Source organism: Massilia aurea, assembly GCF_014200505.1.
In the GTDB taxonomy this organism is placed as follows: Bacteria; Pseudomonadota; Gammaproteobacteria; order Burkholderiales; family Burkholderiaceae_D; genus Telluria; species Telluria aurea_B.
The window spans coordinates 573531-687918 of sequence record NZ_JACHBX010000003.1; the positions used below are offsets into that span (position 1 = coordinate 573531).

General features: G+C 62.0%; 107 protein-coding genes, 3 tRNA genes and 1 other RNA gene (2 of these 111 only partly in view). 64 read left to right on the forward strand and 47 right to left on the reverse strand.

From position 1 onward, the window contains the following. Positions 1 to 461: the 3' portion of a molybdopterin molybdotransferase MoeA gene (moeA, locus tag HD842_RS16380; RefSeq protein ID WP_183555788.1), read on the forward strand. Its footprint begins 1417 nt before the window's first position; 461 of the gene's 1878 nt are visible here — the last part of the coding sequence; its start codon lies off the left edge, out of view; its stop codon occupies positions 459 to 461. A gap of 344 nt (positions 462 to 805) precedes the next feature. Here moeA and rmuC read toward each other — a convergent pair whose 3' ends face one another. From rmuC to HD842_RS16400, 4 genes are read right to left on the reverse strand one after another with little or no spacing between them, the layout of a single operon-like run. Then, positions 806 to 2125, reverse strand: coding sequence for a DNA recombination protein RmuC (rmuC, locus tag HD842_RS16385; protein ID WP_183555789.1), 1320 nt, complete (start codon positions 2123 to 2125; stop codon positions 806 to 808). Between the two features lie 4 nt (positions 2126 to 2129). Next, entirely contained in the window at positions 2130 to 2531 is a 402-nt protein-coding gene (locus tag HD842_RS16390) for a group II truncated hemoglobin (RefSeq protein WP_183555790.1), read from the reverse strand. 2 nt (positions 2532 to 2533) lie between these two features. Beyond that, complete coding sequence (locus HD842_RS16395) at positions 2534 to 5065, reverse strand: ABC transporter permease (protein WP_183555791.1); 2532 nt, start codon at positions 5063 to 5065, stop codon at positions 2534 to 2536. Between the two features lie 20 nt (positions 5066 to 5085). Then, on the reverse strand, positions 5086 to 6093 hold the full coding sequence (locus tag HD842_RS16400) for an adenosine deaminase (RefSeq protein WP_183555792.1): 1008 nt from the start codon (positions 6091 to 6093) through the stop codon (positions 5086 to 5088). 521 nt (positions 6094 to 6614) lie between these two features. Here HD842_RS16400 and HD842_RS16405 point away from each other — a divergent pair. The 17 genes from HD842_RS16405 (at position 6615) to HD842_RS16485 (ending at position 26992) form a co-directional block, all read left to right on the forward strand. Further along, positions 6615 to 8537, forward strand: a complete 1923-nt coding sequence (locus HD842_RS16405) for a PrkA family serine protein kinase (RefSeq protein WP_183555793.1) — start codon at positions 6615 to 6617, stop codon at positions 8535 to 8537. 224 nt (positions 8538 to 8761) lie between these two features. Further along, positions 8762 to 10033, forward strand: a complete 1272-nt coding sequence (locus tag HD842_RS16410; RefSeq protein ID WP_183555794.1) for a YeaH/YhbH family protein — start codon at positions 8762 to 8764, stop codon at positions 10031 to 10033. Positions 10034 to 10075: 42 nt separating this feature from the next. Then, positions 10076 to 11599 (forward strand): SpoVR family protein, encoded by a 1524-nt coding sequence (locus HD842_RS16415; protein ID WP_183555795.1) that lies wholly within the window; start codon positions 10076 to 10078, stop codon positions 11597 to 11599. A 771-nt stretch (positions 11600 to 12370) separates the two neighbouring features. Continuing rightward, positions 12371 to 13036, forward strand: a complete 666-nt coding sequence (locus HD842_RS16420; RefSeq protein WP_183555796.1) for an energy transducer TonB — start codon at positions 12371 to 12373, stop codon at positions 13034 to 13036. 84 nt (positions 13037 to 13120) lie between these two features. Continuing rightward, entirely contained in the window at positions 13121 to 14068 is a 948-nt protein-coding gene (locus HD842_RS16425) for a MotA/TolQ/ExbB proton channel family protein (protein ID WP_221290656.1), read from the forward strand. 3 nt (positions 14069 to 14071) lie between these two features. Then, on the forward strand, positions 14072 to 14491 hold the full coding sequence (locus tag HD842_RS16430) for an ExbD/TolR family protein (RefSeq protein WP_183555797.1): 420 nt from the start codon (positions 14072 to 14074) through the stop codon (positions 14489 to 14491). Between the two features lie 74 nt (positions 14492 to 14565). Further along, the gene (locus tag HD842_RS16435; RefSeq protein WP_183555798.1) at positions 14566 to 15000 is read left to right on the forward strand and encodes an ExbD/TolR family protein; all 435 of its coding nucleotides are present in this window, start codon (positions 14566 to 14568) and stop codon (positions 14998 to 15000) included. Between the two features lie 71 nt (positions 15001 to 15071). Then, the gene (locus HD842_RS16440) at positions 15072 to 16301 is read left to right on the forward strand and encodes a tetratricopeptide repeat protein (protein WP_183555799.1); all 1230 of its coding nucleotides are present in this window, start codon (positions 15072 to 15074) and stop codon (positions 16299 to 16301) included. 301 nt (positions 16302 to 16602) lie between these two features. Beyond that, positions 16603 to 17574, forward strand: coding sequence for a bifunctional riboflavin kinase/FAD synthetase (locus HD842_RS16445; RefSeq protein ID WP_183555800.1), 972 nt, complete (start codon positions 16603 to 16605; stop codon positions 17572 to 17574). A 112-nt stretch (positions 17575 to 17686) separates the two neighbouring features. Next, positions 17687 to 20572 (forward strand): isoleucine--tRNA ligase, encoded by a 2886-nt coding sequence (gene ileS, locus HD842_RS16450; RefSeq protein WP_183555801.1) that lies wholly within the window; start codon positions 17687 to 17689, stop codon positions 20570 to 20572. Between the two features lie 18 nt (positions 20573 to 20590). Then, on the forward strand, positions 20591 to 21133 hold the full coding sequence (gene lspA, locus HD842_RS16455) for a signal peptidase II (protein ID WP_183555802.1): 543 nt from the start codon (positions 20591 to 20593) through the stop codon (positions 21131 to 21133). A gap of 19 nt (positions 21134 to 21152) precedes the next feature. Then, positions 21153 to 22373: a bifunctional phosphopantothenoylcysteine decarboxylase/phosphopantothenate--cysteine ligase CoaBC gene (coaBC, locus tag HD842_RS16460; RefSeq protein WP_183555952.1), complete on the forward strand. Its 1221-nt coding sequence runs from the start codon at positions 21153 to 21155 to the stop codon at positions 22371 to 22373. Between the two features lie 38 nt (positions 22374 to 22411). Next, positions 22412 to 22861, forward strand: coding sequence for a dUTP diphosphatase (dut, locus tag HD842_RS16465; RefSeq protein ID WP_183555803.1), 450 nt, complete (start codon positions 22412 to 22414; stop codon positions 22859 to 22861). Between the two features lie 21 nt (positions 22862 to 22882). Continuing rightward, the gene (locus HD842_RS16470) at positions 22883 to 23977 is read left to right on the forward strand and encodes a M48 family metallopeptidase (protein WP_183555804.1); all 1095 of its coding nucleotides are present in this window, start codon (positions 22883 to 22885) and stop codon (positions 23975 to 23977) included. 83 nt (positions 23978 to 24060) lie between these two features. After that, positions 24061 to 25056, forward strand: coding sequence for an XdhC family protein (locus HD842_RS16475; protein WP_183555805.1), 996 nt, complete (start codon positions 24061 to 24063; stop codon positions 25054 to 25056). 92 nt (positions 25057 to 25148) lie between these two features. Then, positions 25149 to 26066, forward strand: a complete 918-nt coding sequence (locus tag HD842_RS16480) for a DMT family transporter (protein WP_229424791.1) — start codon at positions 25149 to 25151, stop codon at positions 26064 to 26066. After that, positions 26066 to 26992: a DNA-3-methyladenine glycosylase family protein gene (locus HD842_RS16485; RefSeq protein WP_183555806.1), complete on the forward strand. Its 927-nt coding sequence runs from the start codon at positions 26066 to 26068 to the stop codon at positions 26990 to 26992. Before HD842_RS16480 ends, HD842_RS16485 begins: the two co-directional genes overlap by 1 nt. A 3-nt stretch (positions 26993 to 26995) precedes the next feature. Here the strand turns inward: HD842_RS16485 and HD842_RS16490 are convergent, their stop codons facing one another. Together HD842_RS16490 and HD842_RS16495 are read right to left on the reverse strand one after the other, a co-directional pair. Then, positions 26996 to 27409: a T6SS immunity protein Tdi1 domain-containing protein gene (locus tag HD842_RS16490; RefSeq protein WP_183555807.1), complete on the reverse strand. Its 414-nt coding sequence runs from the start codon at positions 27407 to 27409 to the stop codon at positions 26996 to 26998. 175 nt (positions 27410 to 27584) lie between these two features. Beyond that, positions 27585 to 27661, reverse strand: a tRNA-Met gene (locus tag HD842_RS16495). 182 nt (positions 27662 to 27843) lie between these two features. On the opposite strand from HD842_RS16495, the gene HD842_RS16500 reads away from it, so the two are divergent. The 4 genes from HD842_RS16500 to HD842_RS16515 all read left to right on the forward strand — a co-directional run bounded on the left by HD842_RS16500 (position 27844) and on the right by HD842_RS16515 (position 31106). After that, positions 27844 to 28425 (forward strand): NUDIX hydrolase, encoded by a 582-nt coding sequence (locus HD842_RS16500; protein ID WP_183555808.1) that lies wholly within the window; start codon positions 27844 to 27846, stop codon positions 28423 to 28425. Between the two features lies 1 nt (position 28426). Next, positions 28427 to 29149 (forward strand): leucyl/phenylalanyl-tRNA--protein transferase, encoded by a 723-nt coding sequence (gene aat / locus HD842_RS16505; RefSeq protein ID WP_183555809.1) that lies wholly within the window; start codon positions 28427 to 28429, stop codon positions 29147 to 29149. Positions 29150 to 29213: 64 nt separating this feature from the next. Next, positions 29214 to 29942 carry an arginyltransferase gene (locus HD842_RS16510; RefSeq protein WP_183555810.1) on the forward strand — a complete coding sequence of 243 codons (729 nt, stop codon included), beginning with the start codon at positions 29214 to 29216 and terminating at the stop codon, positions 29940 to 29942. Between the two features lie 114 nt (positions 29943 to 30056). Next, entirely contained in the window at positions 30057 to 31106 is a 1050-nt protein-coding gene (locus HD842_RS16515; RefSeq protein WP_183555811.1) for a quinone-dependent dihydroorotate dehydrogenase, read from the forward strand. Positions 31107 to 31154: 48 nt separating this feature from the next. On the opposite strand, the gene HD842_RS16520 is transcribed toward HD842_RS16515, so the two are convergent. From HD842_RS16520 to cysT, 4 genes are read right to left on the reverse strand one after another with little or no spacing between them, the layout of a single operon-like run. Continuing rightward, on the reverse strand, positions 31155 to 32084 hold the full coding sequence (locus HD842_RS16520) for a CysB family HTH-type transcriptional regulator (protein WP_183555812.1): 930 nt from the start codon (positions 32082 to 32084) through the stop codon (positions 31155 to 31157). Further along, positions 32081 to 33154 (reverse strand): sulfate/molybdate ABC transporter ATP-binding protein, encoded by a 1074-nt coding sequence (locus tag HD842_RS16525; RefSeq protein ID WP_183555813.1) that lies wholly within the window; start codon positions 33152 to 33154, stop codon positions 32081 to 32083. The genes HD842_RS16520 and HD842_RS16525 overlap by 4 nt, the downstream gene beginning before the upstream one ends. Before the next feature lie 19 nt (positions 33155 to 33173). Continuing rightward, a complete protein-coding gene (gene cysW / locus HD842_RS16530) occupies positions 33174 to 34079 on the reverse strand; it encodes a sulfate ABC transporter permease subunit CysW (RefSeq protein WP_183555814.1) in 906 nt (301 codons plus the stop codon). Then, positions 34076 to 34948, reverse strand: a complete 873-nt coding sequence (gene cysT, locus HD842_RS16535) for a sulfate ABC transporter permease subunit CysT (RefSeq protein ID WP_183555815.1) — start codon at positions 34946 to 34948, stop codon at positions 34076 to 34078. The genes cysW and cysT overlap by 4 nt, the downstream gene beginning before the upstream one ends. Positions 34949 to 35198: 250 nt before the next feature. Between cysT and HD842_RS16540 the strand changes: the two genes are divergently transcribed. Continuing rightward, positions 35199 to 36167, forward strand: coding sequence for an IS1595 family transposase (locus HD842_RS16540; protein WP_183555816.1), 969 nt, complete (start codon positions 35199 to 35201; stop codon positions 36165 to 36167). 68 nt (positions 36168 to 36235) lie between these two features. On the opposite strand, the gene HD842_RS16545 is transcribed toward HD842_RS16540, so the two are convergent. Next, positions 36236 to 36874 carry a peroxiredoxin gene (locus tag HD842_RS16545; RefSeq protein WP_183555817.1) on the reverse strand — a complete coding sequence of 213 codons (639 nt, stop codon included), beginning with the start codon at positions 36872 to 36874 and terminating at the stop codon, positions 36236 to 36238. A 63-nt stretch (positions 36875 to 36937) separates the two neighbouring features. Next, entirely contained in the window at positions 36938 to 37324 is a 387-nt protein-coding gene (locus HD842_RS16550) for a diacylglycerol kinase (protein ID WP_229424792.1), read from the reverse strand. 145 nt (positions 37325 to 37469) lie between these two features. Between HD842_RS16550 and HD842_RS16555 the strand changes: the two genes are divergently transcribed. Next, positions 37470 to 38255, forward strand: a complete 786-nt coding sequence (locus HD842_RS16555; RefSeq protein WP_183555818.1) for an IclR family transcriptional regulator — start codon at positions 37470 to 37472, stop codon at positions 38253 to 38255. A gap of 65 nt (positions 38256 to 38320) precedes the next feature. Here the strand turns inward: HD842_RS16555 and pbpG are convergent, their stop codons facing one another. The 3 genes from pbpG to HD842_RS16570 form a co-directional block, all read right to left on the reverse strand. After that, positions 38321 to 39487, reverse strand: coding sequence for a D-alanyl-D-alanine endopeptidase (pbpG, locus tag HD842_RS16560; RefSeq protein WP_183555819.1), 1167 nt, complete (start codon positions 39485 to 39487; stop codon positions 38321 to 38323). Positions 39488 to 39653: 166 nt separating this feature from the next. Next, on the reverse strand, positions 39654 to 40349 hold the full coding sequence (locus HD842_RS16565) for a nitroreductase (protein WP_183555820.1): 696 nt from the start codon (positions 40347 to 40349) through the stop codon (positions 39654 to 39656). Next, the gene (locus HD842_RS16570) at positions 40346 to 41272 is read right to left on the reverse strand and encodes a DMT family transporter (protein ID WP_183555821.1); all 927 of its coding nucleotides are present in this window, start codon (positions 41270 to 41272) and stop codon (positions 40346 to 40348) included. Before HD842_RS16570 ends, HD842_RS16565 begins: the two co-directional genes overlap by 4 nt. A 323-nt stretch (positions 41273 to 41595) precedes the next feature. Between HD842_RS16570 and phaP the strand changes: the two genes are divergently transcribed. Then, positions 41596 to 42168: a TIGR01841 family phasin gene (phaP, locus tag HD842_RS16575; RefSeq protein WP_183555822.1), complete on the forward strand. Its 573-nt coding sequence runs from the start codon at positions 41596 to 41598 to the stop codon at positions 42166 to 42168. Positions 42169 to 42243: 75 nt separating this feature from the next. On the opposite strand, the gene HD842_RS16580 is transcribed toward phaP, so the two are convergent. From HD842_RS16580 to HD842_RS16605, 6 genes are all read right to left on the reverse strand, one after another. Further along, positions 42244 to 42978 (reverse strand): ABC transporter ATP-binding protein, encoded by a 735-nt coding sequence (locus HD842_RS16580; RefSeq protein WP_183555823.1) that lies wholly within the window; start codon positions 42976 to 42978, stop codon positions 42244 to 42246. Further along, entirely contained in the window at positions 42978 to 43748 is a 771-nt protein-coding gene (locus tag HD842_RS16585; protein ID WP_183555824.1) for an ABC transporter ATP-binding protein, read from the reverse strand. Before HD842_RS16585 ends, HD842_RS16580 begins: the two co-directional genes overlap by 1 nt. Continuing rightward, the gene (locus HD842_RS16590) at positions 43745 to 44956 is read right to left on the reverse strand and encodes an ABC transporter permease subunit (RefSeq protein ID WP_183555825.1); all 1212 of its coding nucleotides are present in this window, start codon (positions 44954 to 44956) and stop codon (positions 43745 to 43747) included. The genes HD842_RS16585 and HD842_RS16590 overlap by 4 nt, the downstream gene beginning before the upstream one ends. Positions 44957 to 44968: 12 nt before the next feature. Continuing rightward, positions 44969 to 45898, reverse strand: a complete 930-nt coding sequence (locus HD842_RS16595) for a branched-chain amino acid ABC transporter permease (protein WP_183555826.1) — start codon at positions 45896 to 45898, stop codon at positions 44969 to 44971. 229 nt (positions 45899 to 46127) lie between these two features. Further along, a complete protein-coding gene (gene ispH / locus HD842_RS16600) occupies positions 46128 to 47087 on the reverse strand; it encodes a 4-hydroxy-3-methylbut-2-enyl diphosphate reductase (protein WP_183555827.1) in 960 nt (319 codons plus the stop codon). Between the two features lie 9 nt (positions 47088 to 47096). Beyond that, positions 47097 to 47549 (reverse strand): FKBP-type peptidyl-prolyl cis-trans isomerase, encoded by a 453-nt coding sequence (locus HD842_RS16605; RefSeq protein WP_183555828.1) that lies wholly within the window; start codon positions 47547 to 47549, stop codon positions 47097 to 47099. Positions 47550 to 47662: 113 nt separating this feature from the next. Here HD842_RS16605 and radC point away from each other — a divergent pair, with 113 nt between their 5' ends. The 4 genes from radC (at position 47663) to HD842_RS16625 (ending at position 50635) form a co-directional block, all read left to right on the forward strand. After that, positions 47663 to 48334, forward strand: coding sequence for a RadC family protein (gene radC, locus HD842_RS16610; protein ID WP_183555829.1), 672 nt, complete (start codon positions 47663 to 47665; stop codon positions 48332 to 48334). 210 nt (positions 48335 to 48544) lie between these two features. Continuing rightward, positions 48545 to 48781 (forward strand): 50S ribosomal protein L28, encoded by a 237-nt coding sequence (gene rpmB / locus HD842_RS16615; protein ID WP_183555830.1) that lies wholly within the window; start codon positions 48545 to 48547, stop codon positions 48779 to 48781. 13 nt (positions 48782 to 48794) lie between these two features. Continuing rightward, positions 48795 to 48962 (forward strand): 50S ribosomal protein L33, encoded by a 168-nt coding sequence (gene rpmG / locus HD842_RS16620; RefSeq protein ID WP_005665735.1) that lies wholly within the window; start codon positions 48795 to 48797, stop codon positions 48960 to 48962. Between the two features lie 86 nt (positions 48963 to 49048). Beyond that, entirely contained in the window at positions 49049 to 50635 is a 1587-nt protein-coding gene (locus HD842_RS16625) for a DUF418 domain-containing protein (protein ID WP_183555831.1), read from the forward strand. A gap of 193 nt (positions 50636 to 50828) precedes the next feature. Here the strand turns inward: HD842_RS16625 and HD842_RS16630 are convergent, their stop codons facing one another. From HD842_RS16630 to HD842_RS16650, 5 genes are all read right to left on the reverse strand, one after another. Continuing rightward, entirely contained in the window at positions 50829 to 52040 is a 1212-nt protein-coding gene (locus HD842_RS16630; protein WP_183555832.1) for a DesA family fatty acid desaturase, read from the reverse strand. 103 nt (positions 52041 to 52143) lie between these two features. Further along, positions 52144 to 53514 carry a mechanosensitive ion channel family protein gene (locus HD842_RS16635; RefSeq protein WP_183555833.1) on the reverse strand — a complete coding sequence of 457 codons (1371 nt, stop codon included), beginning with the start codon at positions 53512 to 53514 and terminating at the stop codon, positions 52144 to 52146. Between the two features lie 11 nt (positions 53515 to 53525). Further along, positions 53526 to 54851 carry an RsmB/NOP family class I SAM-dependent RNA methyltransferase gene (locus tag HD842_RS16640; protein WP_229424793.1) on the reverse strand — a complete coding sequence of 442 codons (1326 nt, stop codon included), beginning with the start codon at positions 54849 to 54851 and terminating at the stop codon, positions 53526 to 53528. 43 nt (positions 54852 to 54894) lie between these two features. After that, a complete protein-coding gene (gene purN / locus HD842_RS16645) occupies positions 54895 to 55524 on the reverse strand; it encodes a phosphoribosylglycinamide formyltransferase (RefSeq protein ID WP_183555834.1) in 630 nt (209 codons plus the stop codon). Between the two features lie 64 nt (positions 55525 to 55588). Then, the gene (locus HD842_RS16650) at positions 55589 to 56116 is read right to left on the reverse strand and encodes a barstar family protein (RefSeq protein WP_229424794.1); all 528 of its coding nucleotides are present in this window, start codon (positions 56114 to 56116) and stop codon (positions 55589 to 55591) included. A gap of 274 nt (positions 56117 to 56390) precedes the next feature. Here HD842_RS16650 and HD842_RS16655 point away from each other — a divergent pair, with 274 nt between their 5' ends. The 4 genes from HD842_RS16655 to HD842_RS16670 all read left to right on the forward strand — a co-directional run bounded on the left by HD842_RS16655 (position 56391) and on the right by HD842_RS16670 (position 59810). Next, positions 56391 to 56936, forward strand: coding sequence for a glycine zipper 2TM domain-containing protein (locus HD842_RS16655; RefSeq protein ID WP_183555835.1), 546 nt, complete (start codon positions 56391 to 56393; stop codon positions 56934 to 56936). 130 nt (positions 56937 to 57066) lie between these two features. Next, the gene (locus HD842_RS16660) at positions 57067 to 57849 is read left to right on the forward strand and encodes a spermidine synthase (protein ID WP_183555836.1); all 783 of its coding nucleotides are present in this window, start codon (positions 57067 to 57069) and stop codon (positions 57847 to 57849) included. A gap of 16 nt (positions 57850 to 57865) precedes the next feature. Beyond that, a complete protein-coding gene (locus tag HD842_RS16665) occupies positions 57866 to 59662 on the forward strand; it encodes a GspE/PulE family protein (protein ID WP_183555837.1) in 1797 nt (598 codons plus the stop codon). Positions 59663 to 59734: 72 nt separating this feature from the next. Beyond that, positions 59735 to 59810 (forward strand) — tRNA-Lys (locus HD842_RS16670). Between the two features lie 183 nt (positions 59811 to 59993). On the opposite strand, the gene HD842_RS16675 is transcribed toward HD842_RS16670, so the two are convergent. Further along, on the reverse strand, positions 59994 to 60302 hold the full coding sequence (locus HD842_RS16675; protein ID WP_183555838.1) for a hypothetical protein: 309 nt from the start codon (positions 60300 to 60302) through the stop codon (positions 59994 to 59996). A gap of 615 nt (positions 60303 to 60917) precedes the next feature. Further along, positions 60918 to 61169, reverse strand: a complete 252-nt coding sequence (locus HD842_RS24385) for a tyrosine-type recombinase/integrase (RefSeq protein WP_370660846.1) — start codon at positions 61167 to 61169, stop codon at positions 60918 to 60920. Between the two features lie 392 nt (positions 61170 to 61561). Between HD842_RS24385 and HD842_RS16685 the strand changes: the two genes are divergently transcribed. From HD842_RS16685 to HD842_RS16740, 12 genes are all read left to right on the forward strand, one after another. Beyond that, complete coding sequence (locus HD842_RS16685) at positions 61562 to 64363, forward strand: type VI secretion system Vgr family protein (RefSeq protein ID WP_183555840.1); 2802 nt, start codon at positions 61562 to 61564, stop codon at positions 64361 to 64363. Positions 64364 to 64374: 11 nt separating this feature from the next. Continuing rightward, a complete protein-coding gene (locus HD842_RS16690) occupies positions 64375 to 66324 on the forward strand; it encodes a phospholipase D-like domain-containing protein (RefSeq protein WP_229424795.1) in 1950 nt (649 codons plus the stop codon). A gap of 2 nt (positions 66325 to 66326) precedes the next feature. Next, positions 66327 to 67355 (forward strand): tetratricopeptide repeat protein, encoded by a 1029-nt coding sequence (locus HD842_RS16695; protein WP_221290660.1) that lies wholly within the window; start codon positions 66327 to 66329, stop codon positions 67353 to 67355. Positions 67356 to 67382: 27 nt separating this feature from the next. Continuing rightward, positions 67383 to 67661, forward strand: a complete 279-nt coding sequence (locus HD842_RS16700) for a PAAR domain-containing protein (protein ID WP_183555841.1) — start codon at positions 67383 to 67385, stop codon at positions 67659 to 67661. Positions 67662 to 68364: 703 nt separating this feature from the next. Continuing rightward, positions 68365 to 68646, forward strand: coding sequence for a hypothetical protein (locus HD842_RS16705; RefSeq protein ID WP_183555842.1), 282 nt, complete (start codon positions 68365 to 68367; stop codon positions 68644 to 68646). A 409-nt stretch (positions 68647 to 69055) separates the two neighbouring features. Beyond that, positions 69056 to 69529 carry a hypothetical protein gene (locus HD842_RS16710; protein ID WP_183555843.1) on the forward strand — a complete coding sequence of 158 codons (474 nt, stop codon included), beginning with the start codon at positions 69056 to 69058 and terminating at the stop codon, positions 69527 to 69529. A 505-nt stretch (positions 69530 to 70034) separates the two neighbouring features. Beyond that, a complete protein-coding gene (locus HD842_RS16715) occupies positions 70035 to 70472 on the forward strand; it encodes a hypothetical protein (protein WP_183555844.1) in 438 nt (145 codons plus the stop codon). Between the two features lie 149 nt (positions 70473 to 70621). Further along, a complete protein-coding gene (locus HD842_RS16720; RefSeq protein WP_183555845.1) occupies positions 70622 to 70867 on the forward strand; it encodes an Imm74 family immunity protein in 246 nt (81 codons plus the stop codon). 401 nt (positions 70868 to 71268) lie between these two features. Continuing rightward, positions 71269 to 71829, forward strand: a complete 561-nt coding sequence (locus HD842_RS16725) for a hypothetical protein (protein ID WP_370660847.1) — start codon at positions 71269 to 71271, stop codon at positions 71827 to 71829. Positions 71830 to 71880: 51 nt separating this feature from the next. Further along, positions 71881 to 71956 (forward strand) — tRNA-Lys (locus tag HD842_RS16730). 69 nt (positions 71957 to 72025) lie between these two features. Then, positions 72026 to 72634: an IMPACT family protein gene (locus tag HD842_RS16735; RefSeq protein ID WP_183555847.1), complete on the forward strand. Its 609-nt coding sequence runs from the start codon at positions 72026 to 72028 to the stop codon at positions 72632 to 72634. A gap of 142 nt (positions 72635 to 72776) precedes the next feature. Next, positions 72777 to 73997, forward strand: coding sequence for an MFS transporter (locus tag HD842_RS16740; protein ID WP_183555848.1), 1221 nt, complete (start codon positions 72777 to 72779; stop codon positions 73995 to 73997). A gap of 13 nt (positions 73998 to 74010) precedes the next feature. Here the strand turns inward: HD842_RS16740 and HD842_RS16745 are convergent, their stop codons facing one another. The 7 genes from HD842_RS16745 to HD842_RS16775 form a co-directional block, all read right to left on the reverse strand. Further along, entirely contained in the window at positions 74011 to 74922 is a 912-nt protein-coding gene (locus HD842_RS16745; RefSeq protein ID WP_183555849.1) for a choice-of-anchor A family protein, read from the reverse strand. Positions 74923 to 75033: 111 nt separating this feature from the next. Then, positions 75034 to 75873, reverse strand: a complete 840-nt coding sequence (locus tag HD842_RS16750; RefSeq protein WP_183555850.1) for an HDOD domain-containing protein — start codon at positions 75871 to 75873, stop codon at positions 75034 to 75036. Between the two features lie 192 nt (positions 75874 to 76065). Further along, positions 76066 to 76473, reverse strand: a complete 408-nt coding sequence (locus HD842_RS16755; protein ID WP_183555851.1) for a cell envelope biogenesis protein TolA — start codon at positions 76471 to 76473, stop codon at positions 76066 to 76068. A gap of 88 nt (positions 76474 to 76561) precedes the next feature. Continuing rightward, the gene (locus tag HD842_RS24390) at positions 76562 to 78196 is read right to left on the reverse strand and encodes a methyl-accepting chemotaxis protein (RefSeq protein WP_183555852.1); all 1635 of its coding nucleotides are present in this window, start codon (positions 78194 to 78196) and stop codon (positions 76562 to 76564) included. 174 nt (positions 78197 to 78370) lie between these two features. Next, positions 78371 to 79813 (reverse strand): efflux transporter outer membrane subunit, encoded by a 1443-nt coding sequence (locus tag HD842_RS16765; RefSeq protein ID WP_183555853.1) that lies wholly within the window; start codon positions 79811 to 79813, stop codon positions 78371 to 78373. A 27-nt stretch (positions 79814 to 79840) separates the two neighbouring features. Beyond that, a complete protein-coding gene (locus HD842_RS16770) occupies positions 79841 to 81457 on the reverse strand; it encodes a DHA2 family efflux MFS transporter permease subunit (protein ID WP_183555854.1) in 1617 nt (538 codons plus the stop codon). A gap of 7 nt (positions 81458 to 81464) precedes the next feature. Beyond that, positions 81465 to 82604 (reverse strand): HlyD family secretion protein, encoded by a 1140-nt coding sequence (locus HD842_RS16775; protein ID WP_183555855.1) that lies wholly within the window; start codon positions 82602 to 82604, stop codon positions 81465 to 81467. A gap of 114 nt (positions 82605 to 82718) precedes the next feature. On the opposite strand from HD842_RS16775, the gene HD842_RS16780 reads away from it, so the two are divergent. Together HD842_RS16780 and HD842_RS16785 are read left to right on the forward strand one after the other, a co-directional pair. Beyond that, the gene (locus HD842_RS16780) at positions 82719 to 83366 is read left to right on the forward strand and encodes a TetR/AcrR family transcriptional regulator (RefSeq protein WP_183555856.1); all 648 of its coding nucleotides are present in this window, start codon (positions 82719 to 82721) and stop codon (positions 83364 to 83366) included. A gap of 135 nt (positions 83367 to 83501) precedes the next feature. Beyond that, entirely contained in the window at positions 83502 to 83687 is a 186-nt protein-coding gene (locus HD842_RS16785) for a hypothetical protein (RefSeq protein WP_183555857.1), read from the forward strand. Between the two features lie 68 nt (positions 83688 to 83755). On the opposite strand, the gene HD842_RS16790 is transcribed toward HD842_RS16785, so the two are convergent. The 4 genes from HD842_RS16790 to aceE form a co-directional block, all read right to left on the reverse strand. Continuing rightward, the gene (locus HD842_RS16790; RefSeq protein WP_183555858.1) at positions 83756 to 84079 is read right to left on the reverse strand and encodes a hypothetical protein; all 324 of its coding nucleotides are present in this window, start codon (positions 84077 to 84079) and stop codon (positions 83756 to 83758) included. 159 nt (positions 84080 to 84238) lie between these two features. Further along, positions 84239 to 86113 (reverse strand): dihydrolipoyl dehydrogenase, encoded by a 1875-nt coding sequence (lpdA, locus tag HD842_RS16795; protein ID WP_183555859.1) that lies wholly within the window; start codon positions 86111 to 86113, stop codon positions 84239 to 84241. A gap of 13 nt (positions 86114 to 86126) precedes the next feature. Next, positions 86127 to 87812 (reverse strand): dihydrolipoyllysine-residue acetyltransferase, encoded by a 1686-nt coding sequence (aceF, locus tag HD842_RS16800; RefSeq protein WP_183555860.1) that lies wholly within the window; start codon positions 87810 to 87812, stop codon positions 86127 to 86129. A 153-nt stretch (positions 87813 to 87965) separates the two neighbouring features. Next, positions 87966 to 90662, reverse strand: a complete 2697-nt coding sequence (aceE, locus tag HD842_RS16805) for a pyruvate dehydrogenase (acetyl-transferring), homodimeric type (RefSeq protein ID WP_183555861.1) — start codon at positions 90660 to 90662, stop codon at positions 87966 to 87968. A 339-nt stretch (positions 90663 to 91001) separates the two neighbouring features. On the opposite strand from aceE, the gene folD reads away from it, so the two are divergent. The 9 genes from folD (at position 91002) to HD842_RS16850 (ending at position 101028) form a co-directional block, all read left to right on the forward strand. Then, positions 91002 to 91862 carry a bifunctional methylenetetrahydrofolate dehydrogenase/methenyltetrahydrofolate cyclohydrolase FolD gene (gene folD / locus HD842_RS16810; RefSeq protein ID WP_183555862.1) on the forward strand — a complete coding sequence of 287 codons (861 nt, stop codon included), beginning with the start codon at positions 91002 to 91004 and terminating at the stop codon, positions 91860 to 91862. Positions 91863 to 91882: 20 nt separating this feature from the next. Further along, a complete protein-coding gene (locus tag HD842_RS16815) occupies positions 91883 to 93958 on the forward strand; it encodes a M3 family metallopeptidase (RefSeq protein ID WP_183555863.1) in 2076 nt (691 codons plus the stop codon). Between the two features lie 58 nt (positions 93959 to 94016). Further along, on the forward strand, positions 94017 to 94442 hold the full coding sequence (locus HD842_RS16820; protein ID WP_183555864.1) for a DNA polymerase III subunit chi: 426 nt from the start codon (positions 94017 to 94019) through the stop codon (positions 94440 to 94442). Continuing rightward, complete coding sequence (locus HD842_RS16825) at positions 94439 to 94873, forward strand: hypothetical protein (protein WP_183555865.1); 435 nt, start codon at positions 94439 to 94441, stop codon at positions 94871 to 94873. Before HD842_RS16820 ends, HD842_RS16825 begins: the two co-directional genes overlap by 4 nt. A gap of 144 nt (positions 94874 to 95017) precedes the next feature. After that, complete coding sequence (locus tag HD842_RS16830; RefSeq protein WP_183555866.1) at positions 95018 to 95353, forward strand: H-NS histone family protein; 336 nt, start codon at positions 95018 to 95020, stop codon at positions 95351 to 95353. 130 nt (positions 95354 to 95483) lie between these two features. Continuing rightward, entirely contained in the window at positions 95484 to 97637 is a 2154-nt protein-coding gene (locus HD842_RS16835) for a virginiamycin B lyase family protein (RefSeq protein WP_183555867.1), read from the forward strand. Between the two features lie 117 nt (positions 97638 to 97754). Beyond that, positions 97755 to 98456: an SIMPL domain-containing protein gene (locus HD842_RS16840; RefSeq protein ID WP_183555868.1), complete on the forward strand. Its 702-nt coding sequence runs from the start codon at positions 97755 to 97757 to the stop codon at positions 98454 to 98456. A gap of 120 nt (positions 98457 to 98576) precedes the next feature. Further along, positions 98577 to 99632, forward strand: a complete 1056-nt coding sequence (locus HD842_RS16845; protein WP_183555869.1) for a CHAD domain-containing protein — start codon at positions 98577 to 98579, stop codon at positions 99630 to 99632. 259 nt (positions 99633 to 99891) lie between these two features. Further along, a complete protein-coding gene (locus HD842_RS16850; protein ID WP_183555870.1) occupies positions 99892 to 101028 on the forward strand; it encodes a branched-chain amino acid ABC transporter substrate-binding protein in 1137 nt (378 codons plus the stop codon). A 47-nt stretch (positions 101029 to 101075) separates the two neighbouring features. Here HD842_RS16850 and katG read toward each other — a convergent pair whose 3' ends face one another. Next, the gene (gene katG, locus HD842_RS16855) at positions 101076 to 103334 is read right to left on the reverse strand and encodes a catalase/peroxidase HPI (protein WP_183555871.1); all 2259 of its coding nucleotides are present in this window, start codon (positions 103332 to 103334) and stop codon (positions 101076 to 101078) included. Positions 103335 to 103552: 218 nt separating this feature from the next. Here katG and HD842_RS16860 point away from each other — a divergent pair, with 218 nt between their 5' ends. Then, complete coding sequence (locus HD842_RS16860; protein WP_183555872.1) at positions 103553 to 103966, forward strand: BLUF domain-containing protein; 414 nt, start codon at positions 103553 to 103555, stop codon at positions 103964 to 103966. 17 nt (positions 103967 to 103983) lie between these two features. Here HD842_RS16860 and bluB read toward each other — a convergent pair whose 3' ends face one another. Further along, positions 103984 to 104619: a 5,6-dimethylbenzimidazole synthase gene (gene bluB / locus HD842_RS16865; RefSeq protein WP_183555959.1), complete on the reverse strand. Its 636-nt coding sequence runs from the start codon at positions 104617 to 104619 to the stop codon at positions 103984 to 103986. Between the two features lie 5 nt (positions 104620 to 104624). Continuing rightward, entirely contained in the window at positions 104625 to 104999 is a 375-nt protein-coding gene (locus HD842_RS16870) for a (2Fe-2S) ferredoxin domain-containing protein (RefSeq protein WP_183555873.1), read from the reverse strand. Positions 105000 to 105161: 162 nt separating this feature from the next. Between HD842_RS16870 and HD842_RS16875 the strand changes: the two genes are divergently transcribed. Next, positions 105162 to 106130, forward strand: coding sequence for an IS1595 family transposase (locus HD842_RS16875; RefSeq protein WP_183555874.1), 969 nt, complete (start codon positions 105162 to 105164; stop codon positions 106128 to 106130). A 72-nt stretch (positions 106131 to 106202) separates the two neighbouring features. Here HD842_RS16875 and HD842_RS16880 read toward each other — a convergent pair whose 3' ends face one another. Next, positions 106203 to 106511 carry a c-type cytochrome gene (locus tag HD842_RS16880; RefSeq protein ID WP_183555875.1) on the reverse strand — a complete coding sequence of 103 codons (309 nt, stop codon included), beginning with the start codon at positions 106509 to 106511 and terminating at the stop codon, positions 106203 to 106205. 178 nt (positions 106512 to 106689) lie between these two features. Between HD842_RS16880 and HD842_RS16885 the strand changes: the two genes are divergently transcribed. From HD842_RS16885 to HD842_RS16910, 6 genes are all read left to right on the forward strand, one after another. Beyond that, complete coding sequence (locus HD842_RS16885) at positions 106690 to 106914, forward strand: TIGR04438 family Trp-rich protein (protein WP_183555876.1); 225 nt, start codon at positions 106690 to 106692, stop codon at positions 106912 to 106914. A 92-nt stretch (positions 106915 to 107006) separates the two neighbouring features. Then, positions 107007 to 107912, forward strand: a complete 906-nt coding sequence (locus HD842_RS16890; protein WP_183555877.1) for a LysR family transcriptional regulator — start codon at positions 107007 to 107009, stop codon at positions 107910 to 107912. Between the two features lie 2 nt (positions 107913 to 107914). Continuing rightward, complete coding sequence (gene lgt / locus HD842_RS16895; RefSeq protein ID WP_183555878.1) at positions 107915 to 108724, forward strand: prolipoprotein diacylglyceryl transferase; 810 nt, start codon at positions 107915 to 107917, stop codon at positions 108722 to 108724. Positions 108725 to 108802: 78 nt separating this feature from the next. After that, positions 108803 to 110101: a cytochrome c gene (locus tag HD842_RS16900; RefSeq protein ID WP_183555879.1), complete on the forward strand. Its 1299-nt coding sequence runs from the start codon at positions 108803 to 108805 to the stop codon at positions 110099 to 110101. Then, entirely contained in the window at positions 110098 to 110577 is a 480-nt protein-coding gene (locus HD842_RS16905) for a (2Fe-2S)-binding protein (protein ID WP_183555880.1), read from the forward strand. Before HD842_RS16900 ends, HD842_RS16905 begins: the two co-directional genes overlap by 4 nt. Continuing rightward, the gene (locus HD842_RS16910; protein WP_183555881.1) at positions 110574 to 112760 is read left to right on the forward strand and encodes a xanthine dehydrogenase family protein molybdopterin-binding subunit; all 2187 of its coding nucleotides are present in this window, start codon (positions 110574 to 110576) and stop codon (positions 112758 to 112760) included. Before HD842_RS16905 ends, HD842_RS16910 begins: the two co-directional genes overlap by 4 nt. Here HD842_RS16910 and HD842_RS16915 read toward each other — a convergent pair. The 4 genes from HD842_RS16915 to HD842_RS16930 all read right to left on the reverse strand — a co-directional run. Beyond that, positions 112757 to 113572 carry a sulfite exporter TauE/SafE family protein gene (locus HD842_RS16915; RefSeq protein ID WP_183555960.1) on the reverse strand — a complete coding sequence of 272 codons (816 nt, stop codon included), beginning with the start codon at positions 113570 to 113572 and terminating at the stop codon, positions 112757 to 112759. The genes HD842_RS16910 and HD842_RS16915 overlap by 4 nt on opposite strands. Positions 113573 to 113574: 2 nt before the next feature. Continuing rightward, on the reverse strand, positions 113575 to 114045 hold the full coding sequence (locus tag HD842_RS16920; protein ID WP_183555882.1) for an EVE domain-containing protein: 471 nt from the start codon (positions 114043 to 114045) through the stop codon (positions 113575 to 113577). A gap of 87 nt (positions 114046 to 114132) precedes the next feature. Continuing rightward, a non-coding RNA gene (ssrS, locus tag HD842_RS16925) (6S RNA) lies at positions 114133 to 114314 on the reverse strand. A gap of 46 nt (positions 114315 to 114360) precedes the next feature. Beyond that, a protein-coding gene (locus HD842_RS16930; RefSeq protein ID WP_183555883.1) for a cell division protein ZapA crosses the window boundary here: on the reverse strand, positions 114361 to 114388 show its end. Its footprint extends 284 nt past the window's final position; 28 of the gene's 312 nt are visible here — the last part of the coding sequence; the start codon falls outside the window, past its right edge; the stop codon is at positions 114361 to 114363.

Consider the following 114388-nt stretch of genomic DNA (forward strand, 5'->3'; position numbering starts at 1 on the left):
CCGACTACACCAAACAGGTGATGGCGCACCTGGGCGACGTCACGTTCTGGAAAGTGGGCATGCGCCCGGGCCGCCCGCTGGCATTCGGGCGCGTCACATCGAACGGCCGCAGCGCCTTCCTGTTCGGCCTGCCGGGCAATCCGGTGGCCGTGATGGTGTCGTTCTACTTCTTCGCGCGCGACGCGCTGCTGCAGATGATGAGCGCCAACGCCCCACTGCCGCTGCTGCAAGCGCGCTCGTCCGAAGCAATCCGCAAGAAGCCAGGCCGCACCGAATACCAGCGCGGCATCATCACGCGCGGCGCCGACGGCACACCCGAAGTCCGCCTCACCGGCGCCCAAGGCTCAGGCATCCTGCGCTCAATGTCCGAAGCCAACTGCATGGTCGTCCTGCACGACGAGCAAGGCAGCGTCACCGCCGGCGACATGGTCGACATCCTGCCATTCGAAGGCCTGTTCTAACCCCCCAACGCAGCGCCACACCTGCCGCAATCACCAAATTCTTGCCCCCAGCCCCTTACAAAACAATTAGGGTCAGAGTCGAATTGTTTGACAACTTTGGGTAATTGCTCATTAATTCGACTCTGACCCTAATTAATTTTTTGCCAGTTTGGCAACAGAATCCCTTCATTCTGGAAATTGAATTCCCGCCGGAATCGAATACCGAATTTGGCAGCTAAAAACCCGCCAAAACAATCAGGGTCAGAGTCGAATTGTTTGACAACATTGGGTAATTGCCCATTAAGTCTACTCTGACCCTGATTGTTTTTGTGGCCTGGGGGGAAATTTTAGGGGTGCTGTCAGTCTTAGCGTTCCAGGCCGTCAGAGCCCAGGACTAATTGGGCGGCTTCGGTTGGGAGCGCTTCTACCGATTTGAGCTTGCGGGCCATCTGGCGGCTGCGCACTTCGGCGTTTTCGATGTTTTTGGCTGCGCGCTCCAGCGTCGTTTTGGTGGCGGCCAGCACGTCGCCGAATTTGGTGAATTCGGTTTTGACCGCGCCCAGCACCTGCCACACTTCGGATGAGCGTTTTTCCAGCGCCAGCGTGCGAAAACCCATTTGCAGGCTGTTGAGCAAAGCGCTCAGCGTCGACGGGCCGGCGATCGTCACGCGCAGCGTGCGCTGCAGGTCGTCGGCCAGGCCAGGGCGGCGCATTACTTCGGCGTACAGGCCCTCGGTCGGCAGGAACAGGATCGCGAAGTCCGTCGTCTGTGGCGGCGAGACGTATTTGTCGCAGATCGTTTGCGCCTCGCGTCGCACGGCCCGTTCCAGCTCGGCGCCGGCGCGGATGACGCCTTCGGCGTCCGCAATGTCGGCCGCGGCCTGCAGGCGCTCGTACTGCTCCTTCGGGAACTTGGCGTCGATCGGCAGCCACAATGGCGCGCCGCCGTCGACGGTGCCCGGCAGCTTGATCGCAAACTCCACCCGCGCGTTCGAGCCTGCCACCGTCTCGACGTTCTTCGCATACTGCTCGACCGTCAGCACCTGCTCGAGCAGCATCTCCAGCTGCACCTCGCCCCACGTGCCGCGCGTCTTCACGTTCGTGAGCACACGCTTGAGGTCACCCACGCCAATGGCCAGCTGCTGCATCTCGCCCAGGCCCTGGTGGACTTTTTCCAGCCGCTCGGACACCTGGCGGAACGATTCCGTTAGCCGCGTTTCCAGCGTGGCGTGCAGCTTTTCGTCGACCGTCTGGCGCATTTCTTCCAGGCGCTTGCCGTTGTCTGCCTGCAGGTCGCGGATCTTCGACTCGAGCGTGTTACGCACTTCGAGCATGCGCTGGGCGTTCGATTCGGTGAGGTTGCCCAGCGTTTGCTGCAGCGTGTCGGCAAAGCGCTTGAGCGCGCGCGCCTGCTCTTCGCGCCCACTGCTCGATTGCAGCTGCATCTGCTGCCGCATGCTGTCAAATTGCTGGACCGAGGCATTGTGATACTGGGCCAGGTGGCCGGCGGTTTCCTGGCGCGTCGATTGCGCGCTGACCTGCAGTTCCTGGCGCAGCTCGCGCTCGAGCCGTTCGATGTGCGCGCCGTTGCCGTCGCCGCTGCCGCGCAGGCGCAGCAAGACCAGCACCAGCAACGCGATGATGAGCGCGAGGCCCACCAGGATCAGGATTTCTGCTGTCGTCATCGTCTCAATCGGCCTTGTTGCGCATCCAGTCGGCGGTTTCGAAGAAGGACGTCAGCAGGCGCACCCGCAGCGCCTCGTCATAGCCCAGGTCTTCCATCGCCCACGCCATCGCGCGCAGCCATGCATCGCGCTCCCTGGTGCCGATCGCATACGGCAGGTGGCGCGCGCGCAGGCGCGGATGTCCATAGCGTTCGATATACAGGTCCGGGCCGCCCATCCATCCGGACAAGAACATGAACAGCTTGTCGCGCGAGCTGTCGTTGGGCACCGGGTGCATCACGTGGATGTTGGCGAACTCCGACTCGAGCTGCATCAGGTCATAGAAGCGGTCCACCAGCGCGCGTAGGCGCTCGGCGCCGCCCATGATCTCGTACAGCGTTGGCGTGTCGGCTTGCGTATCTTGCATGCTCACGCCTCCCGCAAGGTCTGCAGCGGCGGCTGACGCAGTACGCCGCGCAGGCCGAACCAGCCACCGATGATCGCGCACAGGATCCCGACCACCAGGCCAGCGAGCCACACGCCCGGCGCGAACGTCCACGGGAACTTGAACTGGTACGTCGCCAGCGCCCAGCCCAGCGCCGCAGCGCCCGTCGCTGCGAGCAGGCCTGACAGCCCGCCGACCAGCACGAACTCGATCCGCTGCGCCCGCGCCAGTTGCTGACGCGTTGCGCCCAGCGCCCGCAGCAGGCCGCCTTCACGCGTGCGCTCGGACGTCGATCCCATCAACGCCGCATACAGCACCAGCACGCCCGAGGCCAGCGTGAACAGGAACAGGAACTCGACCGCGACCACCACCTGGTCCAGCACGTCCTGCAACTGGCGGATGATGCCCGAGACGTCGACCACGGTCAGGTTCGGATACGCGCGCGTGAGCGCATTGCCCAGGTTCGCACCTTCAGCCGGCACGTGGAATGCCGTCATGTAGGTGGTCGGTGCATTGGCCATCGCGGCCGGATTGATGATGACGAAGAAGTTGGCGCGCATCGAGCCCCATTCGAGCTTGCGCACGCTGGTGATCTTCGCGTCCACCATCAGGCCCGCCATATCGAAGCGCAGGCTGTCGCCCAGCTTCAGGCCAAGGCGGTCCATGATGCTTTTCTCGACCGACGCTTCGGCCAGGCCAGGAGCATCCCTGAACCACGAGCCTTCGACGACCTCGTTCCCCTCCGGCAGCGCGTTGGTCGTCGACAGGTTGAATTCGCGGTTGGCCAGGCGGCGCGCCTCGCCGTCGGCAAAGGTGTCACTCTTGATGGCGGCGCCGTTGATCGCCGTGAGGCGCCCGCGGATCATCGGGAACAGCACCGGCTCCTTCACGTTGGCCGCCTGCAGCTGGTCTTCGACGCCCTCGGTCTGCTCGGGCAGGATGTTGATCACGAAGCGATTCGGCGCATCGGCCGGCGTGGCCGACTGCCAGGCGGCCATCAGGTCGCCCCGCACGACGGTCAGGAGCAGCAGCGCCATCAGGCCCAGCGACAGCGAGACCACCTGCACGACCGTGGCGCCGGGCCGGCGCTGCAGCGACGTGACGGCAAAGCGCCAGGCCTGTTGCGGGAACAGGTTGCGCATGCGGCGCAGCAGCTTGAGGCCCAGCCAGGCCACGAGCGCAAACACCGCGAAGCCGCCGAGGAAACCGCCGGCCGTGATCAGCGCCAGCGTCAGGTCGCCCGCCTGCCAGTAGAGCAGCAGGACGAACGCGCCCACGCCCAGGCCATAGGTCGCCAAAGCAGCCGGTTGCGGCGCGCCGGCTTCGCGCCGGATCACGCGGTTGTGCGGCACATTGCGTAACTGCAGAATCGGCGGCAGCGCAAAGCCCACCAGCAGCAGCATGCCCGTGGCCACGCCCTGCAGCGCCGGCAGGATCGACACGGGCGGCAGCTCAGTGCGGATCAGCGATGCAATCAGTTCGAGCAGCACGAAGTGCGCCCCAAAACCCACCAGCACACCGAGCACGCTACCCAGTAAGCCGACGAGGGCAAATTCAGTCACGTACATGACGGTGACCTGGTTCTGGGTCAAGCCCAGGCAGCGCAGCATCGCGCAGGCATCCAGGTGGCGGCTCATGAAGCGGCGCGCCGCCATCGCCACGGCCACTGCCGCCAGCATCGCCGACAGCAGGCCCACGAGCGACAAAAACAAGCCCGCGCGATCGAGCGTCGCGCGCATCTCCGGGCGCCCGTTTTCTAACGTCTCGATGCGCACGCCCTTGAGGTTGCCGTCGTTGATCTGCGCGCGCAGCCAGGTTTCGTAGGCTTTGATGGCCGTCAGGTCGTTGCGGTTGGTCGAGGCAATCTGCAGGCGGAAGTCCACGCGCGCGAAATCGTCCACCAGGCCCGTGGCCTTCAGATCGGCCATCGACAGCATCACGCGCGGCGCGAAGTTCGCGAACGACGCGCCTTTATCGGGCTCGGTGGCGATCAGCTGGGTGATGCGCAACTGGCTGTTGCCTAGCGTGAGCATGCCGCCCACCTGCGTCGACAGCTGCGCGAGCAGGCCAGGGTCGACCCATACGGTGCCGGGCGCCGGCACGTCGCGTGTCGGCTCGCCGCGCGCGCCGCTGGCCGCGACCGGGTCGGTCGTGATCTTCATCTGGCCACGCAGCGGGTAGCCTGTTGACACCGCCTTGATCGACGAGAGCTGCGCCAGCGACTCATCGCCCTCGCCTGCCTGCGCCATGCTCGGGAAAGTCACGGTGTCGGCCAGCAGCAGGCCGCGCCGCGCCGCTTCATCGCGCCAGGCCTGGGGCACCGGATCATCGGTCTTGACCAGCAGGTCAGCGCCCAGCAGCTGGTGCGCGTCGCGGTCCATGCCGGCGCGCATACGGTCAGTGAAGAAGCCGACCGACGTGAGCGCCGCCACGGCGACGATCAGCGCCACCAGCAGGAAGCGCAGTTCACCGGCGCGCCAGTCGCGCGCCGTCATGCGAAGTGCCTGGACGAACATGGCGTCGCTCCGTGGTTGGATTAGGCGGTGGCGAAAAAGTCGTCGACTTCGGCCAGGAACGCGCGCTTGCGCTCCGGATCGATGAAGGCGGCCTGGAAGCTGTTGCGCGCCAGTTGCCGCGCGTGCGTCGCATCCAGCGGCAAGGCATCAAAAGCGGCGAAGTAGTTTTCGTTGACGTAGCCGCCGAAATAGGCCGGATCGTCCGAGTTGACCGTGACGGCCAGGCCGGCACCCAGCAAGGTGCGCAGATTGTGCGAACCCATGACGTCGAACACGCGCAGCTTGATGTTCGACAGCGGGCACACGGTCAGCGCCATCTGCTCGCGCACCAGACGCTCGACCAGCGCCGGGCTTTCCAGGCTGCGCACGCCGTGGTCGATACGCTCGACCTTGAGCACGTCGAGCGCGCTTTCGATATAGGCCGGCGGGCCTTCTTCGCCCGCATGCGCGACCAGGCGCAGGCCCAGGTTGCGGGCGCGCTCGAACACACGCGCGAACTTCTCGGGCGGGTGACCGACTTCGGATGAATCCAGGCCCACGCCGATGAACTTGTCGCGGTACGGCAGCGACTCGTCCAGCGTGGCGATTGCATCGTCTTCCGACAGGTGGCGCAGGAAGCACATGATCAGTTCAGCGCTCAGCGGCGCATCCTGGCACGCGCGCCAGATGCCGTTGATGACGGTCTCGAACGGCACGCCGCGCGCGGTGTGCGTTTGCGGGTCGAAGAAGATTTCGGTGTGGCGGACATTGTCGGCATGGGCGCGCGCCAGGTAGGCGGCGGTCATGTCATAAAAGTCCTGCTCGGTCAGCAACACGCTGGCACCCGCATAATAAATGTCGAGGAACGATTGCAGGTCGCTGAAAGCGTAGGCATCGCGCAACGCTTCGACCGAGGCATAGGCCAGCTGGACGTTATTTCTTTGTGCCAGAGCAAAAATCAGTTCTGGCTCGAGCGAGCCCTCGATATGGATGTGCAGTTCAGCCTTGGGCATGTTCTGCAGCAGGGTGCGCAAGCGATCGTCTAGCATGGTGTTCTCCAACAGGTGTTCAGTGAATAAGGTCGCGCGTTAAGGCGACCGGGAAGTGTAACGCATGCGTGCAATCGGCTCATGCCATAGCGAAAAAGCCTGGATTCATCACCTACCGCGCACGATGCGCGTGTACCACCTGTTGTACCGTTGACGAAAACTCGCTACGCTTTGCATGACGCCCCGCACGCACACGCAGCGCAGGCAAAAACCGAACTTTTTATTGTTAAATCAAGCACTTGTTACCACTTCATCATGTCGTGCAACACGACTTTGACTTCGGAAACTATTAGGGACATAATAAATTTCAGTAACGCAAAAAAGACGCTCTCCATACTGCGGTTAGTTCGATATTTCCGGATCGACAACAAGCAATCGCACGCGCACCATCCACGACGCCGACCACACTGGCGCCGCACGTGACGACCGAACAAGGAGTACGCCAAAAATAACCGGGCCCCCGGGCAGCGCCATGCGCTGCTGTGACAGTGATTCGTTGTTGGCACATTAAAGGAAATTCAATGAGCATCTTTGAAAATTACACGGCCCGCTATGAGCGTACTCGCGAAGAGGAATACTCGATGTCCGAGTTCCTGCAGATGTGCAAGCGTGACCCGCTGACGTATGCCAGCGCACCGGAGCGCATGCTCGCCGCCATTGGCGAACCCACGCTGGTCGATACCCGTCTCGATTCGCGCATGTCGCGCATCTTCGCCAACAAGGTCATCAAGATCTATCCGGCGTTCCGCGAGTTTTATGGCATGGAAGAAGTGATCGAACAGGTCGTTTCGTATTTCCGCCACGCGGCGCAGGGCCTGGAAGAACGCAAACAGATCCTTTATTTGCTAGGCCCGGTGGGTGGCGGCAAATCGTCGATTGCCGAAAAACTCAAGAGCCTGATGGAGCTGGTGCCCTTTTATGCGATCAAGGGTTCGCCCGTCAACGAGTCGCCCCTGGGCTTGTTCAGCGAAGACGAAGACGGCAAGATCCTCGAAGAAGATTACGGCATTCCCCGCCGCTATCTGCGCGCGGTGCCGAGTCCCTGGGCCGTCAAGCGCCTGCACGAATTCGGCGGCGACATCAACAAGTTCCGCGTCGTGCGGCGCTATCCGTCGATCCTCAAGCAGGTCGCCATTTCCAAGACCGAACCGGGCGACGAAAACAACCAGGATATCTCGTCCCTCGTCGGCAAGGTCGACATCCGCAAGCTCGAGGATTTTTCGCAGGACGATCCGGACGCCTACAGCTATTCGGGCGGCCTGTGCCTGGCCAATCAGGGCCTGATGGAATTCGTCGAGATGTTCAAGGCGCCGATCAAGGTGCTGCACCCGCTACTCACGGCCACGCAGGAAGGCAATTACAAGGGCACCGAAGGCTTTGGCGCGATTCCGTTCGACGGCATCGTGCTGGCGCACTCGAATGAGTCCGAATGGAAGACCTTCCGCAACAACCGCAATAACGAGGCATTCCTCGACCGCATCTATATTGTCAAGGTACCGTATTGCCTGCGGGTGTCGGACGAAGTGAAGATCTACGACAAGCTGCTGCGCAATTCGTCGCTCGACAAAGCGCCCTGCGCCCCTGGCACCCTGCGCATGATGTCGCAGTTTGCCGTGCTCTCGCGCCTGAAGGATCCCGACAATTCCAGCATCTATTCCAAGATGCTCGTGTATGACGGCGACAACCTGAAAGACACCGACCCCAAAGCCAAGTCGCTGCACGAATATGTCGATTACGCGGGCGTGGACGAAGGCATGAACGGCCTGTCGACCCGCTTTGCTTTCAAGATTCTGTCGAAGGTGTTCAATTTCGACAATACCGAAGTGGCGGCCAATCCGGTGCACCTGCTGTACGTACTCGAGCAGCAGATCGAACGCGAGCAATTCCCGCCCGAGACCGAGCAGCGCTACCTGTCATATATCAAGGAACACCTGGCGCAGCGCTACGTCGACTTCATCGGCAAGGAGATTCAAACGGCCTACCTGGAAAGCTATTCCGAGTATGGGCAGAACATCTTCGACCGCTACGTCACGTTTGCCGACTTCTGGATCCAGGACCAGGAATTTCGCGATCCCGATACCGGCGAGAGTTTCGACCGCGAGTCGCTCAACGCCGAACTGGAAAAAATCGAGAAGCCGGCCGGGATTTCGAATCCGAAGGATTTCCGCAACGAGATCGTCAACTTCAGCCTGCGCGCGCGCGCCACCAATGCCGGCAAAAATCCCGCCTGGACCAGTTATGAAAAGTTCCGCAGCGTGATCGAGAAGAAAATGTTCTCGAATACCGAGGAACTCCTGCCGGTGATTTCATTCAATGCAAAGGCAAATACCGAGGATGCGAACAAGCATGCCGATTTCGTGGCGCGCATGGTCGAGAAAGGCTATACGCCGAAGCAGGTGCGGTTGTTGTGCGAGTGGTATCTGCGCGTGCGCAAATCGTCATAAGCAACAGCGCATGAGCAACGGGGCATGAGTGACAGCGCATGAGTGACAGCGTTGTCGGCTGGCCGCAGGCCGCCCGCCGGCAACGTCCCGCGCTGTGCGTGCGTCGCACGTCCGTTCACGTAGCGTATTAAGATAAGGGCGCTGCTGTTGAAAAGGCAGCGCCACAGCGCCAACGGCGTGTCCAACACGCCAGATCCGCGCTTACATTGAGCAGGAGGCCTGTTTTGACTTACCTCATCGACCGTCGCTTGCAGGGCAAGAACAAGTCTGCGGTCAACCGCGAACGCTTCCTGCGCCGCTACAAGGCGCAGATCAAGGATGCCGTCGGCCGCGCCATCAAGGGCCGCTCGATCACCGATATCGAAAACGGCGAAAAGGTCACCATCCCCGTCAAGGATGTGAACGAGCCCCACTTCGGCCACGCCCATGGCGGCGTCTGGGAAACCGTCAATCCCGGCAATACCGAATATCAAAAGGGCGACCAGTTCAGCCGCCCGCGCGGCGGTGGCGCCGGCGCCGGCCGCGGCCGCCCCGGCAACAGCGACCAGACCGTCGAGGACGATTTCATCTTTGAATTGTCGCGCGAAGAATTCATGAATTACTTCTTCGAAGATCTCGAGCTGCCGAATATGGTCAAGACGCAGTTGACCCAAACCATTGAGTACAAGAATCAGCGCGCCGGCTACAACGTCTCGGGCACCCCCTCGAATATCCACGTGCTGCGCTCGCTGCGCGGCGCCCTGGGCCGGCGCATCGCCGTGGGCGGGCCCACGCGGCGCCAGTTGGCCGAGGCCCAGGAACAATTGCAGGCGTTGTTCGACGAAGGTGCGCCGGCCGACGACCAGGGCGTCATCGAACTGCGGGATCACATTCATCACCTGCGTATCCGGCTCAATGCGATTCCGTTTATCGATCCGTTCGACCTGCGCTACGCCAACCGGATCAAGGTTCCCAAACCAAGTACCCAGGCGGTAATGTTCTGCATCATGGACGTGTCGGGGTCGATGGACGAAACCCGCAAGGACACGGCCAAGCGCTTCTTCATTCTGTTGTATCTGTTCCTGAAACGCGTGTACGAGAAAATCGATGTGGTCTTTATCCGCCACCACACGGCGGCGGCCGAGGTCGACGAGAACGAGTTCTTCCATTCGCGCGAATCGGGCGGCACCGTCGTGTCGTCGGCCCTGCACCTGCTGCAAAAAGTCATCAACGAACGCTACGGCAGCGCCGACTGGAATGCCTACGTGGCGCAAGCTTCCGACGGCGACAACTGGGACAACGATTCGGTGCTGTGCAAGCAGATCCTGTCCAATGCGATCATGCCGCGCGTTCAGTACTACACGTATGTCGAAATCACGGACGGCCCGCCACAGAATCTGTGGGAACAATACTGCGACGTCGCCAGCCAGCACCGCAACTTCGCGATGCAAAAGATCGTGACCCCGGCCGATATCTATCCGGTGTTCCGGGAACTGTTTAAAAAGCAGGCCAAGTAGCCACGCGAACAGCCGAACCAGCCAACCGCAGCGAGGTGCCTCATGCCAAGAGATCCGGACAATCCGCGCGCCCTGCCCGAACAGTCGGAATGGACTTTCGACCTGATCGAGCAGGCGCACGAAGAAATCAGGCGTGTGGCCCAACGCTATGGCCTCGACACCTACCCGAACCAGCTCGAGATCATCACCGCCGAGCAAATGATGGATGCCTACACCTCGGTCGGGATGCCGGTGTCATACAACCACTGGTCGTTCGGCAAGCATTTCCTGAGCACCGAGAAAAGCTACCGCCGTGGCCAGATGGGCCTGGCGTACGAAATCGTCATCAATTCCAATCCCTGCATCGCCTATCTAATGGAAGAGAACAGCCTGACGATGCAGGCGCTGGTGATCGCGCATGCAGCGTACGGCCACAACTCCTTCTTCAAGGGCAATTACCTGTTCCGAAGCTGGACTGACGCCGACGCCATCGTCGACTATATGGTGTTCGCCAAGAATTACATCGCTGAATGCGAGCAGCGCCATGGCATCGATGCGGTGGAAGAATTGCTCGATTCATGCCACGCGCTGCAGAACCATGGCGTGGACCGCTACAAGCGCCCGGCCAAGCTGTCGGTGGCGCAAGAGGCGGCGCGCACCAAAGAGCGCGAAGACTACGCCCAGTCGCAGGTCAATGCCATCTGGCGCACGCTGCCGCTGCGTGAAGAGCAGGTGCACAGCGCCGCGCCCGTGCGCTTTCCGCCCGAGCCCGAAGAAAACCTGCTGTACTTCATTGAGAAATATGCGCCGCTGCTGGAACCATGGCAGCGCGAACTGGTGCGCATCACGCGCAAGATCTCGCAATACTTTTATCCGCAGCGCCAGACCCAAGTGATGAATGAAGGCTGGGCCACGTTCTGGCACTACACGATTTTGCAGGACCTGTATCAGGAAGGCATCGTCGGCGACGGCTTCATGCTCGAATTCCTGCAAAGCCACACCAATGTCGTCTACCAGCCGCCGGCCAACAGTCCCTATTACAGCGGGATCAACCCGTATGCACTCGGTTTTGCAATGATGAGCGACATCCGCCGCATCTGCGAACACCCGACCGATGAAGACCGTACCTGGTTCCCCGACATCGCCGGCAGCGACTGGCGCAAGACGCTGGACTTTGCGATGCGCAATTTCAAGGACGAGAGTTTCATTGCGCAGTACCTGTCGCCCAAGCTGATCCGCGAATTTCACTTCTTTGCCGTGCTGGACGACGATCGCAGCGACAAACTGTCCATTTCAGCCATCCACGACGACGCCGGCTACCGTTATGTACGCCACAAGCTGGCCGAACAATACAATCTTGGCAGCCGCGAGCCGAATATCCAGGTTTGGCAAGTCAATACACGCGACGACCGCGCGCTGACACTGCGGCACACGCAGTACAACCGGCGCCCGCTCAACCAGCAGGCGCAAGAGGTCCTCAAGCATGTGGCCCGCCTGTGGGGCTTCGACGTGCGCCTCGAGACAGCCGATCCCGACGGCCACGTTGTCAGCTTCATCGAGTGCCGGCGCGAAAAGCGCACACGCTGAACGCCTGTCCTTCACCCACGGATCGGCGTTCGCGCCGATCCCGCACCCTGCTTTTCAGCCCACTTCACCTGTCAATACCACATGTGCGTAGGAACACGTACGTACTTGTGTTCGCTTGATATCGCCAATATCGGAATTTCATGGTATGTTGCCGTCATCACATGTTGGCGCTGTCACATCTACGTCATGGCAATATGGTGGTGAAGTACCTAGCAAAACTAAGTAATATAGTTTGGCGAAGCAGGTGTGCGGCCTCGCAGCTTTCATTCCTGTGAAGTTGAACCCCTGTTAGGCGCACGGTTGAGTTATCTCAATGGTGAGAAGTCGTATAACTTTTATCTATAGCTTGTGAAGGAAGGTACCTGTTCCAGGTGATTCGTTCTCCGATGCAAGTCCCGGTGAACAGCGATAGTTTGCACAAAAGTCGTCGCATCGTCATAGGAAATTTGCCATACAACACAATTAACGACAATAATTTGGCTAAACCAGCCTGAGCATTGATCTTCCACGTAACGAGGAGAATCCATAGATAACACGACACATTTTCCGGACCTCCAAACCCCGCCGTGCAGCCCATCCGTTCTTGTATAGATGAGCTGGTTTGCCAGCATTTACAAGCAGTTAGCGGTCCTTTCGCCGCCGTAAAAATGTATGTGCAAAAAAGAATTCGTAGGTATAATTCCTCGAATGTCCCGGATGCGGCTCTAGGTTTCCGTCGTATTTAGTGGGTTTGGTAGCAACAAAAAAGAGTTGGCATTGGAGAAATATGGCATGAATTTTTCGAACGAAAAGCAACCCGGGAAAAATTTCACAGGATTCATCGTTGTGCTCATCTTCCACATCCTTGTGGGTTGGGCACTCGTTGCTGGCCTGGGGACCCGGATCGTCAGCACGGTGACCGAAGCTGTGGAGACCAAGCTGATTGAAGAAGTGGCTCCGCCGCCACCACCGGAAACCCCGCCACCGCCGCCACCGCCGGAAATGAAGGCTCCACCGCCTCCATTCATCCCGCCGGTCGAAGTGCAGGTGCAGCAGCCGCCACCGCCGCAGAACGTGATCGCCGCTGCGACGCAGACGCCGCCACCGACCACGTCGCTGGCACCGCCTGCACCACCGGCACCATCGGCGCCGCCAGCACCACCGGCACCGCGTGGCGTCAGCCGCAGCGAAGCAGTAGCAGACTTTAATACTTGCGCACGTCCGGAATATCCGCGTTCGTCGCAACGCAATGAAGAAACGGGTACCACGACCCTGCAATTCCTGATTGGTGTCGATGGTCGCGTGTTGGAAGCCAAGCTGGCGAAGTCAAGTGGCTTCCGAGACTTGGACCGGGCCGCGCAATCGGCTCTGAGCAAATGCCGATTCAAGCCAGCCATGATCGATGGCAAGCCGGAACAGGCGTGGACAGCGGTGCAGTACGTCTGGACGCTGGAATAAAACCGGGACAAAACACCGTCTCAAACTTTGATTGTCGTTGTCGTAAGTTCAGCGAACTGTCTATTTAAATATTTTGGAGGAAGCATGTTTAAGAATACCCGTTTGTCCGCTTTCCTGGCGGCTGTCCTGTTGTCGGTAACCGCAGCATCGGCGCTGGTGTCGGCACCAGCCTTCGCTCAAACCCCGGCAACCGACGCAGCTGCTCCAGCGGCGACCGACGCAGCTGCACCAGCCGTTGATCCGGCTGCTGCGCCTGCTACTGATGCTGCTGCTACCGCTGCTCCGGCCGATGCCGGCGCGCCAGCTGCTGCACCAGGCACCGAAAAAACCGAAGAAGTCTACAACCCGTACGGCCTGCAGGCCATGTGGGAACACGGCGACTTCGTCAACAAGGGCACCCTGATCATCCTGTCGCTGATGTCGATCGGTTCGTGGTACATCATCATCACCAAGCTGATCGATCAGCAAAAAGTGATGAACCAGGCTAAAGACATGAAAGCCAAGTTCTGGAAAGCACCGTCGATCGTCGCTGGTTCGGCTACGCTGAAAGAAGGTTCGCCATTCCGCTTCATCGCTGAAACCGGCACCAAGGCTACCCAGCACCACGATGGCGCCCTGCTCGAGCAGATCGACCTGTCGACCTGGGTTACCATGCAGATCCAGCGCGCTGTTGACCGTGTTCAGTCGCGTCTGCAAGATGGCCTGTCGTTCCTGGCAACCGTTGGTTCGACCTCGCCGTTCATCGGTCTGTTCGGTACCGTCTGGGGTATTTACAACGCACTGACCGCCATCGGTATGTCGGGTAACGCATCGATCGACAAGGTTGCAGGTCCAGTTGGTGAAGCACTGATCATGACCGCCTTCGGTCTGTTCGTTGCAGTTCCTGCCGTCCTGGGTTACAACTGGCTGGTTCGTCGTAACAAGACCGCGCTGGAAGACATCCGCTCGTTCTCGGCTGACGTGCACTCGGTCCTGATCTCGGGCGCAATGTCGACCTCGAACGCAGCAATCAGCGCCAAGAAGATTGGATAAATTATGTCGATGAGTGTCGGATCCGATAACGGAGAAGATGAGCTGAATTCAGAGATCAACACGACGCCACTCGTTGACATCATGTTGGTTCTGCTGATCATCTTCCTGATCACGAGTCCGGTGGTTCTGAAGCTGCAGAAAGTTACCCTGCCTGCAGAAGAGAACCAGGTCACCCTGACCAAACCGGAAGACGTTAACATCACCGTCAATAAAGACGGCGAAATGTACTATAACCAGCTGCACCTCGCGAACACGGACGAGCTGTTCAAGTTCCTCGCGGAGCAGTCGGTGAAAGTGCCGCAACCGGCAGTGAAAGTTCGTGGTGACCAGGAATCCCGCTACGAAGCGATCGGTCGGGTCATTTACACGGCACAACGTGCTGGGGTGCAGAAGGTTGGTTTCGTGATCGAACCACCGGGCTGATAGCCCTGCACGCGGCGTCAGGCTCATCGAGCCGGGCGCCGCGCCCTTCTCCCAACATTTGAAAAGGAAACACCATGAGTATGAGCGTAGGTTCGAGCTCCGCTAAGGATGCTGATCCGGAACCGATGATGGAAATGAACATGACGCCGTTGATCGACGTCCTGCTCGTTCTGATCATTATGCTGATCATCACGATTCCGAAGCAGAACCACTCGGTCAATCTGAACATGCCGACGGGTACCCCGCCACCGATGACGGATGTCAAACCGGTCGTGGTCACCATCGATGTGGACTTTGACGGCACCATCCTCTGGGATGGCGAAGTGATTCCGGATCGTGCAGCCCTCGAAGCAAAGATGAATGCAGTCGCAGCAATGGCTGACCAGCCTGAAGTGCACCTGCGTCCAAATAAGCTGGTAGAGTATAAAGTTGTAGCCGGCGTGATGGCATCTGCCCAGCGCATTGGCGTCACCAAAATCGGCATGGTCGGTAACGAGCAATTCCAGTAATCGTTCCATGTTTTGACCAACACGGCAGGGCTACCCCCTGCCGTGTCCATTTTGAAATAAGGATTTTTCAGATGATCAAGTTCCGTCTCGCTCACCTCAGTATCGCGATGGCCGCACTCGGCTTCGTTGCCGCCACTCCGGTGATCGGCCTGTCCTCCGCTGTCGCTGCAGAAGCACTGCGCGCGGAGATCGGCAAACCACTGCAGCAAGCCCAGGCACAAATGAAACAGGGTAAGCACAAGGACGCACTGGCGACCCTGCGTGGACTGGACAAAGTGGGCAACAAGACCGCCAACGAAACCTACACGATCGAGCGCGTGCGCGCCGCTGCAGCCTCGTCGGCCGGTGATTTTGATACCGCTGCCAAATCGTTTGAAGCACTGCTCGATTCGGGCAAGCTGAACGCCAGCGAGCGTTCGCAATTCTCAGAAGGCCTGGTCGGCATCTATATGCGCGCCGGCGATCTGAACAAAGCCAACAGCACCATCCAGAACCTGCTCAAGCAGAAGGATGATCCAAAGCTGCGCGCTTACCTGCTGCAGAACTACTACAAGCAAGGCAACACCGCCGCGCTCGAGCAGGAACTGAGCAGAATCGAAAAAAGCGGCCGCCTGAGCGAAGATCAGCTCGGCATGCTGGCCAATATCCAGCTCAAGAAAAACGATACGGCCGGCTATGTCCGCACCATCGAGAAGCTGGCAGCAGGCTACCCGAAAGCCCAGTACTGGACCGACCTGCTGAACCGTGTGCAGCGTCAGCCAGGCTACTCGCAGCGTCTGAACATCGACGTCTACCGCTTGAAGCTGGCCAATAACCTGCTCAAAAAGCCAAGCGAGTTCATGGAAATGGCCCAGCTGGTGCTGCAGGCGAAAGCGCCGGCCGAAGCGCTCAAGATCATCGACCGCGGCTACAAGGCCGGCGCACTGGGCACCGGTGCCGATGCCGCGCGCCACCAGCGCCTGAAGGAACTGGCCGAGAAGAACCTGGCTGAGCAAAACAAGAACTTTGCTGCGCTCGAAGCCGAGTACACCGCTGCCAAGGACGCAGACCAGATGGTTGGCCTGGGTTACGCAATGGTGCAGGCTGGCCAGACCGACAAGGGTCTGAAGATGATGGAAGAAGCGATCAAGGCCGGTGGCCTGCGCAATGCCGACGAAGCCAAGCTGCGCATGGGCGAAGCCTACGCTGTCGCTGGCAAGAAGCAGCAAGCCATCGCTGCCTTCAAGACCGTTGGCGGCAAGGACGGCACTGCCGAACTGGCCCGCTACTGGATCCTGGCAGTCAACCACCCACTGTCGTAACTGGTTAGAAAGCGGTAGGGTGGACGGGTTCCCCGTCCACGTGTTCAACGTAACGTCGCATACCATGAGCGAGGTTGGTTTGAACGCGTGGACGGCATAGCCGTCCACCCTACGTTGCAATCGGCCAGAACGCCGCCCTCGGGCGGCGTTTTTATTTGGTCTGCATCTGCACGCCGCACCCTGCAAGATCGACGGCCAACCATTCCTTCTATGCAACGTCGGAGTTGCCGCGCAGTTCCCGTATAATCAGGCTTTTGGCGCCGCATACCGATAGCATGGCGCGCAACCGGAACCAGACTTGATGAAGGTATTTCGCGGACTTCCCAACGACAGGGCGCGCGCACCCTGCGCACTCACGATCGGCAATTTCGACGGCGTCCATCGCGGCCACCAGGCCCTGCTGGCGCAAGTGCGCGGCGCAGCCGACCGGCTCGGTCTGGACGCGGCCGTGATGACGTTCGAGCCCCATCCCCGCGAATACTTTGCCCACAAACTGGGCGACCCGTCCAAAGCCCCGGCACGCGTGGCCAATCTGCGCGACAAGCTCGAAGACCTTGACCAGGCCGGCATCGACCGCGTCATCGTCGAACATTTCAATGAACAGTTTGCCGCCATGTCGCCGCAGGATTTCGTCCAGCGCGTGCTGGTCGACGGCCTGCACGTCAAGTGGCTGATGGTGGGCGACGACTTCTGCTTTGGCGCGCGCCGCGCCGGCAACATCGCGATGCTGACCGAGGCCGGCCGTGAACACGGTTTCGAGGTCCACACGCTCGGCGCCGTGATGCATGGCGACGGGCGCATCTCGTCCTCGGCCGTGCGCGCGGCGCTGGCCGGGGGCGACTTTTGCGCCACCAGCAGACTGCTCGGGCATCCTTATGCGATGTCTGGCCACGTGATCCATGGCGCCAAGCTTGGCCGCACGCTGGGTTTCCCGACACTGAACCTGCGCGTCACGCACCGCCCTGCCCTGTCCGGCATCTTCGTCGTGCAGGTGCATGGCCTGGCCGAGCATCCGCTGCCGGCCGTGGCCAGCCTGGGCGTGCGCCCCACCGTCGAAGACGCCGGCCGCACCTTGCTCGAAGTCCATGTGTTCGACTATGCCGGCCAGTGTTACGGCAAGCTGGTGCGCGTGGAGTTTCTGGCCAAGCTGCGCGACGAAGAAAAATACGCCGACCTGGCCCTGCTCACGGCCGCGATCGACAACGACGCGCTGCAGGCGCGCGCGTTCTTCGACCGGCGTAATGGCGCGCTGAACGCGACCGACCGAATTTGAGTGCGCTTCCCGGCCAGTCGACGATTGGCAGGAAGCGCCTCACCCTGTTTGCCAGACCCCATTCGACGCGGCGCAAGGCGCCGTGCACACGAACACCCAACAAAAGAACCTTATGTCCGATACCAAACAGCACAACCCTGCCAAGGGCGGCAAAAAGCCTGAGAGCAAATACCCGGTCAATATGACCGATACCCCGTTCCCGATGCGCGGCGACCTTGCCAAGCGCGAACCGGGCTGGGTCAAGCAGTGGCAGGACAAGAAAATCTACGAGCGCGTGCGCAAGGCAGCCAAGGGCCGCCCGACTTTCATCCTGCATGATGGCCCGCCGTATGCGAATGGCGATATCCACCTGGGCCACGCCGTCAACAAGATTCTGAAAGACATGGTGCTGAAGTCGCGCACGATCGCGGGCTTCGACGCGCCGTACGTGCCAGGCTGGGATTGCCACGGCATGCCAATCGAGATCCAGATCGAAAAACTGTACGGCAAGAACCTGCCGACGGCCGAGGTGCTGCAAAAGGCCCGCGCTTACGCGCTCGAACAGATCGACCGCCAGCGCGCCGGCTTCATCCGCCTGGGCGTGCTTGGCGAATGGGATAACCCCTACATGACCATGGCCTACAGCAATGAGGCCGACGAGCTGCGCGCGCTCGGCACGCTGCTGGAAAAAGGCTATGTCTACCGGGGCCTGAAGCCCGTGAACTGGTGCTTCGATTGCGGTTCGGCGCTGGCCGAAGCCGAAGTCGAATACCAGGACAAGCGCGACCCGGCGATCGACGTCGGCTTCCCGTTTGCCGAACCGGAAAAAATCGCTGCCGCCTTCGGCCTGGACAAACTGCCCGCAGGTGACGGTTTCATCGTCATCTGGACCACGACCCCCTGGACCATCCCGTCGAACCAGGCATTGAATGCCGGTCCGGAAGTCCAGTACTCGCTGGTACAGACCGAACGTGACGGCAAGCAGCTCCTGCTGATCCTCGGTTCCGAGCTGGTCGAATCGTGCCTGACGCGCTACAAGCTCGAAGGCACGGTCGTCGCCACCACCGTCGGCGAAAAGCTGGCCGGCATCAACTTCAAGCACCCGCTGCATGCGCAGGATGCGTTCTATGACCGCCTCTCGCCGCTGTACCTGGCCGACTACGTCACGGTCGACAGCGGTACCGGTGTCGTGCACTCGGCGCCAGCCTATGGCCTGGAAGACTTCGTGTCGTGCAAGGCGCACGGCATGCAGGACGACGACATCCTCAAGCCGGTCATGGGCGACGGCCGCTTTGTCTCGACGCTGCCGCTGTTCGGCGGCCTGACCATCTGGGAGGCGAGCAAGCCAATCTGCGCGGCACTGACCGAAGCCGGTGCGCTGTTCGAACTCAAGATGTTCGATCACAGCTACATGCACTGCTGGCGCCACAAGACGCCGATCATCTACCGCGCCACCAGCCAGTGGTTCGCGGGCATGGACCTCACGCCGAAGGATGGCGGCCCGACCCTGCGCCAGACGGCGCTGGCCGGCATCGCCAAGACCCAGTTCTTCCCGGACTGGGGCCAGGCGCGCCTGCACGGCATGATCGAGAACCGTCCGGACTGGACGCTGTCGCGCCAGCGCCAGTGGGGCGTGCCGATGGCCTTCTTCATCCACAAAGAAACCGGCACGCTGCACCCGCGCACGCCGGAACTGCTGGAGCAAGTGGCCAAGCTGTTCGAAAAGGGCGGCATCGACGCCTGGCACACGCTCGACCCGGTCACGCTGCTGGGCGACGACGCCGCGATCTACGAAAAGAACAGGGACACACTCGATGTCTGGTTCGATTCGGGCGCAACCCACCAGACCGTGCTGCGCGGCTCGCACAAGGAGCAGCTGGGCTTCCCGGCCGACCTGTATCTGGAAGGCTCCGACCAGCACCGCGGCTGGTTCCACTCGTCGCTGCTGACGTCGTCGATGCTCAATGGTGAGCCGCCGTACAAGGCGCTGCTCACGCACGGCTTCACGGTCGACGAACATGGCAAGAAGATGTCCAAGTCGCTCGGCAACACGATGGCGCCGCAGAAAATCTCCGACACGCTCGGCGCCGACATCCTGCGCCTGTGGGTAGCTTCGACCGATTACACGGGCGAGCTGTCGATCGGCGAAGAAATCCTCAAGCGCGTGACCGAATCGTACCGCCGTATCCGCAACACGCTGCGCTTCCTGCTGGCCAATACGTCGGACTTCAATCCGGCGCAGCACGCGGTGCCGATGGGCGAGCTGCTCGAGATCGACCGCTACGCGATCGCCTCGATGGCCCAGTTGCAGAAGGACGTGGCGGCCCACTTCGAGCGCTACGAATTCCACCCGGTCGTCTCGCGCCTGCAGAACTACTGCTCGGAAGACCTGGGCGGCTTCTATCTGGATATCCTGAAGGACCGCCTGTACACGACCGGCATCGATTCACCGGCGCGCCGCTCGGCGCAGACCGCGCTGTGGCACATCGCGCATGCGCTGCTGCGCGTGATGTCGCCGGTGCTGTCGTTCACGGCCGAAGAAGCGTGGGCCGTGTTTGCGGACCAGGAAACGTTCAACGCCAGCGATGAAACCATCTTCACGCAGACGCTGTGGACCTTCCCCGAACTGCCGGATGGCGATGCGCTGCTGGCCAAGTACGCCTTGCTGCGCCAGGTGCGCCTGGACGTGACGAAGCAACTGGAAGAAGTGCGCACTTCGGGCGCGATCGGTTCGTCGCTGCAGGCCGAACTGGCGATCAAGGCCTCGGGCGAGAAGTACCGCGCGCTGGCCAGCCTGGACGACGACCTGAAGTTCGTCTTCATCACGTCGCAGGCGAGCGTCACGGAAGTGGCAAGCGAGGCTGAAGAAGCCGTGGCCGTGGTGCCGTCGGACGCCGAGAAGTGCGAGCGCTGCTGGCACTATCGCCGCGACGTCGGCCACGACCCTGCGCATCCAACGCTGTGCGGCCGCTGCACGAGCAACCTCTTCGGCGCCGGCGAAGCGCGCCGCTTCGCATAAGTACCGGGTCCAGACACCATGGCAACCAAAAAGAAACCAGCGCCGTCCGGCGCCACCTTAGTCAAGCGCAGCACGAACAAGAGCGTCGGCGCCAGCATGTTCCCCTGGATCGGGCTGTCCCTGATCATCGTCTTGCTCGACCAGGTGACCAAGCTCACCGTCGAACGCACCTTTGCGTACGCCGAGACGGTGCCGATCACGGGCTTCTTCAACCTGATCAAGGTGTACAACCCGGGGGCGGCGTTCAGCTTCCTGGGCGACGCGAGCGGCTGGCAGCGCTGGCTGTTCCTGGGTATCGCCATTGGCGCCGTGGTGTTCTGCCTGTACATGATGAGCAAGAATGCGACGCAGCGCCTGTTCTGCTTCGCGCTCGCGCTGATCATGGCCGGCGCGGTCGGTAACGGCATCGACCGCGTCGTGCATGGCCACGTGATCGACTTCCTCGATTTCTACTGGACCGGCATCGGCCACTTCCCGGCCTTCAATATCGCCGACATCGGCATCTCGGTCGGCGCCGTGCTGTTCGTGCTGGATGAATTCCGGCGCGTGAACAAGTCGTGACCGGGACGAAGCCATGAGCATGGACCTGAAAGGCAAGCGCATCGTCCTGGGCCTGACTGGTGGTGTCGCCTGCTACAAGGCGGCCGAGCTGTGTCGCGCCCTGGTCAAGCACGGCGCCAGCGTGCAGGTCGTGATGACCGAGGCGGCGACGCATTTCATCGGCGCCGTCACCATGCAGGCGGTGTCGGGCAACCCGGTCTACCTGGACCAGTGGGATGCGCGCATGGCCAACAACATGGCCCACATTGACCTGACCCGGGGCGCCGATGCGATCCTGATCGCGCCCTGCTCGGCCGATTTCATCCGCAAGCTGGTGCACGGCGCGGCCGACGATCTGCTGTCGCTGCTGTGCGTGGCACGGCCGCGTCACGTGCCGCTGCACGTGGCGCCGGCGATGAACGTCGAGATGTGGGACAACCCGGCCACGCAGCGTAATGTAGCGCAGCTGCGCGCTGACGGCATTTGCCTGTTCGGCCCTGGCCGTGGCGCGCAAGCCTGTGGCGAGACGGGCATGGGGCGCATGCTCGAAGCGGATGAACTGGTCGACGAACTGATTGCCTCGTTCCAGCAGAAGGTGCTGGCCGGCCGGCGCGTGATGATCACGGCCGGGCCGACGTTCGAGCCGATCGATCCGGTGCGCGGCATCACCAATCTGTCGTCCGGCAAGATGGGCTACGCCATCGCGCGCGCTGCGCGTGAAGCCGGCGCCGACGTCACGCTGGTCTCCGGGCCGGTGTCGCTGCCCACGCCGCATGGCGTGCGCCGCATCGACGTGCTCACCGCGCAGCAGATGCACGACGCCGTGATGGCCGGCGTCACGGGCCAGCACGTGTTCATTGGCGTGGCCGCGGTGGCCGACTGGCGCGTGGTCAATGCCAGCGACCAGAAACTCAAGAAGACGCCTGATGGCGCCCCGCCGGCGCTGGAATTCGCGCAGAACGCGGACATCCTGGCCTCGGTCGCGGCAACCGTGTCGCTGTCGGGCTGGCCGTACTGCGTGGGCTTTGCCGCCGAATCCGAGCAGCTGGAAGCCTACGGCGCGGCCAAGCGCGAAAAGAAGGGCATCCCCCTGTTGGTCGGCAATATCGGGCCGCAGACCTTCGGCCAGGACGACAACACGATCATCCTGTTCGACGAACACGGCCACGTGCTGCTCGAGCGCGCCGACAAGCTCACGCTGGCGCGCCAGCTGGTGTCCGAGATCGGCAAGCGCCTCGAACAACGCTCCCTGCTCACCTGATCTGCTCATTTGATTACCTGTTTACCCAAGAATTTGTAATGAAACATATCGATCTCAAAATCCTCGACCCGCGCCTGCAGGACCTGCTGCCGGCCTACGCCACCCCGGGCAGCGCGGGCCTCGACCTGCGCGCCTGCCTCGATGCGCCATTGACCATCGCGCCAGGCGAAACCGTGCTGGTGCCGACCGGTCTGGCGATCCATATCGGCGATCCGGGTTACGCCGCGATGATCCTTCCGCGCAGTGGCCTTGGCCACAAGAGCGGCATCGTGCTGGGCAATCTGGTAGGCTTGATCGACTCCGATTACCAGGGCCAGCTGATGGTCTCTACCTGGAATCGCAGCAGCACCGCCTTCGTGCTGCAACCAATGGATCGGCTCGCGCAGCTGATCATCGTGCCGGTACTGCAAGTGGCTTTCAACGTGGTGACGGACTTCGCGTCGAGCGACCGTGGCGTCGGTGGCTTCGGCAGCACCGGCAAACAATAACAAACCATGAGGAGCACCCCGATGCGCATCCAGCGCCTGTACCGATTCACTTCCCCGGCGTTGATCGTCGCCACGGCAGCGCTGCTCGCTGCCTGCAGCACGCCGGGACCAATGCAATCGTCGACCGAGCCGGGCGCCGTGCCGGTCGAACAGGCGCCGGGCAAGCCCGAGGTCACGCCGCAGATGGCCGCCGCCGCCGAGGTGCTCCAGCGCATGGCAACGCAGCACGACCGCCTGTACCGCGTCGCCGCCCCCCTCCTGATCGACAACGCCGCGCTGTGCACCAAGCACGCGCGCAACCTGCTGGGCTTCACGGCAAAGAACCGCTACACCTATCCGGGCCAGTACAACGAGGCAGCGTGGGTGGTGCTCGGTATGGACGAACATCTGCAGGTCACGAATGTCCTGAACGGCAGCGGCGCGGCCAAGGCTGGCCTGCGCCAGGGCGACCGCCTGCTGGCCGCCGCCGGCACGCCATTGCCCGTGGGACCGAATGCCCTGAGCAAGGCCGGCGCCGTGTTCGGCCCGATCATGGCCAAGCAGGCCAGCCTGCCGCTGTCGATCGAACGCAGTGGCAAGCCGCGCGACCTCACCATTCCCGTCACGCGCGCCTGCGCCTTCGCCATTGAGCTGGGCAACGCCGACAACATCAACGCGTACGCCGACGGCAGCCGCGTGATGGTCACGCGCGGCATGCTGGGCTTCGCGCAGAACGATGACGAACTGGCGTACGTGGTAGCGCGCACGATGGCGCACAATATGCTGGGCCATGCGGCCACGCAGCGCAATGCGGCCACCATCGGCAGCATCATCGACAACCTCACCGCCATCACGCCCGATACCTCGATGCTGATTGGCAGCGGCGGCATCAAGGCAATGCCGGCGGCCGACGACGTGGCAGCCGACCGCCTGGCGGTCTACCTGCTGGCACGCGCCGGCTACCGCTACGAAGGTGCGTCCGCATTCTGGAAGCGCCTGGCGGCGACCTACCCGGCCAAGATCCTCAATGGCTACACCGCGAACCACCCGGCCACGCCGATGCGCGTGGCGGCGATCGACAAGACCGTGGCCGAAGTCAAGGCCAAGCAAAGCGCCAAGAAACCGCTGGTGCCTTGAGCACTGGCCTGCGCGCCGACACGTGCGGCGCTTTTTTTGTATGATTGTCCATCTTATTCACCCGCCCCGGCGACACGAACACCATGGACAGCATCGACCTCGACGTACTGAAAACCTGCGCCGCCTGGCTTGACGGCGGCCAGCGCTGCCAGCTGGTCACGGTCATCAAGACCTGGGGTTCCAGCCCACGCCCGGTGGGCGCCACGCTGGCCATCTGCGAAGACGGCCAGGTGGTCGGCTCGGTCTCCGGCGGCTGCATCGAGGACGACCTGATCGCCCGCGTGCGCGACAACGGCATCGAAATCACCCTCCCCGAAATCATCAGCTACGGCATCAGCGCCGACGAAGCGCACCGCTTCGGCCTGCCCTGCGGCGGCACCATCGAGCTGGCCATCGAACCGCTGTCGGTCGACAGCGGCATCAACGAGCTGCTGGCGCGTCTTGGCGAGGGCGAACTGGTCGAGCGCAGCGTGCAGCTGGATACCGGCGCCGTCACGCTGTCCACGGCGCAGGCCACGGCCATCCAGCGCGTCGAGGATGGCGTACTGCACACGCTGCACGGCCCGCGCTGGCGCCTGTACATCATCGGCGCCGGCCCGCTGTCGCGCTTCCTGGCGCAGATCGCCGCCGGCATGGATTACCGCGTCACCGTGTGCGACCCGCGCGAAGAATACCGCAGCGGCTTTCACATTCCCGGTGTGACGCTGGTACACGCGATGCCCGACGACCTGGTGATCGACGCCAAGCTCGATGCGCGCAGCGCCGTCGTGGCGCTCACGCACGATCCGAAGCTGGACGATCTGGCGCTGATGGAAGCGCTCAAGTCCGAGGCCTTCTACGTCGGCGCGATCGGCTCGCGCGCCAACAACGCCAAGCGGCGCGAACGCCTCAAGCTGTTCGACCTGACGGATGTTGAGCTGGCGCGCCTGCATGGGCCGATCGGCCTGTACATCGGCAGCAAGACCCCGGCCGAAATCGCGGTGTCGATCATGGCTGAAATGACGGCCGTGAAGAACGCGGTGCCACAGACGCTACTCATGCCGCATGCGGCCGCACTGACGCTCGCCAGCGCCGCCTGACGAACGGGTATCGATGGCAAGAAGCGGCTGGCACATTGCTGCCGGCCCTGCCACAATGGTCAGCCTGACAACTGGCCATTTCTTTCGACGTCATGAACACCGCGAACATGCTGCGCCTCGTTGCGCTGGCCGCCATCTGGGGCGGCTCCTTCCTCTTCATGCGCATCGCCGCGCCGGTGCTCGGCCCGGCCGTGCTGATCGAATACCGGCTCGCATTGGCGGCCGTGTTTCTTGCGCTGGTGAGCTGGGTGTTGCATCTGCGCGGGCGCGGTGCGCTGCTGAACGTACGGCGCCACTGGCAGCATTACCTGATCCTGGGCCTGTTCAACTCTGCCCTGCCCTTCTTGCTGTTCGCGTTTGCGGCGCGCACACTGTCGGCGTCGGTGCTGGCGGTGCTCAACGCCACCGCGCCGATGTGGGGCGCGCTTGTCGGCGCCGTGTGGGCGCGCCAGCAGGTCACGCGGCGCAGCGCCCTCGGCCTGCTGCTGGGCACCGCCGGCGTTGCGCTGCTGGTCGGCTTTGATCATGTGACCGAACGGCCCGGCGCGGGCTTGGCCGTGGCCGCGGCGCTGATCGCCGCGTTCAGCTACAGCGTCGCCAGCCAGTACACGAAGTCGGCCGCCGCCAGCAAGGGCGGCGTGGCGCCGTTCGCCAATGCGCACGGCTCGATGTGGGCCTCGGCCCTGCTGGTGCTGCCGCTGGTCGCGTTCTTCCCGGCGCCGGGCGAGCCGACGGTTGGCATCATGGCCGCCGTGGTGACGCTGGGCGTGGTCTGCAGCGGCATCGCCTACATCGTCTATTTCAAGCTGATCGAAGACGTGGGCGCCACATCGGCGCTGACGGTCACGTTCCTCAGCCCCGTGTTCGGCATCCTGTGGGGCGCGCTGTTCCTGCATGAGGTGATCGGCTGGCACACGATCGCCGGTTCGGCGATCGTCCTGCTCGGCACGGCGCTGGTGACCGGATTCAAGCCGGCCTGGCGGCGCGTGCCAGCGCCAACGGGAATTTGATGACTGCATCCCACGCGATCGCCCTGCCGCCCGGCTACCGCGTCGCCGACGTGCTGGCCTTCCATGGCCGCGATCCCGAGCGCGTGGCCGAGCAGGTCGACGCGGATGGCTTGCGCAAGGGCATCCTGCTCGGTGGTGTGCCGACGCTGCTGGACATCCGGTTCGAGGCCGGCGCAGCGCACTGCAGCGTGACCTTTGACGGCCCAAGCACGCCGGCCCTGGAGGTGCAGGCGCACGAGGCGCTGCTGAACGTGCTGGGCCTGCGGATCGATCCGGCGGCATTCGGCGCGGCAGTCCAGGACGACCCGTGGTTGGGGCCGGTCGCGGCGCGCCAGCCGGGCCTGCGCATCGTGCAGTCGGCCACGATCTTCGAAGCGCTGACCTGGGCCATCATCGGCCAGCAGATCAACCTGACATTTGCCATCGCGCTGCGCCGCACGCTCATTCAACTGGCGGGCCGCGCGCATTCGTCTGGCTTGTGGTGCTATCCGGAGGCGCTAGACGTGGCCCGGCTCGACATCAGCGAACTCACGGGCCGCAAATTCTCGAATGCCAAGGCCGAGACGATCCTGCGCGTGGCGCGCATGGTGGTCGATGGCAGCCTGGTGCTCGAGCGGCACGCTGGCGTGGAGGATATTTCTGGCTCAGCGAGCGCCGAGGTCAGCGAAACACTACTGGCCATCAAGGGCATTGGTCCGTGGACCGTTAATTACGTGCTGCTGCGCGGCTATGGCTACCCGGATTGCTCGCTGGAAGGCGACGTCGCGGTGCGCGCCGCCCTGCACAAGCTCTCTGGCAGCGCAGTCCGGCCAACGGTATCGGAAGCAGAGCGCATGCTGGCACGCTATGCGCCGCATCGCACGATGGCAGCTGCCTACCTGTGGGCGAGCCTGGCGGACGCACCGCCAACAAACGAGTCTGCCTAGTCCCTAGTTCCAGCGCGGCAAACCATCGAACTGCTGCGCCCCCTCGCCCGAAAACCGGATCAACGCCGCCAGCGGGGCGATGGCCAGGTTATCGCACCCATATTTTCCGCCCAGCGCACTGGGAATTTTCAGGCAGTAGGTGCGCCCGTCGGTCAGTGGCCCCAGCGCGGCCTCGGCCAGGCACACGGCCTCGGGCATATACCAGTCGTTGAGAAAATCCTGGTTGTACGACAGGGCATCGAGCGCAGCGCGGTTGCTGGCCAGTGGTTCGCAACAGAGTTCGTGCGGGCGCAGGCACCAGAACTTGTCGTCCTCGTCGCGGATGATGAGATTGCCGAAGGCATTGGCGCCAAGCACTTCCACCGCGCTCATGCCGACCCAGCCCCAGGCCTGGTTGATGTCGTCTACATCGATCATGACTTGCCCCTGACTTGTCGTCTGTTGCAAGTTGGACCGGGCAGGCTGGCGTGCATTGCAGCAGAGACGCGTGACGTTGCGCTGGATCGAGGCCGTTATGGAAGAGCAAGAGCCTCAGGACGAGGCCAGAAAAACGAAAAGCCGCTGATTCTTTCGAATCAACGGCCTCTAATCTTGGTTGCGGGGACAGGATTTGAACCTGTGACCTTCGGGTTATGAGCCCGACGAGCTGCCAGACTGCTCCACCCCGCGTCTGTGAAATGAATTATACGCCCCCGTGCGTCATTTAGCAAATCCAATCCTCAATGCATGGCTTATTGAAGAAACTTATATCTCGGCGAAGCGCGCGGGCACCCGCTGCAAACACGCCCCCTGGCCCTGCCGACGCCGCATTCGGTGTACAGTATTGCCACGACCAACCTGCCCTATCCACCATGAAATTCTGCTCCGAGTGCGCCCACCCTGTCGTGCTGGCCATTCCCGAAGGCGACAACCGGCCGCGCTACGTGTGCACGCACTGCAACACGATCCACTACCAGAACCCGAAGCTGGTCGTCGGTTCGATTCCCGTGTGGGAACGCGACGGCGAACTCCAGATCCTGCTGTGCAAGCGCGCGATCGAGCCGCGCTACGGCTACTGGACGCTGCCGGCCGGGTTCATGGAAAACGAAGAGACCACCGAACAGGCGGCGCAGCGCGAAACCGAAGAAGAAGCCGGCGCCAATATCGAGCTTGGCCCGCTGTTTTCGCTGCTCAATGTCGCCCACGTACACCAGGTGCACCTGTTCTACCTGGCACGCCTGCGCGACCTCGACTATGCAGCGGGCATCGAAAGCCTCGACGTGCAATTGTTCACCGAAGCCACCATCCCCTGGGATGACCTGGCCTTCCCCACGATCCGTACGACGCTGGAACTGTTCTTTGCCGACCGGATCAAAGTGCGCGAGGGTGGTGACTTCGGCTTTCACAGCGTGGCCGTCAACCGCCCCATGATGGCCCCACGCGAACCGGACTGACATGATTCCCTGGCTCGAGATCGACACGCCGTTCCCCGACGTCTCGAAGGCATTGACCGTTGAAGCGCCGGGCCTGCTTGCCGCCGGCGCCGACCTGTCGCCGGCGCGCCTGCTGCAGGCTTACCGCAACGGCATCTTCCCGTGGTTTTCCGAGGGCCAGCCGATCCTGTGGTGGAGCACCGATCCGCGCATGGTGCTCTACACCGACCAGTTCAAGGTCAGTAACAGCCTGGCAAAAACACTGCGCAAGATCGAGCGCAGCCGCCTGGATGGCGGGCGCTGGGACGTGCGCTTCGACAGCGCGTTCGACGACGTGATGCGCGCCTGCGCGGCGCCGCGGCGCGACGGGCCCGGCACCTGGATTTCGGATGAGATCATTGCCGGCTACACGGGCCTGCACGCGCTGGGTTACGCGCACTCGGCCGAAGTCTGGCTCGACGGCGAACTGGTGGGCGGCGCGTATGGCGTGTGCATCGGCCGCATGTTCTATGGCGAGTCGATGTTCGCACGCGTGTCCGATGCGTCCAAGGTCGCGCTGGCCTATCTGGTGGCGTTTCTGCGGCGCCATGGCGTCGACATGGTCGATTGCCAGCAGGAAACCGGCCACCTGGCCTCGCTCGGCGCGGCGCCGATTCCGCGCAGCCGCTTTCTCGAGCACGTCCACCGCGCGACCGCCAGGCCGGGCATCGGGTCATGGACAGTAACGTCACCGTTGCCTGGCTAACGGAATCGCCGCGCGGTTTTCGCTAGAATAGGCGACAACCCACGTCGTCCCGAGAGCTCCTTGCATGACGCACCTACACGACCTGCCCTTCGCCACGCTGCAGTTCTACACCACGGCGCCCTATCCGTGCAGCTATCTCGACGCACGCCAGGCGCGCTCGCAGGTCGCGACGCCCTCGCACCTGATCAATGCCGATGTGTATTCCGAGCTGGTCAGGAGTGGCTTCCGGCGCAGCGGCATCTTCACCTACCGCCCGTATTGCGACGGTTGTCAGGCCTGCATCCCGGTGCGGGTCAGGTGCGCCGACTTCACGCCCAACCGTACCCAGCGCCGCGCCTGGAAGCGCCATGGCAACCTGGTGGCAATGGTCGCCAGCCTGGCTTTCTCGGACGAGCACTACGCACTCTATCTGCGCTACCAGACCACGCGCCATGTGGGCGGTGGCATGGACCAGGACAGCCGCGACCAGTACGCCCAGTTCCTGCTGCAAAGCCGCGTCAACACGCGCCTGGTCGAATTTCGCGAGCCCGATGGCACTTTGCGCATGGTGTCGATCATCGACGTGCTGTCCGACGGCCTGTCGTCGGTGTACACCTTCTTCGACCCGGATGTCGAGAACGCGTCGTATGGCACCTACAACATACTGTGGCAGGTGAATCAGGCGCACGAGCTCGGGCTGTCGCATGTATACCTGGGCTACTGGATCGCGCAAAGCCCCAAAATGGCGTACAAGATCAACTTCAGGCCACTCGAAGCACGTATTGACGGGCAATGGGGCGTTCTGGACGCCTGAACCTGTTGCCTGCCGGGTCCCCGGACACAACCGCTAACAATTGCATTGATACTTCGTTACGTATGTTCCCTCGCCGCACGTTAGAATGATGGGGATACGTCAACCGAGTACCCCATGCCAGACAAAATTCTGTATACCCTCGTTCGTCCCGCATTGTTCTCGCTCGATCCCGAAGCGGCGCACAACCTGACCTTGCCCATGCTGCGTCGCGCAGCAGCGCTTGGCCTCACAGGCGCGTTCCGGAAACCACGGCCCGATCCGCGCACCGTCATGGGTATCACGTTTCCCAACCCTGTCGGCCTGGCCGCCGGGCTGGACAAGGATGGCGCGTATATCGACGGCCTGGCAGCGCTGGGCTTCGGCTCCATTGAAATCGGCACCGTCACGCCGCGTGGCCAGGCCGGCAATCCGAAACCGCGCATGTTCCGGCTGCCGCGCGCGCGCGGCATCATCAATCGCATGGGGTTCAACAACGGCGGCGTCGACGCATTCGTGGCCAATGTGCAGGCGTCGCGCTTTTTCCAGGAAAAGCAGGGCGTGCTGGGTCTGAACATCGGCAAGAACGCCGACACGCCGATCGAGCGCGCCGCCGACGACTACCTGGAATGCCTGCGCAAGGTGTACCCGTATGCCAGCTACGTGACGGTCAATATCTCGTCGCCGAACACGCAGAACCTGCGCCAGTTGCAGGGCGCGTCCGAACTCGACAGCCTGCTGTCGCAGCTCAAGCAGGAGCAGATGCGCCTGGCCGACCAGCATGGCCACTACGTGCCGCTCACGCTCAAGATCGCGCCGGACGTCGATGGCGACCAGATCCGCGACATCGCCGGCGCCCTGCTGCGCCACAAGATCGACGGCGTCATCGCCACCAATACCACGCTGAACCGGCGCGATGTCGAGGGCATGAAGCACGCGCAGCAAGCGGGCGGCCTATCGGGCGCGCCCGTGTTCGAGCAGTCGAACATCGTGATCCGCGCGCTCAAGACCGAACTGCGCGACGACATCCCGATCATCGGCGTGGGCGGCATCATGCGCGGCATCGATGCACGCGCAAAGATCGCGGCCGGTGCCAAGCTGGTGCAGTTGTACAGTGGGTTGATCTACGCCGGGCCAGGCCTGGTGCGCGATTGCGCGGACGTGCTGCGCGAGAAAAAGAAGAAGTAAGCAGCAAAGCCCGCCGGCGCCTTAACACAGGGTGCCGGCGGCGCCTCCCTATTCCGCCGTCGCAATCGCCTTTTCGATATCGGCCCGCGTGTAGCCTTGCGCGAAACGCTCGATGAAGTGGAACGCGTACGAGCGCAGATAGGCGCCGCGCCGCACCGCCAGGCGCGTCACGTTCTGCGCGAACAGGTGCGATGCCTCGATCGCGCGCAGGCCCTTGTCGCGGCCATGGTCGAATGCCATCGACGCCACGATTCCCACACCCATCCCCAGCGACACGTACTGCTTGATCACGTCCGAATCCATCGCCGTGAGCACGATGTCCGGCGCCAGCCCTGCTTCGAGGAAGGCCGCATCGATATGGCTGCGGCCAGTAAAGCCCTGGTCATACGTGATGAGCGGATGCTCGGCCAGGTCTTCCAGGCGCAGCGGCGAGCCGCTGGCGAAGATCGGATGGCCTTCCGGCGCCACGATCACGTGGCTCCAGCGGTAGCACGGGAACGACACCAGGTCGGGAAACGCCGACAGGCCTTCGGTCGCGATGCCGATATCGGCCTTGCCCGAGGCGACCCATTCCGCGATGTGTTCCGGCGCGCTTTGCTGCAGGGCGATGCGCACATTGGGGAACGCGGCGCGAAACGACTGGACTACCTGCGGCAGCGCGTAACGGGCCTGCGTGTGGGTCACGGCCACCGTCAGCGTGCCGCTGTCCTGGCCGGCGAATTCGCGGCTGGCCTGCTGCAGGTTCTCGGCTTCGACCAGCAGCTTTTCGACGATGCGCAAGATGCCCTTGCCGGGCGGCGTGAGGCCTGTGAGGCGCTTGCCGTTGCGCTCGAAAATCACGACACCCAGTTCATCTTCGAGTTCGCGGATCTGGCGCGACACGCCCGGCTGCGACGTGAACAGGGCGTTGGCCACCTCGGTCAGGTTGAAGTCACGGCGGGCCGCTTCGCGCACCGAGCGTAGCTGCTGGAAGTTCATGCGGCGCTTCCCTGGTCGACAAACACTTCGATGCGGCGCGGGCGCACCACCAGCGTGTCGCCTTCTTTCAGGCCCAGGCTGGCGAAGCGTTCGTTCGGCAGCACCGCTTCGATCATCTGGCCATTGTCGGCGCGCTCCAGATCCAGCTGGGCCAGCGGTCCGATCGCATGCGCGCGGCGCAGCTTGGCCACGACGCCCGCCGCGCCCGGGGTGTAGCGCTCGACATCGAGGTCGTGCGGACGCACGTAGCCGATGCCGGCGCCATCGCGCACATCGATGTGCTGCGGCGCCTGGAAGTTGACGTCGCCGCTGGCCAGCACGCCTTCGTGGATGCGGCCGTGGAACAGGTTGACGTTGCCCAGAAAGCCGTACACGAACGGCGACGCCGGATGGTTGTAGACCTGGTCGGGGCTGCCCAGTTGCTCGACGCGGCCCTTGTTCATCAGGACCACCTGGTCGGCCACTTCGAGCGCTTCTTCCTGGTCGTGCGTGACGAAGATTGACGTCACGTGCAGATCGTCGTGCAGGCGGCGCAGCCAGCGCCGCAGTTCCTTGCGCACCTTGGCGTCGAGCGCGCCGAACGGCTCGTCGAGCAGCAGCACGCGCGGCTCGACAGCCAGTGCGCGCGCCAGCGCGATGCGCTGACGCTGGCCACCGGACAGCTGCGGCGGGTAGCGGTCGGCGATCCAGTCGAGCTGCACCAGTTCGAGCAGTTTCTTGACCTTGTCACGGATCTGGTCTTCGCTTGGGCGCTCGCTGCGTGGTTTCACGCGCAGGCCAAACGCGACGTTTTCAAACACGGTCATGTGCTTGAACAGCGCGTAATGCTGGAACACGAAGCCGACCTGGCGCTCGCGCACGTGGCGGTGCGACGAATCCTGGCCGTCGAGCAGCACGGTGCCCGAGTCCGGGTATTCGAGACCCGCGATGATGCGCAGCAGCGTGGTCTTGCCGCAGCCCGACGGGCCGAGCAAGGCGGTCAGTTCGCCGTCCGGGAACTGCAGCGACACGTCGTCAAGCGCCTTGAACTGGCCGAAATTTTTACGGATGTGTTGGACTTCAATCGTCATGCGTGGCTCCGGCGGATATTCAGTGAGGGGCGTTCAGCGAGGCCGACTTGGCCTGGTGCAGACGCCATTCGATAAAGGACTTGATGGCCAGCGTCACCAGCGCGAGCAGCGCCAGCAGCGACGCCACAGCAAAGGCGGCCGTGAAGTTGTATTCGTTGTAGAGGATCTCGACGTGCAGCGGCATCGTGTTGGTCTCGCCGCGGATGTGGCCCGAGACCACCGAGACGGCGCCGAACTCGCCCATCGCGCGGGCGTTACACAGGATCACGCCATACAGCAGGCCCCATTTGATGTTCGGCATCGTCACGCGCCAGAACGTCGACCAGCCCGACGCGCCCAGCACCAGCGCCGCTTCTTCTTCTTCGGTGCCCTGCTGCTGCATCAGCGGAATCAGCTCACGCGCCACGAACGGGAACGTGATGAACACGGTGGCCAGCACGATGCCCGGCACGGCAAACAGGATCTTGATGTCGTGCTCGGCCAGCCACGGGCCAAACCAGCCCGACGCGCCAAACAGCAGCACGTACATCAGGCCCGCAATCACGGGCGAGATCGAGAACGGCAGATCGATCAACGTCAGCAGGATGCTCTTGCCGCGAAATTCGAACTTGGTGATGGCCCAGGCGGCCGCCACGCCAAACACGAGGTTCAGCGGCACCGAGATCACGGCGGCGATCAGCGTGAGCTTGATGGCCGATACGGCATCCGGATCGATGACCGCTTCGACATACACTTCCCAGCCCTTCTTGAGCGCTTCGGTAAACACCGCCGCGAGCGGGATGAACAGGAACAGCGTGAGGAAGACGAGGGCAATGGCGATCAGCACATAGCTGACCCAGCGCGGCTCGAGCACGCTCGTGTCGAGGCGCTTGCGGCGCGCCACGGGTCGGCGTGGCGGTGTGGCTTTATCCAGAACAGCGCTCATGATTTGCCCGCCCGTTTGCGTGTCCAGGCCTGCAGCAGATTGATCGTCAGCAGCAGGATGAACGAGAACACCAGCATCACGACGGCAATCGCGGTGGCGCCAGCGTAATCGTATTGTTCGAGTTTGGAGATGATGAGCAGCGGCGTGATCTCGGACACCATCGGCAGGTTGCCCGCGATGAAGATAACGGAACCGTATTCGCCGGTGGCGCGCGCAAAAGCCAGCGCAAAGCCGGTCAGCAGCGCCGGCGTGATCGTCGGCAGCACCACGCGGGTGAACGTCTGCAGCGGCGGCGCGCCCAGGCTGGCGGCGGCTTCTTCGAGCTCGCGTTCGGCTTCTTCGAGCACCGGCTGCACCGTGCGCACGACGAACGGCAGCCCGATGAAGGTCAGCGCGACCACGACGCCCAGCGGCGTAAAGGCAACCTTGATGCCCCACGCGGCCAGGTATTGGCCGATCCAGCCATTCTGCGCATACAGGGCAGTCAGCGTGATGCCGGCCACGGCAGTAGGCAGCGCAAACGGCAAATCGACCAGCGCATCGATGAAGCGCTTGCCGGGAAATTTATACCGTACCAGGACCCAGGCGACGATGCCGCCGAACACGACGTTCAGGGCGGCGGCGATCAGCGACGCGCCAAAGCTGAGGCGATACGACGCCATGACGCGCTCGGACGTGACGGTGGCCCAGAACTCGGCCCAGGTCATGCTGAAGGTATTGAGGAACACCGCCGACAGCGGGATGAGAACGATCAGCGCCAGGTAAAACAGCGTGAAGCCGAGCGAAATGCCAAAGCCGGGAATGACCCGGCCCGGTGCTTTCGACGACTTCGGCGCTGCCGTGCTGCCTGGCATAGCAAGCGATGTCATGCGAGTCCTTATTACAAATTCTTCTATCGGACGCTAATATTCTCACGTCATCTTTATAACGCAAACGAAGCAATCCTTATTTGTATAGACACGAAACGCTATGTAGACGTGCGGCGCCTGTATGGCGATATGCGGAAATCTTCGATGGCCGGACAAAAAAAATGGCGCAGTCAACGTTAAATAGAGAGTCGGTTTGAACTGATGAGCAGTCCAGTGGTCCAACCCCTGTCCCCAGCGTCAGGAGTCGATCATGAAAGCGCCACGTTTCAAGGGCTGGTTTGCAAAACTGCCTTCGCTGAACCAACCCCAGCGCCGGCAAGTGCTTGATGCCCTGCATCCTGCAGCCGGACTCGATCAGGTGGTCGCGCTCATCAGCGAGGTCAGAGCACCAGGCCGCTGTTGTCCCAGATGCAGCAACGCACGCTGCTACCGGCACGGATTCGCCAACGATTTGCAGCGCTACCGCTGCTGTGCCTGCGGCCGCACCTTCAACGATCTGACCGGCACGCCGCTGGCACGGCTCAGGCACAAGGCCAAATGGCTGGCGTATTCGCAGGTGCTGCTCAATTCACTCCCCGTGCGCAAGGCGGCAGACCAAGTCGGCGTACACCGCAACACGGCCTTTCGCTGGCGCCACCGCTTCCTGCACTGGGTCAAGCTCGACCGGCCTGCAGCGCTCAACGGCATCGTCGAAGCTGACGAAACATTTTTGCTCGAATCACAAAAAGGTTCGCGCACGCTCGATCGGCCACCGCGCTACCGTGGCGGCCATGCGGTCAAACGGGGCATTTCCAGCGAACTCGACTGCATCCTGGTCGCGCGCGACCGCGAAGGACGCACGGTCGATGCCGTCACTGGCCGCGGGGTCCTCACGGCTGCGCAACTCGACCGTTACTTGCTGCCCAAGCTGGATCAGCAGGCACTGCTGGTCAGTGACAGCCATGCTGCCTATCGCACTTTTGCACGCAAGCACAGGATCGCGCACGAGACGGTCAACCTGCGCGCCGGTGTGCGTGCAAGGCGTCTGGGCAACCTTGCGATCCATGTGCAGAACGTCAACGCTTACCACTACCGCTTCAAGGCCTGGTTACAGAGCTTTCATGGCGTAGCATCGCGCTACCTGCCCAATTACCTAGGCTGGCGCTGGGCGCTGGATGGCCAGCGGATCATTTCGCCAGAACAATTGCTCCGCATTGCTATCAGCGTCATCAACAGATAATGCTGACTGCGCCAAAAAAATGGCCCAGGCAGGTGCCTGGGCCATTTTTCTGGGCCGTACAACCGGGATTACTTGTTCGGTTGCGGCGTCATGCGCAGATACGGACGCGGCGCTTCAAAGCCCTTTGGATACTTTTGCTTGATCACGTCAGGGTCGGTGACGGTCAGCGGGATGATGACGTCGTCGCCATCTTTCCAGTTGCCCGGCGTGGCAACGGTGTAGCCGTCGGTCAGTTGCAGGGCGTCGATCACGCGCAGCACTTCATCGAAGTTGCGGCCGGTGCTCATCGGGTAGGTGATGGTCAGGCGCACTTTCTTGTTCGGGTCGATGATGAACAGCGAACGCACGGTGGCGGTGGCCGACTGTTCCGGGTGGATCATGTCGTACAGCGTCGAGACCGAACGGTCGGCATCGGCGATGATCGGGAAACCCACGACGGTTTGCTGGGTTTCTTCGATGTCGCGGATCCAGTCGCGGTGCTTTTCGGCCGCGTCGACCGACAGCGCGATCGCCTTCACATTGCGCTTGTCGAATTCAGGCTTGAGCTTGGCGGTCAGGCCCAGTTCGGTGGTACAGACTGGCGTAAAGTCGGCCGGGTGCGAAAACAGCACGACCCACGAGTCGCCTGCCCATTCGTGGAAACGGATAGGGCCAATGCTGGATGCTTGCTCGAAGTCGGGGGCGGTATCGCCGAGGCGTAAGGTCATGGTCATCTCCTGTGATTGATCAAACTTGTTCGGGGCGCCATCCGGTACGAATGGCGCGTTGGTCTACATGAAGCGATTGTAGAGGACGACAGCCCAGGTCGCGAACGCCAGCAGCAGCGTCAGTGCGACGGCGGCGCTGCCGATGTCCTTGGCTGCTTTCGACAATGGATGGCGCTCGAGCGAAATGCGGTCGACGACCGCCTCGATCGCTGAATTGATCAGCTCGACGATCAGCACCACGATCAGCACGCCGATCATGGCCAGGCGCTGGAAGCCGGAGACCGGCAACAGCAGTGCGATCACGCTGGCCACGACGATCAGCACTACTTCTTGCCGGAACGCTGCTTCGCTGCGCCAGGCCCAGCGCAGGCCGTCCCAGGTGTTGCGGCACGCCGCGCCAATGCGCTCGAGGCCGCGCAAGGTCTTGAATTCGCTGATCGGGTTGTCCATCGTTGTCCAGTGAGGATGCAGGAACATCATTATGCCGCCTCCCGATCAGCATGTGGCATGCAAGCCCACAATGCAAGGGCGGGTTTGCGCGAGCGTTTCACATCATGGTATAAAGAATGGGCCTACCGCACCGCACAACCATCATATGAAAATGGAAACGCCCCAACCCGCCAAGACCTCGATCCAGGTGATCGAACGCATGACCTCCCTTCTGGACGCCCTGGCCACCTATTCCGACCCGGTCAGCCTCAAGGAGCTGGCGCGCGTGTCGGGTCTGCACCCGTCCACGGCGCACCGGATCCTCAACGATATGGTGGTCACGCGCTTCGTCGACCGTGTCGAGCCAGGCACCTACCGGCTGGGCATGCGCCTGCTGGAACTGGGTAATGTGGTCAAGAGCCGGCTGTCGGTGCGCGAAGCGGCGCTCGACGCCATGCGCGCCCTGCACCGCAAGACGCAGCAGACGGTCAACCTGTCAGTGCGTCAGGGCGATGAAATCGTGTACATCGACCGGGCGTTTTCGGAGCGTTCCGGCATGCAGGTCGTGCGCGCCATTGGCGGGCGCGGTCCGCTGCACCTGACGTCCACCGGCAAGCTGTTTCTATCCGTGGACGACGTGAAAGCCACGCGCGCCTACGCGACCCGCACGGGCCTGTCAGGCCACACACGCAACTCGATCACCGAGCTGGCGCGGCTGGAGCGCGAGCTGAGCCTGGTGCGCTCGCGCGGCTACGCGCGCGACAACGAAGAGCTGGAGCTGGGCGTGCGCTGCATGGCGGCAGGGATCCACGATGACAGCGGCAAGCTGGTGGCGGGCTTGTCGATTTCGGCGCCGGCCGATCGCCTGCAGGAAGACTGGCTCGATGATCTGGTGCAGACGGCGGCGCGCATTTCGGCGACGCTTGGATATCGGCCGATGCCGACGGTATAAACCACGAAAGCAGGTACAGCAAGAGCAGATACAACAAGGGCAGGCACACGGCCTGCCCTTGTTGTTTAGCGCGCCAGACCTGGCGCGCTGGCGGTGATGGTCGATGGCCGGATCGCATCGACATCCATCCGGTCGGGCAGCGATTCGATCAGGCGGCGAATCCGGCCGGCGTCGGCCGTGCGCGACATCTTGCCTTTCGAGTCCAGGAACACCATCACCACATTGCGGCCATGGATCATGGCCTGCATCACCAGGCAGCGCCCTGCTTCGTTGATGAAGCCGGTCTTTTGCAGACCGATATTCCAGTCAGGCAGCGACACCAGATAGTTGGTATTGCGATAGTGCATCGTGCGACCGCTGGCCTGCACGGTGGAGTTGGGCGTGGTCGAGAATTCGCGCAGCACCGGGTCGCCATGCGCGGCCATGACGAGCTTGGCCAGGTCGCGCCCGCTCGAGACGTTGCGGCTCGACAGGCCGCTGGAGTCGACGTAATGCGTATCGCGCATGCCCAGCTGGCGTGCCTTGGCGTTCATCGCGCCGACAAAGGCGCTGATGCCACCCGGATAGTTGCGGCCCAACGCCGACGCGGCGCGGTTCTCCGAACTCATCAGGGCAATATGGAGCAGTTCGCGGCGCGTCATGCTGGCGCCGACCGGCAGGCGCGAGCTGCTGAACTTGTGGCGGTCGACATCGTCGTCGGTCACGCGCAAGACTTCGTCCAGGTCTTGCTTGGAGTCCATCACGACCATGCCCGTCATCAGCTTGGTCAGCGACGCGATCGGCAGTGCGACATTGGCGTTTTTCTCGAACAGCACTTCGGCGCTGTTCTGGTCGACCACATAGGCCACATTCGAACGCAGCGCCAGCGGATCGACAGTGTTGTCGAGGCCAGCCATGTCGCCAACGGTCTTGGCAGCAACGCCAACCGCGACGGCAGCGGCGGCAGTGCGCACCGGCTGATACGTGACAACGCGCTTGCCGCGCACGGTCTTGACACGGCGGATCATGCGCGGACGGTCGTCCGCGGCGGCGAGTTCCTGGCGTTTGGCTTTTTTGGTGCGTGTGGCCGTGGTTTTGCGCACGACCTTGCGTTTGACTTTTTTCTTGGCGGCAGACGATTTCTTCGCCTGCTCGGTGGCGCCCGCACCCGCGCCCGCGCCGGCACCGGCGGCCTGGACTGGGGAAAAGGCAAATAAAGCGGCAACCACGGCAGCCACAGCAAGTTTGAACATGATGAAGCCCCTGACCCGAACAGATGAGATACGTAGTGAAGTGTAGCGGAACGACGTCCGATCGCAAGCAAAATTCACATTCCGTGCGGCAATAAGCGACTTAATACAACAAGAAGCGCCCAACCATTTTCCTTTTGATATCAACAGGATATTGATGGTATTTACGTTAGTCCATGAAGCGGGCGAAGCCGTGGCTCGGTTCGCGCTCGGTCACCAGCGTGTTCTCGACGCGTGCCGGATCGGCCCACCCCAACGCCATGCCGCAGACCACCATCTCGCTGGCCGGCAGATCGAGTTCGGCGCTGATGATCCGATGATACTGCGTGAATGCCGCTTGTGGGCAGGTATCGAGACCCCGCGCGCGCGCTGCCACCATGATGTTCTGTAAAAACATGCCGTAGTCGAGCCACGAACCCTGCGCCATGATACGGTCAATGGTGAAGATCAGCCCCACCGGCGCGTCGAAGAAAGCGTAGTTGCGGGCATGCTGAGCCGCCATGCCGGCCTTGTTGTCGCGGCCCAGGCCCAGCAGGCTGTAGAGATCCCAGCCCACCTTGCGTCGGCGATCGATATACGGCGACGTCCACTCGCGCGGGTAGTAGGCGTACTCCTCGGTATGTCCGCGCGCCTGCTCGGGATCGGCATTGACGGCCAGGATCGCATTCGACAGCCGCGCGCGCGCCGCGCCAGTGAGCACATACACCTTCCACGGCTGCGTGTTGGTGCCGGACGGCGCCCGCGCGGCAACGTCGAGGATGCGCGCGATCTCGTCGCGTTCCACCGGCTTGTCGAGAAAGGCGCGGATCGAGCGGCGCGACGTGATGGCGGCATCGACCGCTTCCTGGCTGGGACTGCTGATCATGGAGATTTCCTTGGTTTCTTGACGACAAACGCGACGCCGGTCACGGCAACGACCATTCCGACCAGGCCGAGCAGGCTGAACGATTCGCCGAACAGCAGCCAGGCCATGATGGCGGTGGTGGGCGGGGTCAGGTACATCAGGCTCGTCACTTCGGTGGCCTGGCTGCGCCGGATCAGCGTAAACAACAGGAAGATGGCGCCGATCGACAGCGCCAGCACCGACCACACCAGCGCCAGGATGAAGTCAGCACTCCAGGTGATGCGGCTGAACGCCGGATCAAGGTCTTCCAGCCAGATGGCCAGTGGAATCAGCACGAGCACCGTGGCGCTGAACTGGATCGCGGTGCCGGTACGCAGATCGAACTGTGGACAGAAGCGGCGCTGGTACAGCGTGCCGGTCGTGATGCACAGCAGCGCGAACAGGCACAGCGCCAGCGCGACCGGCGACATGCCAGCAACGCCCAGCTTGGCATACACGACAAGGGCCACGCCGGATAGGCCCAACAGCAAGCCCAGCCACTGCAGGCGCCGCACGCGCTCGCCGATCAGCGGCGCGGCTGCGGCGGTCAGGATGGGCTGCATGCCGACGATCAGCGCCGTCAGTCCGGCCGGCATACCCAGGTTGATGGCTGCCCAGACGCCGCCCAGGTATCCCGCCTGCAACAACAAGCCAGCCAGTGCCACGTGCATTATCTGGCCGCGCGGCCAGGGCGCACGCCAGATCAGCACGATCGGCAGCAGCACGGCCAGCACGCCCAGGCAGCGCACGATCAGGAAGGTCAGCGGCGGCGCATAGGGCAGGCCGAACTTCGCGACGATGAACCCGGTACTCCACAACAGGACAAAGAACAGCGGTACCGGCGACAGCCATGGGGCGGTCGGGACGGCAGCGGTAACCGGCGGCGAAATGGCGGGCTGTGACATGAAGCAACAATGTCCCGAAAGAATCGACAGAAATTAAGGTAAAGACAAGAACCGAGTCTAGCACACCGTTTTAGTGCAATTAAACAGCGAAAAAGAATGTTCGTTTGCGGTAGATCAATTGAGTTTTCTCACGATAAATGCATTCTTGTCACTTCCGTACCACGAATTGTGCATCGCATCAAAATCACTTGACGCCTCAAACGAAGTGGCACAAAATCTGCCCTGTTGCGGTGCACAAAAGAAGAGTTACATCACGTTTGCCGAAGAGCCTGCCCCACCTGAGCAATAGTCCATTCACGAAACGTAACATTTTGGAGAGACACATGTTTGCAATCCCTGAGCAGTTTTCGACCGCCACCAAGACCAGCCTGGAGTCGCAGTTCGCCCTGTTTTCGTCGCTGACGTCGAAGACGTTCGAAAGCATGGAAAAACTGGTCGCCCTGAACATCAGCACCGCGCGCGCCAGCCTCGAAGAATCGTCGGCCCTCACCAGCAAGCTGCTGAGCGCCAAGGATCCACAAGAGTTCTTCTCGCTGGCCGCCACCCAGGCGCAGCCAAACGCTGAAAAAGCCATGGCCTACAGCCGTCAACTGGCGTCGATCGCCAGCGGCACCGGCGCTGAGTTCTCGAAAGCAGCCGAAAGCCAGATCGTCGAAGCCAACCGCAAGGTGATTTCGCTGGTCGATGAAGTGAGCAAGAATGCACCGGCCGGTTCGGAGAACTTCGTCGCCGCCGTCAAGACCGCCATCAGCAACGCCAATGCCGGTTACGAGCAGTTCAGCAAGACCTCGAAGCAGGCTGTCGAAGCCATCGAAACCAATGTGAACGCTGCCGTGTCGCAATTCTCGGCCAACGCTGCCAAGGCGACCAACTCCGCAGCAGCGGCTGCTGCGTAATACTGCAGCATCACTGATCGGTAAAAAAATGGCCGGGGCGCGCAAGCGTCCCGGCCATTCTTACGTGCGCACCGGTTATTCGCCCAGATACGCCGCCTGCACGCGCGGATCGGTCAGCATGTCGCGCGCATTGCCGGTCATGGTGACCTCGCCCGACTCCATCACATAGCCGCGGTGCGCGGCCTGCAGCGCCAGCTTGGCATTCTGCTCGACCAGCAAGATCGTGATGCCCTGCTGGGATACATCGCGGATCACCTCGAAGATCTTTTCGACCATGATCGGCGACAGGCCCATCGATGGCTCGTCGAGCAAGAGCAGCGTCGGATGGCACATCAGCGCGCGCGCCATCGCCAGCATCTGCTGCTCGCCGCCCGAGAGCGTCCCGGCCAGCTGGCTGGCGCGTTCCTTCAGGCGCGGAAATACGCTGTACCACTTTTCGATATCGGCGTCGATGCCGGCCTTGTCATCGCGCGTGTAAGCGCCCATCAACAGGTTTTCGTGAATCGACATGCGGGTGAACACGCCCCGCCCTTCCGGCACCATCGCCAGCTTTTGCTGGACCATGCGGAACGACTGCGTGCCGCGCAGCGGTTGACCCAGATAGCTGATGTCGCCTTCGACCTTGCATGGCGGCAGTGTGCCGGTAATGGCCTTGAGCGTCGTCGTCTTGCCGGCGCCATTGGCGCCAATCAGCGTGACCAGCTCGCCCCGCGCCACCTGCAGGTCGATCCCCTTGACCGCCTTGATGCCGCCGTACGCGACCTTCAGGCCAGATACCTGCAGAATCGTTTCATTCTTCGTTGCGTCCATCAGTGCGCACCTCCCAGATAGGCGTCGATCACGGCCTGGTTCTTCTGGATCTCGGCCGGCACACCTTCGGCGATCTGCTTGCCGTATTCGAGCACCGTGATGCGGTCGCACAGGCCCATCATCAGTTTGACGTCATGCTCGATCAACAGCACGGTCTTGCCCTGCGCCTTGATCTTGACGAGAAGTTCGCGCAAGCCCAGTTTTTCGGTGGCGTTCATGCCGGCCGCGGGCTCGTCCAGCGCCAGCAATTGCGGATCCGTCGCCAGCGCGCGCGCGATTTCCAGGCGGCGCTGGTCGCCGTATGACAAGAACTTCGCCGTGCGGTTGGCAAACTGGCCAATGCCGACGAAATCGAGCAGTTCCTGGGCGCGCACGCGGATCGCCCGTTCTTCTTCACGCGCCGCCTTGTGGCGCAGGATCGCGCCGAGCACGCCCTGTTTGGTGCGCACATGACGCCCCACCATGACGTTTTCCAGCGCACTCATCTCGCCGAACAGGCGGATGTTCTGGAACGTGCGCGCGATGCCGGCCCTGGCCACGTCGTGCGGGGCCGACGGCGAGTACGCCTTGCCGGCCAGCTCGAACGTGCCGCTGTCGGGCTGGTACAGGCCCGTGATCACATTGAAGAACGTCGTCTTGCCGGCGCCATTGGGGCCGATCAGGCCATAGATCTGGCCCTGCATGATCCGGATGCCGACGTCGGTCAGTGCCTGCAGGCCGCCAAAGCGCTTGTTGACGCCGGCAATGTTCAGAATGACTTGTTCGCTCATGTGGTACTCGCTTCTTCGTCGTCACGCGCCAGCGCGGCGTTGGGCCGCTCTTCCTTGTTGGGCGACGGCCACAGGCCGGCCGGGCGCACCAGCATGATCAGCACCAGCGCCAGGCCGTAGAGCAACTGGCGCAGCACTTCGGCTTCGATGATCACCTTGCCGAACAGCGCCTGCTGGGCCGGGTCGACCACGTGACGCAGCACTTCCGGCAGGGCCGCCAGCAGCACGCCGCCCAGCACCACACCCGGGATGTGGCCGATACCGCCCAGCACCACCATGGCCAGCACGGCGATCGACTCGGTCAGCGAGAACGATTCCGGCGAAACAAACCCCTGGAAGGCGCCGAACATCGCGCCGGCCACGCCGCCGAACGAGGCGCCCATCGCAAACGCGAGCAGCTTGACGTTACGGGTATTGATGCCCATCGCCTTGGCCGCGATTTCATCTTCACGGATGGCCACCCAGGCGCGGCCCAGGCGCGAGTGCTGCAGGCGGCCCGTGATGAAGATCGACGCGATCACCAGCGCCAGGAACAGGAAGTAATACGCGTTCACCGATGGCATCGCGTAGCTGCCGATGTGCACCGTGGCGTTGGACCCCGCCTCGCCCGCCAGCGACACCCCGAAGATGCGGATCGGGTCGATCATGTTGATCCCCTGCGGCCCGTTGGTGAAGTTGATCGGGTCGTTCAGGTTGTTCATGAAGATGCGGATGATCTCGCCAAAGCCCAGCGTCACGATGGCGAGGTAGTCGCCGCGCAGTTTCAGCGTCGGGGCGCCCAGCAGCGCGCCGCACAGCGCGGCAGACAGGGCCGCCAGCGGCACGATCGCCCACAGCGACAGGTGAATGCCGTTCTGCTGGATCTCGGGGCCGAAGAACGCGACGAGCGCCTCGCCGATGGCCGGCGAGTAATAGATCACCGATTCCAGCAGCGCGGCGAACTGCGGCGACGAGAACAGGCCGACCAGGTAGGCGCCGACGGCAAAGAACGCGATATAGCCCAGGTCGAGCAGGCCGGCAAAGCCCACCACGATGTTCAGGCCAAGCGCGAGCATGATGTACAGCAGCGCGATGTCGATGATGCGCACCCATGAGTTGCCAAATTGCGCGGCAAAGAACGGGAAGATCAAGAGCAGCACCAGCACGATCGCCATGCTGGTGTAGGCCTGGCGCGGCTTGTGCTGGGTGTCGAACGTCAGGAGTGCCATGGTGTGCTCCGGTTAAGCGCGGTCGGCCACGCGTTCGCCCATGATGCCGGACGGGCGCAGGGTCAACACGAGGATCAGCACCACGAAGGCGAAGATGTCCTGGTAGTGGCTGCCGAGGAAGCCACCGGTCAGGTCGCCGATATAGCCGGCGCCCAGCGCTTCGATAATGCCCAGCACGAGGCCACCGATCATGGCGCCATAGATATTGCCGATCCCGCCCAGCACCGCGGCGCAGAACGCCTTCAGGCCCGGCAGCACGCCCATCGTGAACGTGATCGAGGCGTAGTTGGCACCCCACATCACGCCGGCCACGGCGGCGAGCGCCGCGCCAATGGCGAAGGTGGCGACAATCACGCGGTTCGTATCGATGCCCATCAGGCCGGCCACGCGCGGGTTTTCGGCGACGGCGCGCATCGCGCGGCCCATCCGCGTGCGCTCGACCAGCAGCACCAGGCTGCCCATCGCCAGCGCGGACAGCACCAGCAGCAAGACCTGGGTCTGCGAAATCATGGCGCCGCCAATCATGATCGGTTCGGACGACAGCAACTGCGGGAACGGCAACGGGCTGCGGCCCCAGATCATCATTGCGAAGGTTTGCAGCAGGATCGAGATGCCGATGGCCGTGATCAACGGCGCCAGGCGCGGCGCATTGCGCAGTCGGCGGTAGGCAATGCGTTCGATCAGGATATTGACCAGCATGGTGACGGGAATGGCGCCGAGGATCGCCAGCGCCAGCTGTACATAGCCAGGCAGGCCAGGCACATACGCTTCGAGCAATTGCAGGATGGTCAGGCCGATCATTGCGCCGATCATCAACACGTCGCCGTGGGCGAAGTTGATCAGGTTGAGGACGCCGTACACCATCGTGTAGCCGAGCGCGACCAGCGCATACATACTGCCGAGCACGAGCCCGTTCAGTAGTTGTTGGATAAAGGTTTCCATCGTTCCGCCTGTTGTGCAATAACAAAAAACGGCACGCCGGGGTATCCCGACGTGCCGCTCAAGGTCTGAAGCTGCTGCTTTACCGTTGTCTGCGGTCAAACGACGCGCTGGTTAGCGCACCATTACGACAAATCCGAGCGCCGTCATCATAGCTTGGCTGATGGAAAACTAACAACGGTAAATGGCGGCAGTAGCAAATTTTGTTTTCTGCCAGAACGAAAAATAATGTTCAGCTTTCCGCCTTGAAGGCGACCTGCCGAACGCCGTCCAGACCCTTCGGCAGCGGGAATGTGACGTTCTCTTCGACGCCTTCGAGGGCGCGCACACTGGCCGCGCCCAGTTGCTTGAGGCGGTCGATCACGGCTTGCACCAGTACCTCGGGCGCCGACGCGCCGGCGGTGACGCCGATGCGTTTCTTGCCGGCAATCCAGGTCGGATCGATGGCGGCGGCATTGTCGACCATATAGGCAGGTGTGCCCATCTTGTCGGCCACTTCGCGCAGGCGGTTCGAGTTCGAGCTGTTCGGGCTACCGACGACGATCACCACTTCGACCTGCGGCGCGAGGAACTTGACGGCTTCCTGGCGGTTGGTGGTGGCGTAGCAGATGTCGCCCTTCTTCGGCTCGATGATGTTCGGGAAGCGCACCTTGAGCGCCTCGATGATGTCGGCCGTGTCGTCGACCGACAACGTGGTTTGCGACACATATGCCAGCAGGTCAGGGTTACGCACCTGCAGGTTATCGACATCGGCGACCGTCTCGACCAGGTGCATGCCTTCTTCGGCCTGGCCCATCGTCCCTTCGACTTCCGGGTGGCCGTCGTGGCCGATCATGATGATCTCGGCGCCGAGTTTGCGCATCTTGGCCACTTCGACGTGCACCTTGGTGACCAACGGGCAGGTGGCGTCGAAGATCGTCAGGCCGCGCGCTTCGGCATCGGCCCGCACCGCTTTCGAGACGCCATGGGCCGAGAACACCAGCGTGTTGCCCGGCGGGACGTCTTCGAGCTGTTCGATGAAGATCGCGCCCTTGGTGCGCAGGTCGGCCACCACGTACGCGTTGTGGACGATCTCGTGGCGCACATAGATCGGGGCGCCGAATTGGGTCAGGGCGCGCTCGACGATTTCGATGGCGCGGTCCACGCCGGCGCAAAAGCCGCGCGGCTGGGCAAGCAGAATTTCGTTTTCCATAGTCTTCCTTTACAGCACCGAAATCAGTTTCACTTCGAACTGGAGCGCCCGGCCAGCCATCGGGTGGTTGAAGTCGAACAGGGCCGAGTCATCGCGCATGTCAAGCAGCACGCCGGCAAACCGGCCGCCCTTCGGCGCATTGAATTCGACCACTTCGCCGACCAGATAGTCAGCGCCCGGCACCGAATTTTCTTCCAGGGTCGCTTTCGACACCGACTGGATCAGTTCAGGGTTACGTTCACCGAACGCTTCCTGCGCGGTGAGCTCGAAGGTCTGGTGCGTGCCTTCGGGCAGGCCGATCAGGCGCTCTTCGAGGAATGGCGCGAGCTGGCCCTGGCCGAGCAACAGTGTCGCCGGCGTGCCATTGAAGGTGGTGATCACATCAGAACCACCGGCAACAGCCAGGCGGTAATGCAGTGTCAGGTACGAGGATTCATTGACGACAGGAGCAGCGTTGGCCATGTTCTTTGCGACGTTTCGTATGAGTGCGGGCAGCCCCGGTGGGGCAAACCGCTATTGTAAGCCACGCGCGCGGCTTGCGCCCGGGCTGCCTCTTTTTTTGGCGAGGAATCACGATGGGAATTTGTGACTGGCCCGAGCAGGACCGCCCCCGCGAGCGCTTGCTGCGCGACGGCCCGGGAGCATTGTCCGACACCGAATTGCTGGCGATCTTCCTGCGCGTGGGTGTGGCCGGGAAAAGCGCCGTGACGCTGGCCGGCGATACCCTCACCCACTTCGGTTCACTGCAGCGGCTGCTGCATGCCGATGCCGGCGAGTTCGGGCAGCTGCACGGGCTCGGGCCGGCCAAGTATGCGCAGCTGCAGGCGGCGCTCGAACTGGCGCGGCGCGCGGTGGCCGAGCAATTCCGGCGCGAGGCGCTGTGTTCGCCCGAAGCCGTGCGGCACTATCTGCGCAGCCACTTCGCGCTGCGCACGCATGAATCGTTCATCGTGCTGTTTCTGGATGTGAAAAATCGCCTGATCAATTGCGATGAAATGTTCCGGGGCACGCTTACGCATACCAGTGTGTATCCCCGCGAAGTCGTCAAGGCGGCGCTGCGGCGCGATGCGGCTGCCGTGATCCTGGCGCACAACCATCCTTCGGGTGTGGCCGAGCCAAGCGACGCGGATATGCGGCTGACGAGCGCGCTTACCCAGGCGCTGTCACTGGTCGAGATCCGCGTGCTGGACCATTTCGTGGTCGCCGGCAGTCATGTGCATTCGTTTGCCGAGAATGGGCAGTTGTGACGGATTTGCTACCCGTGCGTGATGTGGCCACTGGCCTGAATTACGTCGCGTAAACAGGGGCTTACCCGTGCAGATATGCTCGAATCTGTGATTGTTAAATTTTTTAGTCAATTTAATTAACCATTGTTTTTCGCAAGTGATTGATTCCGCTTCATTTTTCGCGCTATACTCTCGTTTTTCCAGTCCTGGAACATATTTAAGGAGTGCACTATGGCACGTGTTTGCCAAGTAACCGGCAAGGGTGTGATGGTTGGTAACAACGTCTCCCACGCTAACAACAAAACGAAGCGTCGTTTCCTGCCTAACCTGCAGAATCGTCGTATCTACGTCGAATCGGAAAACCGCTGGGTTTCGCTGCGTTTGTCGAACGCCGGCCTGCGCCTGATTGACAAGCTCGGCATCGATGCCGTGCTGGTCGACATGCGTGCTCGTGGCGAAAAAGTTTAATTAGGGAGCTATCATGGCAAAAACTGGCCGCGACAAAATCAAGCTGGAATCGACTGCAGGCACGGGTCACTTCTACACCACCACCAAGAACAAGCGCACGATGCCGGCGAAAATGGAAATTACCAAATTCGACCCTAAGGCACGTAAGCACGTGATCTACAAAGAAACCAAGATCAAGTAATTGATCCTGTTGTCTTTCAAAAAGCCGCCGGCGCAAGCCTGGCGGCTTTTTTTATGGCCGGACACTGTCCGCGTTACCATGGCGAAATGACCAGCTCGTCCCTGCCCGCCCTCTCTCCCGCCACCGACCGTCTCGACGCCCTCGATGTCCTGCGCGGCTTTGCGCTGATCGGCATCTGCATCGCCAACGTCGAATTTTTCAACCGGCCCGTGGTCGAATCCGGACAAGGCATTCCCGCCGGCCTGCACGGCCTCGACTGGCTGGTGGCGTTTCTCGTCGCGTACCTGGTCAGCGGCAAGTTCTGGACGATCTTTTCGCTGCTGTTCGGCATGGGCTTTGCGCTGATGCTCGAGCGTGCCCGCGTGGCCGGGCGGCCATTCGCGCCAACCTACGGCCGCCGGGTCGGCGTGCTGCTGGCGATCGGCTTGTTGCACCACACCTTGCTATGGAGCGGCGATATCCTGATCAGTTATGCAGCCGGCGCGCTCGCGCTAATGCTTGCCCTGCTGGCGCCGGCGCGGTTGCTCGTAATCGCCCTCATTGCCTGCATTGCGCTGCCCCAGGTTCCGGGGCTGAGCCTGTTGGGCTGGCTGCTCGCACCCGTCGTTCTGGCATCGCTGGTCGCGCTGTACCTGCGCGCGCGGCAAGCCTGGCTGTTTCCACTGGTGACGATCGGTACCGGGGCGCTGATGTCGCTGGCGGCACTGCTCGCGGCATCGGGCAGCAAGGGCGACGACACGACGATGCTGACCGCGGTGGGCGCCATTTTCACGGGCCTTGGCCTGCTCGCCTGCTGGGGCAGCCCGGCCGACCAGAAGCCGCTACGCATCGGCGTCCAGATCGTGCTGCTGACCTATTGCCTGATCGCAGTGGAGGCTGGTATGCGGCACTTTGCGCCTGCCGTTGGACAGACGACAGTCATGAGCAGCACCGCTAGCGTTAGCAGTGCTGATGACGAGTCGGTGCCCGCCGCCGATGGCCGCGTGTTGCGCTACCGGGAACAAGTCGCACGCAGCACCGAAGAACGCGTCGTGTTGACGCAGGGCAGCTACCCGGATGCAGTAGCGATGCGGTTCAGGCAGCTGGACGAACGCATGGTGGACGAAGTCGGGTTCTCGGTGTTGCTGGTGGGCGTGTTCCTGATCGGCGTCTGGTTCGTGCGATCGGGCGTGATCGCACGCGCAGCCGAGCACAAGACGCTGTACCGACGGCTGGCCATCATCGGCATCCCGCTGGGCGTCGGACTTGGCGTGCTTGGCAGCCTGATCGCGACGGGCCGGCCGCCTGGGGTCGACGATGGTGGCCATGATCTTGCCCACGCCCTGCTGTCGCTAGGCAGCTTGCCCGCTGCGCTTGGCTATATTGGCGCCGTCATGCTGATGCTGCACAGCCGTGGCGCGCTGGCACGGATCCGGCTTCTGGCACCGTTCGGACGGATGGCGCTAAGCAATTACCTGACGCAGTCACTCGTCTTTTCACTGTTGTTTTATGCCCACGGAATGGGACTGTGGGGTATAGGGCGGACGACGCAAGTAGGCATCGCGCTGGGATTGTGCGCGCTGCAGATCGGTTTGAGCCACTGGTGGCTGGCGCGTTTCCAGTACGGCCCGGTCGAATGGGTCTGGCGCGCACTGACGTATCTGACCTGGCCACCGATGCGCGGGAAGGCGTAACGGAATCCGTACGCTGGGTAGGGTGGACGGGTTCCCCGTCCACGCGTTCAATGAACCCGAATGCAACACGAAGCCAAATCGATCTGAACGCGTGGACGGCATAGCCGTCCACCCTACGGCTGATTCACAAGCGGGAGCGACCAAATGCAAAACGGCTCCCGAAGGAGCCGTTTTTTAATCCGCTGATACCGAATCAGGCATAGGTGCGCAGGCGCAGTGAAAAATCTTGCAGCGCCTTGATGCCCGACGCCTCGGCGCGATTGCACCAGTCCTGCAACTGATGCAACAACTGATCGCGGGTGTGGTGCGAACGTTCCCAGATCGCGCCAAGTTCCACGCGCATATTGTGCATGGTCTCCAGCGCTTTGCTGTGCTGGAACAGCTCGACCAGCTGCTCTTTCTGCGACAACTCCAGTTTGGCCGGTTCGCGTTGCATCAGCTTGCGCGAGCTTTTCAGGAAGCGCGTTTCCAGGCCACTTGCATGCTTGCGCTGCTCGAATTCTTCATGGAACGCATGACGCACCGATTTCGCATACTTGGCCATCACGTCGTAACGGTTGGCGATCACCGATTGCAGCGTATCGAAGTCGGCCTGGTCCTTGTTCTTGGCCAGTTTCGGCTTCGGTGCCACTTTCTTGACCTTGGCCAGTCCGACCATTTCGAGCATGCGGATATAGCCCCAGCCCAGGTCGAACTCGTACCACTTGCTCGACAGCTTGGCCGACGTGGCGTACGTGTGGTGATTGTTGTGCAGCTCTTCGCCGCCAATCAAAATGCCCCAAGGGAAGATGTTGGTCGCGGCGTCGCTGCAATCGAAATTGCGGTAGCCCCACCAGTGGCCGAGACCATTGATGATGCCTGCAGCAGTGATCGGAATCCACATCATCTGCACGGCCCACACCGACAAGCCGATGATGCCGAACAGCGCAATATTAATCACCAGCATCGCAACCACACCCATCATGCTGCGGCCGGTGTACACGTGGCGCTCCATCCAATCATCCGGGGTGCCATGACCATACTTGTCCATGGTTTCCTGAACCTTGCTCTCGGCGCGGTACAGCTCGGCGCCTTCGAACAGCACCTTGCGGATGCCGCGCGTTTGCGGGCTGTGCGGATCTTCTTCGGTGTCGCACTTGGCATGGTGCTTGCGGTGGATTGACGCCCACTCTTTCGTGACCTGACCAGTGGTCAGCCACAGCCAGAAGCGGAAGAAGTGACTTGGAATCGGATGCAGGTCAAGCGCGCGGTGCGCCTGATGGCGGTGCAGGTACACAGTGACGCTGATGATGGTGATGTGCGTAACCACCAGCGTGTACAGAACGACTTCCCATGCCGAAAAATCCAGCAGGCCGGTCGACAAGAACGACAGCACAGCGTGCAAAGTGTCGTTAAAGAAATTCATTCAGTCTCCAATGCAGGGCTTGTATGACGTCGATCAGGAAGATCGCACATGCATAACCCTTGCATTTTACGTGTTTCTACTGCCGCACGGCAGCAGCACGTCTTCAATTTTTGCCTAAATCCGCGCCAGTCTGTTTTACGCCACCTTCGGTAGCGTCTGACGCACCCTCCGGGGTGCGCGCCATCATGGACGTGATGTGCGCGTCGAGCAGGCGCGTGTCCATCGAAGGATGGCCGAGCTTGATGGCGCCCGTGTGTACCAGCGCGTAAATCTTGCGATTGACTTCCGAGATCGGCCCGCCCTGCCCGTTTTCCGGGTCGCCCAGGAAGAATCCGACTTCCAGCTCGTAGCCATCGGCAACAAACGCGGTCAGCAGCACATTCGGCGCCGGCGTCTCCAGCACGCGGTCAACGCCCTTCGGTTGCTCTTCCAGCAACGGCATCACGACCGCTAGATCGCTGTCGTACGACACGACCAGCTTGGTGACGGCGCGCACGTTCTTGTTTGTCACCGACTGGTTCAGCACCACGCCGGTGATCAGCATTTCGTTTGGCAACAGCGTCTGCGTACCGTCGGCGCTACGCAACACCGTGTAGCGCGTATTGATGCGCGAGACCTTGCCGGAATACTTGTCGAGCGTGATCGGATCGCCAATCGCCAGGCTGCGCTCGAACAGGATGATGAAACCGGACACATAATTACTGGCAATGCGCTGCATGCCCAGACCCAGACCCACACCGAGCGCGCCGCCGAACACCGACAGCACGGTCAGATCGAGCCCCGCCAGCGACAGGCTGAACAACACGGCAACGAGGATCAGCGCAGCACGGCCCACGCGCGCCAACGCGACGCGCAGCGACGAATGCATGCGCTCGACATGCATCAACCGTTCTTCGAGCGCGGCGCCGGCCCACAGCGCCAGGATCATCAGCACGACGATCGAGACGATGCCCTGCAACAGATCGAGCAGCGAGGTTTTCTTGGCCCCGACCGGCAGCATGGTCGTCTCGAGCGCGCGCAATATGTCCGGCAGGATGCCGGTCAGGTGCAGCGCTACGATAATCCAGGCCGTGAAGGCAAACACGCGTTCGAACGTCTGCAGCGCCTCGCCCACCTGGCCACGGCGCGCAAAGGCGCGGCGCAGCAGGTAGAAGAAGGTACGGATCACCGCCAGCGATACGAACAGTGGCAATGCCACGCGCAGCAGGTTCACGGTCTGGAAGTGTTCCAGGATGACCTTGCTCAGCGACAGTAGCGCGACGGTCAACAACGGCCCGAGCACCCGGGCAACGCCGCCCAGCCCGACACGCATCAAGCGGCCCTGTTCATCCCGGTTCTTGAGCAGCGAGCGCCCGATCAACCCTGCCAACCCCCAGCCCGCCGCCACACAGAAGACAAGTGCAAGCGCCTGCCACAACAGGGCCGGGTTGCGGATGTCGACAATCATGACATTCCAGAGGTCGGACAAGGGCATCGCAGGGTTCCTTATTCTTCGTCGGTTGCCGTCACATCGGCGTCAGCGTCGGCATCTGCCTTGACTGGGGCCGCCTTGACCAGCGCCTTGCGTTGCAGCACGGCGGCGAAGAAGCCGTCGGTCTGGTGCTTGTGCGGCAAGAGCTTGAGGTACTTGTCCATTTCGAGCGGAATCTTTTGCTCGGCCAGCACCTGACTCATCGGCACCAGATCGAAGTCCGGGTGCGTTGCCAGGAAGCCTTCGACAATGACGTCGTTTTCTTCATCCAGCAGGCTGCAGGTGGCATACACGAGGCGGCCACCGTTCTTGACCAGGCGCGCAGCGCCGTCCAGGATCGCGGCTTGCTTTTCCTGCATCTCGGCAATCGCGCCCAGTTGCTGACGCCACTTGACGTCCGGATTGCGGCGCAAGGTGCCCAGGCCCGAGCATGGCGCATCGACCAGCACGCGGTCGATCTTGCCAGCCAGACGCTTGACCTTGGCATCGCGCTCGTGCGCGATCAGCACCGGATGCACGTTCGACAAACCGCTGCGCGCCATGCGTGGCTTGAGTTTGGCCAGGCGCTTTTCGGACACGTCGAACGCGTACAGGCGACCGGTATTGCGCATCAGCGCGCCCAGTGCCAGCGTCTTGCCGCCAGCGCCGGCGCAGAAGTCGACCACCATCTCGCCGCGGCGTGCGCCGACGATCTGCGACAGCACCTGGCTGCCCTCGTCCTGCACTTCGATCGCGCCCTCCTTGAACAGCGGCAGATTCTGCAGCGCAGGCTTTTGCTTGACGCGCAGACCCAGCGGCGCATACGGCATCGGCTCGGCGACGATCGGCGCTTCGAGCAGCGTGGCGATAACGGCGTCGCGCTCGGCCTTGATCGAATTGACGCGCAGGTCGAGCGGCGCCGGCGTGTTGAGCACGGCGGCCAGTTGCAGGGCTTCGGCTTCGCCGAACTGGGCTACCAGCTTGTCGTACAGCCATTGCGGCAGATTGGCTTGCACCGGACCTGGCAGCAACGTGCGGTCGACTTCCTTGATGCGGGTCAGGAAGTGGGTTTCATCTTCGGTCAGGCCACCGATCGAATCGATGCCAGCCGTTTCGGCCAGGCCCAGCAGCGCCAGGCGACGCATCGATGGCGTGCTGCCATGGCCGGCGAAATCGGTGAAGAACGACTTGTTACGCAGCACCGAATACACGGCTTCGGCAATCACGCCACGCTCACGGCCGCCAAAACGCGGATTGTCTTTGAAGAAACGCGACAGGGTGACGTCGGCTGGGGAGGTAAAACGGAGAATCTCGCGCAGGACTTCTTCAGTCTTGGCGACGATCGCTGGAGGCAATCTCATGTAAATCCTTGGGTTGTAAACTGCTTACTTAAAACAATGCGTTTTAAATACTAATGGCGTCAAAGCCAGGCTCGACGATGCGCACCGCACCGTTCTCGACGACCAGACGGTCTTCAACGAACAGGCGCACCGCGCGCGGATAAAGCTTGTGTTCTTCGACCAGCAGGCGGGTAGCCAGCGTGGCTTCAGTGTCGCCCGGCAGCACGGGAATGCGTGCTTGCAAGACAGCCGGGCCGTGATCGAGTTCGGCCGTGACAAAATGGACCGTCGCGCCATGCTCGGTACAACCGGCGTCGAGCGCCTGCTGGTGCGTGTGCAGCCCAGGGAACAGCGGCAGCAGCGACGGGTGGATATTGAGCATCCGGCCTGCATAATGCTCGACGAACGGCGCCGTCAGGATGCGCATGAAACCGGCCAGCACGACCAGGTCGGGCTCGAAGACGTCGATGGTTTCCTGCAGCTTGGCGTCGAATTCGGCGCGGGTGGCGAACGACTTGCTCGGCACCACCGCAGTGGGAATGCCGCGCGCCTGCGCAAACGCCAGGCCGCCGGCTTCAGGTTTATTGCTGATGACGGCGGCGATACGGGCTGGCCAACCTTCGGCATCAAGCGCTCGCACGACCGCTTCCATATTGCTTCCGCGGCCCGAAATCAGGATCACGATATTTTTCATAGCCGGCATTGTACCGTAACGACGGGCACCAAATGCTGCCTGAAATGACGACCGCAGCCCTCGCTCAGGCGGTCGGCGGCACCGTCGCGAACGAGTAGAACACGCGGAACGGGACCTTCTTTTCGGCCCAGAATTCGGCCGCATCGCGAAATACGTCAAGCAGGTTTTCGCGCGCTTCCTTGTCGAACTTCTGGGCGCTTGGCAGCTGCTCCAGCACCACGATGAAGCCCGGCTGTGGGCCTGCTTCGTGGACAGTTTCAGTCAGGCATTTGCGCAGCGCATCGAAGTTCTTGCTGCAGGGCTTGGGGAAGTAAAATTGTTCGCCGATGCGGGCGCAGACTTGTTGCTTGGTGAGCGTATTGGCGCAATGTGCGTACAGAAAATGATGTCCGAGTTGCCCCGCCTCCTGTTGCAGATCGCCAACGTTAAACGCGCGGATCGCTTGCACAATATTCGGCGCCACTCTCATCAACAAACTCATTTTTTCCTCAAGTTGACCTGTCAATAACGCGCCATCGCGCAACCTGTCGCGACGCCATGGGGCGTTGCTGCCGCTTACCTCGCTGTCGTTGCTATACGCCAATAAGTCCATGATTTGTGTAAGGGTAACGTTTTGTGGTATTGGAAGCAACCCAAATGTGCATTGCGAATAGTCATTTGTAAGAATCAGTACCACCTTGACTGCCTCAAAAACAAGGCGAATCGGGCTGATTCATTCTGGCGCGCTTCAACTGCGTCGCCATCGGCTGTTACATTTTGTTGCCACGGGGACTCGATGCGTTTTTGCGATCGGCGTACTATCAAGACTTGAACGCAGACTGTATTTATTGTCTCAACCAACGTCGCACCACTGAACGAGGACCATCATGAAATTCCAAGCCAAACTGATCATCGCAGCCCTGGGTGTGGCCACCCTGCCGCTGGCACAGGCTGCCGACTTTGAAGATTTCGGCCGGGTGGTGCGCGTCGAGCCACGCGTCGAGCAAGTTCGCACCCCGCGCCAGGAGTGCCGTACCGAATACGTGCAAGTGCCGGTGCAGCAAGAGCGCAACGCAGGCGGCACGATCGTCGGCGGTATCGCCGGCGCGCTGCTCGGCAGCCAGATCGGCGGCGGCAACGGCAAAGTGGCTGCGTCGGCGGCTGGCGCCATCGCCGGCGCGATGGTGGGCGACCGCGTCCAGAACAATGGCCGTCAGGGCAGCAGCGTGCAAGAACAAGCCGTGCAGCAATGCCGCACCGTGGAAGCCATCGAATCGCGTACTGCCGGCTACAACGTGACCTACGAATACCGTGGCCAGAATTACACGTCGCTGATGCGCAATGACCCGGGCAACCGCGTGCGCCTGCGCGTGTCGGTCCAGCCACTGGACAGCTACGACGACGGCCAGGCCTACAGCCAGTACCAGCGCTAAGATTCGTCATTCAGGAACAACAACGCGGCCCCGGTGGCCGCGTTGTCGTATGCAGGGTGCGGATCGTGGACCGAGCTTGCGCTGTGGGAACGCAACCGCCGATAATAGGGCGATTCCATCAGGCAGTCTTATGCTCATCAAACGCAAATCCATCGAACAGGCCGAATCGTCGCGCCGCCCTTCCCGCAAGCCCAAGTACGCGCCCGTCACGCTGTCCGAACAGGAAGGCGTACGCTACCTGCATTTCGGCACCGAATGGGTCCAGGGCGCCATGCGCATCCGCAAGCCCGACTGGCCGGAACTCGAGTACGCCCAGCAGATGATGGCCTGGATGCTGTTCATCGAGTCGCCACGCGCCATCGTCCAGCTCGGCCTGGGCGCAGCCACGATGACCAAGTTCTGCTACCGCCAGTTTCCCGAGGCAACCGTCACCGCCATTGAACTGAACCCGTCGGTGATCGCCATCTGCAACTCGATGTTCAAGCTGCCGGGCCTGGACGAGCGCCTGACCGTGCTCGAGATGGATGCGCTGGACTTCGTCGAGGACCCGGAGCATCACAACGCGTTCGACGTATTCCAATGCGACCTCTACGACGCCACCGCGCGCGGCCCCGTGCTCGACACGCCCGAGTTCTACGTGGCCTGCGCCAATTGCCTGACCGACGACGGCATCATGACCGTCAACCTGTTTGGCGACCACCCGAGCTTTGCCAAGAACCTCAAGGCCATGAAGTTCGCCTTCGGCCACGTACTGTGCCTGCCCGAAGTGCACGATGGTAATGTGGTCGCGCTCTGCTTCAAGACGCGCCCCACGCTCGACGAGGACGCGCTGACCAAACGGGCAGCGCAGATCAAACTCCAGACCAAGCTGCCCGCCGCGTCCTGGGTCAAGGGATTGTTCACCACCGATTGATTTGCCAAGGGCCACCGTGAACGCCATCCCGCAAAAACCCGCCAGTCTGCGCAAGCTCGACCTGCAATCGATTTTTTCGTGGCTGCTGGCCGACGGGATCGTCACGAAGGACAACGTCAAGGCCCAGTTCGCCCAGGCCCAGGGCATTCTCAAGAATGCACCCGGTGCGATGCACCCGCTCACGGCGGTGGCGCAATGCAAGCTGGTTTCGGAATTGCCGCCCCATCGCCTGCTCACGCTGGACGTGCTGACCGAATGGTGCGCCGCCAAGGTCGGCCTGCCTTTCATCCGCATCGATCCGCTCAAGATCGATTTCACGAAAGTGGCCGATGTGATGTCGGCCGGCTACGCGGCGCGCTTCAATATCCTGCCGGTGGAAATGACGGCCACGACACTGGTGGTGGCCACGGCCGATCCGGCGCTGACCGAATGGGAAGCCGAGATCGCGAAAGTCGCCCGGCGCCGCATCGAACTGGTGCTGGCCAATCCGCTCGACATCGCCCAGTACATTTCGCAATTCTTTGCGCTGGCCAAGTCGATCCGCGACGCCAACCGCAGCAGCGGGCAAGACGTCGCGATGCGCAACAACTTCGAGCAGCTGGTCGAAATGGGCAAGGCGAACAAGCAGTTCGACGCCAATGACCAGCACATCGTCAATATCGTCGACTGGCTATGGGGTTACGCCTTCGAGCAGCGCGCCTCGGACATTCACCTGGAACCCAAACGCGAATTTGCTGTCGTACGGTTTCGCATCGACGGCGTGCTGCACCAGGTCTACCAGGTTCCGGCCGTGGTCATGATTGCGATGACGGCGCGGATCAAATTGCTGGGGCGGATGGACGTGATCGAAAAACGCCGCCCGCAAGATGGCCGCATCAAAACCCGCACCGCCGGCGGCCAGGAAGTCGAATTGCGCCTGTCGACGATGCCCACCGCGTTCGGGGAAAAGCTCGTGATGCGTATTTTCGACCCTGAAGTCGTCGTCAAGACATTGCCCGAGCTGGGCTTTCCGGCTGACGACGCCCTGCGCTGGGATCGCCTGACCAAGCGCCCGCACGGCATCATCCTCGTGACCGGCCCGACGGGCTCGGGCAAGACGACGACGCTGTACACGACGCTCAAGGCGCTGGCGACGAGCGAAGTCAATGTCTGCACGGTAGAAGACCCGATCGAGATGGTCGAACCAGCCTTCAACCAGATGCAGGTGCAGCCGGGGATCGATTTGTCGTTCGCCGATGGCGTGCGCTCACTGATGCGCCAGGACCCGGACATCATCATGGTCGGCGAGATCCGCGACCTGCCGACAGCCGAGATGGCGATCCAGGCCGCGCTCACCGGACACCTGGTGTTCTCGACGCTGCACACGAACGACGCGCCATCGGCGGTGATGCGCCTGATCGAACTGGGCGTGCCGGATTACCTGCTCGAGGCGACATTGATCGGCGTGATGGCCCAGCGCCTGGTACGCACGCTCTGCCCTGCCTGCAAGACGCCCGGTGGCGAGTTGAGCGACGATGTGTGGGACAGCGTTGGGGGTGCGTGGAAGATTCCGAAGCCGGCGGTCGTGTACCGGCCCATTGGTTGCCCGGAATGCCGACAGACCGGATACCGGGGGCGGACCGGGATTTATGAGCTGTTGAGCGTGAGCGAGGGGTTTGGCAAGCTGATGCGGGGTGCGGGCGATCTGGTCGCGCTGCGCCAGCAGAGTGTTCTCGATGGCATGAAGCCGCTGCGCATTGCCGGCGCCATGAAGGTGGTCGAAGGCGTGACCACGGCGGACGAAGTGCTGAAAGTGACGTCGGCGTTGTCTTGAGTAGTTCTTCGCAGAAATTTATGCGAGAGGCCTAGCGCGATGCCGGATCGCCCGCTATAATGCTGCCTCCTTGGGTCGTTAGCTCAGCTGGTAGAGCAGCGGACTTTTAATCCGTTGGTCGCAGGTTCGAATCCCGCACGGCCTACCAAGAATTATCAAGGAAGCCCACGAATTCACGTTCGTGGGCTTTTTTGTTTCTGGTCGCTCTCTGGTCGCAGAGAAATCAGTCCTTCGCCCGTCCCTCCCAAACGGTAAGCTGCCCCGCCACCACGATCTGCGTGGAGAAGCAAGGCCAGAGGCGTCAGCCAGCGCGGTGCCTGCCATGCCACGCTTACGTGATCAGTAAGAATTCGGTGTCGCCGATGTTTTCGCTTAGTTCTTCGCGCCAGTAGTGAGGGACATTCACTGCACGCCATGACACTCCCTGCGGCGGCGCCCGGCGATTCGCGTGGAATCGCCCACGCATGGTGACGACGACGCTGCCCGGATGGGGCCACCCAGTATCCGAGATCGAGACAATCCAGTTGCCAGCCGCGAGCTCCTTGATCAGAGCGCTGCGCAGTCCGGCGGGCAGGCGCCATGCCAGGTTAAGCCAGCCGTGCTCATCCGTTGGTCCCCCTTGTTCCAGCAGGGCGATCATGGCTGAATGTTCCTTGGCAAGGCGCGAGGGCTGCCAAGCGTCTGGCGGCGTACAGTCGAAAATCTGGGAATCGCCTACGCTTTTGTTTTTCCACATACGAGTTCTGCCACTGTCGATGTGTTCTCGGCCGAATTCTGCCCCGCAATCGGTCACGTTATACATTTGCTTGATAGCGCAAAGATAGCATCTCAATCAGTTTTACTACTGAAGACCTTACTTCATGGTGAACCGGTGTGCAGGTGTGCAAATGTGCAAATGTGGGCACTCTTCATCAAGCACAGTCTGACTCGCGCGCTGCGCAAAGGAAAATGCCGTCTGGTCGCTCTCTGGTCGGGACCACGTCCAATAACTTCCGGGATTGTCCATCACCGTCAAGGTTTGGGCAATTCGCAGGAGACGTTGCCGATCAGCGATAGCTCTGACAGGTAAAGGACATCCCGGGCGGGACGATTTACGATCGCCCAACGAAGCCGGTACAATAGCGTCCGGTTCAGGCACTTTTAATCCGTTGGTCGCAGGTTCGAATCCCGCACGGCCTACCAAGAATTTGTTGTTGCAATGAAGGCGTTACGAGAAATCGTGACGCCTTTTTTGTATCCGTAGCAGTCCACTCTTTTACCTATTATGCCGTACTTGAGACACGCAACAGCCGTCCACTACGGCCGCATGACGCGCCATGTGCGCCGGTGCCAAGTGCGCGTACCGCCGCACCATGGCCACCGATTTCCAACCGCGCATCTCCTGCAGGTCATACAAGGGCGTGCCGTTTTGGATCAGCGAGCTAGCCCAGGTGTGCCGCAAGCCGTGCCAACGGAATTCGGCAATTCCTGCGCGCTTGAGGGCATTCCGCCAGACCTTCGTGTTCACGTACCTGACCGGTGTGCCTTCATACGTGAAGACGCGCCCTGGCTGCGAAACTGGACTGGAAAAGGCCGGCCGTAAAGCGACGTCATGTAGCTGCAACCCACCGCTGGCGCGAGGTTGATCAGGTCGTCTTCCGACCGGAGCGGCTGTCGGCTAGGTGCCCTTGCGACAGCGATCCTGGCAATCGTTTGCTCTTGCCGTCTCAGGTTTTTCGCCATTGCCAAGCCCGCCTTTTCGATCGATCCGAGAGAACTACCGTGAGGAAAACTTTAAACATGGCGCAGAGAAACGTATTGATTCTGGTCAATTGCAGCTTGGCGACATCGGAGTAACGTAGCCGCTGGACAATTTCCTCTTGCGCTACGGCGATGCCGAGCGGCCACCGGAGGCAGTCAATGGGCTTAAGCCAGGTAATTGCGGCCGGTGCCGCACTGTCGGCGTTCAGCGGAAACTCGCAACACAAGCGCCTGATGCGGCTGGATTTTCCGTTCGAGGATGGGCCGCCCGCTATCCTGCTGCCGAACACGCTCGTCGCCCGGGAAGAAGTCTCGCGGGGATTGCGCTTCATCGTCGAGGTCTTGTCGGACGAAGCGCGCATCCCCCTGAAAATGCTGATGGGCCGGATGATGGTGATTTCCCTGGTGCGCGAAGACGGCTCGCTGCGCTACTTCAACGGCCATATCACCGAGTTCCGCTTCCTGCGGACCGATGGCGGATTCGCCTTCTACCAGATGGTGCTCGAACCGTGGCTTGCATTCGCGCGGCTGCGCAAGGATAACGTGTCGTTTCACGGTAAAAGCGTACGAGAAATTACCGAAGAAACGCTGAAGCACTATCGCCAGGCCGATTGGCATATGTACCCAATCGACGAGTCGAAGCTGACCGTCGCCAACCAGCACAACGAGACCGATTACAACCACCTGCACCGGCGCTGGGAAGCGCTCGGCTTGCATTACTGGTACGAGCACGAATTTGGCCGCCACCGGCTCATGATCTCTGACAACAGCTTCCTGTCCGAGCGGATCGATGAGGAAGCGTACGTGATCCCGTTCCACAAGAAGAGTGGTTCGCTCGAGGACGACGGCATTCACGAGTGGACGGCAGTGCGACGCCTCGGCTCGGGCCAGACAACGCTGGCAACGTTCGATTACAAGAGTCCCGGCGCGCAGCGCGCCACAGGCATTTCAGCCAACCGGCAAGGCGATATCTTTCCCCACGAAGTCTACGAAGACACAGGTTCTTACGGCTTTCGCATACGCGACGATGGCGAGCAGCTGGCAACGCGGCGCATGGAGGAGGCGGACAAGGACACGCAGTACTTCGAGGCAAAAGGCAATGAAAGGAGCGTGCTGCCAGGGCGTACCTTCAAGCTCGGCGGGCACTTCAGTGCCGAACCACGGTCGCCCGAATACCATCCGGAACCGCGCCGCAGCATCGATGACCGCTTCTACCTCATCCTGTCTGTCGACCATGAGGTGGCGAACAACTACCAGGCCGGGCCAGGCGCACCGTCGCATTACGAAAACCGGCTGACCTGCATTCGCAAGGATATTCGCTGGCGCCCGGGCCGCAACTACAACAGCGAGCCCGGTACCTACATGGGGCTGCATACGGCGATCGTGGTTGGCCCGGCCGGCGCTGACATCCATACGGACGACTACGGGCGGGTCAAGCTGCAGTTTCACTGGAACCGGCTGGACAAGTACGACGAGAACAGCTCGCCGTGGATCCGGGTGATGACACCGGCCGCCGGCGACGAGTTCGGGCAGATCCGTTTGCCGCGTGTTGGTGAGGAAGTGACCGTCGTCTACCTGGATGGGAACATCGACCATCCGCTCATCCTCGGCGCCGTCTTCAACGGCAAACATATGCCGCCATGGAAGCTACCCGAACAGTCTGCGCTGGCTGGCTTACGCTCGCGAGAACTCGGCGGCGGCGCACGCGGCAATCACCTCGTCCTTGACGACACGAAGGAAATGATCCAGGCGCAGCTGAAGAGCGATCACCTGTGCAGCCAACTGTCGCTCGGCCATATAACACGCATCGAGGACACCACAGGCCGCAAGGACGCGCGCGGCGAAGGCTGGGAACTGAGCACCGACGGGCACGGCGTGGCACGCGCCGCGAAGGGACTGTTGATCACGACCGAAGCGCGGCAAACTGCACGCGGCCCGATCAAGGACATGGGCGAAACCTCGCGCCGCATCGCGCTCGCCACCGAACAGCATCAGCTGCTGGCGGAGACCGCGCAAAAGAATAGTGCTCACGATGCAGGCAACAGTCAGGCCGACGTAGCTGCTCACCTTCAAACGCAGACCGATGCGGTACGCGGTGGAGCCGGGGGCGCAAGTGGCTTCCCCGAGTTGGCAGCTCCCCATCTTGTCCTCGCCAGTCCAGTCGGCATCGCCACCACGAGCGGCCGCGACACGCATATCGCCAGCGAACGTCACACGGCCATCACCAGCGGAAAAGACGTTTCAATGGTCGCCGGCGCCAGCCTTTTTGCGAGCATTCGTCAGACCTTTCGCCTGTTCGTTCATAAGGCGGGAATGAAAATGGTGGCTGCGGCCGGCGACATCGACCTGCAGGCACTGTCGGACAACATCAAGCTTTTGGCGAAGCTCGAAATTTCTCACACAGCCAACCGGATCACGATCAGCGCCAAGGAAGAAGTGGTAATTAACGGCGGCGGGAGCTATGCCAAATTCGCCGCCGGATCGATCGAAATGGGTACGAGTGGCACGTTCGTTGCGCACGCCGCCAAGCACAGCTTGCCACCCGCGAAAAGCGTCAACATGGCCATGACAATGCCGCCGGTTGCCGACGTTGTTGGAAAGGGGCATGGCGTGCTGCACGTGGGTACGCACTCCGCAGCAGCCGGAAAAATAGGCGTCGCCTTGCCTTACAAGCTATACAAAGACGGCGCGGTGATCGACCAAGGGCAACTTGACCAGCAGGGCAATGTCACCTTCAAGCACGAGCTCGAATCGGAGTCGAAATACCAGCTTGAGCTCGCGAATGGCCAGCGATTCAATATCGACGCCGGCACCCACAGCGAGAAGCACGAGATGAGTGCCGGGATGGGCTTTCACGGATACACGAATAACGGCGGATCCCTGAGCGAGCATCATGCCTCCCTTGAGGAGGACCGTTTGCTTGCCGATCCGACTGCAGATACGCCCCAATCACCATCTTAAGTGAGGCCAACATGGGTCGAATGAACGAAAACGCCAAGTTGTACGAGCAAACGCTGTCGTACAGCAAGACGGCAGGGCCGTACCAGTGTCTGACGCTACCATGGTGGGTGCAGACCCCGAAACCGGTGTATTTTCCGCGTCATCGGGGCAGCATTGAACCGCTTATCTGTGGAGAGGAGGTGTTCTCGCGGGTCGCCGATGACCTAAAAGCCGCTACCCACAGCGTCGACATCATTACATGGGGCTTTGACCCCGGAATGGTCCTCAAGCGAGGGTTTGAGGCGAAGGACGGGCAGCGTTACGGCGATCTTCTAATGGAGATCGCTACGCGGAAAAAAGACCCGGTAAAGGTGCGGCTGCTGGTGTGGTACGACGACCAGGTAAGCCAGACTTTAATGAAAAATATCCCCGGCTACTATGGCACCCGCTTCCCCGCAATCGGCTGTTCGGGTGAAACCGGGTTCTACAGGGAGGGCCATCAAAAATACAATGCCGAGTGGTTTGAAAAAATCTGTGCAGGCGAAGTACCGAATATCTGCTTTCATGTCCGGACGATACTCCCCGAGTTATTCCCACGGGCGCTCGCGGGCGAGGATGTGCCTTCAAGTGCTGCCGCGCAGGGCACGGCACGGTTTCCCACTCACCACCAGAAAATGCTGCTGGTCGATTACGAGCAGCCAGCAAGAGCGGTGGGTTACGTGATGGGGCACAATTCCATCACGGATTTCTGGGACACTGCCGCGCACATCTACCGCGATCCGCGTCGCGAGACTTTCTACCGTGACGACCCAATGTCCTTCAACGCAGGCCCGACTCTCGATCATGGCGCTGGCGCCTATCTGGGCACCGTGTATAGGCCTTCCGAGGCGGAACTTGAAACAAAGCAGCGGGCGTTAGAAGCAGCGTTGAAGCGTAACGCTTACGTTGCCAAACCTTACCAGGACGTGTCGGCGAGAGTACGCGGGCCAGTCCTCTACGACCTGAACCATAACTTCTGCCAGGCATGGGATGAGTCGACGCCGCCGAGCTCCTACTTCATCGAAAAGTATTGGTTGGTCACCAAATATTTGAGCAGAAACTTGCATAAGATCAGCCGGTCCATTCAGAAACTAGTGCACAGCGATCCGGATCACGACTTTGCCAAACGTCGAAAAGCCGTCCAGCCGGATGCTTTTATCCTTCGCGGCGGCGAGCACAGTACGCAACTGTTGCGGACGCAGCCGATGCACGGCGAGAAGACGATCAAGGAGTGCTACGCCAACCTGACCCGCCAGACGCACCACTACATCTTTATCCAGAACCAGTACATCCAGTACGGCACGTGGGCTGAGCATCTAAAAATATGCGTCCAGAATCTGCGCAAGGGCGGCTTCAAGAAACCGATCTACGTCTTCATCCTGACATCCACTCCGGAACGCGATGGGATGGACATCGCAACCTACGATGTGGCGCAACAGCTCGGGCAAAGCACAACCATGAAGATCGAGCATAAGCAGGCCATGGCTCAGGCGAAAAAGGGTAAAGGCAAGATGCCGCTCACGCCCGAAGAGCTGGCGATCGACGGGATTAACGTCGTCATGGGATCGCTGTGGACTTGCGCTCAGCCGAAACCGAAGCCAGATGAATACGAAGAGATCTACATCCATGCAAAAGTGGCGATTGTGGACGACGCGGCTTTCACGGTCGGCTCAGCCAACCTGAATTTGCGCAGCATGGCAATTGACAGCGAGCTCAACATTCTGAGCCAAGCGAAGGACGTTTCGTACAAGCTGCGCTGCGATCTCTTTCTTCAATGCTCGGGTGATCCTGGTCCGACTCAGTTCGGGGACATGGAAGATACGTTCGATAAATGGCAGAAACGCATGGCAGCAAATGCAGAAGCAATGAAAAGTAACGAACCGCTTCTTAGCCAGATTGTCGCATTCCACGTTAACCGGAAGCCCGGAGCTCCCCTGATCTAGCGATGAACAAGGCATACGTCCGTTGGCTGTCCCTTGCCGCGCTCGCCGGCGCGCTGGCTTTCAGCATTTTGAAATACCGCGCACACCTGGAGTACGTTGCCATGCATACCATGCCCCCCGGTCTCTATGAGTTCAAGGTCACCGATCCCGTGCCAACCTGCGGCCGCTGGAAGGATCACATGCCGCGCCAACGTGATCCCGAGGCGTATCGCATCTACATCAAGGCGAGGAACTTCTGGCGCAGCAAAAAGGAATTCGAGTTCACGCGCCAGGAACTGCAAAGCATCCTCGCCGATGTCAGGCTGGCGGTCGAGAAAGGCGACTGGGGCGCAAGGGCGTTGCTGGCGCATTTCTATCTTCGTGGATTGGGCCACTTGGACACGAACAAGGTACTCGATCCCGAACCGGAAAAAGGCGTGCAGATCATCCGTTATGCGGTTTCAGCCGGGCAGGCATGGGGCTACTACGATCTCGGGGTGGCGCACCAGTACGGCTACGGCGGCGCGGCAATGGATGACGCGATCTCGTGGGCCTATTACCGCAGGGCAACCGAACTCGGCAGTCCGGATGCGCAGATGGCGCTTGCCGAAGCATACGAAGATGCTAAGCGGCACGACGATGCGCTCTATCTGCGGATGTGTGCGTATAAGCAAGAGCACGGGCCAGCTGCCAATTCGTTGGGCCTCACCGCAGAGGTAAAAGGTCGATTTGACGAGGCGCTCAAGTATTACCAGGACGGAACAAGATTCGGCAACAAGGAGTCGGCCGCGTCGCTGATGCTGTTCTTTTGGACCGAAAATTGGAGCCAATTCACTGCAGAAAACCTAATCAAACTACGCGAGTTGGAACTTAAACCTGATCCTGAACGTAAAACTAGGTACAAAGCAATCAAAAATGCATTAGAACTCAATCCTGATCTCAGGCTGAAGCTGCTAGACAAGGTGCTACCGCTACCGCCCGCCGAGCTGCCGCCGTGGAACGGGGTACAGGACGCAATCGAGCCGGAGATAGGCGCTCCTCCGACTTATTGAATTGCTCGAAATTTATAGGAGCTGGTCATGCCCTTAAAGATCATCACAGTCGGCGACAAGACAGACCACGGTGGCGCTGTCATCAGTGGTTCGCCCACACACGATATCCGCGGCCGTGCGATCGCACGACTCGGCGATCAGGTCAACTGCCCCCAGTCCTATCCTGGAGGAAAACCACATGGGGTGAACAAGATTACTAGCGCCTATAATTCTTTCACCGTTAACGGCGTGCCTGTTGCCGTTGAGGGTTGCACAACACAATGCGGGTGCAAATTGATCGGCAGTTTGCCGGCGACTGTTGGCTGAGGACTAAGACCTTACTGCCAAATTGCAGTCGATGTCAGCCCCCCCCCCACTTTTGAAACTAACCTTCTCCTTCTGTTATTTTTATAGATGGGAACGCGATGAGAGCATTAAAAACTGCCTATTACCATTTTTTAAAAAGTGGGAAAAACGTGCGTGAATTTACCATCACCATATCTGAAAAAATGAAGAAAACAAAAATGGCTCAATGAAATTTTCAGTGTGATGTTCATGGGGAAACTCTGACCAGGAAAAAGAGGGCTTGGTACCGCGAATCGTGTTCCCGGTTCGGTAACCTACTTCATATCTAAAGAGGAATAAAAAATTATTAAAGAGCAAGGGATTAGATAGGTGCCATGCTGTAAACGCAGCGTGGTCAGACACAATATGTACTAGGCAATCATTGCTAGCTATCAAGTATCTCCTGTTCAAAAACGCCCTTTACGAAAAATTCGGGCTTGGAGTGTTGCAAGTCTTTGAGTAAGTGAATTGGCGTTCTCGGCCAGGGCGCACCGTGAAATGTGGTGGTTATAAATTTTGAGGTAGCTAAGCAGAGTCTGTTAAAGGTCATCTATTCTGGCGAATCTGATTTGTTGTGCCAGCTCGCTGATACGGCAATTGAACAGTCCAACCATGCCGTTGGATGCGGACTGCGACCAAGTCTTGGCATCGATCCAGAAAATTTGGCTGTCATTGAGACGAACATATGAAATATATAAAAACCACTAAAAACTCAGGAATATCGCAATTTCTGGTTAACGAAAACATTGATTTAAATGATTTTAGATCACTAATGAAAGAACTTGCATCAAAATTAAAATCCAATGTCGAATGGGTCGCGATGCCAGAAGCAGAGATCGGTAAAATCAAACTAAGTGATGGGGAAATCTATGCAAAACTGGATTTTGAATATGGGCTGGAGCTAGTTTGCGATAGACTTATAGATTATGAGATTATGCAAATTGAGGCAATCTTATCGAATAAATAAAAAGTTGCAACTTCTTAGGAGAATATCCTGATGATGAACCCAGACTGTAGAATAATTTGTTTCCTCAAGACTAACCGTTCAACGGGCATGATAGAAAAACCTAAAGCATAGTGCAGTAAAATGTCTGGATAAGATGCTACTGTGAAAAAGAAAAATTTGACAATCATAGACCTGAATTACTTCGCCGGAACGGCGTTACCAGTTTCGGACCGGACGTTCTACCAATGCGTGAATTGCTGGAGCATTCTAAGATCAAACCCTTCGAACAATGAATACTGCATCTGCGGAAATGTTTCTATTGATGTTGATGCTGGAAGGGCTGGAGCTAGAAACGAAAATTTGCTCCGAGTTTTACAAATTGCGATTGCAGACTGATTAGAATTAATATACACACTAATTGAGGCGGAGGATGTTCCCTAGCCAACCAAACCCGCTGTGCGCTCGAAAAAATATAGTATCTAACCAGAAGCAAAGGCCCGATATAAAAAGTGATAAGTTAGTTGTGATATTTATTCCAGTGCGCAAAGGAATGATGAAGGAGATGAAGACCTTTTATGGTGATGTTCTCAGCTTTACCATCTACGGTAGTGAATTTCTCGTGAACAACATAGAGAATATTCGTGGCCAATTGCAGTATTCAGAAATTACGATCGATATAGCCAAGAACTCTCTGTTTCAGTTCAATATCGAAAGTAATTTCCCAGAATATTGCATATCGCTCCGTCAGCAAGGGGTAGTTTTTAATCTTTTAGCGATGACGCCAGGCGGATACATGGCAGAAATAATGGACCCTTGCAATAACTCAATATTAATTGGATGTGACAGCTTTGAAAATAATGGCAATGTTGACATTTCTGATTGGAATGAGTATCGAAGATATTAGTTGGAATACGTTAGGCCATGCAATCACATACTCAATACCATTGACGGAAAATCTCCAGTCATCTGGGATGGCACTCTCGATTGCCAGCGAAAATAATGCTTACGGTGTGCTATATCAGAACAGAATCGAAATGGAATGAAACAAACTACTGCGAAGATGAAACATTGATGGATACAGCGCAGTTGATGCAGCTTCTAAAAATCTGGTCACTATATATTTGACGATTAAATATTTATCTGTTTATAAACTATTGGCGGAATAAATAGTCAACAACCCCAATATTTCGCACCTACGCAACATGTCGACGTTGACTTAAATAATTAGCTACTATGCCGCGCGCAAGGAATCGAACCGCGTTTCGATTATCGTGGCACCATGTATTCGGCATCGACAGCGATCAGCGCTTTACATCCAAGCGCATGTGCAAAAATATTAAGTGGGTGTCTTTTAATCCGAATAAATCGTTTCTCGCTGCTATATGGTAAATATTATTCAAGGAATAATTATGCTTTTTGTCAGTTTGCATTTGAAAGATTGCGGAATTTTTATTGACTCCCGACCTATAATATTTGGGGGAAAATTTTTCCCTAATACCATTGAAAATCTTTGTTCAACTAAAATTCACCAAGACAAGTTTAGGGTACGTTATAAATTCTTACAAAAATTCAATATTTGTGGAAATTCTGCGGATGGCGTGATCGATATTGAAGAAGACTGTTCAATTGTTTTCACGTTCTTATTCGATTTGATTGAGTTTTTCAATTACAGCATTCTCGAATCAAAAATAGTGAAAAAATGCGAAAGTTTTTTGGGCGTAAAGTTCATAAGTAACCATCCAAGTTCTGCCTCGCTTGATTCTTGTGACTGGGGGCACGTCACGTTTTTCTATGATGCGAAACAAGGCGATCTAAGCTTGGAAATTAAATTTTATGAGCGGATTTAGGATCCTAGAAACTCATGCAAAGCTATTACTGAAAATGTTAAAAAATATTTATAATTAATTTTCACAATCTTCAAGCGAAGTCGTCGAATGGCTATTTGAATTGATCCTAAGACTGAGGCAACGAGAGCGATTTTCAAGAGGTAGGCGACGTGGAGTTAGTAGAAATCACACATGGGCATCTTCGAGTGAAGATTGGAGGAAAGAGCATCACTATATATGGCGAAGCTTTTTTAAGGGGATATGGATCTCCCGACTTCGTGCTTTATCAGAACAGCATTGAAAAGTGGGATACACCAGACGACAAAGAAAATTTGACTCTCATTGAGAAAAAGCAGCTATTTCAATTTCTTAAAGAGGAATTCTCACGCAGAAAGATGCTTCTGGAAATTGAGTAGTAAGTTTCATCCTCGACCGGAATCGTCCACTGCCAGTCTAAATCAAAAAAATTCTACAGGTTAAGTTCATGCCTACCCGTACAGACTCGACTACACATGAACCCCTCTATAGAAGACCGCTACTCAGGGCTAGGTATTTTTTTACACACGTCTCGTCTAGATTTTCGCCATGAAGACTTCTCTAGAATTAGTTATTAACCGTATGCAACCACGCGCGTCTCAGTAGCGAATAAAACAGGTGTCACCTACTCCCCAAGCAGCTCCGCCTCTCGCTGTCGCACAACGTCCACACCCACCACCTCCTGAACATCGCCAACTCAGCCTTTACTGCTAAAGTCTCGCATCTTTACAACCACCGCTCCCCCGTGAAAGCCATAACAAAACTCTTCGAACTCGGTTACGTGTTCATCGTCATCCTGTTCTTCGCCTGCGGCATCGGCCTCGTCGTGCTGGCTGGCGTCGAAATCTGGTCTGCCCTCAGCCCTTCCGCCGATACCGTTGCTCGCGAACGTTTCGACCTCATTCTTGAATGCATCGGCATGCTGACCATCGCCGTTGCCGCTCTCGGCCTTGGTCAGACCGTGCTGGAAGAAGAAATCCAGCGCGAAGCCAACATCAGCTCGCCTACCCGCGTTCGTCGCTTCCTGTCGCGCTTCCTGATCGTGGTCGTCGTGTCCCTGTCGGTCGAGTGCCTGATCGGTGTGTTCCAGTTTGTCCACGGCAGCCCGGAATACTTGCCGCACGCTGCGTCGATCGGTATTGCCGCCGCCGCCCTGCTCGCCACCTGGGGCATGTTCGTCCGGATGAACGTCAGCGCCGAGGAACTCGAACCGCACGCCATGCACGATGTGCAGGCTGAAGACAAGGTCATCGAAGGCGAAGATGTATCCGAAGAAGGTGAGCAACACGCCGAAGAACAGGGCGAGGACTACCACGCTGACGTAGACAAAAAGAAAGAATGAGCGGAAGCACTTGGTAAATCTGCCAAGTGCCGCTATAATCTCGTCTTCTTCGGGTCGTTAGCTCAGCTGGTAGAGCAGCGGACTTTTAATCCGTTGGTCGCAGGTTCGAATCCCGCACGGCCTACCAAAGATTCAACGACAACGCCAACCTTCGGGTTGGCGTTGTCGTTTTCGTTGTCCTTTTACTGCGCGCCCCATGCCCCAGACCATCGCCAGCGCCGTCCACCACGAACTGATTATCAAGAAAAGCCGCTTCATCGCGTGCGTGCAGCCGATGGCTGACCGTGCTGGTGCGCAACAGGTCGTGGCGGCGCTGCGCGCGCAGCATCCTGGCGCGGCGCATGTGTGCTGGGCGTTGCTGGCCGGCGGCCAGTCGGCGGCGGTCGATGATGGCGAGCCGAGTGGCACGGCCGGGCGGCCGATGTTCGATGTGCTGCGGCACCAGGATCTCGATGGTGTGCTGGCCACGGTGGTGCGCTACTTTGGCGGCGTCAAGCTCGGTGCAGGCGGCCTCGTGCGGGCCTATACCGACAGCGTCGCGCAGGCGCTGTTGGGCGCGCCGAAGATCCCGATCATCAAGCTGCGCCAGCTGCGCTGCAGCGCGCCGTATGCGATGGAAGGGATGCTGCGGCGCGAGCTCGATGCGGCCGGCGCCACGCTCGATGATGTAGCGCATGGCGACGACGTGCAGTTCACGTTCAGCCTGCCGGCAAGTGACGCCGCCGATATCCGCGCGCGACTGGGCGACGTGGGCCATGGCCGCATCGTGTGGCCGCCGGACGACGACGAATCGCTGCCCGCATGAGGCGCCCCATTCGGGCGCCCTATACCTGTCATCACGACTCGTGAGCGGACGTTTGGCCATGCAGCCGGTATAGTGGTAGACCCAGCCGCAAATTCCTCCGTCGGCAGGGATCATTTTCCACCGCAGTACAACCACCTCCCCTGTGATCAAGAAAAGCCTACTTCCCCTCGCCCTTGGCGGCTTCGGCATTGGCATGACCGAATTCGTCATGATGGGCATCCTGCCCGATATTGCCCGTGGTCTGCAGATCACGATTCCGCAAGCCGGCTATCTCATCACCGCCTACGCACTCGGTGTCGTGGTCGGCGCGCCGACCCTCGTCACGATTGTCGCCGGCCGTCCGCCGCGCACCGTGCTCATTTGGTTCATGCTGATGTTTGCCGTGTTCAATGCGATGTCGGCGTTCGCGCCGAACTTCGAGACGATGATGGCGTCGCGCTTCCTGGCCGGCTTGCCGCATGGCGCCTTCTTTGGCGTGGGCGCGGTCGTCGCCAGCCGCCTGGCCGAGCCAGGCAAGACGGCGGCGGCGATGGCCATGATGTTTACCGGGTTGACGCTGGCCAACGTGCTGGGCGTGCCGCTCGGCACCTGGATCGGCCATGCATTCGACTGGCGCATGGTGTTCCTGATCGTCGCGGTCATTGGCCTACTCACCATGTGGAGCCTGTATCAGTGGGTGCCGCCGATCGAGCCAAGCAAACGTACGGGCCTGATGCAAGACCTGCGCATCTTCCGGCACCTCGATCTGTGGCTGGCCCTGGGCATCGTGTCGATCGGTACCGGCGGCTTCTTCGCGTGGTTCAGCTATATCGCGCCGCTGCTGACCGATGTCACGGGCTTCAGCACGGGCGCGCTGCCGCTGATCATGACGGCGGTCGGCGTGGGCATGACGGTCGGCGTGCAGTTTGGCGGCTATCTGGCCGACAAGTTCCATCCGCTGCCGGCCCTGCTGATCCTGATGGTCTCGATGGTCGTACTGCTACTGTGCAATGGCCTGATGGCCGAGTCGAAGATTGCGATGGTGGTGCTGGCGTTCCTGACTGGCGCCAATGCGCTGGCCATTGGTCCGCCGGTCCAGGTGCTCCTGATCGAACATTCGCGCGAAGCGGAGATGCTGGGCTCGTCGCTGGGCCAGGCCGGTTTCAACGTCGGCAATGCGCTGGGCGCCTTACTGGGCGGGATTCCGCTGACGCTGGGCTTTGCCTACACCGCGCCGCAGTGGGTCGCGGCGGCGATGGCGCTGTGCGGTGTGGTCCTGACGGCGTTGATGCTGACACGTCGCCGCTGGAAGGCACGCGAATTGGCCCGGACGGTCGAGCGCATGCTGGCCGAGGCGCAGCCGGCAACCTCGCCGCCGGTGTAACGGCCAGGTCGATTCAGGCGCAGGCTGCGCGCAGGCGGCGCCTGCGCGAGGCGGCAACGCCGGCGACACCAACCGCGCCGGCCAGCATCAACGCCAGCGTGCCTGGCTCGGACACCTCGGCCGGCGGCACGTTCTTGACGAGCTCGAAACCCGCGACCTCGACCGACTTGAAGTAGTGGTTCGAGTTCACCTGGACGCTCGAGTTCCACGTATCGGCAATGACCTGGCCATTGATCACGCCCCAGCCGTTTTCGACGGTGGCATACGGCGCCAGCACGCTGCCGATGATGCCCCGGACGTTGACCGATTCGGCTTCATAGAAGTTGAACAGCACGTTGTAGCCGCTCAATGGGTCAAAGCCGATATTGCCACCATTGAAGCCACCTTGCTTGCCACCGATATTGAAAATCAGCGTCTGCCCTGCACTCAGGCCGGTCAGCATCCAGTTGTTGCCGCCGTTGAAAAAGTCGGCATTCACATTGAACACGTCAACGCCGCCCTTGCCGCTGCCAGTGACCTTGTTGGCACTGTACTCGCGCGTGACCGTGCCAGTGGATGCAACCATGCTCAGGCCGCTGGCGATGTCCTTGAACTGCTGGGCTGCGGCAGCAAAGTCGACGGGGCTGATGTTGGTAGCGGGCGTCTGCGCGGCATTATTCAGGGTGGTCGTGCCACCGGCATAGGTCTTGCCGTTGCTGATTGCGCCATTTTGCAGGAACAGATTGCCGCCCGCGGCCACCGCGTAGCCGCCATACGCAGCCTTGCCGTTCTGGTTGACCGCGTAACTGGCGATCGAGACATTGCCACCCGAAACGATAGCGCCTTCGACGTCGCTTGAGTTGGCCGTAAAACTGCCCGCGGTGAAGACATTCGCGCCGCCCATCACCGAACCGATATCGAGCACACCAGCGTGTGCACCGGTCATTGCCAGTAATGCCGTCAGACATACGCCAAGCTTGATCACAATAGTTCCATTTAGAAATTGGTAATGATCAATAGTATCATTTCCAATATCGTATTTACACGGAAAATTGGATCACACCAACGTGATGCCACCCATAGCGTGAGCAGTCTCGGCCGCCTCTTCCAGGATCTCGGCCAGCGTGGCTTCATCGAACACGAAGTCGATCGCGTTTTCACCATGCGGCGGCAGTGGCTCACGCCGGCTATCGAGCGGCGATGGCACCGGTGCATATTGATTGGCCATCAGGAGCGTATCGAGCAAGGTGGCGGGTGGCATATTGAGCCAGCCGCCGCGCATGTCGGCGATGGCGTCGGAGACGGCCGGCGGAATCGACAGCTTCTTCATGACCTCGGCGCTGACCACGTCCTCGCACAGCGCGCCCCAGTTGTCGGCATCGTCGTCGAGGAGGCCAGGAAATTCATCAGCCCGCGCCAGCAGATAGAACGCGCCTACTTCGTGCACGATGCCGGCAAACAATGCGGTGTCAGGATTGACGCCCGTCACGCGCCGCGCCAGCGAATAGGCGATCGCAGCCATGTGAGTCGTGTGCTCCCACAACTGTTCGGCTTTGGCGCGTAGCTGGGGATCGTTGATGCGGTTGCCGAACTGGCGCACTACCAGGCTCGCAACCAGCGCCTGCAGGCGGCGGTAGCCAATGCGCGTCACGGCGGTGCGGACATTGGTCACGGGCACCGAGCCGCCGCCGCCAAATGCGGCGGTGTTGGCCAGCGCAACCGTGCGCGCAGCCAGCTGTGGTTCGGCCAGCACCAGCCTGATGGCCTCATCGATATGGCAATCGGGATTGTCGAGCGCCTGCTGCAGACGCAGCACGGCATTGACGCTGGTGGGGAACGTGATTTCGCCGCGGACAGCTTGCGCAGCGATATATCCAAAGGCTTCGAGTTTATTCACCGGGCGATTATAGCGCCCGCCATCTGCCCCGCCGGGCGTGTCTGTGCACCTCACGCCCCGTACGTGCCAACTGTGGCGTCAAGACCACACGTACGCCGGATACAAAAACGTCGTCCGCGGAACCAGTCCGGGGACGACGCCTTCATACCAGGTGCCAGCCGCAGTGAGGTGCGGCCAGGCGCGGGTCAGGAATTACTTGGCCTTGTTGGCGTCGCGTGCTGCGTCGCGGGTCGACTTGGCTTGCATTTCGCACTTGTCTTCTGCATCGCCTTTCAGGGCGTCGCATTTTTCGTCAGCCAGGTCGTACTCGGCTTCGATGACGTTACCGCGTGCTTTCATCACGTTGTTGCCGGTGTTGTCGAACTTCACCACTGCATCGTGCTCGGCCTTGGCGCGCATCAGCTTGGCTTCATCTTCGCAGATGTCTTCTGCGTTGCCGCTCATGGCGTCGCACTTGTCTTTGGCGACTTTGTAGTCGGCCTTGGCCTTGTCCATGGCCGTTTTGTGCGCAGCCTTGTTGACGGTCTGGGCGGCTGCAGGTGCGATACCAACGGCGGCGAAGGCAGCGGCGGTGATCAAGGTAGCGATGAACGATTTCATGGTGAAGTCCCTTATTAGGTTGTTGGTGTAGCCATTAAACGCCATCCCCAACAACCGCTCTGTGCGACACCGTACACTTGTGAAAAAATCAATTAAGCAAATGCGGTTGATAGCCTGATGCCTTCGGTGCGGCATGTGCACCGGCAGGCGCATCGGCGTTCAGCCGGAAGATGCTGACCAGCTGCGCCAGGCGCTGCGATTCATCTTCCAGCGTGGCGGCCGAACCACTGGCCTGCTGCACCAGCGCCGCGTTCTGGCGCGTGGCTTCGTCGATCTGCGCGATCGCGCCATTGACCTGCTCGATGCCAGCGTTCTGCTCGACTGTCGCGTGGCTGATCTCGGCCATGATATCGGTCACGCGTTTGACGCCCGTGACGATTTCGCCCATGGTCTCGCCGGCGCGGTCGACCAGCACAGCGCCCGCGTCCACACGCTCGACCGAGCTACCGATCAGCACCTTGATTTCCTTCGCTGCTGCGGCCGAGCGCTGCGCCAGATTGCGCACCTCGGTGGCAACCACGGCAAAGCCACGGCCCTGCTCGCCCGCACGCGCCGCTTCGACGGCGGCATTGAGCGCCAGGATATTCGTCTGGAACGCGATGCCATCGATGACGCCGATGATGTCCACGATCTTTTTCGACGATTCGTTGATCGACGCCATCGTGTCGACCACTTGCGCGACAACCTCGCCGCCGCGCAGCGCCACCGCCGATGCCGACTCGGCCAGGCTGTTGGCCTGACGTGCATTCTCGGCGTTCTGGCGCACGATGCCAGTCAGTTGGGTGACCGACGTGGCGGTGGCGTGCAGCGTGCCGGTCTGGCGTTCGGTACGGCTGGACAGGTCGCGGTTGCCGTCGGCGATTTCGGTAGAGACGGCGCTGATTGCCAGCGTGCCGTTGCGCACCTGCGAGACGATGCGCACCAGGCTGTCGCGCATGCCCTGCATCGCAAACAGCAGGCTCGTGTTGTCGCCCGGACGGGTGACGATCGCCACACCCAGGTCGCCACCGGCAATGGCCGAGGCGATCGACGCGGCGTAATCCGGCTGGCCACCCAGTTGGCGCAGCAGGCCACGGGCCGTGTACCAGGCCGCCAGCGAACCGGCGGCAATCGCGCCCAGGCATAGCAGCGCCATCCAGCCGACGAAGCCCTTGGCCATCGCGCGGGCATCGGCGGCCGCTTCGTTATTCAGTTTTTCTTCCAGGTCAATCAGACGGTTGATGCTGGCGAGCCAACCGGTAAAGGCCGGTGCGGCCGATTGCGACAGCAGCGCGGCGGCCTCGGCGCCCTGGCCGGCGGCGTGCAGCGCGACCACGCGTTCGATCAGCGGCTTGGTGAGATTTTCCTGCGCCTTGATGGCAGCCAGCGCGTCCTTCTCTTCGGGGAGCATGTCAGTGCGCTCGGCGAACAGGGCGTCCAGCGGGCCGGCCGAGCGCGCATAGTTGTCATCCAGCGTCTTGATCAGCGCGATGGGGGTCGCGGCGCCGGCCGGGTCGGCTGCCAGCACCACGTCACGCAAGGCGATCGCGCGGTCGTGCACGCTGCCGCGGAAATTGATCGCGTAGCGCTGTTTGACGCTGTTCACGTCATTGATGTAATTCAGGACATTTTCGATGCGCCCCACGCGGCTCGCGCCCAGCGCAACCAGGACAATCATCAGCAAAAAGACGACGCCATAGCCGAAAGCCAGCCGGGCGCCGATCGTGAGGTTCTTGTTTTTCATGGGAGGGGTCGAGATCAGTGGGTCGCAAAGAAAACTGTCTGTTTTCTTTCAGCGAGCGCAAATATATCACCCGATATTGCCCATTGGAATCAAATCTGAATCGTGTGCACCTCGTGCGCACCATTACGCAACACTTGCCCGTGGTCGGTCGTGACAACCACGGGTCGACACGTCTCAGCGTACGGTGGCCAGTGCTGCGCCCTGCTCCCAGCCACCGCCCAGGGCACGCGCCACCGCCACCGTCGCCAGCAGGCGCTGGGTGCGAATCTGCGCCGCGGCGCGGTCGGCGGCCAGCGTGCTGCGCTGGGCATCGGTCACGTCCAGATAGGTCGACACGCCACGGTCGTAGCGCGCCTGCGCCACCAGCAGCGCGCGCGCCGCTGCCTGCTGCGACTGGGCCTGCACATCGCCCTGCTTCGAGCGCTGCTCGACGTCCGACAGCGCATCTTCCACTTCGCGCAGCGCCGTCAGCAGGCGCGTGTCGTGGTTCGCGCGCGCCTCGTCGTAGCGCGCCTGCGCCAGCGCCAGGTTGGCGCGGTTGCGGCCACCATCGAAGATCGGCAGCGACAGGGCCAGCGGCCCGGCCGAGAACTGGCGCGCACCGCCGCTCGTCAAATCGTTTAGGCTTTGCGACGCATAGCCAAAATTACCCGTCAGCGACAGCGCCGGGTAGAACGCGCCCTCGGCCACGCCGATCTGCGCATTGGCCGCTTTCAGCTGGGCCACGCTGGCCGCAAGATCAGGGCGCTGGCCCACGAGGCTGGCCGGCAGGCCCACCGGGATCGATGGTGGCTGCGGCAATGTGCCCGCCGCCGTCTCGGGCAGCAGCGGTGCTGTAGGCGAGGCGCCCACGAGCGTGGCCAGCGCGTGTTCGACCAGATTGCGCTGGCGCTGGACTTCGTGCAGGTCGGCTTCGGCGTTGGCGCGCTCGATGCGGGTGCGCGACACATCGAGCTCGTTCGACAGCCCGGCATTGAAGCGCGCTTCGATCAGGTCCTGCGACTCGCGCCGCGTGGCCAGCGCGTCGCGCAGGATCGCCATCTCGGCATCCAGCCCGCGCAACTGCCAGTAGTTCGACGCCACCTGACCGGAGAGCATCAAGAGCACGCCATCGCGGTCGATCTGCGCGGCCAGTGCCTGCGCGTCGCTCGCTTCAACGATGCGGCGCACGCGGCCCCACAGGTCGAGCTCATACGAGAACGACGCGGCCACGCTGTAGTTGTTGCCTTCGATCGAGCGACCACCGAGGGCCAGGCCCTGCGACGTCTCGCTCGACGTACGCGCATTGGACACGCCCGCGCCCACCGACACCGACGGCAGCTGCCCGGCGCGCACGACGCCCAGTTGCGCCTGCGCCTGCAGCAGGCGCTGTGCTGCGGCTTCGACGCCCGGGTTGTCGCGCAAGGCGCGCGTCTCCAGCGTATCGAGCGTCGCGTCGCCAAACACCTGCCACCAGGTGGCCGGCAGGCGCGCGCCGTTCGTGCTGGCGTCGACGTGGCGGAATGCCGTATCGGCGGGCGCCGGCGGCGCCTTGAAATCCGGGCCCAGCGTGGTGCAGCCGGCGAACAGGGTGCTGATGGCGATCGCAAGGACGCCGTTAAGTACAGGCTTGAACATGGTTTGTCTTTTCAATTGAATGCGGGTTCAGTGGCCACCGCCGCCACCGCCGGGCGACTTGACCTTGTCGGCCATCCAGATCGCCGCGATGCAGCCGATCAGGATGATGCCGATGATCCAGAAGCCGTCGTTGTAGGCCATCACATACGATTCACGCCGCACGATGCGGTCTACCACGCCCAGCGCCTGGTTGGCCGCGGCCGCCGGGTCGATGCCCTTGGCGATAAAGGCCTGGGTCAGCATGTCGAGCCGCTCCTGCGTGGCCGGCGCATAGGTCGAGACAGCCTCGCCCAGGCGCGCCGAGTGAAAGTGTTCGCGGTTGGTCAGCGTGGTGGCCAGCAGCGCGATACCGACCGAGCCACCGAGATTGCGCGTCATGTTGAACAGGCTCGAGGCCGAGCCCATTTCGCGCGGCGGCAGGCCGGACATGGCGAAGTTCGACAGCGTCAGCATCACGAACGGCTGGCCGATGGCGCGCACGACCTGCGTCCACATCAGCTGGTCGTAGCCGGTGGTCGCATCCATATACGAATTCATGATGCACGAGATGCCAAACATGAACAGGCCAAAGCTGCACAGGATGCGGTTGTCCACTTTCGAGGACAGCTTGGCCGCGAACGGCATCACCAGCAGTTGCGGCAGGCCGACCCAGGCGATCACTTCGCCGATCTGCATCGGCGTGTAGCCGGCGATCTGGCCCAGGTACAGCGGCAACAGGTAGGCCGAACCATACAGGCCCATGCCGATGACTGCCGACAGCGTCGTCGCCACCAGGAAGTTACGCTGGCCGTACAGCGCCAGGTTCACGAACGGATCGGGGCGCGTAAAACTCAGCGCGATCCAGCCCAGGATGCCCGTCAGCGACAGCGCGGCGAAGGTCACGATGAAGCTCGAATCGAACCAGTCCTTCGAGTTGCCTTCTTCCAGGAAGATCGTCAGGCAGGCCAGGCCCATGGCCATCAGCGCGATGCCGAGCCAGTCGGCCTTGATCAGCGTGCGGATGTTGGACTTCTCGGCATCCATGCCCCACATCATGCCGGCGATGAGCAGCACGCCCGGCACCCAGTTGATGTAGAAGACCGACGGCCAGCCATACAGCTCGGTCAAGTAGCCGCCCAGCGTCGGGCCCATCGCCGGCGCGAGCGTTGCGGTCAGGCCGAAGATGGCCATGCCGGTGGCGCGCTTGGAGGGCGGCAGACGCGTCATCACGAGCATCATCGCCATCGGGATCAGGGCGCCGCCGGTAAAGCCCTGCAGCATGCGAAATACGATCATGCTCTGCAAGCTCCAGGCCGCGCCGCACAGCGTCGAGAACACGAGGAACAGCGCGGTCGTGCCCATCATGTAGTTGCGCATGCCAAACGCGCGCGTAAACAGCGCCGTCATCGGGATCACGACGATCTCGGCGCACAGGTAGGCGGTGGAGATCCACGAGCCTTCTTCCTGCGTGGCCGACAGCGTGCCGAGGATGTCGCGCAGCGACGAATTGGTGATCTGGATGTCGAGCACCGCCATGAAGGCGCCCAGCATGCCGGCGGCGATCGCGACCCAGGTGCGCAGGTCCACCGCGGCGCCATTCGCGGGTGCGCCCGGCATGCCGCTGCCCATCGCGCCCGACGGGGCTGATTTGCTCAAGCTGGTCATGATGTGCTTAGCGCGCGGCTGCGGTCTGCGTCGGTTTCACGTCCTGGTTGAGCCTGACCTCGGCCACCACCGACATGCCCGGCACCAGGCGGCCCGCGTACTTCTTGACGTCTTGCGGATCGAGCGTGATCTTGACCGGCACGCGCTGGACGATCTTGGTGAAGTTACCGGTCGCGTTATCGGCCGGCAGCAGCGCGAACTGGTTGCCCGACGCCGGTGAGAAGCTGTCCACGCGGCCCACCAGGTGATGGTCGGGCAGCGCATCGACTTCCAGGCTCACGGCCTGGCCCGGCGCAAGGCCGCCCAGCTGCGTTTCCTTGAAGTTGGCGACGACCCAGACGTTGTCTTCGACCACGGCCAGCATCGCCTGCCCCGGCTGCACGCGTGCGCCGACTTCGACGCTGCGGCGGCCGATGCGGCCTGCCACCGGCGCCACGATGCTGTTGTAGGCCAGCTGCTGGCGCGCGTCTTTCAGCTGCGCCTGCAGCACCTTGATTTCGGCCTTGAGCACATCGCGACCCGCTTCGGCGGCGCCGATCTGGGCCTGCGCAGCAGCGGCGTTGTCGCGGCGCGCGGCCACGTCGGCCACGGCGCCGGCACGCGCTGCGCTCGATGCATCGACTTCGGATTTCGACACGGCTTTCATCGTATCGTTGTACAGCTGGCCGAAACGCTCGGCATCCTGGCGGGCGCGCAGCAACTGGGCTTCGGCCTGGCGCACCTGGGCGCCAGCGGCGCCGGCCTGGGCGCGCACCTGCAGCAACTGGGCGTCGGACTGCTTGACCTGCTGCTCCATGCTGGCGATCTGCGCCTGGATCTGCTCGACGCGCACGGACTGGTCAGCCGGATCGAGCAGCGCCAGCACGTCGCCTGCCTTGACCATCTGGTTGTCTTCCACCAGCACTTTTGTCACCACACCCGCCACGCGCGACGAGACCTGGTGCATGCGCCCGGTGACGTAGGCGTTTTCGGTTTCCACGAAATGGGAGCTGCGGTACCACATGCGTCCACCGGCGCCGATGGCCAGCAGGGCAATCACGCCAACCACAACCAGAACGCGCTTGTTGGGCGGCTTCTTGGCGGCGGGAGCGTCCGCCCGAGGTTGTGCTGCGCTCGCCTGCCCTGCCTTGATGTCGTTCTCTGCCATGGTGCTGCTCCGAAATGAAATGAAATGGATTCGTCGCATTATTCGCCATCAATACAACGAAGTCAAGAAATGAAACGGTTGCATTTCATTTTATTTTGCTCTAGAGTCCAACGTATGAACACAGCATTGACATGTATAAAATCTGCCGGTCGGCCCAAGGCAGCCGACGTCGAGACGCGCAACCAGGAACTGATCGAGGCCGCTGGCCGACTGTTCCTGAAGAACGGCTATACCCGCACCAGCCTGGAATCGATCGCGCGTGAAGCGCGCGTGGCCGTGCGCACCATCTACGTCAAGTTCGGCGGCAAGGCCGGCCTGCTCAAGGCTGTGCTGGCCTCGCGACGCGAGCGCCTGTTTGCAGAGCGCAATATGGAGCTCGACACGCGTCCGCTGCGCACGATCCTCGATGAATTTGCGCGCGATTTCTACGCGCTGCTGGTCGAGCCCGATGCCATCGCCCTGCAGCGGGTGGTGATCGCGGAGGCGAGCACGAATCCGGAACTGGCCGAAGCATTTTACGAAGGCGGCCCGCGCATGACGCGCGACATGCTGGCGCGCTTTTTCGCACGCGCCGATATCCGGCTGCAACTGCGCGACGACGTGCCGCCGTCGGTCATGCTGACGCATCTGATCGGCTGCATCAACGGTGATCCGGTCGGGCGCTTTCTGTTTCCGGATGCCGAACCGTCGGGCGAGGAAGCACAGCGCCAGCTGGCGGCGCGCATGGAACTGTTCTATAGCAGCGTGCTCAAACCCGGCTGAGTTTATGCATGTAGCTTGGTGGAAAGTTCAGTGTGCCATCGTACCGACTATTACCACTAAACTATGTCATTATGTAAATGTTCACAACGGGTGTCGTGAATGCAAATAAGAGCGGTGTGACCGCGAGGAGAAAGTATGAGCAAGTCGTCCAGATATGAATGGCGTGATCAGGCAGCTGCCCTGCAGGAGCGTATGAAGAGTTTTATCGAAAATCCGGGCGATGACCAGCTGGAAGCAGTCATCGCTGACATGCGTACCTACGCAGCAGCCGCCAAGAACGGCGCAATCGATATTCCGGAGCGCTTCGTCAGCTTCGCCTGAAGCCTGCGACGCGTCTCCATGCATGCCGTCCGGTACACACCGGGCGGCATTTTTTTTGTGCAACGCCGTCAAACGGCCGACAGCGGGACTGGCCGTGCCTTCTCTTCGACCTCGTGGACGCGGGTTAAAAAGTGCATCTTGCGCGGCGCCCGGTGACGTTCGTGGAGTTCTCGCGTGACCACTTCGACGCGGCGCGGCCGCAGGGCAAGCTGGCATGGATCGACGACGCCGCCACCGCCCGGTATGGCATCGGCCAGTTGCTGCGCCAATGGCTGGGCCACGGTGCCGGTGATGACGGTGGCTGTTCCATGGATCGTGGTGTGGAGTTCGAATGCGTGCGATTGTGGCAGCACGTAGATGGTGCCGATGTAGTCGTTACTGTACTCGTCCATATGCCCTCCGGGGCTGTGCGAGAAAGGCGGCAACGCTGCTGCCGCCGTATCACTTCATCTTAGACCTTTGGCGGCGTGCTGCAAGCGGCACGCACGCTGCGTACTGGCATAAAAAAACCGGGACCATGAAGGTCCCGGTCTCGCTTGCCACGTTGCCGATCAGCGCTTGCGCGGTGGCGGCAAATCGGTGCAGACACCTTCGTACGCCTCGGCTGCCATGCCGATCGACTCGCCCAGCGTCGGGTGCGGGTGAATCGTCTTGCCGATATCCACGCCGTCGGCGCCCATCTCGATCGCCAGCGCGATCTCGCCGATCATGTCGCCGGCGTGCGTGCCGACGATCGTGCCGCCGATGATGCGGTGGGTTTCAGCGTCGAACAGCAGCTTGGTGAAGCCCTCGTCGCGGCCATTGGCCACGGCGCGCCCGCTCGCGTTCCACGGGAAGTGACCCTTCTCGACCTTGATGCCTTGCTGCTTGGCTTCGTCTTCGGTCAGGCCGACCCATGCCACTTCCGGATCGGTGTAGGCCACCGATGGAATGACCTTGGCGTCGAAATGCGTCTTCTTCTCGAAGGCCGCCTCGGCCGCCACGTGCGCTTCGTGCACCGCCTTGTGCGCCAGCATCGGCTGGCCCACAAGGTCGCCGATGGCGAAGATGTGCGGTACGTTGGTGCGCATCTGGCTGTCCACGGCGATGAAGCCGCGCTCGCTCACTGTCACGCCGGCCTTGTCGGCTGCGACCTTCTTGCCGTTCGGGCTGCGGCCCACGGCTACCAGGACCAGATCGTACAGTTGCGGTTCCGGCGCGGTAGCACCTGCTTCGGCGGCTTCGAACGTGACCTTGATCCCTTCCGGCAGCGCTTCCACGCCAACGGTTTTCGTCTTGAGCATGATGTTGTCGAAGCGGTGCGCGTTGTACTTCTGCCAGACCTTGACGGCCTCGCGGTCCGCGCCCTGCATCAGGCCGTCCATCATCTCGACCACGTCGATGCGCGCACCGAGCGTCGAATACACGGTCGCCATTTCCAGGCCAATGATGCCGCCACCGATGACGAGCATCTTCTTCGGCACCTGGCGCAGTTCCAGCGCGCCCGTCGAATCGACGATGCGCGGGTCTTCCGGCACGAACGGCAGCTTGACCACCGACGAACCGGCCGCAATCACGGCCTTCTTGAAACTGATGACCTTCTTGCCGCCATCGGCTGCCGTGACTTCGATGTGGTTCGGGCTCAGGAATGCGCCCACGCCCTGCACCGTGTTGACCTTGCGCGCCTTGGCCATGAAGGCCAGGCCGCCGGTCATCTTCTTGATCACGCCATCCTTGTAGCCGCGCAGCTTGTCGATGTCGACTTCTGGCTTGGCAAACGCCACGCCCAGATCGGCCATGTGCGCCGTTTCATCCATGACGGAGGCCACGTGCAGCAGCGCCTTCGACGGGATGCAGCCCACGTTCAGGCACACGCCGCCCAGCGTTGCGTATTTCTCGACCAGCACGGTGTTCATGCCCAGGTCGGCCGCGCGGAATGCAGCGGAGTAGCCGCCGGGACCGGCGCCCAGCACCATCATGTCGCACTCGATGTCGACCTGGCCGCTGTAGCTCGATGCGGCCGGCGCCGGCGCTGCGCCCAACTGGGCCGCTGGCGCCGGATGGGCCGGTGCGTACGAATCCGTTGGGCCCGTGGCCGCCGTTGGTGCGACCGCTTGCGCGCCGATCTGCGCGGCTGGCTTGGCGTCGGCTGGCTTGGACTCGGCTAGCTTGGCTTCTGCCGGCTTGGCGTCGGCGGCCGGGGCAGCGGCGCCCTCTTCCACCGTCAGCAGCAGCGTGCCTTCGTTGATCTTGTCGCCGACCTTGACCGTGATCGACTGCACCACGCCCGCGTGCGTCGACGGGATTTCCATGCTGGCCTTGTCCGATTCCACGGTGACCAGGGACTGGTCGACCTTGATCGTGTCGCCGGCCTTGACCATCAACTCGATGACTTCGACGTCCTTGAAGTCACCGATATTCGGGACTTTCACTTCAACAGTGCTCATCAGTGCGCTCCAATCACAGAAGGGTCTTGCGCAGGTCCGCCAGCACTTCGCCCAGGTAGGCGGAGAAGCGCGCGGCGCCGGCGCCGTCGATCACGCGGTGATCATACGACAGCGACATCGGCAGCATCAGGCGCGGCTGGAAGGTCGAACCATCCCACACCGGCTTCATTGCCGACTTGGACAGGCCCAGAATCGCCAGTTCAGGTGCGTTGATGATCGGTGTGAACGCGGTGCCACCAATGCCGCCCAGCGACGAGATGGTGAACGTTGCGCCCTGCATCGCGGTTGGCGGCAGCTTGCCGTCGCGCGCCTGCGCCGACAGCTCGCCCATTTCAGTGGCGATCTGCGAAATGGTCTTCTTGTCCGCATCTTTCACGACAGGGACCACGAGGCCGTTCGGCGTGTCGGCCGCGAAGCCGATGTTGTAGTACTGCTTCGTGATCAACGCTGCGCCATCGCCCGACAGCGACGCATTAAATTGCGGGAACTTCTTCAGCGCGGCGACGCTCGCCTTGATGACGAAGGCCAGCATGGTCAGCTTGACCGCCGACTTCTGCTTGGCCAGCGACGCGTTGGTGTCAACGCGGAACTGCTCCAAGTCGGTCACGTCGGCTTCGTCGAAGTGCGTCACGTGCGGGATCATGACCCAGTTGCGATGCAGGTTCGGACCCGAGATCTTCTTGATGCGCGACAGCGGCACCGTTTCGGTCGGACCGAATTTCGAGAAGTCCAGCGATGGCCAGGCCAGCAGGTCCAGACCGACGCCACTGCCACCGGCTTTTGCCGGTGCTGCAGCAGGCGGCGCTGCCATCACGCCCTTGACGAAGTTCTGCACGTCCTGCTGGGTAATGCGGCCTTTCGGACCGCTTCCCGGCACACGGCCCAGATCCACGCCCAGTTCGCGCGCGAACTTGCGGATCGATGGCGAAGCGTGCGCTTTCGAACCGGTCACGCCTGGTGCGGCTGGTGCTGGCGCTGGTGCGGCGGCTGGCGCAGGCGCAGCGGCTGGTGCAGGTGCTGCAGCAGCAGGTGCCGGTGCAGCAGCGGCTGGCGCGGCTGCAGGTGCGGCAGCAGGTGCGCCGCCAGTCGCTTCCACGACCAGCACGAGCGAATCCTTGGCGACCTTGTCGCCAACCTTGACCTTGATTTCCTTGACCACGCCGGCATGGCTCGATGGGATTTCCATGCTGGCCTTGTCCGATTCGACGGTCAGCAGCGACTGGTCGACCTTGATCGTGTCGCCCACCTTGACCATCAGTTCGATGACTTCGACTTCCTTGAAATCGCCGATGTCCGGCACGGTCACGTCGACCAGGCCGCCGGATGCAGCGGGTGCAGCGGCTGGCGCTTCGGCGGCAGCAGGCGCAGAGGCAGCAGGTGCAGCAGCAGGTGCAGCCGCAGCAGGTGCAGCAGGTGCAGCGTCGGCAGCAGGTGCAGCAGCCGGTGCGTCAGCCGCGCCGCCCGCTTCTTCGAGCAGCAGCACGAGCGAGCCTTCGGCAACCTTGTCGCCGACGTTGATCTTGATTTCCTTGACCACGCCGGCGTGGCTCGACGGGATCTCCATGCTGGCCTTGTCCGACTCGACGGTCACCAGCGACTGGTCCACCTTGATGGTGTCGCCCGGCTTGACCATCAGCTCGATCACTTCCACTTCCTTGAAGTCGCCGATATCAGGGACTTTGACTTCCACAATGCTCATAGTGTTAGCTCCGTTATTTTTTGAGTTAGCGTCCGAGCCGTCGTTCCAGCGAAGGCTGGAACCCAAGTTTGCCTGCACCCTGGCGCGCACGAACGAATCGGCTGCGCGAAGGACTTGGGTTCCCGCCTGCGCGGGAACGACGGTTCATGAGCATTACTGGGTCACCGGATTCGGCTTGTTCTGGTCGATGCCGTACTTGGCGATCGCCTGCGACACGATGGCGCGGTCGATCTTGCCTTCGTCGGCCAGTGCGCGCAGCGAAGCCACCGTGATGTAGTAGCGGTTCACTTCGAAGAACTCGCGCAGCTTGACGCGCGAATCCGAGCGGCCGAAGCCGTCCGTGCCCAGCACTTTGTAGGTGCGGTCCTTCGGCATGAAGCCGCGGATCTGCTCGGCGAACATGCGCATGTAGTCGGTCGTGGCGACGATCGGGCCGCTGGTGGCGCCCAGCTTCTCGGTCACGTACGGCACGCGCTGCGGCAGTTCCGGGTTGACCATGTTCCAGCGTTCGCAATCGTTGCCGTCACGTGCCAGCAGCGTCAGCGACGGCGCCGACCACACGTCCGCATCGACGTTCCAGTCGTTCTTGAGCAGTTCGGCCGCAAACATCGACTCGCGCAGGATGGTGCCGCAACCGATCAGCTGGACGCGCTGGGCGTTGTCCTTGCCGCCTTCCTGCAGCAGGTACAGGCCCTTGAGAATGCCCTCTTCCTGGCCAGGCTTCAGGCCCGGCTGCGGGTAGTTCTCGTTCATGATGGTGATGTAGTAGAACACGTCTTCCTGTTCTTCCACCATGCGGCGCAGGCCGTCCTGGATGATGACCGCGACTTCGTGACCGAAGGTCGGATCGTACGGCAGGCAGTTGGGCACGGTCGCGGCAATGATGTGACTATGGCCGTCTTCGTGCTGCAGGCCTTCGCCATTGAGCGTCGTACGGCCGGCGGTGCCACCCATCAGGAAGCCGCGCGCACGGATGTCGCCCGCCAGCCAGACCAGGTCGCCCACGCGCTGCATGCCGAACATCGAGTAGAACGTGTAGAACGGGATCATCGTGCGGTTGTTCGACGAGTACGACGTCGCTGCAGCGATCCACGAGCTCATGCCGCCCGCTTCGTTGATACCCTCTTGCAGGATCTGGCCTGCCTTGTCTTCGCGGTAGTACATCACCTGGTCGCGGTCGACCGGCTCGTACAACTGGCCCTGCTGGTTGAAGATACCGATCTGGCGGAACAGGCCTTCCATGCCGAAGGTACGCGATTCGTCGACCAGGATCGGCACGATGCGCTGGCCGATGCTTTCGTCCTTCAACAGGCTCGTGATCACGCGCACATACGCCTGGGTCGACGAAATCTCGCGGCCTTCCGGGGTTGGCTCGAGCACGCCCTTGAACGACGCCAGTGCCGGCACCGTCAGCTTTTCGTCCGACTTTTCACGGCGCTGTGGCAGGTAGCCGCCCAGCGCTTTGCGGCGCTCGTGCAGGTACACCATTTCAGGCGCATCGTCGGCCGGCTTGAAGAACGGGATATCGGCCAGCTGGTCGTCAGGGATCGCGATGTTGAAGCGGTCGCGCATGTCGCGGATCGCCTGGTCATCGAGCTTCTTGGTCTGGTGCGCGGTGTTGCGCGCCTCGCCCGACTTGCCCATGCCGAAGCCCTTGACGGTCTTCACCAGAAGGACCGTTGGGGTGCCCTTGTTCTCTTGCGCGTTCTTGAACGCGGCGTAGATCTTGTGCGGATCGTGGCCACCGCGGGTCAGACGCCAGATGTCGTCGTCGCTCATCTTCGAGACCATCTCGAGCAGCGCCGGATCCTTGCCGAAGAAGTGCTTGCGCACGTAGGCGCCGTCCTTGGCCTTGTAGTTCTGGTATTCGCCGTCGACCGATTCCATCATCACGCGCTGCAGGATGCCGTCCTTGTCCTGAGCGAGCAGCGGATCCCACTGCGAGCCCCAGATGACCTTGACGACGTTCCAGCCGGCGCCGCGGAAGTCGGCTTCGAGTTCCTGGATGATCTTGCCGTTACCGCGCACCGGACCGTCCAGGCGCTGCAGGTTGCAGTTGACGACCATGACCAGGTTGTCCAGCTGCTCGCGTGCGGCCATGCCGATCGCGCCCATCGATTCCGGCTCGTCCATCTCGCCGTCGCCGCAGAAGACCCAGACCTTGCGGTTGTCGGTCTTGGCAATGCCGCGTGCGTGCAGGTATTTCAGGAAGCGTGCCTGGTAGATCGCCATCAGCGGGCCCAGGCCCATCGACACGGTCGGGAACTGCCAGAAGTCCGGCATCAGCTTCGGGTGCGGGTACGACGACAGGCCCTTGCCGTCGACTTCGCGGCGGAAGTTCAGCAGCTGCTCTTCGGTCAGGCGGCCTTCGAGGAACGCGCGGGCGTAGATACCAGGCGACGAATGGCCCTGGATGTACAGCAGGTCGCCGCCGTGGTCTTCGGTCGGGGCGTGCCAGAAGTGGTTGAAGCCCGTGCCCAGCATATTGGCCAGCGAAGCGAACGACGAGATGTGGCCACCGAGGTCGCCGTCGGCGCGGTTGGCCTTGACCACCATCGCCATCGCGTTCCAGCGCATCCACGAGCGCAGGCGCTCTTCGTATTCGAGGTTGCCGGGCGAGTTCTGGTTCAGGTGCGCGGGAATCGTGTTGACGTACGCGGTGTTGCTCGAGAACGGGACGTGCGCGCCGCGACGGCGTGCCAGGTCCACCAGGCGCTCCATCAGGTAATGGGCGCGTTCCGTTCCTTCATGTTCGATCACCGCCTCCAGCGCATCGAGCCATTCCTTGGTCTCGATTGCGTCCGGATCGTTGGCGGTTTGCGAGGTCAACTGGTCGAGTTGAGCTGCCATGTCATGCGTCTCCTAGTGTGGTACGCCCCATCCGATCCCTGCGCAGGCTGGCGGCGGTTGATGAAATTCGAACTATCTTTTAGCTAAACCATCAGATTCTAACAGTGGACTTCCCCATTTTCAAACTATGATATTCGATTTCATAATGTGAAAACCTATGCTGCGACTGCACAATTTGTATAGGGAAATGTTGAACTTCCTGCCACCAATCATCGTATACCGAAGCGCCTGAAACACGGCAAAAAAGGGGTATTTCGGCCATTTGGAGCGGGCGACAGCGAACGGCAAGGCGGGCGCGGGCCGTATAATTCTGTTTTTGCCCAGGACGAGCCTCCCACCATGCCAGCCCAACACATCGACGGAATCCTTCTCTCACAACAACTGCGCACCGACATCGCCGCGCGCACCGCCAAGCTCACCGCAGCCGGCAAGCAGCCCGGCCTGGCCGTGATCCTGGTCGGGGAAGATCCCGCCAGCCAGGTCTATGTGCGCAACAAGGTCAAGGCCTGCGGCGACGTGGGTTTCCACTCGGTGCTCGAAAAATACGACGCCGACCTGAGTGAAGCTGCCCTCCTTGATCGCATTGCAGCATTGAACACCGACCCGGCCATCCACGGCATCCTCGTGCAAATGCCGCTGCCGAAGCACATCGACCCCAACAAAGTCATCGAAGCGATTTCGACGGCCAAGGATGTCGATGGCTACTCGGTGCTGTCGGCCGGCGAACTGATGACGGGCCTGGAAGGTTTCCGCCCCTGCACCCCGTACGGCTGCATGAAGCTGATCGAAACCACGGGCGTCGACCTGCGCGGCAAACACGCTGTCGTCATTGGCCGCAGCAACACCGTCGGCAAACCAATGGCCATGCTGCTCTTGCAAGCCAATGCCACCGTGACCATATGCCATAGCGCGACCGCGGATCTGGGCTATCACACCCGCCAGGCCGATGTCGTGGTGGCCGCCGTCGGCCGCCGCAATACCCTGACCGCCGATATGGTCAAGCCGGGCGCAATCGTGATCGACGTGGGCATGAACCGCGACGACGCGGGCAAGCTGTGCGGCGACGTCGATTTTGCCGGCGTGCGTGAAGTGGCTGGCCACATCACCCCGGTGCCGGGCGGCGTGGGGCCCATGACGATCACGATGCTGCTGCAAAACACGGTGGAATCGGCGGAACGCGAACTGAAGAACCAACGCTAACGAATCTGGAAGGACTATTGATGACGAACGAAACGAGCAATCCCCTCCTCGACTTTTCCGACTTGCCGCGCTTTGACGCGATCAAGCCCGAACACGTCACGTCCGCCATCGACAGTCTGATCGCCGAGGCGAACGCCGTCGTGGCGCAGCTCGAGGCGCCGCTGGATGAGGTTACCTGGGCCACGCTGGCCCCGCTCGACGACGTCGGCGAGCGCCTGGGCCGCGCCTGGGGCGTGGTCGGCCACCTGAACCACGTGGTCGACACGCCTGAGCTGCGCGCGACCTACAACGAGAACCAGCCGAAGGTCGTCGAGTTCTCGACCGCGCTGAGCCAGAACGAGGCGCTGTTCACCAAATACAAGCAGCTGCGCGAGAGCGCCGGCTTCGAGGCGCTGAGCGACACCCGCAAGCGCATCGTCGAAAACGCGCTGCGCGACTTCCGCCTGGGCGGCGCGGAGCTGGCCGCCGATAAAAAAGAGCGCTTCGCCGAAATTCAGGAACAGCAGTCGCAACTGTCGACGCGTTTCTCTGAAAACGTGCTCGATGCCACCAACGACTACAAGCTCGTGGTCGACAACGAAGCCGAACTGGCAGGCCTGCCGGACGACGTGAAGGCTGCCGCAAAAGCCGCCGCCGAACGCGATGGCAAGACCGGCTGGCTGTTCACGCTGCACTTCCCGTCGTATTTCCCGATCCTGCAATTTTCTACCAACCGTGCGCTGCGCGAAACGATCTATCGCGCCACCGCGACCAAGGCGTCCGACGCCGGCATCATGTTTACCGATGTCGCGAAGTGGGACAACTCGTCGAATATCGTCAAGTTGCTGCAACTGCGCAATGAAGAAGCGAAGATGCTCGACTACGGCAGCTTCGCCGATATCTCGCTGGTGGCCAAGATGGCGCAAAGCCCGCAGCACGTGATCGAATTCCTCGAAGACCTGGCGCGCCGCGCCCGCCCGTATGCCGAGAAAGACCTGGCCGAGCTGCGCGCGTTTGCCCGCGACGAACTGGCAATCGACGACCTGCAATCGTGGGACGTGGCTTTCGCGTCCGAAAAGCTGCGCGAGCAGCGTTACGCGTTCTCGGCCCAGGAAGTGAAGGAATACTTCCCCGAGCCGAAAGTGGTCGCCGGTTTGTTTGGCGTGATCCAGGAGCTGTTCGGCGTGACCGTGCGCCCGGACGACGCACCGACCTGGCACCCGGACGTGCGCTTCTTCCGCATCGAGCGTGACGGCCAGCTGGTCGGCCAGTTCTACCTCGACCTGTACGCGCGCGCCGGCAAGGCGCAAGGCGCGTGGATGAACGATGCGCGCGGGCGCCGCCTGCTGCACGGCGGCACCGTGCAGACGCCAGTGGCCTACCTGGTCTGCAATTTCACGCCACCGGCGATGAAAGACGGCGTGCTGCAGCCATCGCTGTTCACGCACGACGAAGTGACGACGCTGTTCCACGAATTCGGCCATGGCCTGCACCACATGCTGACTGAAGTCGAAGAGCTGTCGGTCTCGGGCATCTCGGGCGTCGAATGGGATGCGGTGGAACTGCCATCGCAGTTCATGGAAAACTTCTGCTGGGAGTGGGACAAGCTGCAGCAGATGACGGCGCACGTGAAAACCGGCGAGCCGCTGCCACGCGCGCTGTTCGACAAGATGACGGCCGCGAAGAACTTCCAATCCGGGATGCAAACGCTGCGCCAGGTCGAGTTCTCGCTGATCGACATGCACCTGCACTACGACTTCGATGCGCACAATGGGCAAGTCCAGGCACTGATCGATGACGTGCGCCGCAACTTCGCGGTCATCACGCCGCCGTCGTTCAACCGCTTCCTGCATTCGTTCAGCCACATTTTCGCGGGCGGCTACGCGGCCGGCTATTACAGCTACAAGTGGGCCGAGGTGCTGTCGGCCGACGCCTATGCCGCATTCGAAGAAGCCGTCGTCGATGGCGGCGCCGACCTGTTTGAAACGGGCCGGCGCTTCCAGCGCGAGATTCTGGCGGTGGGCGGTTCGCGCCCAGCGCTCGATTCATTCAAGGCATTCCGCGGTCGCGAACCGTCGATCGATGCCTTGCTGCGTCATAGCGGCATGAATGCCTGACCAATTGGATTGACCCTGTCGGGAGTGCCAGCGCACTCCCGATTTTCCATAAGCGCCCATGACCCGCATCGACTTTCATACCAATATCCCGGATAAGCTGGCCTATGCCTGCCGCCTTGCGCGCAAGGCATATGGCGCGCGCGCCAAAATCGTCGTGCTGGCCGATAGCCCCGAACAAGCCGACGCCTTGAATGCCGCCATGTGGACCGTGTCGGATACTGATTTCATTCCGCACGTGATGGCCGGCGACCCTCTGGCGGCGCAAACGCCGATCGTGATTACCGATAATGAAGACAGCGAACTGCCGCACCACGATATGCTCGTGAACCTGACGCGCCGCAGGCCGCGTAACTTCACGCAATTTGCGCGTGTGTTTGAAATTATCTCGATCGATGAAGAAGATGCCGCCGAAGGCCGCAAACGCTATATCGCGTATAAAAAAGAATCCTATCCGCTGACCCACTTCGTCGCAGGACAATCATGAGCCACGATCCCGCTTTCGATGCCAGTATTCCCGTGTTGACCGAAGTATTTGCAGAACCAACCGCGCCGGGCACGCCGCTGGCGCAGCCGGCGCCGGTGGTCGAAGCCGAGGCTCTGCCGCCGCCTGCGCCCGTGGTGGCCGCGCTTGAGGATGCGCCAGAAGCGCTGGAACGGCGCGCCGTCGACCATTGGAGCGGCGAGCAATGGAGCGTGATGGAGCGCCGCGTCACCGAGCGCATCCTGCAGCAATTGCAGGGCCGGATCGATTTCGTGCTCGAACAGCGCCTGCGCGACGGTATTGCCGACGCCGTCGACAAAGCAATGACCAGTTTCTCGGCCGATATTCGCAACAGCCTCGGCGATACGCTGAGCGATGTCGTGACGCGCGCAGTTTCGCAAGAAATTGCACACATCAGAATGCTGGAAAAATAAACCCGTACCACATGCCGCCCTGCCTTCCATTTGATTCGAAATTAACCCCGCGCACGATTGTCATTCCAAATTGGCGATTCAATAGTAAAATCCCTGCGCGGCTCTTCGAAACGAATCGAATCACCTAATCAAGGAAGAAACAAAATGGCAAACATCAATCTGTCGGGTTATAACCTCGCCGAACTGAAAGGTCTTCAATTCGATATCGAAAAGGAGATCAAAAACCGCCAGCAGCAAGACGTCAAGAAAGCGCGTGAGCAAATTCTCGAGATCGCCCAGAATATGGGCATCTCGGTCGAGGAACTGTTGGCCAAGGGCGGCAGTACCAAAGCCAAGAAGACGGGCGGCGGCGCGAAAGTCAATCCGCAATATCACAACCCGGCTGACAATACCCAGACCTGGACCGGCCGTGGCCGTCAACCAAAATGGGTTGTCGACGCACTGGGCAAGGGCAAGTCGCTGGACGATCTGCGCATCTAAGCCTCGCAGTAATACGCAAGACCTGCACGCCGCCGCGACCTTCGTCCGGCGGCGTTCGCATTTCCACCCGCCCCATCCATTCACGTGTTTCGGCTAAGATTGCAACTTCAGCAATCAGCCGGTCGTCGTCGTGAAACGCACTCCCCTCATCGCAGCACTCGCCGGCGCCGCCATCCTGGCCGTCGGCACCGTCTTCTGGTTCACTGACCGGGTCGAACCCTACAGCGGCGCCACCCCGGTACTGACCGCCCCCGTCGCCAAAACGCAGCCATTCTGGCCTGCCCGCGTGCACCTGCTGGCGGGCGACGGCCAGGACGGCGTGCTCGATGGCGCAGCGCCCGCCAGCCGCTTCAGCGATCCGTACGGCGTGGCCATCGGCCCGCGCGGCGCGATCTATGTCGCCGACGGGGGCGAAGCCAACCGCATCCGCGTCGTCCAGCCCGATGGCGCAGTTTCGACACTGGCCGGCGGCAAGGAAGGCTTTGTCGATGGCTTGGGCGCGGCCGCCGCGTTCAACACGCCGTCCGCCATCGCGCTCGACCACCTGGGCAACCTGTACGTGGCCGACACGGGCAACCATGCGATCCGCCGCATCGCGTCCGATGGCGCCGTGACGACGCTGGCCGGCAACGGCAGTCCCGGCTATGTCGATGGCATCGGCCGCGCCGCCCAGTTCAACGGGCCGGTTGGCATCGCGGTGGACGACGCCGGCATCGTCTACGTGGCCGACACCTACAACGACCGCATCCGCCGCATTGCCCCGGATGGCACGGTGACCACGCTGGCCGGCACCGGCAAGCCGAACCTGTTCGACGGCCCCGGCCCGGCTGCCGCCTTCGACACCCCGAGCGCGCTGGCCGTCGACCACGATGGCAACCTGTACATCGCCGACACCGGCAACAACGCGGTGCGCCGCCTGCGCCCCGATGGCACGGTCGACACGCTCGCGCTGCCGCCCGAGGCCGAGCGCCGCCCCGCGCTGCGCCGCCCGGTGGGCCTGGCCGTCACGCGCGACGGCTACCTGTACATCGTCGCCAGTGCTGGCGGGCGCATCCTGCAGATGACGCCAATGGGCGAATTCCGCCCGCTGGAGGATACCGACCACCCGCTCGAGCCGAACGGTTTCGGCAGCGACGGCACCGTGCAGCTCAACGGCCCGCGCGGCATTGCCGTGGCGCGCGACGGCAGCCTGGTGGTGGCCGACGCCAACGCCCATCGCCTGCACCGTCTGGCGCCGCCGCGCGCAGGCGAAGCCGCGCCCGTGCTGGCGCGCCCGCCGCTGCAACGGCGCACGGCACCGATGCCCTGGCCCCTTGGCCCGCAAGACACCGTCCATGAAGTCGTGGGCGTGATGGGCGAAGTGCGCGGCACGTATGGCGGCGACAGCCGCGACCATTTCCACGCGGGCCTGGATGTACGCGGTGACGTCGGCGCAACCGTTCTGGCAATCCTGCCGGCCAAGGTGACCGATCCGTATGCCAACTGGGGTTTCAATAACCTCGGCGAAGGCATGAGCGTGGGACCGCTGTCCTATATCCACATGCGCGTGGGACGCGATCCGCAAGGCCGCGCGCTCGATCCGCGCTTCCAGATACAGCGCGAAGACACCGCCAATGGCAAACCCGGCAAGGCCGTACGCGTGCGGGTGCCGCGCGGCACGCGCTTTGCCGTCGGCGACAAGCTGGGCACGCTCAATGCGCTGTCGCACGTGCACCTCGATTACTACCAGGGCGGCTCGCTCGTCAATGCGCTCACGCTGCCGTTCATCGGCTTCGTCGACACGGTGACGCCGACGATTTCGCGCATCGCGCTGTACGACACTGCCAGCAAGCGCATCACGGCGAACAAGGGCCAGCCCCTGCGCCTCGACCGTATGCTGGGCGAGCTCCAGATCGTCGTGAATGCCTATGACCAGGTGGATGGCAACCTGGCGCGGCGCAAGCTGGGCCTGTACAAGCTGGGCTACCAGGTGCTGCGCGCCGACGGCACGCCGCTGCCCGGCTTCGAGCAGCCCGTCATCACGCAGGTCTACGACCGCCTGCCGCGCAACCCTGACGCCGTGAAAGCGGTCTATGCACCGACCAGTGGCATCACGGTCTACGGCAGCGCATCGACCCAGTTCGACTATGCGCTGAACAACCGCCTGCGCGATGGCAGGATCGAGACGGGCAGCTGGCGCATCGCCGACCTGGCGCCGGGCGAGTACCTGCTGCGCATCCACGCCGCTGACTATGCGGGCCAGGTGGCGCAGAACGGCCGCGACTTGGCGTTCGTGATCGAGTAGGCGCAGATATGCACGCCACATAATATAGACCTTGATGTCTACTTTAAATAGACATCAAGGTCTAGATTTCGTACCCTTGTCTTGCCCGGGAATGTTCCCGCTATAACAAGGATCATCATGCTCAAGATGTTTGCCGCCGCATTGGTCAGCGCTGCCCTGCTGCAGGCCGCGCCCGCCGACGCCGCCGACCTGCCCGCCTACCCCTTCATCCACGTGACGGCCGCTGCCGACCTGCACGTGATGCCGGACACGGGCGAGATCGATTTCGACATCGTCAGCACCGATGCCGACCTGGAGGCGGCATGGAAGCTGGTCCACGAGCGCCTGACAGCGAGCCGCGCGCTGCTGGCCGCACAGGGTGTCAAGGTCGAGGACGTCTCGGTGCAGGACGTGCTGCGCCGCCCGCTCAAGGAGGGCGAGCGGGTCACAGCAATCGAAACCCGCGCCTCTGTGCACGCGACGGTGCGCGACCTGAACGCGTGGACGGCGCTGATCCAGAGCCTGTTGGGCCTGCCCAATGTCGAATCGCTGGCCGTGGCGTTCAGCCGCAGCGACGCCGACAAGATCGAGGCGGAGCTCGTCAGCCAGGCGCTGGGCGCAGCGCGCGTGAAGGCGCAGAACATCGCCCTCGGCCTTGGCGCCAAACTGGGGCCGGCGGGTGGCGTGGCGCTGGCGCCACTGAAGAACCTGTCCAACGCGATGGGACTGGCCAGCGATGCGCCGCGCTACCCGTCGGTGTCGTCGCCACGCGATCCGCAGCTGGTGGGCGTACAGAAATTCGTGCAGGGCGTGGACGTGATTTACCGGATCGGCAAGTAAGCTGGCCTGCCCTGCCGTGCACATTGCCGTGCGCAATGTCACGCGCCTGTCATGGAGACATGTACGGACGAGTGCTCAGGCGTATGATGGATCCATCCACTGTCCACGAGAGGCACCAGCATGAGCAAGCACCACAAAACGAAGCACCTGACGCCCGAGATCGCGGCGGTCGCGACGCCCGATCTGACGGACGCAATCACGATCACCGAGGCGACCGAGGCAGCCGACGAACCGCAAACGGACCAGCCGCTGCCAGCAGAGCCGGCACCCGACGTCAAAGAAGCGCCAATCGGTGCCGTCAAGGCCGAACCGGTCCACCTGCGCGGGCGCATGACGCTCGAAGACGCGTTCCAGGCTATCGGCTTGAACTGCGTCGCGCAGATCGAAGCAAACGTGCCGGGCGTGCTGAAACAGCATGTCGAGAGCCTGCACCAGATGCGCGTGGGCCTGCGCCGCCTGCGCGCCCTGCTCGCGATGTTCGAAGAACTGGCGCCGCCGCCGGTGCCGCTGCATGCAAGCATCGAGTGGCTGTCCGGCGAACTCGGTCCCGCGCGCGACTGGAACGTGCTGGCCGATTCCACCATCAAGCGCGTGCCGGGCATCGATGCGCACGCGCTGCGCCAGGCCGCCCACGACCGCGCCACCGGCCACCACGCGCAGATCCTGCACGTGCTGCGCGATGCGCGCTACACCGAATTGATGGCGCAACTGACCGACTGGCTGGGCGAACGCCGCTGGCAGCCCGAAGGCGGCCTGCCGAAAGATTCGCCGCTGCTGGAGCGCGCCGCGAAAAGCGCCCTGCCCCTGCTGCGCACGGCCGAGAAGCGCCTGGCCAAGCGCATCGACGGACTGGACGAAGCCGATGCACCGGGCCGTCACCGTGTGCGCATCGCGGCCAAGAAGGCGCGCTATGCGGCGGAATTCTTCCGCGACCTGCTGCCGGCGCAGCGCGTCAAGCGCTACCTGGGGCATCTCGAAAAGCTGCAGGATCGCCTGGGCGCGCTGAACGACCTGGCCGTGGCCGACCAGCTGCTCGAAGAACTCAAGGGTGGCAGCAGCCAGGTCGCCAAGCAGGCGGCTTATGTGCGCGGCTATATCGCGGCGACCGGGCAAGCCGATGTGCAGGGGCTGTCGAAAGTGCTGGCCGATGTCGCCAAGCGCCGCATCACGCGCTGATCCGCCCAGGCCACGCTGACAGCATGGCCAGCCGATGCCCCGCCAGTGTGCGGGGCATCGTCACATTTGCACCATGCGCGTACCGCCATTTCGCAGCGCCGCACTGCCTCGGTGCACACCGCGCCGCGCCGTTGTTCGTCACTGGTTTATCGCTTGCCGATCACTTTGCGCCGCCTGTGATTTGCTGTAACGTCGCCCTGTAACGGGCCTTGCGCCCCATTTGCGGCGTTGTGACCATCACCATCTTGCGGAGACTTCCATGCAGTTTTGCACCAGGCTTATCCCGTTCGCCGTCGCCATCGCCTTCGCCGGCGGCGCCAGCGCCCAGCAGGTCGTCAAAATCGGGCACGTGGGCCCGGTGTCGGGACCCAATTCGCACCTCGGCAAGGACAACGAGAACGCGGCGCGCATGGCGATCGATGAACTCAACGCAAAAGGCTTCACCATCAACGGCCAGAAGGTCACGCTGCAACTGCTGGCCGAAGACGACGCGAGCGACCCGAAACAGGGTACGGCCGTGGCCCAGAAGCTGGTTGATGCCAAGGTCAATGGCATCGTCGGTCACCTGAACTCGGGCACCAGCGTGCCGGCCTCGCGCATCTATCACAACGCCGGCCTGGTGCAGGTCTCGCCGGCCACCACCGCAACCCAGTTCACCAAGCAAAAGTTCCCCGGCGTGTTTCGCGTCGTGGCCAACGACGCCAAGCTTGGCGGCACGCTGGGCAAGTACGCGGTCGAGACGCTCAAGGTCAAGAACATTGCCATCATCGACGACCGCACCACCTACGGTCAGGGCGTGGCTGCCGAATTTGCGAAAGCGGCCCGGGGTCCCGGCGTGCGCATCGTCGACAAGCAGTTCACCAGCGCCACCGCGACCGATTTCACCGCTATCCTCACGGCGATTCGCGCCAAGAAGCCCGACCTGATTTTCTTTGGTGGCATGGATGCGGTGGCCGGCCCGATGCTCAAGCAGATGAAGGCGCTTGGCATCACGGCCCGCTTCATGGGCGGCGACGGCATGTGCACCGAGGCGCTGGGTCGCCTGGCAGGTGATGCAGTAGGCGATGGCAAGGTGGTGTGCGCCGAAGCCGGTGGCGTGAAAGGCGCGCAAGAGCAGAAGATGGCCGATTTCCGCGCACGCTTCAAGCAGAAGACGGGCCAGGAAGTGCAGCTGTATGCGCCGTATGTGTACGACTCGGTGATGGTGATGGCGACCGCCATGCAGAACGCGAAATCAGCGGAGCCGGCGAAGTACCTGCCGGAGCTGAAGAAGATCAAGTACGAGGGCGTGACCGGCACGATCCAGTTCGATCCGTCGGGGGACATCCTGAATGGCGCGCTGACGCTGTACACCTACCAGGGCGGCAAGCGTACGCGGATGGATGTGATCCGCTGAACGACAACCCGGCGCCCGCAGGCGCCGGGTAGGACGTCAGTCCAGCATTACTTTACATCGAAGCGATCCAGCTCCATCACCTTGGTCCAGGCTGCGACGAAGTCCTTCGCGAACTTCTGGCCGGCGTCGGCGCTGGCATACACTTCCGAGATCGAACGCAGCTGCGCATTCGAGCCGAACACCAGGTCGACGCGCGACGCGGTCCACTTCTTCTCGCCGGTCTTGCGATCGCGGCCTTCGAAGCGTTCGACGCCCTGGCCTGGCCGCGTGGCAGGACGCCATTCGGTGGCCATGTCGAGCAGGTTGACGAAGAAGTCGTTCGTCAACGCGCCCTTCTGCTGCGTCAGCACACCATCGGCGCTGCCGCCGGTATTGGCACCCAGCACGCGCAGGCCACCCACCAGCACCGCCATTTCCGGCGCCGTCAGCGTCAGCAACTGGGCGCGGTCGATCATCAACGATTCAGCCGGGATGCTGTACAGGGCCTTCTCGAAATTGCGGAAGGCATCCGCGACCGGTTCCATCGCATGGAACGATTCCACGTCGGTCTGCTCCTGCGACGCATCGGTGCGGCCCGGCGTGAACGGCACGGTGATGTCATGGCCCGCCGCCTTGGCTGCCGCCTCGACGCCTGCATTACCGGCCAGGACGATCAGGTCGGCCAGCGACACCTGCTTGCCGCCTGCTTGCGCCCCGTTGAACTCGCCCTGGATGCTTTCGAGCTGCGCCAGCACGCGGCCCAGTTGCTCCGGCTCGTTGGCCGCCCAGTCTTTTTGCGGGGCCAGGCGGATGCGCGCACCGTTGGCGCCACCGCGCTTGTCCGAACCGCGGAAGCTTGCGGCCGAGGCCCACGCCGTCGACACCAGTTCGCCGATGCCCAGGCCGGATGCCAGCACCTTGTCTTTCAGTACTTTCGCATCGGCGTCGTTAATCGCCGCACCTTCAGCCGCCGGCACCGGATCCTGCCAGATCAGCACTTCGGCCGGCACTTCCGGGCCGAGATAGCGGGCACGCGGGCCCAGGTCGCGGTGGGTCAGCTTGAACCAGGCGCGGGCAAAGGCGTCTGCAAACTGGTCCGGGTTTTCCAGGAAACGGCGCGAAATCGCCTCGTAGGCCGGGTCCATGCGCAGGGCCAGGTCGGACGTCAGCATCGTCGGACGGTGACGCTTGGCGGCGTCATACGCATCCGGGACGGTGGCATCGGCGTCCTTGGCGATCCACTGGTGGCCGCCAGCCGGGCTTTTCGTCAGCTCCCACTCGTGACCGAACAGGTACGTGAAGTAGTCGTGGCCCCATTGGGTCGGCGTGCTGGTCCAGGTGACTTCGAGGCCGCTGGTGATCGTGTCCGGGCCCTTGCCGCTGCCGAAGCTGTTCTGCCAGCCGAAGCCCTGGGCATGCAGGCCGGCTGCTTCCGGCTCTTCCTTGACGTGCTCGGACGGACCCGCGCCGTGCGTTTTACCGAAGGTGTGGCCGCCGGCGATCAGCGCCACGGTTTCTTCGTCGTTCATGGCCATGCGGCCGAACGTGTCGCGGATGTCGCGCGCCGATGCGACCGGGTCGGGCTTGCCGTCCGGGCCTTCCGGGTTCACGTAGATCAGGCCCATCTGCACTGCCGCCAGCGGATTTTCGAGGTCGCGCGAGTGGGTGATCTCGCTGTCGTCGTCCTTGTCGATGACGCCGCGGCCTTCCACGCCGGGCGAGCCCACCGTGTAGCGCTCGTCGCTGCCCAGCCACTTGTTCTCGCGGCCCCAGTAGACGTCGAGGTCGGGTTCCCACACGTCCTGGCGACCACCGGCAAAGCCGAAGGTCTTGAAGCCCATCGTTTCGAGAGCGACGTTACCGGTCAGGATGATCAGGTCGGCCCACGAGATTTTCTCGCCGTATTTCTGCTTGACCGGCCAGATCAGCCGGCGTGCCTTGTCGAGGCTGACGTTGTCAGGCCAGCTGTTCAGCGGTGCGAATCGCTGCTGGCCGCGGCCGGCGCCGCCACGGCCATCGCCGATGCGGTAGGTGCCGGCGCTGTGCCATGCCATGCGCACGAACAGGCCGCCGTAGTGACCGAAGTCAGCCGGCCACCAGTCCTGGGAATCCGTCATCACCTTGGCCAGATCGGCCTTGACTGCCTCGAGGTCGAGGCTATTGAAGGCAGCGCGGTAATCGAAGTCGCCACCCATCGGGTCGGACTTGGCCGAATGCTGTGCCAGCAGATCGAGACGCAGCGCCTTTGGCCACCAGTCGCGATTGGTGGTGCCGGTGCCGGCTGCGCCGCTGAACGGGCACTTGGCCGGGATATTGTCCACACTCATTTGTTTCTCCTGTCTGATCGGTAAGATTTGACAAAATTATAGAAAAACTTCGTGTACTCGTGGATTGGCAATGTTGATGGGTGCGATAGCGGGCGTCGCACCGACGGGTGCAGCGCGCACCTTTGACCCGCTCCAATTTTCCAATCGGCAACATTGCATCGACAACCGCTTGGTGGCGCGCTATCGTTCTCTCTTTCCAATAAGAAAGAAATCTTATCATGTCGATCAATCAACTCGTGTACGTCAGCCAGGCCACCCGCAAGATGTCCCCTAGCGACCTGGCAGGAATCCAGGACACGGCGAAAAATAACAATGCCCCACTCGACGTGACCGGAAGTTTGTTCTACAACGGCGGCTGGTTCCTCCAGGTGCTGGAGGGTCCGGTAGCAACGCTCGACAAGCTGTACCAGAAGATTGAACTCGATCCCCGCCACAAGAATTCGCGCGTTCTCTATAACGAACCAGCCAAGTTTCGCACATTCCCGCGCTGGAGCATGAACATGATCAACCTGAATGACCGTCAGGCCGACAAATACGATGAACTGGTGGAGGTGCTGGAAGCTGCGCAAGCCAACCGGCGCATCGGCTCGGCGGCACCGGCAGTGGCGTTACTGAAGATGTTTGCGAGCTGAGACTGCTCGGGCGCTCGCTACCAGCGGTCGAGCGTAACGAAGTCGCCCAGCGTCCCCCGCTGGGCCCAGCCTTCGAGTTCGAGCATCGGCTTCGGATAAAACTCGGCCACGTGCCCGAGGCACAGGATCGCCACCGGCTTGCCGCCTTCCGGAATGCCGAGCAGGGCCGCCAGCTGCACGGGGTCAAACAGCGACACCCACCCCATCCCCAAGCCTTCAGCACGCGCGGCCAGCCACATGTTCTGGATCGCGCAGGATACCGATGCCAGATCCATCTCGGGCAGCGTGCGGCGTCCGAACACGTACCGCTCACGCCCGTCCATCAGCGCCACGACCAGCACCTCGCCGCACTCGCGCAAGCCCTCGACCTTCAGGCGCATGAATTCCGCGCCACGCTCGCCCAGAGCGTCGGCGGTGGCCACGCGCTCGGCTTCGACGAGCGCGCAGATCTGCTCACGCAATGGCGTTGACGCGATACGGATGAAGCGCCACGGCTGCATCATGCCGACGCTGGGCGCCTGGTGCGCCGCTGTCAGCAGGCGCAGCAGCACTGCCTCGTCGATCGCGCCGGGGACGAAATGGCGCACGTCGCGCCGCTCGGCGATGGCGCGGTAGACGCCATCGACGTGGGCGTCGTCGAAGCGGTGCGCCATCGTCATCAATCCTCTACGTTCGCCTGGTGGAACACCAGGTCTTCCACATGTTCGCCCTTGCACAGGTGCTGGTCGATGATGCGGTCCATATTGTCCGGCGTGACGTCGTAGTACCAGGTGCCGTCCGGCTGGACGCAGACGATCGGCCCGCCCTTGCAAGCAGCGAAGCAGCTCACCCGGCTGCGCTTGACGCGCAACGGGCCGCCATCCAGGCCGCTGGCCTTGAACTTCTCGCCCAGGCTGTCGAACAACGCCTGTGCAGCGCCATCGGCATTGCAGCGAGGGCCGGTGCACACGAGCAGGTGGCGGCGGTAGACGCCGATGGTGGGCTTGGCGACCTGGCGGGGCGTATCGGGTGCGGGGGAATCGATGGTGGTCATGCTTCGGTCAGGTGGCAAGGGCGGGAGAATAGCCGGCGATCTTACACCACGCGCCCTGCGGATCGCCCATAAAAAAGGCGCAGTCAACGTTAAATGGAGGAGAGTTTTGAACTGATGAGCGCCACCGTGGTCCAACCCTGTCCCCAGCGTCAGGAGTCGATCATGAAAACGCCACGTTTCAAGAGTTGGTTCTCCAGGTTGCCATCACTGAACGGTCCGCAGCGCCGGCAAGTGCTCGACGCCCTGCATCCTGCAGCCGGGCTAGATCAGGTAGTGGCACTCATTGCCCAGGCCAGAGGCCCGGGCCGGTGCTGTCCCCGTTGTGGCAACCAAAGCTGCCACCGGCACGGATTCGCCAACGACCTGCAGCGTTTTCGCTGCTGCGCTTGCGGCCGTACATTCAACGACCTGAGTGGCACGCCCCTGGCACGGCTCAGGCTCAAGGCCAAATGGCTCGCGTATTCACAGGTATTGCTTGATTCACTGTCTGTGCGCAAGGGAGCAGATCGGATCGGCGTGCACCGCAATACCGCCTTCCGATGGCGCCACCGCTTCCTTGACTGGGTCAAGCTTGACCGACCGGCATCGCTCAATGGGATTGTCGAGGCCGACGAGACGTTTTTGCTTGAATCACAAAAAGGGTCCCGCACGCTCGACCGGCCACCGCGCCGGCGGGGCGGGCACGCCGCCATGCGTGGCATTTCGCGACATCTGGATTGCATACTGGTCGCGCGCGACCGCAGCGGCAACACCATCGACGCGGTCACTGGGCGGGGGGCATTGACGGCTGCGCAACTCGAACGCGACTTGCTGCCGCGGCTCGATCCGCAGGCGCTGCTGGTCACCGACAGCCATGCCGCCTACCGCGCCTTTTCACGCAAGCACAGGATTGCGCACGAGGCGGTCAACCTGCGTGCCGGGGTGCGCACCAGGCACCTCGGCAGTCGCGCTATCCACGTACAGAACGTCAACGCGTATCACGGGCGATTCAAAGCCTGGCTGCTGGGCTTTCGCGGCGTGGCCTCACGTTATCTGCGCAATTATCTGGGCTGGCGCTGGGCGCTGGATGGTGGCAGGGTATGTTCCTCAGAACAATTGCTGCGGATCGCGATCGGCGTCATCAATAGATAACGTTGACTGCGCCATGAAAAAGCGCGCCTTGCTCACGCAGGCGCGCTTCATGTCGTGCAGCAGCCGGATGGCTTATTTTGTCGCGAGCACCCACTTGACCAGCGAGCGCGCTTCGGCCTCGCTGACCTGCGGATTGGCCGGCATCGGGATCGGGCCCCAGGTGCCCGAGCCACCCTTGAGCACCTTCTGCACCAGCTTGTCTTCGGCGCCCTTCTGGCCCGCGTATTTTTCGGCGACGTCCTTGTAGGCCGGGCCAACCAGCTTGGTGGCTGACGTGTGGCAGGCCATGCAATTCTTGGCCTTGGCCAGGTCGGCCTGGGCCAGGGCGCTGCTAGATGCAAACGCCGACAGCACGACACACAACAACAGGGACCGCTTCATGGAATTCTCCGGATTAGTGACTGAGTGAATTTTACCGGCAATCCTCCGGGGCATCTGCAAGCGATACACTCTGTAACGCGATCACCACATTTGCTCATACGGTGTAACAGAAAACTGTTAAATTTGCCCATGAGCATCATTTACTCCGTAAGATGTGCGGCAACAAGGAGTTTTCACCATGCCCCTGATCCTCTTGATCGCCCTGCTTGCCGCCTTGCGCGGCTTCGAGGTCTGGCGTTTTGCCGACCTGTCCTGGTGGTACATCATCGGCCTGATGGTCGTCGCCTTCATCTGGTTCGAATACATCGAAAAGGCGCTGGGTCTGGACAAGCGCAAGGCGCACGACGTCGATGAACAACGCCGCAGCGACCGCGTGAAAAAGTCGCTGGGCAAGCGCCGCTGACCAGACCCCGGCGCTGTCGTCGTGGTGCTGTGATACTTGTGCTGTGATACATTGGACAACTCACCAAGCCCTGTCCATTCACACTTCCATCAATGCATCCCGAACTGCGCCAGCTGCGCCATTTCGTCGCCGTGGCCGAAGAGCTGCATTTCGGCCGCGCCGCGCAGCGCCTGCACATGACGCAGCCGCCGCTCTCGCAAAGCATCGCCAATCTCGAAGACCTGCTTGGCGCGCCGCTCTTCTTGCGCAACCGCCGCATGGTCGGCCTGACAGCGGCCGGCAGCGCGCTGCTGCCCGAAGCGCGCCGCATCCTCGACGAAGCCGGCGCGCTGCCCGAACTGGTGCGGCGCGCGGCCAGCGGTGAAGCAGGCCGCCTGGCGCTGTCGTTTGTCTCCACGGCCGGCCTGGGCATGCTGCCCGACGTGCTGCGCCGCTACCGCGCGGCGTTTCCGGGCGTGCGCCTGGTGCTGCACGAGGCGACGTCCGACGTGCAATTCGACGACCTGCTGTCCGGCCGCATCGATGCCGGCTTCGTGATCCCGCTGCAGCCGGGCGCGCCGGCAGGCATGGCCGATCCTGCGCTCGACTACCGCAAGCTGCTCGACGAACCGCTGGTGCTGTGCGCGCCCAGCGGACTGGCGGCGCTGGCCGCACCGGGGCCAGTGTGGCTGCGCGACCTGCCGCCGCTGCCGCTGGTGATCTTCCCGCGCACGGTGGCGCCCAGCCTGCACGATGCGATCCTCGCGTGCTATCGCGCCGCCGGCGTGGTGCCCACGATCGGGCAGGAGGCAATCCAGATGCAGACCATCGTCAGCCTGGTTTCCGGCGGCATGGGCTTGGCACTTGTGCCACAATCCGTCTCGAACCTGATGCGCCCCGGCGTAGAATACCGTGCCCTGCGCGACGCCGCGCCGCTGGCCGAAACGGGCCTGGCATGGCGGCGCGATAACGATTCGCCCGTCCTCAAGGGCTTCCTGGACCTATTGAAGAAAGACTGATTATGCTGATTCATCCGCAGCCGGACCCGATCGCGCTCGCGCTCGGGCCGGTGCAAATCCACTGGTATGGCCTGATGTACGTGGTCGCCTTTGCCCTGTTCATCATGCTGGGCCGCGTGCGCATCCGCATGCCGCACGTGGCGGTGCAGGGCTGGACCAAGGATGATCTGGACGACATGTTGTTCTACGGGATGCTCGGCGTGATCCTCGGCGGCCGCCTGGGCGAAGTGCTGTTCTACCAGCCGCTGTACTACCTGGCGCACCCGCTCGAAATCTTCATGATCTGGCGCGGCGGGATGTCGTTCCACGGGGGCTTCCTGGGTGTGCTGATCGCGATGGCGCTGTGGGCCCGCAAGCGCCGCCGCAACATCCTCGACGTCTACGACTTCATCGCGCCGCTCGTGCCGCTGGGGTATGCCGCCGGCCGCATGGGCAACTTCATCAACGCCGAACTGCCGGGCCGTCTGGCCGATCCGAGCCTGCCGTGGGCCATGCTGTGGCCGGGCGTGACCGGTCCGCGCCATCCGTCGCCGCTGTACCAGGCGCTGATCGACGGCGTGCTGGTCTTCATCATCCTGTGGATGTTCGCGCGCAAAGCGCGTCCGCGCCTGGCCGTGGGCGCCATGTTCACGCTGCTGTATGGCTGCGCGCGCTTCTTCACTGAATGGTTCCGCGTGCCGGATTGGGAAACCACCGTGTTCGGCTTGCCGATCACGTCGGGCCAGGTATTGTCGCTGCCGATGATCATTGGTGCGCTGGCCATGCTGGTGTGGGCGTATCGCAAAGCGCCGGCGCGCCCCGTGACGGCATAAGTATCCCCAGGGTGGGCGAACGCACAGAGCGCCCACCCTTGCCGCATCCACAATGGGCCTCCACGACACGGAGTCCCGATGGTTCAAGTCCAGCGCAAACGACGTACCGGCTGGTGGCTGCTGCTCGCAGCCGTCATCGTCGCCAGCGGCATCGCGTTTGCCATCATGTGGCGTCCCGCGCTGGCGCCGCAGTCCACACCACCATCCTTCGACACCACCCGCATCGAACGCGGCGCCAATCTGGCGCGTCTTGGCATGTGCGCCTCGTGCCACACGCCGGATCTGTCGCGCCCCTTCGCCGGCGGCAAGCCGATGAACACCCCGTTCGGCACGGTCCACAGCACCAACATCACCCCCGATACCACGACTGGCATTGGCGCCTGGAGCGAGGCGGCTTTTACACGGGCGATGCGCGAAGGCGTTGCACGCGACGGCCACCTGCTGTATCCGGCCTTCCCGTACAACCACTATGTGCGCATGACGGACGGCGACATCCAGGATTTGTACGCCTACTTCATGACGCGCCCCGCGATCGTGGCACCGGCGCGCGAGAACCGGATGACCTTCCCGTTCGGATTCCGCCCACTGGTCGCGTTCTGGAATGTGCTGTACCTGGACGATGCGCCCTGGCAGCCGGTCGCCGGGCAATCGGCCGAATGGAACCGCGGCGCGTACCTGGCCGACGCGGTCGCGCACTGCGCCGCCTGCCACACGCCGCGCACGCTGTTGGGCGGCCCCGATCTGAAGAAGCAGCTTGGCGGCGGCGAAGCCGATGACTGGTACGCGCCGGCGCTGAATGAGCATTCGCCATCGCCCCTGCCCTGGACGCGCGACCAGCTGCAGGCGTATCTGCGCACGGGCGTCGCGCATGATCATGCGATGGCGGCCGGGCCGATGCAGGATGTGGTCACGCACCTGGCGCAAGCGGACGAGCGCGACGTGGCGGCGCTGGCCGCCTGGACCCACAGCCAGCTGGCCAAGGCGCCGCCGCGCGCAACGCCGGCGCAGCAGGCCGGCCCGCTGCCCAAGCCCGCGAAGGACGATCCCGACCTGCAGCGCATGACGCTCGGCTACGCCGTGTATGCCAATTCGTGCGCGCGCTGCCACGACGCCGGGCGCGACGCCAGTTCCGGCACCGCGCTGCCGCTGCAAAAGGCGATCGCGCTGTACGACCCCGATCCGCGCGACCTGATTCACATCACGCTGGATGGCATCACGCCGCCCGATGGCGAGCCGTCGCGCTTCATGCCGGCGTTCAGGACGATCCTGACCGACGAACAGACAGGCGCGCTGGCGGCCTACCTGCGCAAATACGGCGCGAACCAACCCGTGTGGCCCGATCTGGACAAGGCCGTGCGCAAAGCGAGCAAAGAATGACGACCTACCGCCTGCAAGTGAACGGCAAGGTGCACGCCGTCGATCAGGACGCCGACACCCCGCTGCTGTACGTGCTGCGCAACGACCTCGAACTCAATGGCGCGAAGTTCGGCTGCGGCCTGGGCCAGTGCGGTTCGTGCACGGTGCTGCTGGACGGGAAGCCGGCGATGTCGTGCATGGTGCCGGTGTCCGTCGTCGGCCAGCGGCCGGTGCGCACGGTCGAAGGCTTGGGCAATGCCACCACCCCGGGCGTACTGCAGCAAGCCTTCATCGACGAGCAGGCCGCCCAGTGCGGCTACTGCATCGCCGGCATGCTGATGCAGGCCACGGCGCTGCTCGAAAAGACCCCTGCGCCGACTGACGCCCAGATCCGCGCCCACATGTCGCCGAACCTGTGCCGCTGCGGCACGCATATGCGCATCCTGCGTGCGGTACGGCGCGCCGCCAATACGCTGGCAGCGAAGGGCACGCCATGACGATCGATACCGGCCGCCGTGCCTTTCTCGCTGGCAGCGGCGCCCTGACGCTGTCGTTCGCGCTGCCGGCAACCGCCTTTGCCGCCCCGGGCGAATTGCCCAAGAGCCTGGACAAGTCGCCGTGGCTCGACGCCTGGATCCGCATTGAGGCCAATGAACGCATCACGGTGTTTACGGGCAAGGCCGAACTGGGCCAAGGCATCAAGACCGCGCTCTTGCAGGTGGTGGCCGACGAACTGCGCCTGGCGCCTGGCCGCCTGCAGCTCGTCACCGCTGACACGGCGCGCACGCCGGACGAAGGCATCACCGCCGGCAGCAACTCGATGAAGGACAGCGGCACGGCGCTGCGCCATGCGGCCGGCCAGGTGCGTCTGCGCCTGGGCGAACTGGCTGCCACGCGCCTGGGCGCGCCCGTGGGCAACCTGGCGCTGAAGGATGGCGCGTTCAGCGCGGGTGGCCGGCGCGTCACGTTCGGCCAGCTGGTGACGGGCCAGGAACTGCACCTGCGCGCCACGCCGGTGCCGGCACCGCCCCCGCCAGGCCCGCGCACGGCAATCGGCAAGTCGGTGCCGCGCGTCGACATTCCCGCCAAGGTCACGGGTGGCGCGGCCTACGTGCAGGACCTGCGCCTGCCGCAGATGGTGCATGCGCGCATCGTGCGGCCACCGTCGCAGGCCGCGCGCCTGATCGCCGTCGATGTCGCCGCGATCGAACGCCTGCCGGGCGTGCTCAAGGTGGTGCAGGACGGGCGTTTTCTGGCCGTGATCGCCGAGGGCGAGTACCGCGCCGTCAAAGCAGCGACGGCGCTGGCGCGGGCCACGCGCTGGGAGACGCCGGCATCGCTGCCGGTGCATCCCGACGTGAATACGTTCATCCGCGCCCAGCCCGCCGAGGCGCTGCCGATCCTGGCGCGCGGCGCACCAGGATCGGTTGGCCGCAAGTTTGCCGCGCGCTACACGCGCCCGTTCCAGCTGCACGCGTCCATCGGCCCCTCGTGCGCCGTGGCGCAGCTGGTCGACGGCCGCTACACGGTCTGGACCCACGCGCAGGGTGTCTACCCGCTGCGCACGGCCCTGGCCGAACTGATCGCCGTGGACGAAGACACGATCCGCTGCATCCACGTCGAAGGGTCGGGCTGCTATGGCCACAACGGCGCCGACGATGTCGCGGCCGACGCGATCCTGCTCGCGCGCGCCCTGCCCGGCCGGCCCGTGCGCGTGCAGTGGATGCGCGAAGAGGAACACGCGTGGGAGCCGTTCGGCGCGGCGATGGTGGTGCAGGTGGCCGCCACGCTCGACAGCACCGGCCGCATCGCCGACTGGCAGCACGATGTCTTCACGCCGCCGCACAATACGCGCCCCGGCAAGGCCGGCAATCTGCTGGCGGCCACGCACTTGGCGCGCCCGTTTGCGCCACCGGTCGCCAAGCCGGCACCGCAACCCGAAGGCAGCGGTGACCGCAATGCGATTCCGTATTACGTGCTGCCCAATGCACGCGTGGTGCACCACTTCCAGCCGAAGCCGGTCCTGCGCTCGTCGGCGCTGCGCGGCCTGGGTGCCTATTGCAATGTGTTTGCCATCGAAAGCTTCATGGACGAACTGGCGCGCGCCGCGAACAGCGACCCGGTCGCGTTCCGGCTGCGGCACCTGGACGATCCACGCGCGCTCGACGTGGTCAAGCTGGCGGCAGCAAAGTTTGGCTGGGATGGCTACCGGCGCCCTGCCCGGCGCGGGCGCGGCTTCGCATTTGCGCGCTATAAAAACCTGGCCTCGTACTGCGCCATCGCGGTGGAAGTCGAGGTCGCGCGCGAGACGGGCCTGGTGCGCATCACGCGCGCGGTGAGCGCCGTCGATTGCGGTGAGATCGTCAGCCCCGATGGCGTGCGCAACCAGATCGAGGGCGGCATCATCCAGTCGGCCAGCTGGACCTTGCTGGAACAGGTGCGCTTCGACGCATCGCGCGTTCTGACGGTGGACTGGGCGTCGTATCCGATCCTGCGCTTTGCCCAGGCGCCGGAACAGATCGACGTGCACCTGATCGACCGCCCCGGCCAGCCGTTCCTGGGCACCGGCGAAGCGGCGCAGGGCCCGGCAGCAGCGGCGATTGCCAACGCCGTGTTCGACGCCTGCGGCCTGCGCATGCGCGACCTGCCGCTGGACCGGGCACGAATGCGCAAGGCTTAGTTAAAGGCCTTCCAGAACATGTAAGCGGCCAGCGCGCACAGGATCACGCTGAAGATGCGCTGCAGCTGCCGCACCGGCAGCTTGTGCGCGGTACGCGCGCCCAGCGGCGCCATGGACACGCTGGCCAGCACGATGATCGCCAGCGCCGGCAAGTAAATGAAACCCAGCGACCAGGGCGGCAAGCCGGGTTCGCCCCAGCCGAAATAGACGTTCGACAGGGTGCCCATCAGCGCAACCGGAAAACCGATCGCAGCGCTGGTGGCCACGGCATTATGGATGCGTATATTACAGCGCGTCATGAACGGGACCGAGACGAAGGCGCCGCCCGCACCCACGAGGCCCGCCAGGATGCCGATCACGCTGCCCGCTGCAAACATGCCCGGTTTGCCGGGCAGCTCACGCGCCGCCGCCGGTTTTTTCCCGATCAGCATCTGGATCGCCGAGTAAGCCACGAAGCAGCCGAAAAAGAAGGCCAGCACCGGGGTGTTCATCTGCTTGCCGATCCAGGGCCCGATCCACGCACCGAGCAGAATGCCGGGCGTGAACAGGCGTACGACATGCCACAGCACGGCGCCGTGCTTGTGATGTGCACGCACCGACGACAACGAGGTAAAGAAGATGGTGCCCAATGAGGTGGCGATCGCCATGTGCACCACGAGTTCCTCGGGAAAGCCGCGCGCCGTGAAGATCATCGTAATGAACGGGACGAGGATCATGCCGCCGCCGACGCCAAGCAGGCCGGCCACGAAGCCCCCGAATGCGCCCATTGCCAGCAGGGCCAGGATGAGCAGCGGATCGAATGCGGGCGCCATCATCAAGCCCCCTTGCCGCGCACCAGCGCAACGATGGTGGTGTACTGGGCTTTGGTGACCGGCGAGATCGACAGCCGGCTGCCCTTCTGCAGCAGCACCATGTCGTCCAGCGCGGCGACCGTGCGCAGTTCGGCCAGCGGCACGAAGCGGCCCGCTTCGACTGCCTTGACGTCGACCGAGATCCAGCGCGGCGTTTCCGGCGTGGCCTTCGGGTCGTGGTAATGGCTGGCGGCGTCGAACTGGGAGGCGTCCGGGTACGGGCCACTGACGATTTCGGCGATGCCGGCCACGCCCGGCAGCTTGCCGCCCGAGTGGTAGAACAGCACGCCGTCGCCGACGGCCATGGCGTCGCGCATGAAGTTGCGCGCCTGGTAGTTGCGCACGCCAAACCAGGCCACGGTGGCGCCGGGGGCGGCGAGGACGTCGTCGAAACTGACTTCGTCGGGCTCGGATTTCATCAACCAATAGCGCATCGCGCTGTTCTCCCTGCCAGCACGCGATGCACCGGAAGCACACATGAAAAAAGCGGCTGCGTACCGAGTGCGCAACCGCTTGTATGTTTAGTCCCCGCCTGTGCCGTTTTTGCCGGCATCCTGAACCACAACGGTTCAAGGCGGTCACGGTCAGATCAATTTCGGGTTCGTCGGACTAGCGACGCTCACACCCATCGAACTTGTTCCACGACCTATGCGTAAGAATGGTTCAAGGAATATATGGCAAATCTCGAACACCGCAGGGCAGAAAAGAGTTTACTCCTTTGACCAGCCCTGTCAAACGGATTCGGCCTTTCAGGTCAGATTTTCCTGGTCAGTCAGA

Excerpts from the sequence above, each read along its gene's own strand:
- rmuC (WP_183555789.1), bottom strand. The coding sequence starts at position 2,125 with ATGACGACAGCAGAAATCCTGATCCTGGTGGGCCTCGCGCTCATCATC.
- HD842_RS16390 (WP_183555790.1), bottom strand. The coding sequence starts at position 2,531 with ATGCAAGATACGCAAGCCGACACGCCAACGCTGTACGAGATCATGGGC.
- HD842_RS16395 (WP_183555791.1), bottom strand. The coding sequence starts at position 5,065 with ATGTTCGTCCAGGCACTTCGCATGACGGCGCGCGACTGGCGCGCCGGT.
- HD842_RS16400 (WP_183555792.1), bottom strand. The coding sequence starts at position 6,093 with ATGCTAGACGATCGCTTGCGCACCCTGCTGCAGAACATGCCCAAGGCT.
- HD842_RS16405 (WP_183555793.1), top strand. The coding sequence starts at position 6,615 with ATGAGCATCTTTGAAAATTACACGGCCCGCTATGAGCGTACTCGCGAA.
- HD842_RS16415 (WP_183555795.1), top strand. The coding sequence starts at position 10,076 with ATGCCAAGAGATCCGGACAATCCGCGCGCCCTGCCCGAACAGTCGGAA.
- HD842_RS16420 (WP_183555796.1), top strand. The coding sequence starts at position 12,371 with ATGAATTTTTCGAACGAAAAGCAACCCGGGAAAAATTTCACAGGATTC.
- HD842_RS16425 (WP_221290656.1), top strand. The coding sequence starts at position 13,121 with ATGTTTAAGAATACCCGTTTGTCCGCTTTCCTGGCGGCTGTCCTGTTG.
- HD842_RS16430 (WP_183555797.1), top strand. The coding sequence starts at position 14,072 with ATGTCGATGAGTGTCGGATCCGATAACGGAGAAGATGAGCTGAATTCA.
- HD842_RS16435 (WP_183555798.1), top strand. The coding sequence starts at position 14,566 with ATGAGTATGAGCGTAGGTTCGAGCTCCGCTAAGGATGCTGATCCGGAA.
- HD842_RS16440 (WP_183555799.1), top strand. The coding sequence starts at position 15,072 with ATGATCAAGTTCCGTCTCGCTCACCTCAGTATCGCGATGGCCGCACTC.
- HD842_RS16445 (WP_183555800.1), top strand. The coding sequence starts at position 16,603 with ATGAAGGTATTTCGCGGACTTCCCAACGACAGGGCGCGCGCACCCTGC.
- ileS (WP_183555801.1), top strand. The coding sequence starts at position 17,687 with ATGTCCGATACCAAACAGCACAACCCTGCCAAGGGCGGCAAAAAGCCT.
- lspA (WP_183555802.1), top strand. The coding sequence starts at position 20,591 with ATGGCAACCAAAAAGAAACCAGCGCCGTCCGGCGCCACCTTAGTCAAG.
- coaBC (WP_183555952.1), top strand. The coding sequence starts at position 21,153 with ATGGACCTGAAAGGCAAGCGCATCGTCCTGGGCCTGACTGGTGGTGTC.
- dut (WP_183555803.1), top strand. The coding sequence starts at position 22,412 with ATGAAACATATCGATCTCAAAATCCTCGACCCGCGCCTGCAGGACCTG.
- HD842_RS16470 (WP_183555804.1), top strand. The coding sequence starts at position 22,883 with ATGCGCATCCAGCGCCTGTACCGATTCACTTCCCCGGCGTTGATCGTC.
- HD842_RS16475 (WP_183555805.1), top strand. The coding sequence starts at position 24,061 with ATGGACAGCATCGACCTCGACGTACTGAAAACCTGCGCCGCCTGGCTT.
- HD842_RS16480 (WP_229424791.1), top strand. The coding sequence starts at position 25,149 with ATGAACACCGCGAACATGCTGCGCCTCGTTGCGCTGGCCGCCATCTGG.
- HD842_RS16485 (WP_183555806.1), top strand. The coding sequence starts at position 26,066 with ATGACTGCATCCCACGCGATCGCCCTGCCGCCCGGCTACCGCGTCGCC.
- HD842_RS16490 (WP_183555807.1), bottom strand. The coding sequence starts at position 27,409 with ATGATCGATGTAGACGACATCAACCAGGCCTGGGGCTGGGTCGGCATG.
- HD842_RS16500 (WP_183555808.1), top strand. The coding sequence starts at position 27,844 with ATGAAATTCTGCTCCGAGTGCGCCCACCCTGTCGTGCTGGCCATTCCC.
- aat (WP_183555809.1), top strand. The coding sequence starts at position 28,427 with ATGATTCCCTGGCTCGAGATCGACACGCCGTTCCCCGACGTCTCGAAG.
- HD842_RS16510 (WP_183555810.1), top strand. The coding sequence starts at position 29,214 with ATGACGCACCTACACGACCTGCCCTTCGCCACGCTGCAGTTCTACACC.
- HD842_RS16515 (WP_183555811.1), top strand. The coding sequence starts at position 30,057 with ATGCCAGACAAAATTCTGTATACCCTCGTTCGTCCCGCATTGTTCTCG.
- HD842_RS16520 (WP_183555812.1), bottom strand. The coding sequence starts at position 32,084 with ATGAACTTCCAGCAGCTACGCTCGGTGCGCGAAGCGGCCCGCCGTGAC.
- HD842_RS16525 (WP_183555813.1), bottom strand. The coding sequence starts at position 33,154 with ATGACGATTGAAGTCCAACACATCCGTAAAAATTTCGGCCAGTTCAAG.
- cysW (WP_183555814.1), bottom strand. The coding sequence starts at position 34,079 with ATGAGCGCTGTTCTGGATAAAGCCACACCGCCACGCCGACCCGTGGCG.
- cysT (WP_183555815.1), bottom strand. The coding sequence starts at position 34,948 with ATGACATCGCTTGCTATGCCAGGCAGCACGGCAGCGCCGAAGTCGTCG.
- HD842_RS16540 (WP_183555816.1), top strand. The coding sequence starts at position 35,199 with ATGAAAGCGCCACGTTTCAAGGGCTGGTTTGCAAAACTGCCTTCGCTG.
- HD842_RS16545 (WP_183555817.1), bottom strand. The coding sequence starts at position 36,874 with ATGACCTTACGCCTCGGCGATACCGCCCCCGACTTCGAGCAAGCATCC.
- HD842_RS16550 (WP_229424792.1), bottom strand. The coding sequence starts at position 37,324 with ATGGACAACCCGATCAGCGAATTCAAGACCTTGCGCGGCCTCGAGCGC.
- HD842_RS16555 (WP_183555818.1), top strand. The coding sequence starts at position 37,470 with ATGAAAATGGAAACGCCCCAACCCGCCAAGACCTCGATCCAGGTGATC.
- pbpG (WP_183555819.1), bottom strand. The coding sequence starts at position 39,487 with ATGTTCAAACTTGCTGTGGCTGCCGTGGTTGCCGCTTTATTTGCCTTT.
- HD842_RS16565 (WP_183555820.1), bottom strand. The coding sequence starts at position 40,349 with ATGATCAGCAGTCCCAGCCAGGAAGCGGTCGATGCCGCCATCACGTCG.
- HD842_RS16570 (WP_183555821.1), bottom strand. The coding sequence starts at position 41,272 with ATGTCACAGCCCGCCATTTCGCCGCCGGTTACCGCTGCCGTCCCGACC.
- phaP (WP_183555822.1), top strand. The coding sequence starts at position 41,596 with ATGTTTGCAATCCCTGAGCAGTTTTCGACCGCCACCAAGACCAGCCTG.
- HD842_RS16580 (WP_183555823.1), bottom strand. The coding sequence starts at position 42,978 with ATGGACGCAACGAAGAATGAAACGATTCTGCAGGTATCTGGCCTGAAG.
- HD842_RS16585 (WP_183555824.1), bottom strand. The coding sequence starts at position 43,748 with ATGAGCGAACAAGTCATTCTGAACATTGCCGGCGTCAACAAGCGCTTT.
- HD842_RS16590 (WP_183555825.1), bottom strand. The coding sequence starts at position 44,956 with ATGGCACTCCTGACGTTCGACACCCAGCACAAGCCGCGCCAGGCCTAC.
- HD842_RS16595 (WP_183555826.1), bottom strand. The coding sequence starts at position 45,898 with ATGGAAACCTTTATCCAACAACTACTGAACGGGCTCGTGCTCGGCAGT.
- ispH (WP_183555827.1), bottom strand. The coding sequence starts at position 47,087 with ATGGAAAACGAAATTCTGCTTGCCCAGCCGCGCGGCTTTTGCGCCGGC.
- HD842_RS16605 (WP_183555828.1), bottom strand. The coding sequence starts at position 47,549 with ATGGCCAACGCTGCTCCTGTCGTCAATGAATCCTCGTACCTGACACTG.
- radC (WP_183555829.1), top strand. The coding sequence starts at position 47,663 with ATGGGAATTTGTGACTGGCCCGAGCAGGACCGCCCCCGCGAGCGCTTG.
- rpmB (WP_183555830.1), top strand. The coding sequence starts at position 48,545 with ATGGCACGTGTTTGCCAAGTAACCGGCAAGGGTGTGATGGTTGGTAAC.
- rpmG (WP_005665735.1), top strand. The coding sequence starts at position 48,795 with ATGGCAAAAACTGGCCGCGACAAAATCAAGCTGGAATCGACTGCAGGC.
- HD842_RS16625 (WP_183555831.1), top strand. The coding sequence starts at position 49,049 with ATGACCAGCTCGTCCCTGCCCGCCCTCTCTCCCGCCACCGACCGTCTC.
- HD842_RS16630 (WP_183555832.1), bottom strand. The coding sequence starts at position 52,040 with ATGAATTTCTTTAACGACACTTTGCACGCTGTGCTGTCGTTCTTGTCG.
- HD842_RS16635 (WP_183555833.1), bottom strand. The coding sequence starts at position 53,514 with ATGCCCTTGTCCGACCTCTGGAATGTCATGATTGTCGACATCCGCAAC.
- HD842_RS16640 (WP_229424793.1), bottom strand. The coding sequence starts at position 54,851 with ATGAGATTGCCTCCAGCGATCGTCGCCAAGACTGAAGAAGTCCTGCGC.
- purN (WP_183555834.1), bottom strand. The coding sequence starts at position 55,524 with ATGAAAAATATCGTGATCCTGATTTCGGGCCGCGGAAGCAATATGGAA.
- HD842_RS16650 (WP_229424794.1), bottom strand. The coding sequence starts at position 56,116 with ATGGACTTATTGGCGTATAGCAACGACAGCGAGGTAAGCGGCAGCAAC.
- HD842_RS16655 (WP_183555835.1), top strand. The coding sequence starts at position 56,391 with ATGAAATTCCAAGCCAAACTGATCATCGCAGCCCTGGGTGTGGCCACC.
- HD842_RS16660 (WP_183555836.1), top strand. The coding sequence starts at position 57,067 with ATGCTCATCAAACGCAAATCCATCGAACAGGCCGAATCGTCGCGCCGC.
- HD842_RS16675 (WP_183555838.1), bottom strand. The coding sequence starts at position 60,302 with ATGATCGCCCTGCTGGAACAAGGGGGACCAACGGATGAGCACGGCTGG.
- HD842_RS16685 (WP_183555840.1), top strand. The coding sequence starts at position 61,562 with ATGGGCTTAAGCCAGGTAATTGCGGCCGGTGCCGCACTGTCGGCGTTC.
- HD842_RS16690 (WP_229424795.1), top strand. The coding sequence starts at position 64,375 with ATGGGTCGAATGAACGAAAACGCCAAGTTGTACGAGCAAACGCTGTCG.
- HD842_RS16695 (WP_221290660.1), top strand. The coding sequence starts at position 66,327 with ATGAACAAGGCATACGTCCGTTGGCTGTCCCTTGCCGCGCTCGCCGGC.
- HD842_RS16700 (WP_183555841.1), top strand. The coding sequence starts at position 67,383 with ATGCCCTTAAAGATCATCACAGTCGGCGACAAGACAGACCACGGTGGC.
- HD842_RS16705 (WP_183555842.1), top strand. The coding sequence starts at position 68,365 with ATGAAATATATAAAAACCACTAAAAACTCAGGAATATCGCAATTTCTG.
- HD842_RS16710 (WP_183555843.1), top strand. The coding sequence starts at position 69,056 with ATGTTCCCTAGCCAACCAAACCCGCTGTGCGCTCGAAAAAATATAGTA.
- HD842_RS16715 (WP_183555844.1), top strand. The coding sequence starts at position 70,035 with ATGCTTTTTGTCAGTTTGCATTTGAAAGATTGCGGAATTTTTATTGAC.
- HD842_RS16735 (WP_183555847.1), top strand. The coding sequence starts at position 72,026 with ATGCCCCAGACCATCGCCAGCGCCGTCCACCACGAACTGATTATCAAG.
- HD842_RS16745 (WP_183555849.1), bottom strand. The coding sequence starts at position 74,922 with ATGACCGGTGCACACGCTGGTGTGCTCGATATCGGTTCGGTGATGGGC.
- HD842_RS16755 (WP_183555851.1), bottom strand. The coding sequence starts at position 76,473 with ATGAAATCGTTCATCGCTACCTTGATCACCGCCGCTGCCTTCGCCGCC.
- HD842_RS24390 (WP_183555852.1), bottom strand. The coding sequence starts at position 78,196 with ATGAAAAACAAGAACCTCACGATCGGCGCCCGGCTGGCTTTCGGCTAT.
- HD842_RS16765 (WP_183555853.1), bottom strand. The coding sequence starts at position 79,813 with ATGTTCAAGCCTGTACTTAACGGCGTCCTTGCGATCGCCATCAGCACC.
- HD842_RS16770 (WP_183555854.1), bottom strand. The coding sequence starts at position 81,457 with ATGACCAGCTTGAGCAAATCAGCCCCGTCGGGCGCGATGGGCAGCGGC.
- HD842_RS16775 (WP_183555855.1), bottom strand. The coding sequence starts at position 82,604 with ATGGCAGAGAACGACATCAAGGCAGGGCAGGCGAGCGCAGCACAACCT.
- HD842_RS16780 (WP_183555856.1), top strand. The coding sequence starts at position 82,719 with ATGAACACAGCATTGACATGTATAAAATCTGCCGGTCGGCCCAAGGCA.
- HD842_RS16785 (WP_183555857.1), top strand. The coding sequence starts at position 83,502 with ATGAGCAAGTCGTCCAGATATGAATGGCGTGATCAGGCAGCTGCCCTG.
- HD842_RS16790 (WP_183555858.1), bottom strand. The coding sequence starts at position 84,079 with ATGGACGAGTACAGTAACGACTACATCGGCACCATCTACGTGCTGCCA.
- lpdA (WP_183555859.1), bottom strand. The coding sequence starts at position 86,113 with ATGAGCACTGTTGAAGTGAAAGTCCCGAATATCGGTGACTTCAAGGAC.
- aceF (WP_183555860.1), bottom strand. The coding sequence starts at position 87,812 with ATGAGCATTGTGGAAGTCAAAGTCCCTGATATCGGCGACTTCAAGGAA.
- aceE (WP_183555861.1), bottom strand. The coding sequence starts at position 90,662 with ATGGCAGCTCAACTCGACCAGTTGACCTCGCAAACCGCCAACGATCCG.
- folD (WP_183555862.1), top strand. The coding sequence starts at position 91,002 with ATGCCAGCCCAACACATCGACGGAATCCTTCTCTCACAACAACTGCGC.
- HD842_RS16815 (WP_183555863.1), top strand. The coding sequence starts at position 91,883 with ATGACGAACGAAACGAGCAATCCCCTCCTCGACTTTTCCGACTTGCCG.
- HD842_RS16820 (WP_183555864.1), top strand. The coding sequence starts at position 94,017 with ATGACCCGCATCGACTTTCATACCAATATCCCGGATAAGCTGGCCTAT.
- HD842_RS16825 (WP_183555865.1), top strand. The coding sequence starts at position 94,439 with ATGAGCCACGATCCCGCTTTCGATGCCAGTATTCCCGTGTTGACCGAA.
- HD842_RS16830 (WP_183555866.1), top strand. The coding sequence starts at position 95,018 with ATGGCAAACATCAATCTGTCGGGTTATAACCTCGCCGAACTGAAAGGT.
- HD842_RS16840 (WP_183555868.1), top strand. The coding sequence starts at position 97,755 with ATGCTCAAGATGTTTGCCGCCGCATTGGTCAGCGCTGCCCTGCTGCAG.
- HD842_RS16845 (WP_183555869.1), top strand. The coding sequence starts at position 98,577 with ATGAGCAAGCACCACAAAACGAAGCACCTGACGCCCGAGATCGCGGCG.
- HD842_RS16850 (WP_183555870.1), top strand. The coding sequence starts at position 99,892 with ATGCAGTTTTGCACCAGGCTTATCCCGTTCGCCGTCGCCATCGCCTTC.
- katG (WP_183555871.1), bottom strand. The coding sequence starts at position 103,334 with ATGAGTGTGGACAATATCCCGGCCAAGTGCCCGTTCAGCGGCGCAGCC.
- HD842_RS16860 (WP_183555872.1), top strand. The coding sequence starts at position 103,553 with ATGTCGATCAATCAACTCGTGTACGTCAGCCAGGCCACCCGCAAGATG.
- bluB (WP_183555959.1), bottom strand. The coding sequence starts at position 104,619 with ATGGCGCACCGCTTCGACGACGCCCACGTCGATGGCGTCTACCGCGCC.
- HD842_RS16870 (WP_183555873.1), bottom strand. The coding sequence starts at position 104,999 with ATGACCACCATCGATTCCCCCGCACCCGATACGCCCCGCCAGGTCGCC.
- HD842_RS16875 (WP_183555874.1), top strand. The coding sequence starts at position 105,162 with ATGAAAACGCCACGTTTCAAGAGTTGGTTCTCCAGGTTGCCATCACTG.
- HD842_RS16880 (WP_183555875.1), bottom strand. The coding sequence starts at position 106,511 with ATGAAGCGGTCCCTGTTGTTGTGTGTCGTGCTGTCGGCGTTTGCATCT.
- HD842_RS16885 (WP_183555876.1), top strand. The coding sequence starts at position 106,690 with ATGCCCCTGATCCTCTTGATCGCCCTGCTTGCCGCCTTGCGCGGCTTC.
- HD842_RS16890 (WP_183555877.1), top strand. The coding sequence starts at position 107,007 with ATGCATCCCGAACTGCGCCAGCTGCGCCATTTCGTCGCCGTGGCCGAA.
- lgt (WP_183555878.1), top strand. The coding sequence starts at position 107,915 with ATGCTGATTCATCCGCAGCCGGACCCGATCGCGCTCGCGCTCGGGCCG.
- HD842_RS16900 (WP_183555879.1), top strand. The coding sequence starts at position 108,803 with ATGGTTCAAGTCCAGCGCAAACGACGTACCGGCTGGTGGCTGCTGCTC.
- HD842_RS16905 (WP_183555880.1), top strand. The coding sequence starts at position 110,098 with ATGACGACCTACCGCCTGCAAGTGAACGGCAAGGTGCACGCCGTCGAT.
- HD842_RS16910 (WP_183555881.1), top strand. The coding sequence starts at position 110,574 with ATGACGATCGATACCGGCCGCCGTGCCTTTCTCGCTGGCAGCGGCGCC.
- HD842_RS16915 (WP_183555960.1), bottom strand. The coding sequence starts at position 113,572 with ATGGCGCCCGCATTCGATCCGCTGCTCATCCTGGCCCTGCTGGCAATG.
- HD842_RS16920 (WP_183555882.1), bottom strand. The coding sequence starts at position 114,045 with ATGCGCTATTGGTTGATGAAATCCGAGCCCGACGAAGTCAGTTTCGAC.